Origin of the sequence: Methylorubrum rhodinum, assembly GCF_014199935.1 — a bacterium.
GTDB classification, from domain to species: Bacteria; Pseudomonadota; Alphaproteobacteria; order Rhizobiales; family Beijerinckiaceae; genus Methylobacterium; species Methylobacterium rhodinum.
Genome location: NZ_JACHOP010000021.1, coordinates 1 through 95,489, shown reverse-complemented (window position 1 = coordinate 95,489; position 95,489 = coordinate 1). Strand labels below are relative to the sequence as shown.

Below are 95,489 nucleotides of genomic sequence, written 5' to 3'. Positions count from 1 at the left end.
GCTCACCCGACCGGCTCCGCCGGCCAAGCTACCCGTGGAGCAAAGGCCGACCCTGCACTAACTTCGAACTTGGACCACCTCGTGGGGGCAGATCAGGGAACGGGTGGTCGCACCGGCGCCGGAGGCGGCGCGCGGCACCCCGTTTGGTCCGCGGCTGCATGCGGTGGCGACGTACCTGAAAACCTTCCAGGCGCTCTCGTACGAACGGTTGCAGGCGGCGCTGTCCGACCTGTTCGGCCTCACGCTTAGCCAGGGCGGGCTGATGAACCTGCTCCGCCGCGCGCAGGGCTGCTTCCGGTCCGGTCGTGACGCGGCCATCGCGACCCTGCGCCGGGCTGAGGTCGTCGCCTGCGACGAGACCGGCGTGCGGATCGAAGGCTCGAACGCTTACCACTGGCTGTTCCACTCGGCCGACGCGGTGGTGCACACGGCCTCGCCGACACGCGGCGCCGGCGTGGTGCGGGACATGATGGACGGGCATCGGCCCGCGGTGTGGATCTCGGACCGCTACACCGCCCAACAAGGCCACGCGGATGAGCACCAGACCTGCCGGCCCGCGACGTCGCCTATGTCGTCGAGGTCAGTGACGATCCCGTACCCTGGCGCCTGCAGCTCTGGTTGCAGAGCGTCTTCGCCCTGGCCGAGCGCGTCACCGACTTGGCTGCCGCGACGCTCTCGGCCAAGCGCCGGAGCCTGGATCGGCAACTCGGCGCCATCCTGGTCACGCCGAGCCGCTGTGACCTGACCCGCGAGCTGCAGGCCAAGATCAGCCGCGCCCGCGATCAGCTCCTGGTCTTCCTCGCCTATCCTGGAAAGGTCGAGCCGACCAACAACGGCTCCGAGCGGCTCCTGCGTCCGGCTGTCGTGCAGCGGAAGGTCACCAACGGCTATCGCGCCATGTGGGCCGCCGAGGGCGAGGCCGCCATCCGCACCGTCGTCGACACCGCGCGCCTGAGCGGCGCCAATCCATTAGGCTCCATCCTGAAAACTATCGGCGCTTGAACCCTGCCATCAGGCGCGTGAGTAATTACGCTGATGCTATCGCCACCTTGAGCACCGTACGTGCTGATAAGATAAGAACCACTTTGCCCGACGGTGCAGGCTGTGATCTGCCCAGTGTAGGTAAAGGTGATAGGGTTCATTGTAATCCCTTAGTCGGGCAGAAGAGGGCTGCGAGACCGAAGCGTGACATAATTTATGATTGTTCAAGTGGATGACTTGTCGGAATTTTTACACGCGCCAATTTGATGTGACGAGGGCTTATAGAACTCGACCGGGATCAACTTATTGCTAGGGGAGGGATAATCGGCTTTTCTTTCGCAGATGTGACATATTGGCGATGGCGCCGGTGCTGTCGATTATTTTCGCGAACGCTGTTTGCCGTTTCCTTTTATCGATAACGGGCACGGCGGTTCTATTCAGGTGCCGGTATGCTCGAAACTCAAGATTTTCGCACCGCCTCTCGGCCGTTGCCATTTCAGGGGCTTGTCTGGTTCGCAAATCCGGCTCGAACAAGTCCGTTTAGGGTGGACCCATACCGGACCGGTGGCGCCGGTCTTCATCCCCGAACCCGTAGCGTACCTTACGCCACTGGCACGGACGTCCGGTTCCGGCCTTAGCTTCGAAGCCCGCTCTCCATCCCTAGCAGCCCTTCGCATGCCCAAGCTGATTAGGTTTTGACCCTAGCGTATCACTCAATCTGGCGTTAAGTCTCTGAGATGATGGCAGTTCTCAGAAAATTGGTGCCCAGGAAAGAAGTAAAATAAAACAACAAAATCAACGCCGATTGCCTCAGGTGCGAGATATCTGCGCCCCTTAAGCGGCAACGGTTATTTTCGATGGCTCCCGCACCCAAAATGCCTGCTCACGACAAGATGTTCAGTGCTGGCACATCGCGCATCCGCCCCTTCCCGCGACAAGCTGGCGGCAGTAGCGTCAAGATGGGCTGTGGCGGCAATTTTCGCCGGCGAGCGGAGGGGCGAACGGTGCTGCGACTCGTCACGGCAATCACGTTGGCGTCATGCGTCTCCGCGAAGGCGCAAACCGACTGCTACGGCACCGTCCGATCCGTCTCGACGCTCACCTTCGCCGAGATCGAGTGCCGGGAAGATTTCGGGGCAAGCGCGGCGGCGGGAGCCGTTCAGTCCTGTGCAACGGTCCTTTCGGAGCCGGAGTTCGACCAGACCACCAGGGAGGCGGACACCGCGTTCCGCTCGCGGGTCGTGAAGGACGGGCTGGCCGCCGTGTGCGCGGACATGCGTCGCTCCGCGAGGCGGTGACGAGCCGGAAAGGCGCGCACCTACCGGAATGACGTGCCGGTTGGATCGCGCCAACCCGCTTGCCAGCCTCAATTTCAGTAGTTACTAAAAAACCCATGCTGATGGTGTGGGACGAACCGAAGCGAGAGAGGAACCGGCTGGCCCCGCCCGCCGGTCACGGCCTCGACTTCGTGGACGCCCGCGACCGATTCGAGTGGGATACGGCGATGATCCTGCCGGCGAAGGCGAGCGCGCGGGGCGAGGAGCGCCACATGGCGGTCGGCTTCCTCGACGGCCAACTCGTGGCGCTCGTGTTCGCCTACCACGGGACCGAGGCGATCTCAGCCATCAGCCTGCGTCGCGCCAGCAACCGCGAGAGGAGGGACTATGCCGAGCAATCCCAGGCGTGAAACCGCAACGCCCCGCGTGGTCGAGATGCTGTCCGAGGAGGAGGAAGCTGCCCTCCAAGTCGAGATCGCGACCGATCCCGACGCGCCTGAGGCGACGACCGAGCAACTGGCGCAGATGCGTCCGGCCCGCGAGGCGATGCCGCCGGCCCTCTTCAAGGCTCTGACGCGCCGGGGCCGCCCGCGCTCGCCGAACAAGCTGGTGCAGGTGACGCTGCGCCTTGATCCCGCGGCCCTGGCCTCGTTCCGGGCCACGGGGCCCGGCTGGCAAGGCCGTATCAACGAGGCGGTCATCGTGGGCTCGCGTCGGCTGCCGCAACAGTCGGGCGCCGATGACGCGGAGAAGTTAATTCAGCAGCCACAGCGTCCGGCCAAAGAGCGTGCTGCGAAGCACCGCAGCAAGGCGTGAGCTATGAAGAAGGCGCTGTTCGATGAACTGGTCGACAGCCTGGAGCAGGCCGCAGCCCACGCCCGCGGCGAGACCGTACCGGGACTCGTCGTCCATGTCCCGAGCGAGATCGACGTCGGAGCAGACAACGGCATGGACCTCTCGGAATTCAAGATCGGCGGCGAGTTCCTGTGCGGCCCTGGACGCTGGCGTTGCACCGACATCGGCACGCGCGTCGTCGTGGCGATCCGCGTGGACGAGGCACAGATTTCCAGCAAGGAAGTCGGCGAGCCCGTCGTGACGCGCACGCTCACCGGAGCGGAGGCCGAGGCCATCGGCTGGTTCGACGGGCCACCCTACGGAGTGCTCGAATACGTGTTCGACGAGGACGATCGGACGGTATGCCGGCCGGCCTGATCCCGACAGCCCGGAACGCGAAAAGCCCCGCCCAGCCGGAGCCGGGCGGGGTGGCGGTGTGCGGGCTTGGGGGCGATAGCTCAGGTCATGTCCATCTGCGACCGCCCGCGCTCCACTTTCGTGTCGCGGAACAGGTCATCCATGGACGCTTTCGCCTTCGACCCCGGCGGGAAGCCCTCCAAGGTGATGTGCAGGCTGCCCTTGCCGCCCTTCGCGACCGGCGCACCTTCACCGTAGAAGCGACGCATCATGCGGTCGCCGGGGCGCTCGCCGGAGCCCGGCACCTCAAGCTCGTCGTCGCGCAGGCGGCTCATCTTGCCCGGCTCGTTCGAGCGCAGGCGTTGGTGCCAGGGCACGTCAGCCTCGCCTGGGGCGCTGGCCGCGACGTCGCCGTCTAGATCCGTCCGCAACAGCGCTGCGGCCTTCCGGCGATGGCCGTGCATCTGGTGCTCGACCTTGTCCCGCACCGTACCCCAAGCGCCGCCCGCCGCCGCGTCGCTGGCGTTGTAGCGACCTACCCGCCCGGCATTCACGGCGCTGTAGATGTCGAGGATGCCCATGCCGGGCTTCACGCCGGCATCCCGGAGGTAGCGGGTCACAGCGCGCATCTGCTCGCCCGCCGACATATCGGCCGTGACGCCGTATTTTTGGGCCTGCGGCTCACCCCACTGGATCAGCCCTCGATGCGTGCCCCACTTCGTGGTCGGACCGCGCTTCCACTTATCGAAGGTGCCGCCGGTCTCGTAGGAAAGCACCGTCGCGATGTCCTCAGCCGACACCCCGAGATCCTTCGCGGTCTGGCGGATGCCTGCCGCAAGGCCATCGGGGTACTTGGCGGCCAAAGGACCGTCCTGCCCCTCGGGAACTCCGCCACGCTGCCCGCTGATCGCGCCCTGATAGGGCACGGGTGCACGCAGGGATGTCGTTCCACCGTTGCCCAGCGGGCCGCTGCCACCGGAGTTGCCGAGCGGCCCGCCGAAGCTGCCACTACCGCCGCCGCCATACCCACTCAGCGGGCCACCGCCGAACCTGCCGAACCCTCCCCCGCCCCAGGCCGCCTTCTGGATCAGCGAGCCGCCGCCGGCCGGGCCGCCGAAGCTCGACGGGTTCAGGGTTGCACCCTGCTCGCGCAGGCGTCGCAGCTCGTCAGTGAGGCGCTGGATCTCCGCAGTGAGGCGGCGTTCCACCTCGGGCTCGCGCACGATCCGCTTGCGGGCATAGTCGAGTTCGCCGGACTTCTGGGCGAGCTCCCGCGCGGCGGTGTCGGCGCGGTTTTGGCGTTCTTTTTCAGACTTCGAGAGGGGGCGCTGTCCTCGCATCTGCGCATCGAGCGACTCGTCGAGATCGGTCGGCGGGCTCTGGGAAGGAGCGTTCTTGTCCTGACCAAAGAGACCGCGCTTTTCGATGAAGTCGACAGCGCCGACCATGCTCTCCAGCAGCGGTCCGATGAATTTCAGCCTAGCACGCTCCGCGGCCTCGCTGATGTGGTTCATGTGCTTCTGGAAATCCTTGGCCGCCTGCTCGGTATCCTTGTCCATCTTGCCGATGGCCTGGGAGACCTCGCCGAGCGCGCCCTTCACCGTGCCGGTGAGGTTCGAGGCGATCAGGCCGATGTCGTCGGTGCCGAACAGCAGGCGCGAGACCCGGCGACGGACCTCGGAGTCGGGGATCGCGCGCAGGCCTTCCATGCCGCGCTGGATCGCCTGCTCCATCGACTTCGAGCTGGCCAGGTCCTCGGCGAGCTTGGCGAGGTTCATCGCCTGCAGCTCGACGTAGGTCGAGCCCTGGCGCTTGATCTCGTACATCTGCCCGGCGAACGACTTCGCCGCGCTCGTCATCGTGTCGGCGGTGACGCCGAACCGCTCGCCCAGCGCATTGAAGGCGCGCAGTTGATCGACGGTGAGCCCGATGTCCTTCGATGTCTGGCTGAGGCCGCGCGTCTTAAGCGAGAACTCGCCCAGCGCCGAGGCCATCCCGCCGATCGACAGGGCGACGCCGATGCCCGACACGCCAAGGCGCGTCAGGACGGGGGTGACGCCGTTCAACGCGCCCTCGAACCGGGTGATGCCGCCGCGGGCTTCGTCCCAGTCCTTGCGCCACGCGCTGGTGTGCTTCTTAGTCGTGTCGGAGACGCCGACGATCTCGTGTTTCAGCTTGGCGAGAGGGCCGGTGAACTGGTCCTCGACCCGCGCGACGAGGCGCATGTTGTCAGACACGGCGGGTGTCCTTCTGGATGGTCAGGTCTGGATGGGGCAGGTGAGGTCAGGGCGGATCTGCGCTGAGCCAATTTTACTTCGCGTCGTGCCGTCTCACGGGTTTCCGTCGACGCGCGGGCGCGGCCAAAAAATCAAGTCACATCAGTTGCTTGTGACGCTTATCTGGCGCACGTTTTCAGGCTCGCCCGTCGGCCAGACATAAACATAAAATCCGGTTTGAAAATTTCTTAGAGGGTGAACCGGTGGGGTCCGAACTACCCTCGACCCCGGCACCCCCTGGGAAGGACCCAAGGGGTGGGGCGCTATCGCCGCCGCAGCGCGGCGCGGGCCTCGCGGGCGCCGCGGTCGTAGTCGGCCCGGAAGCGCTGGGCGGTTACGATGTCGGCGGCCTCCTCCTCAGTGTGCTCCGGGGCGTCTTCATCGTCGCGGTCGTCCTCGGGCGGCAGGTCGTCCAGCGTCTCGGGATCGATGAGCGTGAGCTTGCGGAGGGCGGCGCCTTCCAGTCGTGGGGCTCGTCTGCGGTTCATGGGATGCCTCAGTGAATGGCCTCGCTCGCTGGCTGAGCCATGGCGAGGCAGAAGAGGTCGAAGGCGCCGCTGAGCGTGGCGACTTGCTCGGCGGACAGGGTGAAGTCCCCGCCCAGGGCCCACACCGCGACGCTGCCGTCCTTCCCTCGCGGGAAGCACGGTCGCTGCATCACGTCGCGGAGGGGTTCGGCGGCGCGGTGCACGGCCAGCATCGCGGCGAGCACCGTGTCGCGGCTGTCGTCAGCCATGGGTGATCCTCAGCGGCCGGGCATGTGGCCGCGCCACAGGAGGCGCCGCGCTGCCTTGGCGCCTGCCTTCCGGTCGGCGGCCTCGCGCTCGGCGACGCGGCGCGGGTCGGGCTCGCGCGCCCGGCCGGGATGGCGCCGCAGCGCCGCGAGCGCCCGCTCGGAGGCGCTCGGCTCCCGCTTCGGGACCGGCTTTCCGAGGATACGGGCCGCCGCGCGGGCGCCGCGCTCCATGTCCGTCTCAGGCGGACGGGGCCGGGCGCCGGTGCGGCGGCCGCGGGCCGAGCGGATTTGCGAGCCTGCATCGGCGGGGACCGGAACCGCGGAAATCTCCAACGGCTCCCACTCGGTCGCGATCTTGAGCGGCGTGGCGCCGTCCTGCTCCACCGTCTCGTATCGGTGGACCCAGTAGCCCACGCTGACGTTGCGGATGACGCCTTCGCGGATCTTGAGCACGATGTCGGCGACGTCCCGGGCGCGGGAGAGCTGCACGAGGCAGAGGCCCTTGCCGCCCTCGATCCGGGCCGAGCCGCGCACGACGCTGCCGACGACGCGGGAGCACTCGGACGAATCGTGCGTGTCGATGAAAGCGGCGCCCGCGTTCAGGCGGTCGAGGTTGACGGCGCCATCGTCCAGGGACAGCGCCTCGTCGAACTCTTCGCCCGTCCAGGGGTCGAAGGTCCGCACCGTGGCGCCGGTCGTCCACACCACCTCAATGGTGTAGCTCTCAGGGTCGAAGCTGTCGGAGCGGACGCGGCTGGCGCGGCGGCGGGTCTTGGGATCGGACATGCGTGCCTCCCTCAGCGCGCGAGCTGGCGCCAGTCGGTGATGCCCGCGACGGCGCCGGGGGGCGCCTGCGGAGTCGGCGCGGCCCAGAATGCCGGGTCGCCGTAGGCCACGCCGGGAAGATTGACCGCGTGGCGCAGCGGGACATGGGACACGGCCGGGCTGAAGGTCGTGAGGCCCTTGCCGCACTCGACGCGCACCTCTTCGATGTTCGGGTCGCCGGGGTGCCAGTGGTGGACTTCGAGGCCCGTGCGTCGGTCCCGCCGCACCGTCTTGAACTGGGTCTCGCCGGGCGTGTCGATGCTCGGGCGCCCGCGGTTCGGCTCGGGGTCGGCGATCCTCTCCACACCCTCCGGGAGCGCCGCGTTCGCGGCCTTCACCAGATTGCCGGCCTTCACCAGATTGCCGGCCTTCGCCGTGCGGCCGAGCAAGTCGGCGATGGCGCGGGCGAGGCGCGGATACTCCTCGTTGTAGAGGCGGGCGGCCTCGTCGGCGGCGGCGCGAGCCTCGTCGTAGGCCGCGCGGCGCGTGGCCTGCTCCGCCGCATGAGCCTCGGCGGCGGCGGCCCCCTCCATCTCGGCGACGAGGCGGGTGCGGCGCGAGGCGTGCACCTCGGCTTCGATCTCCGCGCGACGGACCTTGGCGTCCAGCGCCTCGATGCCGTCGAGGTCGCCGGCCTCAACCAGGGCGGGCCGGGCGGCGCGCTCGCGGTCCAGCGCCTCGGCCGCGGGCACGCGCTCGGCGTCCAGCGCCTCGATCTCGGCGGCGACAGCCGTGGTGGTGCGTCGGCCCATAGCGGGCCCCTTGATCTTGCTCATGTGGTCCTCGGTCGGGTTTCGGTGAGGCGGCGCGGGCTCAGTCCTTCGGCGGCCAGTGGGCCGGATCATCCCAGCGCAGGCCGGGAATCGCGGTGCTGGTGAGGAGCGAGTCGGCGGGCACCGCGGCCGAACCGGGAATCCATTCCTGCTCCTCGCGGGCCTCCTGACGAGCCTGCGGAACCGCACCGTTCTCGTGCCGGGCCCAGGGCTCGGCGGTGGCGTCAGCCCGGAAGGCGGTGATGTGCCCGTGCAGGCGCGCCCCGTCGGCATCGATCGCGACGGCGCGTAAGCGCCGCTCATGCCGGCCGGGCGTGGCGGCGAGGCCGCGGAAGGCGTCGGGGTCGAGCCGCACAGCATCGGCCGGGAGGTCGGCGTTCGCCGCTTCGATGGCGGGTTGGAGCGCGGCGAGGCGCCCGAGGACGGCGGCGAGTTGCGCGGCGGCGGGCTCGTATTCCGTCCGCATGATGCGCTCGGCTTCGGCGGCAGCCTTCTTGCCGACGGCGTACCGCTTGCGGCGCTCCGGCTCCTTGGCCGCCTCGCGGGCCTCGGTCTCTGTGGCCCGACGCTCGGCCTGGACGACGACGGCGGCGGCGCGCTCGGCCCGCAGGCGGGCGGTCGCGATCTCGGCATCCTTGCGGGCCAGCGCGTCCACGCTGGCGCTCGTCAGCATCCGGGCGCGCTCGCCGGTCAAGCCGGACAGGGCGGCGTCGGCCTCGCCGCGCTCGTCGCGCCAGCGGTCGAGGTCGGCGCTGGTCTCGATCCGTGCTGGCAGAGGCGTGGGCGATCGGTCGCACCGCATGGTGCGCGGGGTGTTAGGCTGCATGGGGCCTCAATGGTTCGGGGGAAGGAGCGCGGCTCCAGAGCTCGCGCGTGGAGGAGATCGGCGAGCCGGCCCGCGGCCTCGCATGGTTGAAGTGTTCGGCTGCTCGGCCCGGATGAGGCGCAGCCCGTAGGCACGCCCTCGGCCGAAGAAGACAAAGCGCCGGGGTCCAGCACCGGGCAGCCTAGCCGCGCGCTAAGCCCCCGTAGCCTCGGGCCGCGCGCGGATCTGTGTTCGAGGATCAGACGCCCAGGAACCGGGCGCTGCTCTCGCTCGGCCGTGCATGCAGGTAGCGGCCGGTGGTGCTGACGCTGGCGTGTCCGAGCGTCGCCTGCACGAGGTGGATCGGGGCGCCGCGGTCGAGCGCGTGGCTGGCGTGGGCGTGCCGAAGCCAGTGCGCCGAGACCTCAGCCGTCAGCCCGGCCCGCGCGGCGGCTCGCTTCACGATGCGGTGCGCCTGGCTGAGAGACAGTCCGCGGCCGGCTGGCTGGGACCGAAACACGAAGGCATCCGGCTCGGGCGCGTCGCGCAGCTCGTGCACGATGCGCCAGGTGTTGGCCGAAAGCAGCACCGTGCGGGTCTTGCCGCCTTTGCCGTAGACCGTGGCCTGGCCGGCGCTGTCCCGGGCCGTGAGGTCGCGCCAGCGCAGGCCAACGCCCTCGGAGATCCGGAGGCCGGCGCCGTAGAGCACGGTGAGCAGTGCACGATTCCGACGGTCGGGCTCGAGCGCGATCATGCGCATGGCGTCTGGCTCGGCGAGGATGCGCTCGGCGAGCGTGCTCTTGACCGGCGGGGCCTTCAGAGCGGCGCCGATGTTGAACTGCAGAGCGCCGGTCTCCTGAGCGAAGGTGAAGAGGCTCTTCAGCGCGGCGGCCGCGTTCGCCTGCGTCGCCGAGGCCTTCCCCTGAAGGGTGTGGAGGTAGGCCTGCAGGTCGGCGAGCGTTGCGGCGGCGAGCGGCCGACCCAAGGAGGCGAGGAAGCGGCCGGCCTGGGCGCGGTACTTCCGGCGGGCGTGCGGGCTGGCGGAGCGGGCGACCCACGTCTCGACGAGGCGTGCGTCATCAGCCGCGGGCGGCGCCGACGGGGGCTGCGTCACGGTCGAAACTCCGGGGGCAGATAAGGGTACTTCTCTGCCCTGCATGGGCAAAGCAGTCGCGCGAGCGGGCAAGTGAGCACGGCTCGCGGGGAAGGTGTGTGGGTACGAAAAAGCCCCGCGCGGATGTCCGCCGGGGCTATATGCACCTCTGCAGTGCGGGACATGCCGCAAGTTCCAGATGGATGCAAGCCGGTGCGCGCGAGCTTTTTGTGCCTCGACAATCACTCCGATGGAATATCGGCGCCGCGTGCCTGCTTGAGCCCTCGACCGCAACCTCAAGACGTGCTGCATTGCCTGCGGCGCAGAAAGGAGCGCCTCGGGGGGTAAGTTATGGCGACGGTGTCAAAAACGTCGAGCGACGGCCGTTATACGATCGTCGACACGCAAGCGTTCGCGTCGTCAAGCGACATGGATGATGCAGCGTATGGAAATCAAACTGTAACGCTGACCAACAACATCACTGGATCGCGAAAAACGTTATATGAATACTCGGGCGTGGGCGGCGGCTCCCCAATGGATCTGTCGTTCAGCAGAGATGGAAAGTCCGTCGTCTTCCAGCCCGTAACCGGATGGGACTTTGGCTCATATAACGGCAAATATAACTATCGAGCTTACGATCTTGCAACCAACACCTATCAAGACATATTGCCCGAAGGCAATTATACATTCTCAGTTTTAACTTCCTCGGATGGGTCCAAGATAAGATGGACCGCCTATGATGAATACGGCAGTAGATCCGCTGGGGTTTTTTATTTCCCATCGATCGCGCAGTTCAGCCTTCCATACGTTTACGGCGCGAAGATCAGCTATGCCGGAACCGGCAGCGTCATCGTCGGCGACACGGTTTTTCTCAGACTCACCCTTAAAGGCATAGAGACCGCGACCGCCGCGCAAAAGATCACCCTCACCCTCAATACGGGTGGCACAGCCACGTACGATGCTTCAGCTTCGCAGCCCGGCAAGTTTTTCGTCTTCAAGTACGTCGTTCGTCCTGACGACACGACGAAGGACCTGGCCATCAGTTCGATCAATCTCAACGGCGCGCAACTCCTCGGGCGCGATGGTCAGAGCGCATTCATTTCAGACGACCTGAAAACGATCAGCGGCACCCTCAAAATCAACGGTTACATCGGCACGGCGGCGAGCGAGTATTTCGCCGGGACGCTGGGCGCCGAGACCCTTCAGGGCAAGGGCGGCGACGATCTCTACCGGGTGAACAACTCCGGCGACGTGGTGTTGGAGGCGGTCGGCGGCGGGACCGATACGGTGGTAAGCACGATCAGCTATGCCCTCGCAGCCAAGCAGGAAATCGAGATCCTTCGGGTCGCCAAGTCGGAGGGCTCGGCCCACATCAACCTGACCGGCAACGATTTCAACCAAGCGGTCGAGGGCAACAGCGGCAACAACATTCTCGACGGCCGGGGCGGCGTCGACACGATGCGCGGCTACCGCGGCAACGACACCTACGTCGTCGATCACGCCCGCGACTTCGTCCGCGAGATCAAGGGGCAGGGTTTCGATAAGGTGGTGTCGTCTACCAACTACACGCTCGGCGCCGGCCAGGAGATCGAGGCTCTGCAGCTCCTCGCCTCTACGGGCTCGCGAGCCCACAACCTCACCGGCAACGAGTTCGGTCAGGCACTGGTCGGGAACGCCGGCGCCAACGTGCTCGACGGCAAGGGCGGCAAAGACGTTCTGCACGGCGGCAAGGGTGCGGATGCCTTCGTGTTCTCGACCGCGCTCACACCGGGCAATGTCGACCGCATCGTCGACTTCTCGCATGCCGACGACACGATCCGGCTGGCCAAGAGCGTGTTCGCCGCGCTCGCGCCGGGGCAGCTTGCGGACAGCGCGTTCAAGAACATCAGCACCGGCGCGGCCGACGCCAACGACCGCATCCTGTACAAGCAGACGACGGGCGAGCTGTTCTACGACGCCGACGGCTCGGGCGCGGGCGCGGCGGTGAAGTTCGCCGTGCTCGACAACCATGCCAAGATCGCCGCGAACGACTTCCTGATCGTCTGACGCGGCGCGCGACGCCTCTCACGCCGCCCCGGCCGGCTTCCACTCGCTCGGCGGGCTCATGCGCACCGGCTCCGGACGGCGTCCGGGCGCGCGTCGGGCGACCGGGCGGCGCCTATCGAGGGCGACGGTGCGGCGTGCGAGGTTCGGCCGGATGGTTGGCGGAGCGGGCTCGGCCTCGATCCAGGGGCGGGTGACGGCGGCGGGCGGCGCGACCGCGACAGTCTGAAGGACGGGGGTCAGGATCTCGGCAAGGAGAGTGAGCCCCGCGTGCCAGAGCGCGTAGCGGGCGCGATCCTCGGCGATGTCGTCGGCGGTGCGCACCCACTGGAGCTTGCAGAACGCGCCATCCGGATAGGTTCCGGCCCGGACAGACGTGGTGCGCCGGTCGAAGGTCGTGAACCACGGTGTTCCGTCCGGCCCTTCTCCGGCCGGAATGCTCACGGTCTCCCAGATCTCGGCCTTGCCGTTGGCTCCGCGTACCGGTTCGAACTCGGCCGGTCCGCCCAGATCGGGGCGCTTGCCATTGCGGGCGTAGGTCACGATCCAGGACCGGACGTCGCGGCGGGTGATCGAGATAACGTGGCGCAGATCGACGTGCTCGCCCAGGCCCTTCCCGACGTCGTAGGGCAGGATGTCGAGGGTCGCGTCGTCGAGCGCCTCGACCGCGGCCTCGATGCGGAGCGCGTCGGGTGACGGGTCGCCCATCGCGAGCGGGAATCCGGGATCGCGGTTCCAGCAGTCGATGCGCCCGCCGAACGCGCCGGCCCGCCACATCGGATGCGTGCTTGGATAGCCGATTCCGCGCAGTGGGTGGTCGTCACGCCTTTTGGGCAACTCATCACGGTAGGCCCACTGCAAAGCCACCTCGATGTCGAGGGTGCGCCTAGGTGCGGCTCGGGTGGTGGAGCCGGAAAGCTCTGACACGGTGATCCCCTTGCTGTCCCGGTCGCCATACGCCGGGCCCTATTGCTCGATCCGACGCGCTCACTGAAAGCGTCAAGGCGCCTTGGAAAACCGGATGTCACGTCGTCGAGCGTCGGCTTCCTCATCGTCAAGAGCGCATTTCTGGCCTCCTTCAAAACGGCAGCGGATCGCTCGGCAGCGGCGCATCCGGATCAGTCCCGCGTTTACGCAGCAGCTTCGTCGCCCGTCGCTCCTGAGCGGGGCGCTCCCGGCGCTCGTGCTCGCTCGGCCCGGCCCTAGCCGCCCGGCGCGGGCGTGAGGCGCCGGAAATGGGAGAGGGGCCGTCCTGGCCCTCCCTCGGCCGCGGCTCCTCCATGAGCACGTTCCAGCGCGCCACCTCCTTGCCGGTGCACTCGGCCCGGTCGTCGCGCAGCATCACCACCCGGGTCTTCCCGAGATAGCCTGCGAAGTAGGTCGAGCCCGAGGCTGAGCGGTACTCGCGCAGCTCGGTGAGGACGATGCGGGGCTGGCGGTTCACGAGCCGATCTCCACGTCACGGTCCGCCCGGTCGAGCCGCTCTTGCGACCTTCGTCGACATGGGGCGGATCCCGGTTTCAGCGCGTTCCCCACTTCCCCCACCCCCCTAGCCCCTACGGGGCGTAGAGGTGGTGGAAGGTGCGGATGGTGGGGCCGGACCCCCACTTCCCCACCTTTCCTCACCTCACTTTTCAAGGTGAGGAAGCCGTCGTTCAGGTCGCCCATTCGCCGACCTCCACGAAGGGTCTCTTGTTGCCGCGCTCGTCCTGATCGTCGACGATGCGCAGGGCGCCGGTGCGGATCCAGGTCTTGAGCAGACCCTTGATCTTGGCGCGGTCCGCCTTGTTCTCCACGTCCAAGCGCAGCGCCTCGGCGACGGCCCGACCGACCCAGTCCTTGGCCTGGGAGCTCTCGCGGTAACGGCCTTCGCTGACTTTCTGCTGCACCGCCCTGAGGTCGGCCGTCGTCACTCCTGTGAACGGATCCGGCCACCGCCAGGACTCGGCGACCCCCACGCTGTCGGCCGGCCGGTCCGCTCTTGCGTTCCCGAGATCGACCGAGGCCAGCCGCAGCCATGTCGAGCTGTCGGCCGGCGGAGCGAGATTCGCCTTTCCATCGTAGTACCTGAAATGCAGGCGCCGGTTCTCCACCCCGGCGCGTTCGGCCTCCTCTTCCGTCATGACGTTGAGCGCGCGGCCCGCGCGCGCCTTGCTCAGGAGGGCGCTGGCGCCGCGCCCGTCCTCCACCGTGACCTCGCCCCCTTGGCCTTTGCGGGCGTGGTGCACGAGCTCGATCGCGCAGCCGGTCTCGTCGGCGATCTGCGCCCAGACCGTGGCCACCGCGTTGATGGCGCCGTTGTCGTTCTCCGAGACCTCGTGCGAGGACACGAAGGGATCGACTACGAACACCCCGATGCCGTTGTCCCGGATCGCGGCCTTGACTGCCTCGACCACCGGCTCGGCGATCGCCGTGCCCTCGCGGGTCTGCCGGGCAATGACGATCGGGGCGGTGCGCCCGCTGTCGAGGAACAGGCGGCCCTCGAGGTCCTCCGGCCGCAGGCGGTAGCGGAGCGCGGCGGCCATCACCCGGCGCTCCATCTCCTCGCGGGGATCCTCGCCGTTCCAGATCCAGACCGGCGTGCTCTCGTTCGGTGTGATGCCGAGCAGCGCTTGACCGGTGGCGATGGCGAGTGCTTCGACGATCACGAGCGACGACTTGCCGATGCCACCCGGCGCGATCGTCGTCGCGATGAACTTGCGGATGTAGTGCCAGCCGTAGATCCAGCCCCGCGGCGGGATCGCCGCCGGGTCGATCCACCGGAACGGCGTGGCGCGGATCGGCGGGCCAGGCTCGGCCTCGACCTCCGCCGCCTCGACCCGCTGCCACAGCCGCTCGACGGTGCCGCCGGCCTCGATCCAGTCCGAGACGTCCTGCCCCTCGTCGAGCTCGGAGAAGCCCACCACCCGCACCCGCGCGGCGGCCTCGGCGCAGGCCGCGACCTTGCGCTCGGCGCATTCGCGTCCGGGCCCGTCGTTGTCGATGAGGATGACGACGTCGCGGCCGGCGAGCAGCGCGCCGCAGCCCTCCGGTACGTCCTGGGCGCCCCCGTAGGTGAAAGCGGGCAGGCCGAGCCGCGCCAGAGTGTCGACGTCCTTCTCGCCCTCCGGCCAGAACACGGCGTCGTGGGCGAGCTCGCCGTCGAACGGGTCGAGGCTGCCGACATAGGGCACCGGCACGTAGCTTGCGGGCCGCTTCGCTTGCCAGCCGGTGATCCGCTGCTCGGAATCCTTCACGAGGTAGAAGTCGATGAAGGCTGCCCCACGCGTCTTGCGGATCTTCACCCGCACCGCCTGGCCGTCGCGGCGATAGATGTGGCGCCGGCCCGGCACCTCGCTCGTCACCGGCGGCGGCTCCGGCTCGCCGATCGCTTGCAGGCCGCGCAGGTCGCCGGGCGCGAGCGGGGTCATCTCGGGAATCGGCGCGCGGCCGAGTTGCGGCGCGGGGCGCGCCGGCGCCGGCCGGGGTCGGGCAGGACGCCCGGCGCCTCGGGCCGGGCGGGGCACGCGCTCCAGGCCGAGTCGCTGCATCACGTAGCTCTTGGCCGCGAGCAGGTCGTCGCCGGCGAAGGTGTTGACGAGCAGTCCGTCCGGCGCGCTCGGGTCGAGGCGGATCGACAGCGAGCGGTCGCGCGCGGAGTGACCCGGCGCCGGCGCCATGACTTGGCCGCCGCTGACCACCCCGCCGAGCGCGCGGGCGATGGACTGCACATCCATCAAAGAGCCGCCTCCGTGCTTGCCGGAAGACCTGCGCTTCGACTATATTCGTGATCGCGAAGTCCAGACATCACCGCACCAACTTCCGCCGCTTCCGGGGCCAGCCGGAGCGGCGGTTCGCGTTTCGGGAAGGGCTCAGGCGCGGGGTCCGCGCCGGTCAGGCTCCTTGATCCAAGGTGCGATCTTCACCGCCGTCCGGCTCGCCCAGTGCAGGAGCAGGCGCGCCGCCCAGGTCCGGGGCCGGTAGCCCCAGGGCCGCGTTGCAGGCGGCGATCTGTGCGAGGACGGTCCGGTGTTCATCACGGGCTTGCTCCAGGGCGCGAGCGTCCCGCGCGGCGTGTCTCAAGCGATCCATCTCGACCGCGGTGATCGAGCGCGCCTCGCTGTGCAGATCCCGCGCACCCGCCGGTCGGTCAGACCGGTGGTGCGGGCGACACGGGCGAGCGCGCCCTTGACGTTCTCGCCGAGACGCAGCGGCCCGGCGATCTGCAGCACGAGCTCGCGTGCCTCGGTGCGCGCGGTCAGCATGGCGCCTCCGCGGGCCTCGGGTGATTTACCCGAGCGCTCGGGTGATCCTCCCAACATCTCGGGTGGCTCCTGTGGTCGTGTAGGGACAACTGCAGCAGGAGCGATGACGCGTGGAGGTGATGAGCGAGAGGCACGACAGGACCGCCGGCCGCGTCAGCTTTGGCGCGCGCGGGCGGCCGGCGGGCCGGAAAGACGGGACGGTCGCCGTCGGGACGCTGGCCCAGGCGCTGGCGATCCTGGCGTTGGACCTGATCGACGTGCTGGAGCCCGCGGACGCTGCCGCGGCGCAGGAGCGGCTCGCGAACCGCCTCGACGCGCAAGGACGCACGCCCGGCGGCTCGCAGACGGCGGCGCTGCTCGGCGCCGTCGCCGTCGCCGACGCGCTGATGCAACTCGAGACCTGACGGGAGGGCGCCATGGCCGGCGATGACGAGCTGTTCGAGATCGAGTTGCAGGGGGTCGAGCGCGAGGTCGACATCGACATGGAGAACGGCGGGGCGACGCGGGAGGCCTTCGGGGTGTCCTTCCACTGCGGCCGGCCCGGTTGCTGGATGCTGGTGCACGTCCGCTTCGACGTGAAGGACGTGCCGACCCTGGAGGTTGTACCGCGGGGCATGGCCGGCATGCACCGGGCCTTCGCTGCACTGGCGCGGCAGAGTGAGGCGTGGGCCGCCAAGGGTTGAGCACAGCTTTGCGAACGCGGGCCGGGCGATCCCATGGACACCCGACCCGCGCCGCTTACCATCGGGAGTTGCCACACCACCGATGGAAGCTCTCCAATGGCCGTTGAAACGAAAGATATTTTGGGATGGTTTATAACGGGGGGCCTTGAGGCCGCAGGTTTGCTTTTCAATATTCTCAGCAGGCGTGACGCAGCGCGCAAGTCGAAACGGGATGCTGAAGCCGTTTGGTCTTTGCATTTGCACAGTGGGGCAACTCAAGGGGCTACAGGACAGAGGTTTAGGCTCAGCCTTGCAGATCCTGCCTCGAACCGTTACCGACTCTCCAGCGTCAAAGTCATTGAGCCCAAAGGAGCAAAAATCTCTCACCTCAACAATGGGCGACACGATGTGAATGCTGGAGAGATACCAGACAGTTACACGGACAGCTTGGTTTTCGACCGCGATCTGGAGCCAGGACTGCGAATTAATCCTCAGACCATGTCGGTTTCGCGTTCCAGCATCAGCGGCGTAGTGTTCTTCGCGGACTGGCCTTCCGCTACAGAGCGAAAGAAATGGAGCAGACTGGTTGTTGTGATCAGCGTTGAGGAAATTTCTTCGTCCAGACGTGAGATCCGTCTGACGATACGCAGCCAGCCGATCGATTGGACCGTGAGAGCGGCGCCCAACGCAAAGTGAAGCCAGTCCATGCGACGGATACTCGTGGGATAGATCTGGGGGAGACGGGAAGGCGCGCATCAGGGGCGGGCCTCAATCGAAGACTGATTTTCCGGTCGCAACCGAGCCAGAAAACTATCACGAACCGCCGCCCAAGAGCTTGCGGAGACCTCGCCAGCGCTTTCGGCTTGTATCACGCAGGCCGACGTCGCGCGCGTGATCCGCGCCGTCCAGGCCGCGGGCCTGCCCGTGTTGCGCGTCGTGGTGCGACCCGACGGCGTGGCAGTCGAGACCGTCGAGCGACCGCGCGACGAGGCCGAGCCGCTGCCCGAATCCCTTGCCGAGGAAAGGCCGCCGGTGGTCCTATGACCGACACCATGCCCCGCCCGCGCCGGCCCCACCTCGTCCGCGAGACCACCCGTCACGGAACCGTGGTCTGGTACGTCCGCGTCGGGCAGGGGCCCCGGACCCGGATGCGCGAGCCGTTCGGCTCGGCGGGCTTCTGGCGCGACTACCGCATGGCCGTCGAGGGCAAGCTGGTGACGGCGCCGAGCGTCCCGGCGCCCGGCACGCTGTCCTGGCTGATCGCCCGCTACGTCGCGACCGCCGAGTGGTCGGACCTCGCGCCCGCCACGCGCAAGCAGCGGCACGCCGTCTACCGCGCCATCGAGGAGACCGCGGGCGGTGAGCTGCTGAAGGTGATTGATCGCCGCGCGATCCTCGCCGGCCGGGACCGGCGCCGCGACCGGCCGCACGCGGCCAACAACTTCCTCAAGGCGATGCGGGGCCTGTTCGGCTGGGCGCTCGCCGCCGAGTACGTGAAGGCCGACCCGACGCTCGGGGTGAAGCTCCTGTCGGGCGGCAACGACGATGCCGGCTTCCACGCCTGGACCGAGGACGAACTCGCCCGGTTCGAGGCGCACTGGCCGCTCGGCACGCGCCAGCGCCTGGCCTTCGACCTCCTGCTCTACACCGGCCTCCGGCGCGGCGACGCGGTGCGGCTCGGCCGTCCGCATGTCCGCGGCGGCGAGTTCACTCTCCGCACCGAGAAGACCGGGATGGTGGTGGTCGCGCCGATCCTGCCCGCGCTCGCCGCCTCGATCGACGCGGCGCCGACGGGCGAGCTGACCTTCATCGCGACCGAGCGCGGGCGGCCCTTCACCAAGGAGTCGTTCGGGACGTGGTTCGGGAAGGTCTGCCGCGCCGCCGGCTGCCCCAGATCGGCGCACGGTCTGCGCAAGGCCGGAGCCCGCCGCGCGGCCGAGGACGGCGCGACGGAAGCGCAGCTCAACGCGCTGTTCGGATGGGCCGACGGGAGCCGGGAAAGCGCGGTCTACACGCGCACCGCCAACCGGGCGAAGCTGGCCCGTTCGGCCAGAAAAAATCCCGCACCCGGCGACCAGGTGCGGGATCAAAGCTTAGAAGACCAACGATCTCAACAACTTGGAGATCAGTTGGTGCCCAGGAAAGGACTCGAACCTTCACCTCTTGCGAGACTGGTACCTGAAACCAGCGCGTCTACCAATTCCGCCACCTGGGCGCCGGGTCGTATCCGACCGGCGATGGGGCTCGTTTAGGGGGCGGCGGCCAGGGCGTCAATCGCTGTTTCGCCGCCGCCCTGCAAAAAGCGCGACGGCAATGCCCCGGGGAACACCTCCGCGCGCAGCGCCGGCCGGGCCTGGGGCGTCATCCGCGCCAGTCGCGGATATCCACGAAGCGGCCGGCCACCGCCGCCGCCGCCGCCATCGCCGGGGAGACGAGGTGGGTCCGCCCGCGCGGGCCCTGGCGGCCCTCGAAGTTGCGGTTCGACGTCGAGGCGCAACGCTCGCCGGGGCGCAACTTGTCCGGGTTCATGCCGAGGCACATCGAGCAGCCCGGCTCGCGCCAGTCGAACCCCGCCGCCTTCAGGATCCGGTCGATCCCCTCGGCCTCGGCCTGGGCCTTCACGAGGCCGGAGCCCGGCACCACCATCGCCGAGACGCCGTCATGGACCTTGCGGCCCTCGACCACCCTGGCGACCGCACGGAGATCCTCGATGCGCCCGTTGGTGCAGGAGCCGATGAAGACGCGGTCGAGGGTCAGGTCGGTGATGCGGGTGCCCGGCGTTAGGCCCATGTATTCCAGCGCCTTCTCCTTGGACTGGCGCTTGTTCTCGTCGGCGATGGTCGAGGGATCCGGCACGAGGCCGGCGATCGAGACCACGTCCTCGGGCGACGTGCCCCAGGAGACGAGCGGGGGCAGATTGCCCGCATCGAGACGGATCTCGCGGTCGAAATGCGCACCCTCGTCGCTCAGCAGGCTCTCCCAGTAGCGGCGGGCCGCATCAAACGCCGCGCCCTTCGGCGCCTTCGGCCGGTCCTTCACGTAGGCGTAGGTGGTGGCGTCCGGGGCGACCATGCCGGCGCGCGCGCCGCCCTCGATCGACATGTTGCAGATCGTCATCCGCCCCTCCATCGAGAGGGCGCGGATCGCCTCGCCCGCGTACTCGATGACGTGGCCGGTGCCCCCCGCGGTGCCGATCTCGCCGATGATCGCCAGGATGATGTCCTTGGCGGTGACCCCCGGCGGCAGGGTGCCGTCGACGGTCACCCGCATATTCCTGGCTTTGCGCTGGATCAACGTCTGGGTGGCGAGCACGTGCTCGACCTCCGAGGTGCCGATGCCGTGGGCGAGCGCCCCGAAGGCGCCGTGTGTCGAGGTGTGGGAATCGCCGCAGACGATGGTCTGGCCCGGCAGGGTGAAGCCCTGCTCCGGCCCGATGATGTGGACGATGCCCTGGCGCCGGTCGAGGGCGTCGTAGAACTCGATGCCGAAGTCGCGCACGTTCTCGGCCAGGGCCTCGAGCTGCGTGCGGCTCTCCGGATCCTCGATGCCCTTGGAGCGGTCCGAGGTCTGGACGTTGTGGTCGACCACCGCCAGCGTCTTGTGCGGGGCGCGGACCTTGCGGCCGGCCACGCGCAAGCCCTCGAAGGCCTGCGGGCTCGTCACCTCGTGGACGAGGTGGCGGTCGATATAGAGGAGAGCGGAGCCGTCCGGCCCGATATCGACGACGTGGTCGTCCCAGATCTTGTCGTAGAGGGTGCGCGGCGCGGTCATGGCGAGATGGGTCTGACGGGTTGATGGCCCCGCCCGGAGAACGGCCCCGCCGGGTCGCCGAACGGCGACGGGGAGGAGGAAATCCGGTCGAGAGGAACCCTTTAATAATGCCCCGGCGCGGGTTTCGGAAGGGCGGGGACGCACATGGCCAGGGCAATCGCTTGAAGCGATTGCCCTGGTTTGTCGACTTGCCTCAGTCGCTGGCGCCCGCCTCCGCGGGCTCAGGCTTTCGCTCCGCTCGGCGCTTTTCAGGACACATGTCCTGAAAAGCCCGCTCCGCGCGGCGCTCTTCGCGCCGCGAAGCCGCGTAGGCGGCTTCGAGCGATTGCCCTACGCACATGGCGCCGCCGACCCCGAACGCCGCGACGCCTGGAGCCGTATCCGACCCGATTGCATCAGGCCGGCGGCTCTCGATTCCCGGTTTGCCGCGCAGTCTCGCGACGAACCGGTTTCCACTTCGTCGAAATGCGCTTCAAGTCGTCTCGTCGGGGAAGGTCGCGGTCTCGGGCAGGCGCGCCGCCTCCTCGATCGGCATGGGCCGCCCGAGCAGGAAGCCCTGGGCGCGGGTCACGCCGATGTCGCGCAGCGCCGCGAACTCGGCCGGGGTCTCGACGCCCTCGGCCACCACCTCGCAGCCGATGCGCCGGCCGTAGCTGGTGATGGACTCGGCGAGCGCCCGCCGGGCGGTGTCGCGGTCGATCCCGCGGATCAGGCTCATGTCGAGCTTGATGAATTCCGGCGAGAGGTCGAGCACGTGCCGGAAGGTCGAGTGCCCCGCACCGACATCGTCGATGGCGAGCCGCAGGCCCCGCGCCCGCAGGGGAGTCAGCGCCTCCCGCAGGACATCGTAGGACGCGACGCCCGCGTGCTCGGTCAGCTCGATCACGGTGCGCTCCAGCGGCGCCCCCTCGAAGGCGGCGGCGAAGCGCGGACTCGCGATCTGCGCGGGCGACAGGTTGACCGTGAGCTTGAGCGCCGGATCGAGGCTCGCGAAGCCGGAGAGCGCCCGCTCGACGGCGAGGAACTCCAGGTCCTCGCCGAGCCCGACCTCGGCGGCCTCGGCGAACCACGCATCGGGTGCGCGCCGGGGTTCCGACGGGAATCGGGCGAGCGCCTCGAACGCCTTCAGCCGCCCGTCGGCGACGCTGTAGATCGGCTGATAGGCCATCTCGATCGCGCCCGCCTCGATCACCGCGCGGACGCGCTCGCGTCGGGTCTCCCTGTCGATGACGGCTCGACGGTCGCGGTGCAGGATCGCGCCCACCAGATCCGCGCACAGGCGCAGCAGGCCGAGATCGCGGGTGGTCAGGGAGCGGTCGGGGGTGAAGCTGAAGCAGCAGACCGAGCCGTAGGTCGTCCCGTCGGCGTGGCGCAGGGGCACGCTGAGATGGGCGCCCACCGGCAGTTCTTGGGTGACCGTCAGACCGGCGGCGACCGGATCCTCGCGGGCGTCGTGCATCAGCTCGGGCATCATGCCGCGGGCGACGTAATAGCAGAAGCTCCTCTCCAGCGGGTCCGACGCGCCGACGGTGATCGGGTTGCTGGACGTCCGCCCGTCGGTGAAGCGGAAGACCCGGCGACCGCTGATGAATTCGGAGACGAACCCGACATCCATCGCCAGATGGCGGCGCACCGCCTGCAGAACCGCCTGGACCTGTTCACCGGCCGTTCCGTGAGCGGCTTCGAAGAGGGATGCGAGCGACAAACGACTGGGTCCGAGCGAAGAAGGCCGGCTCTTCAGGGATGGCCCGGTCGAAGACCGGGGATCGTCCCACCGGCCGGCGGCGCGCCGGACGACGCCGATGGGCATCGCCGGGATACAACCGGACGATAGACACAGGCGCTCGACCCCCGCAAGTGAAGCGCAAACGACTTGGAAGGCGGGATATCGCCGGACTTCGAGTGGAAACATTTTTTCACGCGCAGCCCTGGTCTTCCGGTGGCGGCCGAGGCAGCCGGCTGGCTCGGCCTCGAGGAAGACCTTCGTGCCGCGCGATACCTTACCGGCTGCCGACACGACGCGCCGGAAGGGCGTCCCCTCCCGCCGCGCGTGACCCGGACGGCCTCGCCGCGACGGCGGGGAGCGAGGCCGGCTCCGCCCCGCGAGCGGCTTACGAGCGGAACAGCGAGAGAATGTTCTGGCCGCCCGAGTTGGCGATCGAGAGCGCCTGGACCGCGAGCTGTTGCTGCGTCTGCAGCGCCTTCAGCTTGGTCGACTCCTCCTCGATGTCGGCATCGACCAGGATGCCGACGGTGCGGTCGTTGGCCTTAATCAGGGTGTCGACGAAAGCCTTCTGGCCGTCGATCTGGGTCTTGTTGGCGCCGAGCTTGGTGCCGGCATCGGTGACCTTGGCGATCGCCCTCTCGACCTGGGTGACGATCGCCCGCAGCGTCGTGTCGCCCGCCGTGCCCGACAGGACCGAGATGTCGATCGTGGCGACCGACACGCCGGTGCCGCCGTCGGCGGTGTCGAGGATGCCCTTGCCGGAAGTGGTGCCGGCCGCCGATCCCTTGCCGACCCTCGCGTCGGTCGCCGCGGTGCCGGTGCCGAAGCCGACATCGACCAGGGCGTTGCCGGCGCTCGCCGCCACGTTCTGGATCGTCACCTGGGCGGTCGCGCCGGTCGCGACGGTGGTGAAGCTCAACCGCCCGGAGGTGTCGAGGCCGGCGGTGATCTTGCCGGCGAGCGGGTTGGCATCGGTGTCGGCGGCGATCTGGTTGTTGATCGCATCGAGGAATTCCTGCGTCGTCACCTTGGTGAGGTCGGCCGCTGCGGAGGCGAGGGCGGTGCGGTTCAGGCGGATCGTGCCCGTCGAGCCGTCGCCCAGCGTCAGCGAGAACGCCACCTCGTTGGTGCCATTGAAGTTCGCGGTGCCGCCGGTGAACGCCGTCGTACCGGTGAGCGAGGTCGAGCCGAAGATCTGGCCGGAGGTCGCCGCCGTGGTGATGCTGGAGGCGTTGACGTCGTAGAGCTTGATCGCGTTCACATCGACGCCGATCATCGAGAACGTCACCGTTCCCCCGGCGTTGCGCGAGAAGCCCGCGACCACGTTCTGGGTCGCCCGGTAGACGCCGTTGCTCGGCGAGGAATCGACCGAGAGCCAGTTCTGGCCGGACGAGATCGAGGAATCGGCGGTCGCCTTCATCTTGTCCTGGATCGCGTCGATCTCGACCTGAACCTTGGCGCGGTCGATGCCGGGCTGGAGCGCGGTCTGCAGCTTGGCGCGCAGGTTCTGGAGATCGGTCAGGATCGCGTTGAGGCCGTTATAGGCGGTGTCGACCGCCGAGGCGCCCAAGCCCAGCGAATCCTTCACCGCCGAGAGCGAGGCGTTGTCGGTGCGCACCGTGGTGGCGATCGACCAATAGGCGGCGTTGTCGGCGGCGGCCGAGACGCGCTGGCCGGTCGAGACGCGGTTGGAGGTCGCGTCGAGCTGTGTGTTGATGCCCTTGAGCGTCGTCAGCGCCGTCATGGCGGCGATGTTGGTCAGCAGGCTGGTCACGGATCGAGCTTCCGGCAGGGAGAGGAGGGCGCAGGCACGCCGAGGCCGGAAATCGCGACGCGATCGAGCCGACCCGCATGCCCCGCGGGGAACGCGACGTGGGCCGATCAATGGCCGTGGGCCGTTAACAGGCGATTAAGCATGCGGGGAACCCGGCTCCGTCCCGGCCGGGATCGCGCACGCTTCTTGCGATCAGGCGTCGGCGACGATCAGGAGAGCGCGACGAGGGTCACGCCCGCGATCATCAGGGCGCCGCCGATCAGCCGCATCGGCCCGGCGGCATGCACCTCGAACCCGACGAGGCCGAAATGGTCGAGGGCGATCGAGGTCGCCACCCCCGCGGTCACGAGGATGGCGAGGAACGGCGCCGCCCCGATCCGCTGCGCCACGAAGAGCTGCGCGAGCAGGAGGCCGACGCCGACGAGGCCGCCGATCCAGGCCCACCAGGGCGTCTGACCCGCCTGCTGCAGGCTCGGCACCGTGAGATGTCCCGACAGCAGCCCGATGGCGAACATGCCGGCGGTGCCGACGAACATCGACACGAGCCCCGCCGTGAAGGGCTGGCCCAGCGACCGGGCGAGTTGAGTGGTCTGGCCGGGCTGGACCGCGTTGGCGATGCCCGCGAGCAACACGACGCCGTAGAGGAAGATCATGGTCGCGATTGTCCGTGAGGGGCCTTCGCCGGGAACGGCGCGGCGGGCGATCGAGGGTCGGACCGGCGGCGATCGGCGGGCGTTCCGCCACGAGCGGAACGCCTATTTCGCGCGAAGCCACGGAGCGCGCCGGGGACCGTGGCGCCGGGCTCGAGCGGTTCGGGTCCGGCACGAGGCGGGCGGTCTCAGCCGCGCGTCAGGCGGCGGCCTTCTCGACGCTTTCGGCCAGGCGGCTTGCGAACTGATCGACCTTGTAGATCTCGGAGACCGCGCCCTTCAGCTTGGCCTCCTGATCGGAGCGGCCGAGGGCCTTGGCGTAGGCCGCCGCCGAGCCGAAGCCGGCCAGCCCGTAATGCGACATACGCTGGTACTGGGCGATGATCTGCACGTCGCGCAGATGCCCGTCCTGCGGCGCCTCCTCGATGCCGTGCTTGAGCGCCTCGGCGACCAAGCCCTCCATGCCCTTGCAATGCTCGGGCGAGACCTCGCCGCCGTTCTCCCGGATGATCGCCTTGAGAACCTCGGTGTGCTTGCCGATGCCGGAGACGGATTCCTCCAGCATCTGCTTCAGCTTCGGATCGCTGGCCTGCTCGCCGAGCCGGCGCACGGCCCGGCTCATCTGGTCGTTGGCGGACCAGAGATCCTTCATCTCGTCGAGATAGACGTCCTTGAGGCTGTCGGGCGCTGACATGGCGGGGCTCCGTCGAGGGTTTCGGGATGCCCGTGAAACCGGGGGGCGGGGCCGCTGTTTCCGCGGCAAAGTCCCTCAGCGTCGGTTCATCGAGCGTGGCTACAAGAGCGTCGCGGCCTTCGATTCGAGGGCCGCTCCTCTCGGAGCCCGTTGCCGTGCCGTCCCTCCTCGACACCGTCATCGCCGTGCCCGTCCGCAACGAGGTCGAGCGGATCGCGGCCTGCCTGCGGGCGATCGATGCGCAGGAGGGGCTGGCGCCGGGCCGGCTCGGCCTCGTGCTGTTCCTCAACAACTGCACCGACGGCACGCCGGAGATCGTCGCCGGCCTGCTGCCGACATTGTCGATCCCGGTGCGGGTGATCGAGACGACCTATGCCGGGGCGCATGCCGGCTGGGCCCGCCGGGCCGCCATGGATGCGGGCGCCGCGTGGCTCGACGAAGCGGGTGCGGCCGGCACCCTGCTCACCACCGACGCCGACAGCCGCGTGCCGCCGGACTGGGTCGCGACCAACCTCGCCGCGCTCGACGCGGGCGCCGACGCGGTCGCCGGAAGAGTCGAACTGATCCCGGAGGAGGCGGCCCTGCTGCCGCCCTCGCTGCCGGCCCGCGGCCGGCTGGAGGACACCTACGACGCGCTCATCACCGAGATGGAGGCGCGGATCGACCCCGATCCGTCCGATCCCTGGCCGTGCCACCGCACCACCATCGGGGCGTCGCTCAGCGTGCGCCGCGCGGCCTACGAGGCGGTCGGCGGCATGCCGGAGATCCCGCTCGGCGAGGACGGCGCCTTCGTCGCCGCGCTCTTGGAGCGAGGTTTCCGCGTGCGTCACGACCGAGCCGTGAGGGTGTGGATCTCGGCCCGCCTCACCGGCCGGGCGCCGGGGGGCGTGGCCGACACGATCCGCTCCCGCTGCGAGGAGCCGGACGCGCTGTGCGACGCCCGGATGGAGGCGGTGCCGCGCGCGTTGCACCGCTACGCGTGGCGCGCCCGGCTGCGCCGCCTGCACGGGCAGGGGCGGCTGGCGCACGACCTCGCCTGGGCGCGCCGCCTCGCGATCCCCGAGGCGGAAGCCCGCCGCATCGCCGCGCTGCCGCGTGTCGGCGAGATCGTCGCCGCGGTGGACCGCGCGAGCCCGCGCCTCGCCTATCGCCCGCTGATGCCGCGGCAGTTGCCGGGGCAGATTCGCTTGGCCCGTTTGGTGCTGCCGGCTTTGCGCCTGGCGCTGCGGCTCCGCCGGGCCAAGCCCGTCCTACCGCCCGTCGCCAGCGTGCCATCGGCCACCGCCGACGCCTGAATCCAGGTTTCGAAAGGACAAGTCCTTTCGCGGGTCCAGGGCGGAGCCATGGTTTTGTAGGGAGACCGGGGCTCTGCCCCGGCGCCCCGCCAAAGGGATGATCCCTTTGGAATCCACGATCTATGCCTCGTCCCGCGTTTCGCCGAAGATCGGCTCGAAGGCGGCGCGTAGCGCCATGTCGACCTCGGGTAGGCTGACGATGCGGCCGAGGTCGGCGAGGCTGGTGACGCCGTGCTCGCGCACGCCGCAGGGCACGATGCCGGAGAAGTGGGAGAGGTCCGGCTCGACGTTGAGGCTGAGGCCGTGCAGGCTCACCCAGCGCCGCACCCGGATGCCGATCGCCGCGATCTTGTCCTCGACCTGGGCGCCCTTTTCGGGCCGGCGCACCCAGACCCCGACGCGGTCCTCGCGCCGCTCGGCGCGGACGTTGAAGGCGTCGAGCGTCGCGATCAGCCACGCCTCCAGGCTCGCCACAAAGGCCCGGAGATCGGGCCGGCGCCGGTTGAGGTCGAGCATCACGTAGGCGATGCGCTGGCCCGGCCCATGATAGGTGTATTGCCCGCCCCGCCCCGTGGCGTGGACCGGGAAGCGCTCCGGCTCGACGAGGTCGGCCGCCCTCGCCGAGGTGCCCGCGGTGTAGAGCGGCGGGTGTTCCAGCAGCCATACCAATTCGTCGGCCTCGCCGCGGGCGATGGCCGAGGCCCGCGCCTCCATGGCGGCGACCGCCTCCGCGTAGGGCACCAGCGCGTCCGAGATGCGCCATCCTACCGGCGGCGCGTCCGCGTGCGGCAGGAAGGCGGCGGGCGCCGTGGCAAGCCGGGAGGCGGAAAGGGGCGCGTCGTTTACCAAGGCTTCACCATCCCTCGCGAAGGATTCCCCGAACGGTAGCGGCGGAGCACTCGCGCGTGGCGGTCCTGGACGAACTGAAGGTCGATCTCAAGGTCGTGCTGGGGCGCAGCCACATGCCGCTGCACATGTTGCTGCGCATGGGCCGCGGCGCAGTGATCGAACTCGACTCCACCGACACCGACATGGTCGAGATCCTCGCCAACGACCACCCGATCGCCCGCGGACAGATCGTCGTGACGGGCAACCGCATCTCGGTGGAGGTGACGGAGTTGATCCGCAAGGCCGAGGTGGTGCGCACCCCCGGCGTGACGATCGGCGAGGGCGCAGTCCCGCTCCTGGAGGACGCCGACGCCGCCCTCTGAGCGGCGGCGCAGGCAGAGGAGGGACGAAGAAAGCGATCCGGCGCTTGTGCCGGCCCCAGGCATCTGTTATCCGCTGCGCCGCCCACACGAAATGCCGGCCCGGACCGGCGGCACGGGCGGCCATGGCGGAATTGGTAGACGCGCTAGCTTGAGGTGCTAGTCCCGCGAGGGGTGGAGGTTCGAGTCCTCTTGGCCGCACCAACCTCTTTGTCTTTTTTCTGCAAAGAGTTGGTGCCTTTCAGTGGCTTACGGGTGACCGCGCTCTCACACAGCGGTCCCACACATGCCCCTCATGACAGCCCGACCTTGGAAAGGCCCTGACACAGGGGTCTATCACCTGCGACAGCGCACGCCGCGCGATCTGCTGCCCCGCCTGAAGGGTCAGAAGGTTGCCCTTCCGGTGGGCGATGCCTTTGTCACGGTGGGGGTTGGTGAAGTCGTTCAAGCCTCATTGCGGACCAAGGACACGGCCGAAGCGCGGAGCCGCCACGCAGTCGCTGATGGAGCCCTGAAGCGGTTCTGGGAGACCAAGCGCAGCGGGCCGACACGGCTCAACCAGCGCCAGATCACGGCCCTTGGTGGGCTCGGCTATCAGCAGTGGGCTCGCTCGATGGCTGATGAGCCCGGCCCTTCTGAAGCCTACATCGAAATCCTACGCCTCCACGCCGAAGCTCGTAGCGCGGGCAAGCTGGAGCAATGGGTTGGTCCCTCGGTGGACGCGATGCTCCTGAAGGAAGGGCTCGTGGTCGATGAGGAGAGCCGCACGCGCCTCCTTGAGGCCGTCGATCAAGCCCTCGTTCAGGCCAGCCAGCTCCTCTTCAGGAACGCCGAAGGCGACTACCGACCTGACCCCGATGCCGCCCGCTTCCCCGCATGGCAGGCCCCGCAGAAGGCTCCCGAGGCGGCCCAGGAGACGATCACCGTTGCCGCCCTGTTCGACCGGTGGGCGGCCTACAGCGCCGACAAGAAGGCCCCGAACACCATCAAACGCTACCGTGGGAGCTGCCGGTCTCTCATCGCCTTCGTGAAAGATCGGGACATCCGGTCTCTCACGCAAGACGACCTGTACGCCTGGGCCAACCACCGGAAGGACGTGGAAGAGGTTCACGCCAGCGCCATCAACCGGAACGACCTCGTAGCGGCCAGCTCGGTGTTCGCCTGGGCGGTCGGACTTCACGGTGGGAAGCTGTTGCCGTCGAACCCGGTTACGGGCGTGAGCCTGGAGGAGCCGAAGCAGGCCGCCAAGCGGGAGCGGACGTTCCGCGATGCGGAGGTGACCGCGATCCTCACAGCGGCCTCAGCGGTTCAGCCTGACGAACGAAACCCGACCTTCTCCGCCGCACGTCGTTGGTGTCCGTGGCTCGCCGCCTACTCAGGCGCTCGCATCGCCGAGCTGGCCCATCTGGAGAAGCGCGACATCAGGAAGGAAGCCGGCATCGTCGTCATGGACCTGCGCGTCATGAAGACGGGTGAGCCACGCACGGTGCCCCTTCGCCGGCCTTCGGGAGCGTGGTGAGGTGCAGCGACCCCTGCCGAAATTCTGAAAAATAATTTCCGAGAACCCCTCGACAGTCGTTCGAGCCCCTGAGCTCCCCCTCGGCCAAGGGACGGGATCGCAATCGGAATGGCCCCGTGCGTCGTCGATGGCCCGCCTTTGCCTCTCCGGCGCCGCGCCTGCAAAAGGCGGAATCAGGACTTGCGGGTCCGGAGGCCGTGCGGCCGGACCGCGCCCTGTGCCGGAGGAACACGATGTCCATGTTCGCCAAGCTCAAGCATCGCGCCTCCGAGGGAAGGCCGGTGCGCGTGGGCCTGATCGGCGCCGGCAAGTTCGGCGCGATGTTCCTGTCCCAGGCATGGCGGATCCCGGGCCTCCATCCGGTCGGCGTCTGCGACCTCTCTCCGGCCGGCGCGCGGGCCGCGATGCGCCGGGTGGGCTGGCCCGACGAGCGCTTCGGCGCAGCCTCCTTCGAGGAAGCCGCGCGGAAAGCGGCCACCTACGTCACCGACGACGCCGCGGCGCTGATCGCCAGCCCGTTCATCGACATCGTCATCGACGCGACCGGAAGCCCGGCCGCGGGGATCCGCCACGTGCTCGCCGCCTGCGCGCACGCCAAGCACGTCGTCATGGTGAACGTGGAGGCGGACGCGCTCGCCGGCCCGCTGCTGGCCCGCCGCGCCGCCGAGGCGGGGATCGTCTACTCGATGGCGTCGGGCGACCAGCCGGCGCTGATCGCCGAACTGGTCGACTGGGCCCGCACCATCGGGCTCGACGTCGTCTGCGCCGGCAAGGGCACCAAGTACCTGCCGGTCTACCACCGATCGACGCCCGACACGGTCTGGGGCCATTACGGGTTCAGCGCGGAGCAGGTTGCCGGCGGCGACTTCAACCCGCAGATGTTCAACTCCTTCCTCGACGGCACGAAGTCGGCCCTGGAGATGGCCGCGGTCGCCAATGCCTGCGATCTCGACCCGCCGGAGGACGGCCTGACCTTCCCGCCCTGCGGCGTGGACGACCTGCCGACGGTGCTGCGCCCGGTCGGCGACGGGGGCCTGCTGGCCCGGAAGGGAGCCGTGGAGGTGGTCTCGTCGCTCGAGCGCGACGGGCGCCCGGTGTTCCGCGACCTGCGCTGGGGCGTCTACGCGGTGTTTGAGGCGCCGACGCCCTACGTGCGCGACTGCTTCCGGCAATACGGGCTCAGGACCGACGCGAGCGGACGCTACGCGGCGACGTACAAGCCCTACCACCTGATCGGCCTCGAACTCGGCACCTCGGTGGCGAGCATCGCCACCCGCGGCGAGCCGACCGGCACGACGGGCGACTGGCGCGGCGACGTGATCGCTATCGCGAAGCGCGACCTGAGGGCGGGCGAGGTGCTCGACGGCGAGGGGGGCTACACGGTGTTCGGCAAGCTGGTCCCTACGGAGCGCTCGCTGGCGCTCGGCGCCCTGCCGATCGGCCTGGCGCACGGCCTGCCGCTTCGCGACGCGGTGCCGGCCGACCGGCCCATCCGCTGGTCCGACGTGGTCTTCGACGCGCGTGCGCAGGCCGTCGCGTTTCGCCGCGAGATGGAGGATGTCTTCCGGGGCGAGATGGGTCTCGCACGGGCGGCCCACCCTTGAGAGCGCCGAGGGGCCGTCGACCGAGAGTGCCACGGCGTTGCGGTCTGGGACGACCCGCACGAGATGGAAGGTAACCCTGGGCGTGGACGGCACCGGGTCGTGCGTTACGGGCCGATCGGTGGAGGCTCGGAACCCGGATCGCGATGCGACCCGATGATACGCCGCGTTGCGCCCGACCCGTCGCTTCCCGTAAGGCACCGGACACGCCCAGCCGTTTCGGCCAAGAGACAATGTTCGGCCAGGAGACCATGCGACTGTCCAAAGCCTCGACCGACCTCGATGGCGCGCCGGAGACGGCGCGCCCCGGCCAGCGCGCCGTCCGCGCGTGGCTCTATCTGCTGGCGATCCTCGTGGTCGCGATGGTCGCCATCGGCGGCGCGACGCGGATGACCGGCTCGGGCCTCTCGATCACCGAGTGGCGGCCGGTGACCGGCGTGGTCCCGCCGCTGAGCGAGGCCGATTGGGCCCAGGAATTCGGCAAGTACCGCGACACGCCGCAATTTCGCATCCTCAACCAGGGCATACCTCTGTCCGACTTCAAGACGCTCTACTGGTGGGAATGGGGCCATCGCCTGCTCGGGCGGATCGTCGGCCTCGTGTTCTTCCTCCCCTTCCTCGTCTTCTGGGCGCGCGGCTTCCTCTCGCGGCGCCTGCTGCTCGGGCTCCTCGGGCTCGGGCTGCTCGGCGGGCTGCAGGGGGCGATCGGCTGGATCATGGTCGCCTCGGGCCTCCAGCCGGGCATGACCGCGGTCGCCCCGCTCAAGCTCGCCCTGCACCTCACCACCGCGAGCCTGATCCTGGCCGGCCTCGTCTGGCTCGCCGCAGGCATGCGGCCCGGCACGCTCGATCCTGCGCCGGGCCCGGTGCGGGCGCTCGCCTGCCTGCTGCCCGCGCTCGTGCTGATGCAGATCTGGCTCGGCGGGCTGGTCGCCGGCTCCAAGGCCGGGCTCGTCCACAACACCTGGCCGGACATGGACGGCGTGTTCCTGCCCCCGTCGCAGGCGCTGTTTGCGCAGGTGCCCTGGATCGAGAACTTCGTCGACAACCTCACCCTGGTGCAGCTCAACCATCGCCTGTTCGCCTATCTGGTCGTGCTGGTGGCGCTGATCCACGCCGTCGATGCCGTGCGCCGATCGGCCGGGCCGGCCGCGGGCCGGGCCGTCGGCGTCGCCGTGCTGGCGACCGCGCAGATGGGGCTGGGCATCGTCACGCTGCTGCTGCAGGTGCCGCTATGGGCCGGGCTCGCCCATCAGGTCTTCGCCATGGCGGTCTTGGTGATGGCGACCGTCCACGCCCGCCTCAGCCTCGGCACCGGCCCTGCCGCCGCCCCGGTCGCGGCCCAGCCGACCGTGCCGATCGGCTTCGAGGCGCTGGCCGGGCGCTAGAGCATCGGCCCGAACGGTGGAAACCGGCTTTCGGACATCGCCGATGCGGCAGGGTGCACCGACCCGCATGGCGCGACGGCGCTCTCCCCTCCTGCCGTGCCGGACGCTGTGGGGCACCTGCGAGCGGCACGCGCGCCCGCCCCGCTGGCGCCGCTACGGCCGGGCCGACTTCTATCCGATCCGCGCCGACGGCCCGTGGGGGCTGTTCGCCCGCGACGGCAGCCGCCTCGGGGTCGGTCGCGATCCGGCGGCCGGCGAGGCGCTGGCCGCCCCCGAGCCGGTGGAGACCGGACCGCTGCTCTTCATCGGGCGGCTCGCGCTCCACTACGGGCATTTCGTCATCAACACCCTGCCGCATCTGTGGCCGCTCGCCGGCTGGACGGGGCGCCGGCCGAAGCTGCTGTGCCACGCGCCGCCGGGGAGCTGGAACGGGTCCCCGTTCCTCGCGGCACTTCTCGCGACGCTGGGCTACGAACTCGACGACCTCGTCACCTTCGACCGGCCGGTGCGCCTCGCCGACGTCCTGGTGCCGGACCCTGCGCTGCACGAGCAGGCGAGCGTCCACGCCGTCTTCGGCGATCTCTGCCGCAGGGTCGGCGAGGGGTTCTGGGACCCGTCCGAGGTCGATACGGTGTCCCGCCCGGCCTACCTCGCCAAGACGCGGCTCGCCGCCGGCATCACGCGGCTCGACAACGAGGACGCCATCGTCGAAGCGCTCGACCGGCAGGGCGTCGAGATCGTCCATCCCGAGACCCTCGATTTCGCCGCGCAGGTCCGCCTGCTCTCGACCCGGCGCATCGTGCTGGGCACCGTCGGCTCGGCCTTCCACACCAGCGTCTTTGCCGCGCCTGGCCGACGCCTCGTCGGCCTCAACTGGCAGCCGGCGCTCAATTCCAACTTTCCGCTCCTCGACGGGCTCAACGAGAACCAAGCGCGCTACTACCACGCCCCCGGCACCCGCTACGTCGATCCGGGCCCCTTCGAGGTGACCTGGGAAGTGCCCGACCCGCGCGGCCTCGCCCGCGCGATGCTGGAACGCGCCGAGCGGCTGGACCGGGGCGAACCGGACAGGCCGTCCCGCGGCCGCCCGTGGGGCTTGCGCGGCCCATGGTCCCGGCCCTGATCGGGACGCGGCCTCGAGCGGTTGGCTCGAAACCTGCTGCGCCCGCGGCAACGATTCACCAAACCGTCGCACTCCGTACCGATCCTGCACAGTCGCCGAACGGCAATGCAACATAAAAAGATGCTCTTCTTGCGTTGCACAAGGTTGGAACAGTCGTCCTTCGTTCACGAATCTCGTGGGACAAGTCGGAATGCGTAGTTCGCAGATGGAACGAGTCGTGACGTTGAAGACTTGAGGATCACCAACACGGGAGCAGAGGATGTTTGTCGCGAACGACGGCCGGCCCTTGGCCCTGACTTGGAACTATACGCCCAGCGAGATGCGGGCGGATGGTGCGATCCACGTCGCGGGCGTCGTCCTCGGTGTTCTCGGCGCCGTGTGCCTGGTCGTCGCCGCGGCGCTCGCCCATCTCGGTTGGATGGAGCGCGCCTCGCTTCTGATCTACGCGACCGCGATGGTGGCGATGCTGGGTGCGTCCGCCGCCTACAACATGTGGCCGATCTCGCCGCGCAAGTGGATCCTGCGCCGTCTCGACCATGCCTTCATCTACCTGATGATCGCCGGCACTTACACGCCGGTCGTGGCGCTCGTCGGCTCGGGAATCGTCGCCTGGAGCCTGCTCGCCCTGGTCTGGACCGTGGCGCTCGCCGGCATCGCCATCAAGATCCTGATGCCGGGCCGCTGGGACCGGGTCTCGATCGTGCTCTACCTCATGCTCGGCTGGAGCGGCGTGCTGGCCTACGAATCGGTGATCTCGGGGCTCAGCCCCTCCGCCTTCTGGCTGCTCGCCGCCGGCGGCCTGCTCTACTCGGTCGGCGTCGTGTTCCACGTCTGGCGCAGCCTGCCGTTCCAGAACGCGATCTGGCACGCCTTCGTCCTCGCCGCCACGGCGTGCCATTACGGCACGATCATCACCAGCGTCCTCGCCGCCGGCGCCTGAACCCGCTCACGCGCCGGTTCAGGCGCTCTCCGGCCCGCCACCCTCGCCGATCGTGTCGGAGGCGCGTTCCACCGCGCCGATCGCGTCGAGCAGGTGCTGCACGCTGCGCTCCACCTCGATCGCCGGGCGGTCCATGGCGGCGGCGCGCTCCACCAGCCCTTCGAGCTGATCGAGGACGTCGAGGAGATCGCTCGCCACGGCCGCCGCGTCGCTGGCGGCGCGGGAACGGGCGGCGGGTTGGGGCCTGCGGAAGGGAACGACCGTGCTCATCGAGAGCCTGTGTCGCGGATGGCGGGCGCGGACGCCACCCCGAAGCCCGCGCCCATCCACATTTGCCGGCCGATGCGGCGGCCTCCCTCGCGGATTGGTGAGTTTTGGATGAGGCCGTTGTTCGGGATGCGCGGCAAACCGGCAAGGTTCGACGCGCGCGCTCGGCATTTCGAAGAGCCCGGTGAAACCGAACACTCCGATCCGCCTGTTTGCCGGCACGGATTGACAAGGATGGCACGGCGGAAGAGGTTGGAATCGTTCCGAGGGGGGCCCTGACCGGGGCTGAGAGTGGGCGAGACGCCCTGACCCTTGAACCTGATCCGGCTCGTACCGGCGGAGGGACGGGAACCTGTGACCGGCGCGAGAGGCGTCGGCCTTCCGCACCATCGTCGGGACCACGGGTCGCCTCCCACGCCAGGAGCGACAGCGATGAACGCACCCGTCCGTCCCAAGGATTTTCCCAACACCAATCCCGCCAGCGTGACCACCGGCCCGATCCAGGGCTCGCGCAAGGTCTACGACGCGGTCCCCGGCCGCCCCGATATCCGCGTGCCCTACCGGGAGATCGGCCTGTCCGATCCCAAGGAGGCCCCGGTGCGGGTCTACGATCCGTCCGGCCCCTACACCGAGACGGACGCCCGCATCGATCTGGAGAAGGGCCTGCCCACCGCCCGCGAGCCCTGGATCGCCGGGCGCGGCTACGCGGCGGTCAAGCCCCGCGCGGTCAAGCCCGAGGACAACGGCTTCGCCGCCGCCGACAAGCTCGTCGCCCCCTGCCCGGCCGAGCGCACGATCCGCCGGGCCGAGCCCGGGCAGATGGTCACCCAGTACGAGTTCGCCAAAGCCGGGATCGTCACCGAGGAGATGATCTACGTCGCGCATCGCGAGAACGCCTGCCGCGCCGAGATGCTGAAGAGCGCGGAAGCCGCGCTCGCCGATGGCCAGAACTTCGGTGCGTCGATCCCGCCCTTCATCACGCCTGAGTTCGTGCGCGACGAGATCGCCCGCGGCCGGGCCATCATCCCGGCCAACATCAACCACCTCGAACTGGAGCCGATGGCGATCGGCCGAAACTTCCTCGTGAAGATCAACGCCAACATCGGCAACTCGGCCGTCACCTCGTCGGCGGCGGAAGAGGTCGAGAAGCTGGTCTGGTCGATCCGCTGGGGCGCGGACACCGTCATGGACCTCTCGACCGGCCGCAACATCCACAACATCCGCTCGTGGATCGTGCGCAATTCGCCCGTGCCGATCGGCACCGTGCCGATCTATCAGGCGCTGGAGAAGGTCGGCGGCGATCCGCTCAAGCTCGATTGGGAGGTGTTCAAGGACACGCTGATCGAGCAGGCCGAGCAGGGCATCGACTACTTCACGATCCATGCGGGCGTGCGCCTCGCCCACGTGCCGCTCACCGCGCGCCGCACCACCGGCATCGTGAGCCGCGGCGGCTCGATCATGGCGCGCTGGTGCCTCGCCGGGCACCGCGAATCGTTCCTCTACGAGCGGTTCGACGAGATCTGCGACATCATGCGGGCCTACGACGTGTCGTTCTCGCTCGGCGACGGCCTGCGCCCCGGCTCGATCGCCGATGCCAACGACGCGGCCCAGTTCGCCGAACTGGAGACGCTGGGCGAGCTCACCCAGATCGCCTGGGGCAAAGGCTGCCAGACCATGATCGAGGGCCCCGGCCACGTGCCGATGCACAAGATCAAGGTCAACATGGAGAAGCAGCTGCGCGAATGCGGCGAGGCGCCGTTCTACACGCTCGGCCCGCTGACCACCGACATCGCGCCGGGCTACGACCACATCACCTCCGGCATCGGCGCGGCGATGATCGGCTGGTTCGGCTGCGCCATGCTCTGCTACGTCACGCCGAAGGAGCATCTCGGGCTCCCCAACCGCGACGACGTGAAGACCGGCGTCATCACCTACAAGATCGCCGCGCACGCCGCCGACCTCGCCAAGGGCCACCCCGCCGCGCAGCTGCGCGACGACGCCCTCTCCCGCGCCCGGTTCGACTTCCGCTGGGAGGACCAGTTCAACCTGTCGCTCGATCCGGACACGGCGCGCAGCTACCACGACGAGACCCTGCCGAAGGACGCCCACAAGGTCGCGCATTTCTGCTCGATGTGCGGCCCGAAATTCTGCTCGATGAAGATCACGCAGGATCTGCGCGCCGACGTGCTCGCCATGGAGGAGGCCGGACTGGTGCTGGGCCAGGCCAAGCCGCTCTCCGAGGCGGAGCGCGAGGCCGGCATGGCGGCGAAGTCCCAGGAGTTCCTGGCGGAGGGCGGCAAGCTCTACGTCGACGCGGCGGAGTGAGCCCGCGGGGCGGCCGGTCCGAGGCCGGCCGCCCCACCGTCATGGCCCGGACGATTCGATCGAATTGTCGGGAAAACCCTCATTCCCTGTCGACCGCGTTTCGCATCGGCGGGGGAGAACAAGACTCTCTTCAGACTTCTCTCATAGCCCGCGCGTTGTTCTGAGGCTCAAGCTTCGTGCCTGAACCGAAAGGACATCAGCCATGGACGCGATCCGTCCGCTGCCGCCGACGCCCCCCGTCGCGCCGGCCCCCGCCGTCACCCCGATCCGGCCGGCGGCCGGTTCGTCGAACGGCTCCGATTCCCGCGTGCTCGACCCGGCGGTCTCCATCGACGTCCGCCCGGAGGCCGGCGAGGCCAAGCCGACCGAGCCGGAGCGGCGCGCCTATATCCGCGACCGGGACAGCGAATCGCTCGTATTCCGCGTCACCGACCCGAAGACCGGCGACGTGGTGATGCAGATCCCCAACGAGGTCATCCTGCGGGCCCGCGCTTATGCCCGCGAGACCACCGCGGCCTTCAGCGGCGAGCGCCTCGTCAAGACGGCCTGATCTTTCCGAGCATCGCTCACGCCGAGAGCCGCAGCGGCGTCTCCTCCAGCGCCGTGTCCGCCTGCCGGTGCGGGGCGCCGTCCCGATCCTGGGCGACGAGCACCTGGGCGGCGCCGGTCTCGCGGGCCAGCCGGTAGAGAGTGACGAGGGCGGGATCGTCCGGGGCCTCGTTGGAGGCGATGACGATCGAGTCGGCGCAGGGGCCGCAGGCTTCGAGGAGTTCGTGGCCCTCCGCGCCCGTGGCATCGAGGCGGCACAGCACCCAATCGTAGCTCTGCGCCATGGCGTTCAGCGCGATCGCGAGCGCCTGCGGCTCCTCCAGCAGCACCGCGCGCTCGGTGAGGCCGCGCCGCACCGTGTGGAGGCGCGAGCCGCGCACCGGCTGGATCACGTCGAGGAAGGCGGCCTCGCCCGCCACGAGATCGGTCAGGCCGGGGCCGGCAAGGCCGCCCGCGGCGCCGTTGACGTCGACGAGGAGGGTACGGGCGCGCGGGCTGAGCGCACGGGCGAGATCGGCGGTGAGGCCCGGCCGGTCCCGGTCGAGCTCGGTCTCGACCACGAGGATGCAGGTGCCCTCCCCGGCCTTGGCCGTGGCGAGCCGCTCGATCAGACGGTCGAGCTCGATCGAGCCGGCCGGCCGCGCCCCGGCGAGCGGGGCGACCGGGCCGACGCCCGGAGCGCCGCCGAAGAACGGATGTTGGACGGTGGCGGTCGCCCGCAGGGAATTGGCGAAGGCGAGGGCCGGGGCGAAGCGCTCCGCGGCGGAGGCCGGCATCGGCGCGGCCTCGGGATGGTGGCGGCGCGGCCCCTGCGGCTCGGGGAAGTGGTCGGGCGGCAGCCGATCGTCGGACGCCTCCGCCTCGAACCGGGCGGGCCGGGGCGCGGGCGGGTTCTTGAGCAGGTGGCGGCCGATGACGGCAGCGGAGGAGAGGAGGAAGGCCAGCAGCGTCGCGAAGGCGACGATCGGTACCTTCTTGGGGAAGGAGGGCAGTTCCGGTGTCACCGCGCGGGAGACGACACGGGCATCGGCCGGGGTCGCGCTCTCGGCATCGCGCGCGGCGGCCTCGCGGTAGCGCGACAGGTAGGATTCGAGCTGCTCGCGCTGCGACTTCGCCTCTCGCTCCAGCGCGCGGAGCTGCACCTCGCTGGTGTTGCCCTTGGCGACCACGTCCTGCTGGCCGTCGACCGCCGCCTGCAGGCTCTCGACCCGGGCGCCGGCGATCTTGGCGTCGTTCTCCAGCGTGCGCACGACGCGCTCGGCGGCGGCCTTGATCTGGGACTCCAGGTCCTGGACCTGGGCGGTCAGTTCCTTGATGCGGGGATGCGCCGGCAGCAGCGTGCGCGATTCCAGCGCGAGTTGCGCCCGCAGCGTCATGCGGCTCTCGACGGTGCGCCGGATCAGCTCGTTGTTGGCCACATCCGGGATCTCGAAGGCGCGCCCGTCCTTGATCATGTCCTTGAGGAGCTTCGCGCGCGCCGTCAGGTCCGCCTTGATGGTGCGGGCCTGTGTGAGCTGGCTCGACAGCTCGGAAAGCTGCTGCGACGAGAGCGGCTGGCTCATGGTCGAGCCGGTGCCGATCAGGCCGTTCTTCGAGCGGAACGCCTCGACCTTGGCCTCGGCTTCCGCCACCCGCGCCCGCAGGGCGTCGATGTTGTTGCCGAGCCAAGTCGAGGCGTAGCGCGCCGTGTCGACCGAGGCCGCGGCCAGCGAGGCGAGGTAGAGGTCGGCGACCGCGTTGGCGCCGCGGGCGGCGAGTTCGGGGTCGCGCGACTTGAACTCGATGGCGAGGATGCGCGACTTGCCGACCGGATAGACCAGCAGGCGCTCCAGGTAGCTGTCGAGCACCCGATCCTCGGGCGAGCGCTCCAGCGGCGAGGGGGCGAGCCCGAGCACCATCAGGACGTTCTGGATCGGGGAGGCGCCCGCGGCTTGCGGATCGAATTCGGGATTGCCGACGAGCTTCAGGCTGCGGATCGCCTGCCGGGCGAGGTCGCGCGACATCGCCACCTGCACCTGGCTCGCCACCGCCTGCTCGTCGATGGGCTGGACCTGCTCTCCGCGCTCGGCCGCGGTGCGGGCAAACGCCGGGTCGCGGCTCTCCAGAAGCACCTTGGCCTCGCCGGTGTAGCGCGGCGCGACGACCTGGACGAAAACGCCCGCGCCGAGGGCGACCGCGAGCGTCGGCACCGCGATCCAGGCCCAGGAGCGGCCGAGGACGGAGAACATCTGCGTCACCGACACGCCGTCCCCGCTCGCGCGGGACGACTCGGCGAAGGCGGCGGGTTCGGTCGGCGGCCTGAGGCGAGGCATGGGCAGTCTTCACGCAGAGCAGGACCGGGATCGAGGCAATCGACCCCTCTCGCCTCAATAGAACCTGTTAAGGTTTCCCGCAGGTTAAGGCGTTCCGCTCATCCGCCGTCTTCGATCGGCACGTCAGGGTTCATTAACCATGGCGGTTTAGACCAAGTCCGAGATTCACCATAACGGCGATGACGATGCATCGGCGCGCATTCCTCTTCGGCCTTCCGACCGTGCTGGCGCTCGGCGGCTGCCTACGTCCGGAGTTCCGGACGAGCGACCTCGACGCCACCGGCACCGGCTCGATCGGCAGCCGCTACACGCTCGCGGCGGGCGACAAGCTGCGGGTCATCGTGTTCGGCCAGGACAACCTGTCCAACATCTACGCCGTCGACGGCGCCGGGCGGATCGCCATGCCGCTGATCGGCGTCGTGCAGGTCGGCGGCCAGAGCACGGCCCAGGCCGCACGGACGATCGAGGCTAAGCTCTCGTCGGGCTACGTGCGTGAGCCGCACGTGACCGTCGAGGTCGACGCCTACCGGCCGTTCTACATCCTCGGCGAGGTCACGACCTCGGGCCAGTACCCCTACGTCAACGGCATGACGGTGGAATCCGCCGTCGCCATCGCGGCGGGCTTCGGGCCGCGCGCTGCCCGCGACTACGCCGTTCTGACCCGCGACGGGCCGGGCGGGCTCATCAACGGTATCGTGCCGATGTCCTATCCCGTGCGCCCCGGCGACACGATCGTGATCAAGGAACGGTTCTTCTGATCTCGGGCTCCCGGGCGAACCCGCATCGTTCACCGAAGCCTAACCCAATCGCACAAAACACGCCGGCAACCGCGTCGAACCGCGCGTGCGTCGGCATTGCGCCGGTTCCCTTAACCCGCCGCTGACCCCTCGCGCGCAATCGTCCTGGGCCTCGGGCACCCGTTCCGGATGCCCTCCCGCGGAGATTGCCCACCGTGGTCGCCACGCTCGCCCCCGGCCTCGCGCCGCCCCGCCCGCTTCCCGAGGCGCAAACCGTCGATCTCCCCGACCCCTGCCGGAGCGGCGAGAGCCTGCGCATCCTGCACGTGTTCCGGGCACCCGTGGGCGGCCTGTTCCGGCACGTCGTCGACCTCACCCGCATCCAGGCGGCGGCCGGGCACCGGGTCGGCATCGTCTGCGATTCCAACACCGGGGGCGAACGCGCCGAGAAGGCGCTCGCCGAGCTCGCGCCGCATCTGGCGCTGGGGGTGAAGCGCCTGCCGATGCGGCGCAACCCGCACCCGTCCGATGTCGCGGCGCTGATGGGCGTGCGCGAACGCGTGCGGGAGACCGGCGCTACGGTGCTGCACGGCCACGGCGCCAAGGGGGGCGTCTATGCCCGGCTGTGCCCGGTATCGGGCCCGATCCGCGCCTACACCCCTCACGGCGGCAGCTACAACTACCGTCCCGGCACGGCGCTCCACCGGCTCTACATGGGCATCGAGCGCGGGCTCGCCCGCACGACGGACGTGTTCCTGTTCGAGAGCGAGTTCGTGGCCGCGCGCCACCGCACCTATGCGGGTGGGCGCGAGCGGCTCGCGCGCATCGTCCATAACGGCATCGCCGAGTCGGAATTCGAGCCGGTCGGCACCGTCGCGGCCGCGTTCGACCTCGTCTATGTCGGCGAGCTGCGTGAGGCCAAGGGCCTGCCGATCCTGCTGCGGGCGCTCTCGCGCCTGCGCAAGGAGGGCCGGCCCCTGAGCCTGCTGATGGTCGGCTCGGGGCCCGACACCGAGAGCCTGACGGCGCTCGCCGGCGAACTCGGCGTGCGCGACGCCATCGCCTTCGAGCCGCCGCAGCCGATCCGGCCGGTGCTCGGCCGCGGCCGGGTGATGGTGGTGCCCTCGCTCGCCGAATCCCTGCCCTACGTCGTGCTGGAGGCGGCCGCCGCCTGCCAGCCCCTGGTCGCCACCAATGTCGGCGGCATCCCCGAGATCTTCGGTGCCTTCTCCGGCTGCCTCGTGCCGCCCCGCGACGTGGATGCGCTCGGCGGGGCCATCGCCCGCATCCTCGACGAGCCGGCGGAGACCCGCGACGGCCGGGCGAAGGCGCTGAGCGACTCCGTCCGCACCCGCTTCTCCATGAGCCGCATGGGGGCCGACGTGCTGTGCGGCTACGCCGCCGCCCTCTAGGCCCGCGCGATCGCCCGCGCCCGGCCCGTTCCCCGCGCTGCCGGCGCCTGACCCACCACGGGGACCAAGGCCCCCGATCGAGAAACCGCCGCGGGGCCGCCGGCCCTCCCCAAACGTCCACGGGAAGCCCGCCATGAGTGCCATCGACGTCCGTGACCTGCTGAAGGCGGCCGGGCAAGCCGGCGCCGCGACACCGGTGCCACCGCCGCTCGCCCTGAACGATCTCCCGGAGGAGCAGGCGGCCGCCTCGGCTCCGGCGAGCCCCTGGCTCTCGCCGGTGGTGCTGGCGGGCTGCGTGCGGCTCGCCGAGTTCGGCGGCCTCGTGCTGATCGGCTTCGCCCTGTACGCCACGCTGCTCCTGGGCAAGGTGCCGCTCGCCCCGCGCTACCCCGCGGCGATCCTGGCGGTGGCGGTCGCCGCGGTCGGCCTGTTCCAGGCCGCGGGCTGCTACCGGATCGGCGCCTTCCGCGCGCTGCCCAAGACCGCGCTCAAGCTCGTCACCGGCTGGTCGCTCGCCTTCCTGATGGTCGCCGCCGCCATGGTGCTCGCCAAGGTCGCCGACCATTATTCCCGGATCTGGCTGCTCGGCTACTTCGCCACCGGCCTCGCGGCGCTGATGCTGAGCCGCGCAGGCCTCGCCGCCTTCGTGCGGGTGCAGATGGCCCAGGGGCGGTTCGACCGCCGCACCGCCATCGTCGGCGGCGGCGCGGTCGCCGAGGCGCTGATCCACGCCCTCCACACGGCGGGCCCGGACAGCGGCATCCGCATCGTCGGCGTGTTCGACGACCGCACCGACGAGCGCGCCAGCGACACGGTGGCCGGCTATCCCAAGCTCGGCACCGTCAGCGACCTCGTGGCCTTCGCCCGCCGTACCCGGATCGACCTCGTGGTCTTCACCCTGCCGATCTCGGCGGAGGCGCGCATCCTGCAGATGCTGGCCAAGCTCTCGGTGCTGCCGGTCGACATCCGCCTCTCGGCCCACGCGACCAAGCTCAGGCTTCGCCCGCGCGCCTATTCCTATCTCGGCGACGTGCCGCTGCTCGACGTGTTCGACAAACCGCTGGCCGATTGGGACGTGATCACCAAGGGCCTGTTCGACCGCTGCGTCGGCCTCGGCCTGCTGCTGGCGCTCTCGCCGGTCATGCTCGGCGTGGCGCTCGCGGTGAAGCTCACCTCGCCGGGCCCGGTGCTGTTCCGGCAGAAGCGCTACGGCTTCAACAACGAGCTGATCGAGGTGTTCAAGTTCCGCTCGATGTATGTCGACCAGTGCGACGCGGGCGCCTCGCGGCTCGTCACCAAGACCGATGCCCGCGTGACGCCGGTCGGACGCTTCATCCGCAAGACCTCGCTCGACGAGCTGCCCCAGCTCCTCAACGTGATCCGCGGCGACCTCTCCCTCGTCGGCCCCCGGCCCCACGCCCTCCAGGCCAAGGCCGCCAACACCCTCTACGATCAGGTCGTGGACGGCTACTTCGCCCGCCACAAGGTCAAGCCCGGCATCACCGGCTGGGCCCAGATCAACGGCTGGCGCGGCGAGACCGACACCAGCGAGAAGATCCAGCGCCGTGTCGAGCACGACCTGCACTATATCGAGAACTGGTCGATCCTGCTGGACCTGAAGATCCTGATCACGACGCCGCTGGCGCTGTTCAAGACAGACAGCGCGTACTGACCGATCCATCGAACAAAGAAAGGCCCGGGACCTCGCGGTCCCGGGCCTTTCTCATGGGAGCGATGCGGTCCGGATCAGGGCAGCGCGCCCGCCGCCTCCTTCACCTTCGTCATCGTGTTCTGGCACTCGGTCTCCTTGCCGGCCTTGTCCTGCTCCTTGGCGGTGGCGAGCAGCTTGCGCGCCTCCTCGACGCCGGCCTTGGTCGGCTTGGTCGAGGGATCGGACGGCTTGCCTTCCGGCGGCTTCTCGAGAGCCATCGGCGAGTTCGAGCTGGTCGGGCCGCCGGGCGGCTCCTTGCCGGTCACCTTCTCGGCCCCGGCGCTGTTGAGCCGCCGCTCGACCGTGGAGATGTCGTCCTTGCAGGTGACGGCGAAGGCCGGCCCGGCCGCGACGAGAAGGGCGAGAGCGGCCGGCAGGCCGAGGGGGATGCGCATGGGTGGGCTGCTTCCTTGAGTGTCCGACAGGCCGGTGCCGAAGGCCCGGCCGGGTGGCGGAGAAGCCGCTGGGAGGCGCGGAGGTTTCAGCCCTGCGACGCTACGCCCCCGCACCGTCGCCCCGGCCGTCGCTGCGCGGGGACGTGACAGGCACGAAAAAGGGCGCGGACCGAACGGTCCGCGCCCCTCTTTCGAACGGGTGCCGACGTCAGCGCATCAGCGCGACGAGGGCCGAGCCGGCCGGGCCCGACAGCTCCTTGGCGTCGACGGTGCCGTCGTTGTCCGGGTCTGCGGCCTTGAACTGGCCGGCGACGGCAGCGAGCCACTCCTTCTTGTCGAGGGTGCCGTCGCTGTCCGGGTCGAACTGCTTGAGATCGGCGGCGGTCATGCGGCCCTGCAGCTCCTTGGCGTCGAGGGTGCCGTCCTTGTCCGGATCGAGCTTGTCGAAGGCGGCGGAGGCGGCGGCCTGGGCCTCCTTGAGATCGATCGTGCCGTCCTTGTCCGGATCGAACGCGGCGACGTCGACCTTGGTCATGGAGGGGGCGGCGAAGGCCGGCGCGGCGGCGCCGAGGGCCAGCGCGAGAAGGGCGGCATGGATGGGGCGGAACGCCATGAGGTCACGTCTCCTTGTGGGATGCCCGGCAGGGCCGGACGGGTCTGCAAAAGGGCTGGTCCGACCGGGCACGCATCGCGCGCGCACTTCGTCCGGGCCGGCATCCTTGCGTATCCTGCCCGGGATGATTTGGCAACCAATGCGGGCGTGATTTGCAGAAGAACGTGCGCGTTCCGACTCGGTTGCATCGCAACAGGAAATCCCGAAGGCCGAACTCGGCACGGCATCCGAAACGACGAAGCGCGGCGCCGGGGGCCTGGCGCCGCGCTTCTCGAGAGACGTCCATGGGTGGGGTCCGGGATCGCGGCGGCGGTCCCGGACGCGTCGGGCTCGTCTCAGCCCTTGCGGATCAGCGGCTCGACCGGCGGGGCGGGCGGCGGCGGGGCGAACAGGATGCGTAGGCCGCCGAAGGCCGCGATCGGGGCGCCGGGCGCGACGCTGCGGTTGATCGAGGCGTTCGGCACCGAGATGATCGGAACCTCGTCCACCGGCGAGAAGGTGCCGAAGGTCGCGTAGCGGCGGTTCAGCGCGTTCTCGACGTAGCCGTAGATCTCGATGTTCTCGGAGACGCGGTAGGCGGTGTTGAACCCGAACACCGCGTAGTCGCCGGTGGTCTTGTTCAGGTTGGACGGATCGCCGACCAGGAACTTGCCGGTGGCGAAGCGGCCGAGCGCGCCGATGCGCCATTCCGGCGTGACCTGATAGTTGAAGCCGAACTTGACCTGGTGCGGCGCGACGCCGGGCAGGCGGTTGCCCGGACGGACCTGAACGAGGCCGCCCTCGTCGCCGCCCTCACTGTTGAACGGATTGCCGGGCGCGGCGAGTTCAATCGGCGACTGGAAGGTCGCGTCGACATAGGCGTAGTCGATGAAGGCTGACCACGTCGGGGTGTTGTAGAACAGGCTCGCCTCGACGCCCTGCCGCTTGGTCGAGCCGACGTTGCGGAAATAGGCGCGGCCGATCGTGTCGGGTGCCGGCACGAACAGGATGTCGTCGTCGTTGCGGGTCGAGAAGAAGCCGGCCTTGTAGGAGAGGATGCCGCCGAACCACTGGTCGGGCTGCGGGATGCGGCCGCGGATGCCGGCCTCGACGGTGCGGGCCTTGACCTGCTTGAGCGGCGGATCGCCGACGAAGAAGTTGGTGAGCGAGCACGGCGCCGTCGGATCGGCGCAGGACAGCTCCGCCGGGGTCGGGGCGCGGTTGGCCTCGGAGTAGCCGCCGTAGACGTTCAGGTAGTCCGGGATGATCTTGTAGGCCGCACCGATGCCGGGATTGAAGCGCTGGTAATAGTGGTCGCCGTTGAGCGCGGTGCCGATCTGATCCTTGAGGACGATGTGGGCCATGTTGAACCGGCCCTGCAGCGTCACGGTCAGGCGGTCGGTGACGTCGGTGACGTTCGAGAAGTAGATGCCGCCGTAATCGTTCGAGGTGCGCACCGAGACCGGGGTGATGATGCCGTCGTCGCTGGAGACGACGGTGCCGGGGGGCGAGAAGCCGCGGTCGAAGGTCAGGCCGCCGATCGAGTTGTCCGCGTTGAAGCGGGTGCGGCCGCCGTCGTAGGAGCCGCCGAGCACGAAGCGGTTCGGCATGCCGAACAGCGTCTCGCGCACCGTGGTCTGGACGGTCGCGCCGAAATTGTCGGTGTTGGTGCGGGTCTGGTTGAGGAAGGCGTAGGGGCCGCCTTCGTCGAAGCGGTCGGCGAAGGCCGGGTTGACCGCGCCGAAGTTGAAGGTGCGGACGCTGCTGGCCAGCACGCGGTTGCCGGTGCGGTCGCGCAGGAAGAACTGCTCGTCGTCGGCGCCCTCCGAGCACAGGAAGCGGTCGTCGGCCTCGCAGTTCTCCACGTCCGCCGCGTCGCCGTTGGCGGTCTGCTGCTTGAACAGGCCGTAATAGGCATTGCCCTGCAGGCTGATGGTGGGCGTGATGTCGTAGGTGCCCGACAGCTGGAAGCGCAGGAAGTCGTTCTTGGTCTGGTCGGGATAGGTGAAGACGTCGTTGTACTTGGTCTGGAGCAGCTCCACCGGGGCGGTGCCGTTGCCGGTGAGGCTGTTGCTGGCGCCGATCACGTTGAAGTGGAACTCGCCCTTCTCGGCCAGCACGCCGAGGTCGGCGTAGATCTGGTTGAGGCGCGAGGGCGAGTGCTTGCGCCAGCCGTTCTCGCCGAGCACGTTGCCGGCGACGTAGAGGCCGATGTTGTCGATGCGCTGGCCGTGCTGGAACGCCACCGCGCCGCGGCCGAACGAGCCGCCGAGCAGGTTGATCTCGCTGCCCTGGTAGGTGAAGCCGTTCTTGAGCGACACGGCGAGGGAGCCGCCGAGCGCGTTGAGGCCGAAGGCCGGGTTGGAGCCCTCCAGCTCGATGCGGTCGACCGCGATGTCGGGGATCAGGTCCCACTGCACCGTGTCGCCGAACGAGGTGTTGAAGCGCGCCCCGTTGACGTAGACCGCCACGCCCTGCGGCGAGCCGCCGAGCGGCGAGGCCTCGAAGCCGCGATAGGTGATCGTCGGCTGGAAGGGGTTGCCCTGCGCGTTGTTGATGCTGATCGAGGCGACCCGCTCGTCGAGCGAGCGGACCACGCTCGGGAAGCCGACGCGGTTCACGTCGCTCGCGGTCAGCACGCTGGTGTTGTGCGGGACCTTGTTGCGGTCGATGCCGTCGAGCACCGTCAGTTCGCGCGTCACGCCCGAGGCGGTCGGCGCGGTGACGACCCGGCGCGGCGCCGCGACGGGTGTGTTCGAGACGACGCTGATCTCGTCCAGCGTCACGGCCTGCTGAGCCATCACCTGCCCCGGCAGCAGTGCCACCGATGCGATCAGGCTGCCGCGCAGCACTCGCAGTGTCATTCCCCGAGCCCTTTTGATTTGGCGTTTCTGGGCCCACCCGGCGGGCCTTGGCGCGACTGTCATCCGGGAAGCGTGGCCGCCACAATCGCGCCACCGCCTCTTTCAGGGCATTTATGATGAGACGCTCAAGCTTCGTCCGGGGGCGTGCCCTTGCGGCAACATATTTCTCACGCCCGGACAACCACTTACGGACAAAAAGGAAGACATGTCCGGGATCATTCGGCAATCCCTGCGAGCAGCTTCCGACCGGTGCGGCGCTCCCGCCGAATCGTGACCGACGGCCGGACCTCGACCGCTTCGGCTGGCGTCCCGGCCGCCCCGCGCCTACCTGTGCTCCCGCCTCCCGCCGCGAGACCTTGCGATGCCCGACACGCTCCTTCGCCTCGACACCCTCGAACCCCTGCGCGCCCGAGTCGCCGCGTGGCGGCGGGAGGGCGAGCGGATCGTGCTGGTGCCGACGATGGGGGCGCTGCATGCCGGCCATCTCGCCCTCGTGGCCCATGCGCGGGCGATCGGCCAGCGGGTGATCGCCAGCATCTTCGTCAACCCGACCCAGTTCGGCCCGACCGAGGATTTCTCGCGGTATCCGCGCGATACGGAGGGCGACCTCGCCCTCTTGGCGGGGGCCGGCGCCGACGCCGCGTGGCTGCCTACCGTCGAGATCATGTACCCAGCAGACTTCGCCACCCGGATCGAGCCCGGTCCGGCGGCGGAGGGCCTGTGCGGCCGCTTCCGGCCCGGCCATTTCTCGGGCGTGGCGACGGTGGTGGCGAAGCTCCTCAACCAGGTCGGGCCGGACGTGGCCCTGTTCGGCGAGAAGGATTTCCAGCAGCTTCAGGTGATCCGCTCGGTCGTGCGCGACCTCGACATCCCCGTCGCCATCGAGGGCGTGCCGACCTTGCGCGAGGCGGACGGCCTCGCCCTGTCCTCGCGCAACCGCTACCTCGCCCCGGCCGAGCGCGCGACCGCGCCGCGCCTGCACGCCGTGCTCGCGCGCATCGCCGAGGGGCTGGCGACCGGTGCCGAGGCGGGCCCGCTGGTGGCCGACGGCATCGCCGAACTGGAGGCGGCCGGCTTCGGCCCGGTGCAGTATCTGGAGGTGCGCGATGCCGAGACCCTCGCCCCCGTCGCGCGGGTTGCGCGCGAGGCGCGGGTGATCGCGGCGGCCTATCTCGGCGGGACGCGGCTGATCGACAACGTGGCGGCGCTGCCGGGCTGAGCCGGCCGAACGCAAGAAGCCCCCGCACCGGCCGGTGTGGGGGCTTCTTGCGTCGGTTCGAAGCGCGGAAGAGAATCAGTGCCAGCGGGCGGCGCCGCCGAAGCGGTTGGCGCTGCGCAGGATGTGGCTGAAGCAGGTCAGCGAGGCGTCGGCCGCCCGCTGGAACTCGCTCACCTGAAGGCGGATCGCCTCCGCGGGCGATTTGGCCTTGGTCAACGCCTGGAAATGCGCCACCGCCGCCTCGCCTTCGCCGCGGGCGAAGGCGAACAGGGTCGCGTTGATCTCGTTCAGCGGCTCGAAGGCCGGAACGAAGGCGAAGCGCGTGCCCGCCTCGCTGCCCGACCTCACGCCACCGCTCGACGCGGGGAACGTCGCGGCCATGGCGAGCGGCGCTGCGGCGAGGGCCATCGCGTTGTCCGCGACCTGCTCGACCGTCGCGGCGGGCTGCTCGGCAACTTGCTCGACGGCCTGGGCCTGCGCGGCCTCGACCGTCTCCGTCGCCTGCGCGACCGCGTCGGCGCTCTGCTCGGTCACGGCCTGCGCGGTCTCGACGACGGTCGCGGCGACCTCGCTTTGCACCGTCTCGTCCGGCACCGCCTCGACCGCGTCGGCCGCCTGCTCGGCGCCCTCGGTCACGCTCGCCGCGACGGCGGCCTGCACCGTCTCGGGCGAGGTCTCGGTCGGAATCTCCGGGATGGCGGCGGTGTCGGTGGCGACCGTCTCGGCCGCCGAATCCGCGGCATCGGTCGCCGCCTCCTGGGCCACTTCCTGGGCCCCCTCGATCTCTTCGGCGATCTCTTCGGCCGCAGCCGCCTCCGGCGCGGCGTCCACGGCGGAAGCCGGCCGGCCGGCGGCGGGCGAGACCGGCGAACGTCCTTTGCGGCGGCTCGACGACATGGACCCTACTCCTCGTTCAAGAATCGCCCCCACCGGCCACCCCGGATTCGTCGTCCGGGGCGCCGTGGGAGAGCGTAGCATCGGAGCATGACACCTTAGGGACCGATCCCCCAGGCGCATGCCCTCACATCCCGGCGGGGCCGGGACGCCGAATCCTCAGCGGGCGGCGCTCTGAGCGAGGGCACCGTACTCCTTGACCTGGGCCTGGAGGGCGGCGAACTGGGTCTTCACGAACTCCGACTGGATCTCGAAGGCCTCGCGGACGTCCTTCGCGCGCACGACGCGATGGGCATAGTCGAAGGTGGTGTCGGCATTGGTCTTGGCGTGGTCGAGGCCCTTCAGCACGGCGGCGTGCAGGGTCGACTGGACCGTGGTGGCCGAGCTGCGGAGCTGCTCCGAGGTCTTCACGGCGCCGTTGAGCATCGTGCCGAAGGCGTTGCGGGCCTGATCGACGCTCTTGTCGGCGAAGTCGCGGAACTCGGTGGGGATCTCGAAATTCGGGGTGCTCATGTCGCTCTCCTGTCTCTGGGGACCGGGAGACTGGCGCACCGCTCGGGACGGGCGCCGCCGTTCGGATGACCGGCCCACATCCCATATGTTGCACTGCAACATAGAAGTCAAGAGAGTATCCGAGTCGACAGAGGCCGCCGCGGCGCAACGGCTATGCTGTTGATTCCAATATCGAACGCAGCGGACCGCGCCTTCGCGCGCCGCGCCCTGCCGGCTGTGCGGGGGCACATTAATGACGAATTCGCCTCCGGCCAACCGCCCGACCCCGATGAAAACGATCCCGTCACCGCATCGCAGCGACGACGCCGTCCCGCTCGGGCCCGCCCTCGCTGCCGCAGTGCCGTATACCGTATTCGTCCGCCAGCCGGCGATAAAGCCCGAGCAGCGCCTCGGCATGGGCGGCCAGGGTCGGCGGCGCCTGACAATAGGCGGCGTGCGCCGCCCGGCCGAGCCGAGCCACGAGGGCGTCGTCCTTCAGAGCCCCGAACGCCTCGGCCAGCGGCCCGGCCTCCGGCTCGACGACGAGCCCGGTCTCGCCGTGCCGGACCTTCTCGGCCGCGCCCGAGCGGGTCGAGGCGATCGCCGGAATCCCCTGCGCCAGGGCCTCGTAGATCGTGAGCGGCCCGGTCTCGTACCAGCGCGAGGGCGCGCAGACCGCCCGCGCCCGCGCCCTGAGGAGCGCGGCGACCTCGGACGGAGCACGCCAGCCGATCACCTCGGCGCCCTGCGCGCGCAGGGAATCCTCCAGCGGCCCGGCTCCGACGAACAGGGCCGGCAGGCCGGCGCGGCGGGCCGCCTCGGCCACGAGGTCGGCGCCCTTCTCCGCGGTGAGCCGCCCGACATAGGCGACCGCCTCGCCGCGGGCAGGCTCGGCCGGCGCCTCGGGCGCGACCCGCACGGGATTGTCGATGCGGTGATGGCGCACCGGCCGGCCTTCGAGCAGTGCACCCATCCGGGCGAGGCTCGCGTCGCAGACATGGATCACGTCGAGCGGCGCGCGGCCCGTCGCGACCCGGAGCGCCGCGGCGCGGCCGACCCGCACCGCCTTGTGCAGCCGGCTCTTGGGATCGCACGGGGCGGCAAGGCAGGCCGGCGACATCGGGCGTAACGAGCAGGGCTCGGCCCGGTCGAAGCGGTAATAGACGCCGTTGGGGCAGGCCAGGAAGTAGTCGTGCAGCGTCAGCACCAGCGGCGCGGGCCGCGCGAGCAGCACCGGCAGCACGGCGGGCGAGAAGGCGCGGCTCCACTGGTGGAGATGCAGGCAATCGACCGCCGCGGGCAGCGCATCGAGGGCGGCGGAGAGGCGGCGGGCCGCCTCTGCGTTCCAAACGCCCGTCACCGCGCCGCGCCAGGCCGGCAGCGACCAGACGTCGGGCAAGCTCAGGGCCACGCGGTGCAGCCGCGGATGATCGAGCAGCGGATCGACCGGCCCGTCCACCGCCTGGACATAGGTGACGCGTGCGCCGGCTTCCGCGAGGCCGCGGGCGGATTCGACCGCCACCTTCTCGGCGCCCCCGCTTGCCGTTGCGAACTCGGCCAGGATCACGACGTGCATGGGCGCGCTCCTCGCCGGCCACGAGCCGCGACGATAACGCAGATGTGCCTGCGGTTCGGTAAACGGACCGCGTGCCCGGCCGACGAAACACCACGGGGGGCCATCGCGTTGGTCCGACATCCCCGCCGCCGGACGCGCGGCGCTTCGAGATAAGGACGAGAACCCGCATGACCGATCAGACCCCGAAGAAGGACGATCCCAAGGCCTCGGGCTTCCGCCAGGACGGCAAGGGCGACAAGGCGAACCCGGAGAACCGTCAGGAGAAGGCCAACGAGCGGCTGGACGAAGCGCTGGAGGAGACCTTCCCGTCGAGCGATCCGGTCTCGGTGAAGATCACCAAGTAGGCGCTGGGTCGGCGCGGGCGCTGGCCGGGACATGCGGCCCGCGCTGCCGGGCCGCTCCGTCCCGCCCGCCCAAGATTTGCATCGACACGCGAAGCTGTGGTCTCCTCGCCCGGCACACCGCCGCCATCCGGCCGAGCGGTGACCGAAGCGTCCGGGGCCGTCCGTGACACGCGCCGAGCCCCGTCCGCGAAGCGACGGAGGCACGCGCTTGAACACCATCCCGAAGCTCGCCCTGCTCCTTCCGATGCTGGCCGCGACGCCGGTTCTGGCGCAGGGGACCGAGGCACAGCGGGCGGCCTGCGGACCGGACGCGTTCCGGCTCTGCGCCTCCTCGATACCCGATCCCGGTCGCACCGCGGCCTGCCTGAGGCGGGAGCGCGAGCGCCTGAGCGGTGGCTGCCGGGCGATGTTCGACGAGGCCGATGCCGCCGCGCGCACCGCGGCCACCAAACCGCGCGAGACCGCGCCCCCGGCCCGCGCCGAGCGGGCCCGCCGGGTCGCCGCCGCCGAACCGCGGCTCCCGCGTCAGGCGGAAGCGGCCGCGACGCCGCGGGAACGCCCGATGCGCGCAGAGCGTCGCGCCCCGGCGCGGGTCGCCGGGCTCGACCGGCCGGCGCGGGCGACGCCGCGGGTCGGCGGGGGCGTCATCGGGGTCGGCGGCGGCTTCGCCGGTCTGGAGGCGCAGGCCCACGGCTGGCACCGCACCCTGGCGGGCTATGCCGGCTCGATCGAGCGCCGGTTCGCCCGGCTCGGCAGCGTGGAGGCGGGGCGGCTCGATCTCGGCCGTCTGCCCGGCCTCTGAGGCCTGACGGCCGTCACGAAAAAAGCCCCGCCCGGCACGCGCCGGACGGGGCTTTCCTTTGGGATCGGGACGTGAGGCTTACTGCTCCAGCAGGCGGCGGGCGATGACCTGGGCCTGGATCTCGGCCGCGCCCTCGAAGATCGAGAGGATGCGTGCGTCGCACAGCACGCGGCTGATCTGGTACTCCAAGGCGAAGCCGTTGCCGCCGTGGATCTGCAGCGCGTTGTCGGCGGCCGCCCAGGCGACGCGGGCGCCCAAGAGCTTCGCCATGCCGGCCTCGAGGTCGCAGCGCTTGCCTTCGTCCTTCTCGCGGGCCGAGAAGTAGGTGAGCTGGCGGGCGATGTTGATCTCGACCGCCATCATGGCGAGCTTGTCGGCCACCCGCGGGAATTCGACCAGCGCCTTGCCGAACTGCACCCGCTCCTCAGCGTAACGCAGGCCGATGTCGAGGGCCGACTGGGCGACGCCGATGGCGCGCGCCGCGGTCTGGATGCGGGCCGATTCGAAGGTCTGCATCAGCTGGGCGAAGCCCTTGCCCTCGACCTCGCCGAGCAGGTTGGCGCCGGGCACCTCGAAATCTTCGAAGGAGAGCTCGTACTCCTTCATGCCGCGATAGCCGAGCACCTCGATCTCGCCGCCCGACAGGCCGTTCACCGGGAAGGGCTCTTCGTCCGTGCCGCGCGGCTTCTCGGCGATGAGCATGGAGAGGCCGCGATGGCCCTTCTCCTCAGGCTTCGTACGCACCAGCACGGTCATGATGTCGGCGCGGACGGGGTGCGTGATCCAAGTCTTGTTGCCCGAGATCTTCCACACGTCGCCGTCCTTGACGGCCTTGGTGCGCAAGCTGGCGAGGTCGGAGCCGGTGTTCGGCTCGGTGAAGACGGCGGTGGGCAGGATGTCGCCCGCGGCGATGCCCGGCAGGAAGCGCTGCTTCTGCTCCTCGGTGCCGCCGCACAGGATCAATTCGGCGGCGATCTCCGAGCGGGTGCCGAGCGAGCCGACGCCGATATAGGCGCGCGACAGCTCCTCAGAGACCACGCACATCGCGGCCTTGGGCATGCCCATGCCGCCGTATTCCTCCGGGATCGTCAGGCCGAAGACGCCGAGTTCGGCCATCTTGGCGACGATCTCCATCGGGATGTAGTCGTTCTTCAGGTGCCACTCGTGCGCCTGATCCACCACCTCGGCCTTGCCGAACCGGCGCATCTCGGAGCGGATCGCCTCCATGTCCTCGTCGAGGCCAGACGCGCCGATCGTGGCGGCACCCGAGCGGGTCGCCTCGCGGATCCTGGCCACGAGCGCGGCGCGGTTCTCGGCGGTGTTGCCCTCGGCCGCGATCGTGTCGATGGCGGCGGTGCGGAAGCCCGCGAGTTCCGAGGCCGTGAAACCGAGCGAGGTCGTCGGGCGCACCATCTCGCCCTGGCTCATCGGGATGCCGAAGAACATCTGGTCGAGATACTCGCCCATGCCGATCTTCACGAGCAGCGCCTCGGTCTCGCCGAAGCCGCCCTCGCCCTGAAGGCGCCCGGCATAATCGGCGAGTTCGCGCACGGCCTCGCCGTAGGTGGTGAGCCACGCGAGGCCGTGGGCGGCGTGCTGCTCGCGCTCCAGCTTGCCGGCGTCGAGCTTGCCTTCCGCGCCGGCGACCCGCGCCTTCACGCGCTTGGTGGCCTCGGCGACCAGCGCCTTGGCGCCCTCGGCAGCCTGCTTGGCGAGGGCGACGAAATCCTGCGGGTCGTTGGCGGGCTGGATGGCGGGGGAAGCGGCCATGTCTCACTCTCGATGCGATGAAAGGGTTAGGTTCATTATAGGCCGGATCGGCGGCGCAGTAGTCGATTTTCTTTGCCGCAGCCTATACCTTTGGATGAATCCGAACTGCATTCATCATACACCTCAGCGACTTCGGCTCGCCACCGCGACACCCGCGGCGGCCACCGCCATGCCGGCGATCTGCACCGGCGTCAGGGTCTCGCCGAACATGACATAGGCGATTCCGGCCGAGACCGGCGGCACGAGGAAGAACAGCGAGGCGACGCCCGCCACCGCGCCGCGCCGGATCAACGCCATCAGCAGCAGGATGCCGGCGACCGAGTTGACGAGCACGGACCATGCCATGCCGAGGCTCAGCGGCAGGGTGATCTCCGGCCACGGCTCTCCCGCGAGAAGCGCCAGCGGCACCGCGAAGGCCGCCCCACCGACGAACTGGATCGCGGCGTTGGTGACGAGATCGGCCTGCGCCGCCTTGCGCTTCTGCCACAGCGTGCCCACGGTCATGGCGAGCATGGCGGTCAGGCACACGGCGAGCGCCACGGGCGGGATGCCGGCGGGGTCGAGGCTGCCGACCTTCGGCGCCAGCACCAGCCCGGCCCCGAGGAAGCCGAGCCCGATGCCGGCCCAGCGCCGCGGGCCGACCCGCTCGCCGAGGAGCGGCTCGGAGGCGGCCGCCGTGAGCAGCGGCTGAAGGCTGCCGACGAGCGCGGCGATGCCCGAGGGCAGCCCGTGCCGGACCGACCAGAACACCCCGGCGACGTAGAGGCCCTGCATCAGCACGCCCGCCACCAGCGCATCGCGCCAGCCCCGCCCGTCCCGCGGCCAGCGGGCGCCGAGCGCCAGCGCGACCCCGGCGAGCACCAGGGCGACGAGGGAGAGGCGCGCCGCCACGAACACCAGCGGCTCCGACAGCGGCGCGACGTAGCGCGCGGCGGCGAAGCCCGTGGCCCAGATCAGGACGAAGCTGGCCGGGATCAGTCCGGTGAGGAACGGGGGCATGGCGGGCGCCACGCATCACAGGTGCGGGGGGAAGGCAACCGTCGGCCCGGCCGGGCTGGCATGCCCCGGTTTCGACGCGCCTTCGACCGTCGCCGTCGAACGCCGTGCCGCTCGGGTCATCGTCCTGTGTGGTTGCGCCCGCACGATTGACGCGCCCGACCCGAATGCCCGTATGGAGATGCAGAATCCCGTGCCGCCCACCGCAGACACAGCCCTCCCTTGAGCCGCACCAAGAAAACCCTCGACGTGGCGAGCCTCGCCGCGCAGCGCTTCGTCGCCCATGACGGCTGGGCGATCGCGAGCCACATCGCGCTGTCGATGCTGACCTCGCTGTTCCCGTTCCTGATTCTGCTGGCCGCGCTCGCCGGCCTGTTCGGCACCAAGTCGCTCGCCGACGAGGCCGGCACCCTGATCTTCGACGCGGTGCCCCGCGAGATCGCCAAGCCCATCGTCGGCGAGGTGCACCGCATCCTCACCGAGCAGCGCGGCGGCGTGCTGACGATCGGCGCCGTGCTCGCGCTCTACTTCTCGTCCTCGGGGGTCGAGTCGCTGCGGGTCGGGCTCAACCGGGCCTATGGGTTGCGCGAGATGCGGCCGTGGTGGCTGACGCGGCTCGAATCGATCGGCTACGTCGTCTGCGGCGCCTTCGCGATGCTGGCCTTCACGCTGCTCGTGGTGCTCGGGCCGCTGATCTGGCGGCAACTGGTGTTCGTGGCGCCCGGCCTGGAGCCGCTCGCGCTCACGGTGGCGATCGGGCGGATCGGCGTCACCGCGCTGCTGATCGCGCTGGTGCTCGTCATCGCCCACAAGTTCGTCGCCGCCGGGCGCCGCTCGCTCGTCGCGGTCCTGCCCGGCATCGCGGTGACGCTGGTGCTGTGGTTCCTCGCCGGCCTCGGCTTCGGATTCTATCTCGACCGGTTCTCGAACGCCTACGCCTCGACCTACGGAGGCCTGGCCACCGCGATGGTGTTCCTCGTGTTCCTCTACTGGCTCGCCGCGATGTTCCTGTTCGGCGGCGAGGTGAACGGCACCGTCATCGCGGCGCGGCGCCGGCGGCTCCAGGCGCGGATGCGGGCCCGTCAGGCGGAGGCCGCGGCGCGTCCTTGACGCTCCCGCCCGCCCGATCCGTCGTCAGGCCGAGACGGTGATGCGCTTGAGCATGACGCCGAGGTTGCGGGTGTCCCGCGACAGGCCGAGTTCCGCCGGGTTGAAGAGCTGCGCCGTCTCCAGCGTCAGGTCGACCGTGTCGGCGCGCGTCACGTCGGACGGGGCCAGGGGGACGTCGATGGTCTGGCTGCCCGCCTGGAGCGCGAGGCTCGCGACTTCCCGCCCGGCGAGGAGGACCTTCAGGTGCTGCGACTGGCCCGGAGGCAGGAAGGGGGACAGCTCGATCCGGCAGGTCCGCACGGCGGCGTGCCGGCCGACCGGGATGCCGAGGCTCGCCCGCTCGGCGCAGGACCACGTCCCGTGCGTCTCCGGCTTCGCCCAGCCCTCGCGCAGCGAGCTGGATCCGTTCCCACCCCGGACGAACTCGAGCATCTGGGGCGCCGCCGCGGGCGGGGCCTCTCCGGCCTCCTCCGCCTTGAAGACCTCGGCCGGATCGCCGAACTTGCAGGCGAGGGCGGGGCGGCCCGCGAAGATCACCGCGTCGCCGCGGGCGACGGGCATATCGGCCCGGTCGGTCATCACCGAGCGATAGGCGGAAGCGATCTCGCGGCGTGCGATGAAGCCCTTGTTGTTGCCGTAGGCGATCATCTCGTAGGCCGAGCCCTGCTCGCCGCGCAGCCAGTCCAGGGCGCCCTCGATGACGCCCGGCCAGCGCGGATTGAGCAGATCGTCGAGGATGATGACGCCGCACGGATGCAGCGCGCGCGCGGCGAGTTCCAGGTCGGCGACCGTGTAATCGACGGTGTGGGCGCCGTCGACGCTGAAGATCAGCACGCCGTCGCCGCCGACCGCCGCGCGGATGCGGTCCGCCGCGACGATCTTGCTGTCGCTCTGGACGATGGTGTGGTTCGCCGGATCGAGGCCGATCCTCTGCATGTTGTTCTTGAACGTCTGCAGGCTGCCCTTCCCCGAGCCGTCGGGGTTCAGGTGCTGATCCTCGAAGATGTCGATCGCGATGCCGCGCCAGCCGGACGCGCGGGCCGTGGCCAGGGCGCAGTAGAAGCGGCCGTGATGGACGCCGATCTCGGCGAAGCCGCCCTGGAAGCCCGCCCGGGTCTGGAGATCGGCGAACACGCCCACCACCGTCATGATCGGAGCCGACAGCCAGCCCTGGATCGAGGTGTGATGGCGCGAGAAGTAATCGCGGAAGGCCGCGGGAACCTTCGGCTTGTCATAGGTCGAAACGACCTCGTTCAAACGCGCGACATCACGACTGTCGATCATGGCTTCGGCTCCACGTCCGGGCGATGTCCGGGGCAATAGGTCGGCGCCGGCGCGTCCGGGAATCGGGCATTCCTTAGGACAAAATGTTCGATCGCGCGAATCCCCGGTCCGTCTCGTCCGAACGGATTTCGGAGGCCGGCGCGTCGCCCTTGCGCGCACGGGCCAGTTCCGCCAGCCGCTCGATGCGGAAGCCCCGGGGGGGCAGGTCGATCATGAAGCGCTCGGCGATCTCGCCGAGGACGAAATCCGGGCGCACCTCGCCGAGATAATGCCAGTCGATGCTCGTCGACCACAGGAAGTGCACCTCGCGGAAGGTGTCGGCCAGGAGCGCGGTCAGCGTCGCCACCGGGCTGTGGGCGGTGTGCTGGCAGAACGAATCGCCGAAGATCACGAGGCGGCGCGGGTCGGCCGCCGGATCGTCGTTGCGGAACACCGCGTGGGCGCCGAGATGGGCCTCGAACCCGCGTCCGCGCGCCTCCAGTTCGGCGAGCAGGGCGTTGGCGTGGATGCGCCGCGCCTGCGTCGCGAAGGCGGCGACCGGGGCGTGCTCGATGCGGATCGGATCGAACTTGCGTCCGAGATCGCCGGAGAACCGCACGGTTCCGCCGGTTCGCCGGGCTTCGCGATCGCTGCGCGGCGCCACGCCCATGCGGGACAGGATCGCCCGGCACGCGACCTCGCTGCCGTGGACCGTCCAGTGCGAATCGGTGCGCAGGTAGAGCGGCGGCCCGTCTTCCCGCGCCGCGCGGAAGGCGGCGTCGAGATCGACGAAGGCGCGCGCGCCCGCGGAGGCGGTGAGCCAGCGGGCCAGCCGCCGCACCGGCGCGCGGGCGGGATCGACGGCGAGGCCCGGCGCCTGATCGCCGTAGACTGTCAGCTTCTCGGGGGCGACGGCATGGACATAGGTCGCGCCGAGCCGGGCGCAGCGCCGGACCCGATCCGCGACGATCCGGCGCCAGCGCCAGAGCAGGGCGCGCGGGAGACCGGGCCGGCCATACTGCGCCAGCACCCGGTTGGTGCCGCCGGTGAGGAAGAGCCAGCCGTCGCGGCCCTCGTGCACGTCGGCGGACGGATCGGGGACCGGGGTCATCGACCCCGTCCGTGAGCAGGCGGCCCGCTTGTCATGCCCAGGATCTAGACCATCGCCCCGGAGATCGCATCCGGGGCGATGGTCCGGTTGTTCGAGACGGTCGCGCCGCATCGGCCGTTCGGAGCGCCGGCGGCCGCCCGTCAGACCGTCGCCCGAACGGGAGAGGCGCGATGGCCGCTCGCGCGGCGCCGCGCGGCCAAGTGGGCGAAGACGAGGGCGAAGGCGAGGGCCGCGCCGGCGATCACGTCCGGAAGGTAATGGCCGCCCGCGCCGATGGCGGCGACGACGATCGCGCCGTTGAGAAAGAGGGCGAGCGGGCCGATCACCGGCACCGGCATCAGCGCCCATCCGGTGAGCACGGCGAGGCTCGCGTGGAAGGACGGGAAGGTGACGAGGCCGCGGATCTCCGAGAGGGCGAGGGTGTGGAAGCTGCCGTCGCGCAGGGCCCGCAGGGCGTCGAGATGCCAGAGCGCCCCGATCGTCTCCATCTCGCCCGCGGGCCGGCTCTGCACGGCCGCCGCCGCGTAGGTGCCGGCCGCCGGGAGAACCGACGAGACGAGGATGCAGGCGGCGAGCGCCAGGGTGAACAGGCGGGCGAAGGCCCAGAGCCGCGCGGTGCGCCCGCAGGCGCTCAGGGCGATCACGACGAGGCCGATCTGCGGCCCGCTCGAATGGTAGGCCAGGGCGAGGCCCCGGGCGAGGTCGGGGTGCTCCGCCAGGAAGGCGAGATAGGCCGGTCCGTCGAAGCCGAGGATCGTCTCGATGCGCGCCAGGGCGTCGTCGGCGAGCGGCAGGGCCGGCAGGGCGGCCAGCACGTGCAGGACGGCGAGCGCCGTGGTGACGGCGATCAGGTAGGCGCTCGCCAGCGCCATCGCCCGCAGCTTCGGCTCGCGGATCGCGCTGCACAGCAGGGCCGCCGCGAGCAGAGCCGCGACGGCGCCGAACGCGGCGAGGAACCCAGCGGGCTCGACCCGCAGGCCCGCCCAGACGATCCCGAGCCCGTCCAGCGCAGCGACGGCGGCGGCGAGCGCCCAGAAGCGCCGGCCCGGCGCGGCGAGGCCGGCGGTGATGCCGGAGACGTCGCGGGCGAGGTGCGGGCGATCGGTCGCGCGGGCCGTTCCCGCCGCCGCCGACGGAAGCCCGCCGCCGGCCGCGCCATCCTGTTCAAGCAGCATCCGCCGTTCGCTCCTTACCGCCCCCCTGAGGGCGCATCCGGGAGGCAAACCCGCGCGATGTCCGGCAAGCTCCCTCGGAGCTTGGCATTTTCCGCGACCTCGACGGCGCTCGGGAAAAGCGGCGCGGTGCGCCGTCAGGGCGCGTCGGCCGCCGCCGAGCCGCCCGCGGCGAGCCGGTTGGTGTTGGCGGCGGTGCCGAGCGCGGCGACGCGGTCGCGGCCCTCGGCCTTGGCGGCGTAGAGGGCGAGGTCGGCGGCCTTGAGCAGATCCCGCGCCGCCACGCCGAAGCCGCGGGTCGGGCCGTGGGCCGCGGTGACGCCGACGCTCACGGCCAGCGTCGCGCCCCTCGGTAGACCGGGATGAGGCAGCGCCAACCGCGCCACCGCGCTCCGGACGGCCTCGCCGGCCTCGGCCGAACCGCCGAGATCGGCGCCGGGCAGGAAGGCGACGAACTCCTCGCCGCCGTAGCGCGCCGCGAGCCCGCCCCGCGCCTCGATCGCCGCGCCGAGCGCGCCCGCGACCGCGACGAGGGCCTCGTCGCCCGCCTGATGGCCGGCGGTGTCGTTGAAGCGCTTGAAATGGTCGATGTCGACGAGGAGGACGCCGAGCCATCCGTTCGCCTCGCCGGCCTCCTGCCACGTCCGCTCCAGGCGCTCGGAGAAATGGCGGCGGTTCGCCAGCGTCGTCAGCGAGTCGGTCTCGGACAGGATGGTCAGCCGCGCATTGGCGCGGGCCAGGGCCTCCGCCTGGAGCTTGTCGCGCAGGCCGAGGAGGAAGGTCGTCTTCGCCTCCCATTCCCGCGAGTAGCTCAGCTTGAGCGGCACCAGGATCAGGCCGGAGACGAGGAGCGGCAGCCCGGCATTCCCGGGCCCGGCGAGGCCGAAGGCCAGGATGAGGCCGGCATAGAGCGCCAGCGAGGCCGTGCAGTAGGCGATGGCATGCCGGAACGGCATGGGTGCGATCAGCCCGACCACCAGGGGCACGAGGGCGGCGAGCACGATGTAGGCGTCGCCGTGCGGCGCCGGGGCGAGGCGGGCGCTGTTGAGGACGACGGCGATGTCGACGAGCACTGTCGCCAGCGCCGCCCCGGTCATCCGCAGCACGGTCGGATGCCCGCGCAGCGACAGGATCGCGAGGAGGGCGACGGGGCAGAACACGCCCATGGTCAGGACGAGGGGAACGTGAAACGCCTCCGGGCCGAACACGTCGTGGTCCATCACCAGGGACAGGACGTTGAACAGCGCGAAGACCGCGAGCCAGGACTGAACGTAGAAGCCGCTGCGCCGGGACGTCTCGGCCCGGTACTGCGTTTCGAGCGCGGGCGGCAGCCCGAGACGGTGCCAGGGGCGCCGCAGTCCAGCTTCGATCGAGGCGTGCATGGAGGTGCCGGGCATGCGGCCGATCGGCCTATGCCGATCTAGTCCGGCATTTTCGCGCGGCCGTAAAGGGCCTTGGGGACTCGTCGGACCGGCCTCGACCGGTGGCGGGAATGCCTCGCGCGGCGGCCTCGGGCCTCGACGGCAGTTCCGCCGCCGCGGATCAGGACCTCTCGGCGACCGGATGGCCGGCGGCGCCGAACCCGCCGCGGGCCGCCGTCCGGTTGAGCACGCCGAAGCGCAGCACCGCCTCCTCCAGATAGTCGACCGCGCGCACGAGGCCCCGGCGCGCCCGCTCCCGCTCGGCCGTCTCCGCCTCCGCCGGCGTCTCGGCCAGCGTTACGGCCGCGATCAGCACGCGGTCGCGCTCGTCCTCGATGCGCCGGTCGCGCTCGACATGGCCGCGGATCTCGGCGTCGAAGCCCGCGATCACCCGCCACGGGAGATCGTCCTTCGCGACCGCGCCGGGAAAGGTCGCCGCCAGCCGCCGTGCCTCGGCGGCGGCTCCACGCATCTTGTCCGTCAAGCTCGCTGCCATCGCTCCCTCCCTTGCCGGGTCCGTACCCCGGCCGTTTCCCGGACCGTTCGCGGACCTGTCTCGATCTGCCGGGGGTCGGGACCGCCCGACCTGTTCGGGACGGTGCGCCGACCGGCAGGCCGGCCCGACATCAAGATTTCCGTCCTTCCCCATCCGCGCCTTATTGATTTCACACTTGCGCACAATTCAAACCGGGGTCGCCGCAACCAGAAGAATCGGCGGCCCAGCGACGAGTTTGGGGGCAAACATGATGGATTTTCAGGATCTTCCGGCCTGGGCGCGACGCCGGCTCGCCCGGCGTTTTCAGCGTGGCGGCAACGAGCGCATCGTGCGCTGGATGAGCGTCCCGGCCGGTCGCGGGGCCGCACCGGAGCGCGAGGAACCCGCTCTCGCCGAATCGCCGTCCGACAATGTTTTCGCCTTCGTGCCGCGGCCGGAAGCGGCGGCGTTCGATGAGCGCCCCCGCGCGGCGGCGGTGGGCTGAGACGTTCGGGAAGTCCGGCATCCGCGCCCGCCCGACGGTGTGGGGCATCGCCATCGAGCGGGCGCGGATGGCCGGAGCATGGCAACCGGCGAATTTCAGCTAGGGCGTTGCCCGGCACCGGACAGGGGCCGCGGAGCCGATTTCCGCGGCAGGTCCGAAAGCTCGGCGCCGATGGGTCGGTTCGCGCGTTCAGGCGCGATTCGCGAGGCGCCATGCCGGCGCGGGCGACCGGGCTGCGGGCGGCGTCGGGCTGCGGCGGGTCAATTCGCGGCGGGCGGCGCGGAGCACGGCGGCCCGCTGCACGAGTTGTTCCACGAGGACGCTCCCAGGTTCGATCCGCGCCAGGCCGCGCGCCGTCTCCTCCAGCGCCCGCGGATCGGTGCCCCAGTGGAGTTGCTCCTCGGCGAGATGGAGGCAGTCGAGAAACCGGTCGGCGTCGTCCGTCATCGTCGCTTCCCTGCACCGCCGTCGCCTCGCCAACAGGGCCGTCAGGGTCCCGTTCCGCCGGTCCCCGGTCACGAAATCGTGGAGCCCCGGCAGCGCGGGACGCCCGACGGCGCTCCGCCACGGCCGAGCCTCGGCCACAGAATGGGCATAAGCCGTGCGTAGGGACCGGGGCGGAGGGGCATGGTTCGGCCGGGCCGTTCCGGTCGAGGCCCGGACGGCGACGCCGGGCGATTGCTAGGATCATGCAATGCGAGGAACAGGATCGTTCGGGCGCGGCGCCGTCGTGGCCGCGGGACTCGCCGTGGCGGCAGCCGGCGGGACATCGACCGCGGCCAAAGCCGGCGAAAGCGTGAGCGGCAAGGCGCGGGTTCTGAACGGCGACACGCTCGTCGTCGGCGGGCGGGTGATCGGGCTCTACGGCGTGGCGGCGCCCGGCCTCAAGCAGACCTGCCTGGACGCGAAGGCACAATCCTATGCCTGCGGAACGACGGCGGCCAAGGCGCTCGCCGCCCATCTGCGCGACGCGACCGTGACCTGCCGCATCCGCGAGACCGACGGCTACGGCCGCGCCCTCTCGGTCTGCCTGCGGGACAAGGAAGACTTGAACGCGTGGATGGCCGAGAAGGGCCTCGCCATGGCCGACCGCCGCCGCGGCCACACGGCCTATGTCGGCGCCGAGACGCTGGCCTGGGGCAAGCGCCTCGGCCTGTGGGCAGGCTCGTTCGAGGATCCGACCAACCGTCCCCGCACCGCCTACAGCCGTGCCAACGCGGTGGCCGACGCCAACAAGGCCGAACCACGGTAGGCGCGTTTCGACGAAGGATGCCGGGTTCGTCGCAGAGGGACCGAGAGACGCCGAAGGGGCGCCCTCCGGCCGATTGCGGCTCCGGCTCTCCTTGCGCGAACTGCTCGTGACCGGAACTGCGGATATCGCGCGGCCCTCGCGGAGCGAAACCAGTCCTGGCCCGATCGATGCTTGGTCTTCGACCGTGATGATGGCATCTCGGCCACACCGGAACCGAATTCGCATCCGCGACCTGTCCTGCCGTCGATCGGCCACATCCGCCGCGTGAGCTGAGCCGATTCGACGCGACCGGACGGAAGCGAAGGGGCGCGAACCGCCCGGCGCATCGGACGAGGAGAGTCATTCCACGACGCGAGGATCGCCCATGTCGATCGAACAGGATCTCGGCTTCCGCTCCCGGCTGGTGCTGCACAAGCTCGGCCACGATCTCGGACGCAGCCTCGACGCCGACGGCGGGGCGCCTCTGCCCGAGAGCTGGCACGCCCTCATCGACGAGATCGGCGACCGCGCGGACGAGACCCTCACCCTGCACCTCCACCGCAACGACGATCCGGCGCTCGGCCGGGACAGCATCGTCTTCGACGGGGACTGACGCGCCGGCGCCCGCGCGGCTCCGGACGGCCGACGGCTTGCGGGCGGACCGGGGCGGTGCCACCTAGACTTTTCGCGCAGGGAGACGCCCGGACCACCGGGCGCATCGGCGGTGCCGTCTCATCCGGGCCGCTCCCGGCGGCGCAGGCCTCAGGGAGTGAAGACCACGATGCGTTGCCCGACCGTTTCCGCCGTCCTCCTGCTGTCCGGGCTGATCGGGGCCGGCGCCGCCCAGGCGCAGGGCGCAACCGATTCCCGGCTCACCTCGACGGGCCGCAGCGTGACCGCCACGGGCCAGACCAAGCCGCCCGCACCCGGCGCCCTGGCACCGGGGCAGCTCTCCGCCTCCTCGCAGGAGCAGATGCTGAAGGCGCAGCGCGCCGCCCGCGACCGCGACAAGGCCTGGGACGCCAAGATGAACCGGACGATGGGCTCGATCTGCAAGGGCTGCTGAGCGCTCCACCGCCCGGCCGGGACTCGCGCCGTGATCCGATTCGAAGCCGTCGCCAAACGCCATCCCGGCGCCGACCGTCCGGCGGTGGCCGATCTCGACCTCACCGTGGCGGCGGGCACGACCTGCGCCCTGATCGGTCCGTCGGGATGCGGCAAGTCGACGACGCTGCGGATGGTCAACCGCCTCGTCGCGCCCGATGCCGGGCGGGTGACGGTGGCGGGCCGCGACGTGGCGGATCTCGATCCGATCGTCCTGCGCCGGGGCATCGGCTACGTGCTGCAGGGCGTGGGCCTGTTTCCCCATAAAAACGTGGCCGAGAACGTGGCGACCGTGCCGGGCCTGCTCGGCTGGAAGCGGGGGAGGATCGTCGCGCGGGTCGATGAGATGCTCGATCTCGTCGGCCTCGATCCTGCCCGATACCGGAACCGCCGACCGGCCGAATTGTCCGGCGGGCAGCGCCAGCGCGTCGGCGTCGCCCGCGCGCTCGCCGCCGATCCCGCGATCCTGCTGATGGACGAGCCGTTCGGCGCCGTCGATCCGGTGACCCGCGACCGGCTGCAGGAGGAGATCGGCGCGATCCTGCGCCGCTTGCACAAGACCGTGATCCTCGTGACCCACGACATCGGCGAGGCGCTGCGGATGGGCGATACGGTCGCGCTGATGCGCGACGGCCATCTCGTCCAGGTCGGCACGCCGGAGCGCCTGCTCGCCGCCCCGGCCGACGATTTCGTCGAGACCTTTCTCGGCGGGATGCGGGCGCTGCGGCGGCTGGACCGGCTGCGGGTGCACGAGCGCGTGAGCGCGGAGTCCGCCTCCCCTCCCCTGCCGGCGATCGCGCCGGAGGCGAGCCTGCGGGAGGCGCTCGACCGGATGCTGGCGACCGGGGCGACGCGGCTTGCCGCGGGGTCCGGCACGCTCACCCTGGAGGCGGTGCGGGACGCGGCCCGCCTTCCCGATGGCAGCGCCTGAAATTCAGCCCTTGCGCTTCTTCGAGTCGCGGTTGGCCGCGGCGCGGATCAGGCCGGCCAGCCCCGCCTCGATCACCGCCTCCGCCGCGTCGGAGGGCGAGAACCAGCGCGCCTCGCGCTGACCCTGCTCGGGAAACTTCTTGAGCAGCTTGCGCACGTCGAGGGGGAAGACCGTGACCTGGCACAGGACCGCGTCGCGGTTCTTCAGCCGCTTCTCGTACAGGTAGAAGCCGATCGGCCGCTTGCCGACATGGCCGACGATGCCGGCCTCCTCGTAGGCCTCGCGGGCGGCCGCCTCGAACGGCTTACGGCCCTTCATCGGCCAGCCCTTGGGGATGATCCAGCGGCGGGTCTCGCGGGAGGTCACGAGCAGGATCTCGGTCCCGCCCTCGGGCGTCTGCCGCATCGGCAGGACGCCGACCTGGGGCCGCGCGTCGCGGCTACTCTCGATCGGGCCGGCCGTCATGATCGTGCAACGCCCAGAGGCCGGTGCGGTTCGCGCACCGGGCCGGCCCTCGTGTCCTTCCCCATGGGGAGGGGAGAAGCACCGAGGCGTTTGACGCCTTGATGACAGGCCGGCACGACATCGCCCCCGAGCACGTCCGCCGCATCGCAGCAAGCGGTGACGCGCTTCCCCTAACGGAATCGGAGGAAGGGGCTCAAGCGAAAATGATCCGGCAAAGCATTAGGACCACATTCGTCGCAGGGAGTGTCGGGCGGAGGGCCGGCCCGGGCGGATGGACCGGGGAATTTGTGCAACGATCGCCATGGCGCGCCGTCATCGCCAGGCGAAACCGAAGCGAGCAGGAGGGCCCCGTCCGGAAGGGGCGGCGCACGCCGCCGCAAAAGGCCGAGGCGTGTCTTCCGGCTCGGGGGGCGCCCCGGACGGTGCGCGCCTCGCCTCGCGATGACGCGGAAGCCCGTCAGCCGCCGGTGCTCAAATTCTCGATCAGCGCGTTGAGGTCGGCCCGCATCGCCTGAATCTCCGGCTCGGACATGTTGAGCTGGCACATCACCGACTGGCGCACCGCCACCGCCTGAGCCCGCAGGCCGCGGCCCTCGTCCGTGAGGGAGATCTCGACCTCGCGCTCGTCGGACTGGCGCCGGCTGCGGCTGAGGAAGCCGCTGCTCTCCAGGCGCTTGAGCACGGGCGTCAGCGTGCCGGAATCGAGCCGCAGGCGGCGACCGATCTCGGAGACGGTGATGCCGTCGCTCTCCCACAGCACCAGCAGCACGAGGTATTGCGGATAGGTCAGGCCCATCCGCTCCAGCATCGGCCGATACGACTTCGTCATCCGGTGGGCGGCAGCGTAGAGCGCGTAGCAGAGTTGGTTGTCGAGCAGCAGCGGGTCCTTCAGCACCCCTGAGGTCTCGTTGGGAGCATTCACGACGCACACCATGCCGTTCGCCAAAGCCTTTCGGCCGGCTGCGTGACCGGGGCGAATGCCTCCACGGCGACGGACCGGACCCCATCACGTCGAAAACACGATAACGGATGAAAGACCGGTGGGTACATGCACAATTGTCCCACTTCCGCTTTTCCCCGGACTTTCCGCCGGTTCGAGCCGTATCATCCGCCATCGACCGTCATTATGCAAAAAGGCGGCCTCTCGGCCGCCTTCTCGCGTCGCTCGATTGTCGAACCGGCCTCAGGCGGCGTCGACCTGGGCCGGGCCGGAATCCTTGCCGCGGGCATCGACGTCGCGGTCCACGAACTCGATCACGGCCATCGGGGCGTTGTCGCCGTAGCGGAAGCCGGCCTTCATGATGCGGCAGTAGCCGCCCGGACGCGACTGGTAGCGCGGGCCCAGCACCGTGAAGAGCTTCCTGACCATGTCGGCGTCGCGGATCTGCGCCATGGCGAGACGGCGGGCGTGGACGCTGTCGGTACGGCCCAGCGAGATCAGCTTCTCGACGACCGGACGCAGGTCCTTGGCCTTCGGCAGGGTGGTGACGATCTGCTCGTGCTTGATCAGCGCGGCGGACATGTTGGCGAACATCGCCTTGCGATGCTCGGCGGTGCGGTTGAAGCGGCGACCGCGGTAAGCGTGACGCATGTCTTTGGGCCTTTCCGTTTTGATCCGATCGCCGTGCCAAGGGCCGACCGGTGCCCCGAGGGGCTGTTCTCACAAGTTCCGCTTGACCCCGCGGCGGGATTCTTTGGGAGTGCCCGCCCCAGCTTCGCTGGGGCGGGAGGTCGCGCCGACCCAGCGGCTCAGCACAGGGTCGGATCGGCCAAACAAGCGGCGCCGTGCAGCGCCGCCAAGTCAAGCCAGGGGCGGCTTCGCCCCCTCAGTAGTGCTCTTCGAAGCGCTTGGCGAGATCCTCGATGTTCTCCGGCGGCCAGCCGGGAACGTCCATGCCGAGATGCAGGCCCATGCCGGCGAGCACTTCCTTGATCTCGTTGAGCGACTTGCGGCCGAAGTTCGGGGTGCGCAGCATCTCGCCCTCCGACTTCTGGATGAGGTCGCCGATATAGACGATGTTGTCGTTCTTCAGGCAGTTCGCCGAACGGACCGACAGCTCCAGCTCGTCGACCTTCTTGAGCAAAGCCGGGTTGAAGGGGAGCTGCGGCGCGAGCGGCGCGGCCTCTTCCTTGCGGGGCTCCTCGAAGTTCACGAAGACCTGGAGCTGATCCTGGATGATGCGCGCGGCGTAGGCGAGCGCATCCTCCGGCGAGATCGCGCCGTCGGTCTCGACCGTCATGGTCAGCTTGTCCTTGTCGAGATCCTGACCCTCGCGGGTGGTCTCGACGCGGTAGCTGACCTTGGTCACCGGAGAGTAGAGCGCATCGACCGGGATCAGGCCGATCGGCGCGTCCTCGGGGCGATTGCGCTCGGCCGGGACGTAGCCCTTGCCGGTGGCGACGGTGAATTCCATGCGGATCTCTGCGCCGTCATCCAGCGTGCAGATCACGAGGTCCGGGTTGAGCACCTGCACGTCGCCGGTCACGGCGATGTCGCCCGCGGTGACGAGGCCGGGGCCGGTCTTGCGGAGCGTCATGCGCTTCGGCGTATCGGTCTGCGAGCGCAGCGCGATCGTCTTGATGTTGAGGACGATGTCGGTCACGTCCTCGCGCACGCCGGGGATCGAGGAGAACTCGTGCAGCACGCCGTCGATCTGGACGGAGGTGACGGCGGCGCCCTGGAGCGAGGACAGCAGCACGCGGCGGAGCGAGTTGCCGAGCGTCGTGCCGAAGCCGCGCTCCAGCGGTTCGGCCACCACGGTGGCGACCCGCTTCGGATCGTCGCCGGCCGACACCTGGAGCTTGTTCGGCTTGATCAGCTCTTGCCAGTTCTTCTGAATGACCACGGTCCTACCTCTCACCAAACCCGCGCGGCCGGCGTCCCGGACGCGCTTCGGCCGGCCGGGCGCGCCGCTGGGGCGCCCGGCCGGTCCCTGAAACTTTTTTCAGCTTTCGCCGCCGACCCAGAGGACCGGAACGAAGCTGTATCCGCCGCCATCACGGGCGACGTGCCCGAGCGCCGGGAATTCGAGATGCGAGCCCGCGATCAGGCTCTTCTCGGTGGCGACCTCGTCGAGGACGCGCTTGCGGATCGCCCGCGCCTGCTCGCCATCGACATCGAAGGCGACGCCAGCCTCGGGCTGCTTGAACTGGATCGCCGGCATGTGCACCACGTCGGTCCACATGAAGAGCGACTTGTCCCCAGACACGATCCGCATGCCGCAATGGCCGGGGGTGTGGCCGGGCAGCGGAACGGCGGTGATGCCGGGCACCAGTTCTCCGCCCTCGTGCTTGCGCAGCCGCGAACCGTAGGGCGCGACCGCCTTGCGGGCGTTCTCGAAATACGGCTTGGCCTCGTCGGGGGCGCGGGAGAGCGCCTCGTCGGGGAGCCAGTGGGCGGCCTCGTCGGCGTGCACCACGAGCTCCGCGTTGCCGTAAGCCGCCGAACCGTCCTGCTTGATCAACCCGCCCGCGTGGTCAGGGTGGAGATGGGTCAGCAGCACCGTCTCGATCTCATCCGGGCTGACGCCCGCGAGCGCGAGGGCGGCGGGCACCCGGCCCATCGTCTCGGGCCCGAAATGGCCGTAGCCCGAATCGATCAGCACCGGCTTGCGGCCGGCGCCGGTGATCAGGAACGCGTTGAGCGTGACGACCGGCGCCTCGGGGCGGAAGCCCGCGCGCTGGAGCGCGCCGGCCTCCTCCTTCGGGATACCCGTGACGAGATCGAGCGAGCCCTGGAACCAGCCGTCGTTGAGCGCCGTGACCGTGAGGTCGCCGATGGTCCACCGCAGCACGCCGGGAAGGGGCTTGTTCGAACCGTCCGCCATGGGCTTCTCCGTTTCGCCGTGTCCCTGATCGATCAGACGCGGCGGCGCTTGCGCGGGCGGCAGCCGTTGTGCGGGATCGAAGTCACGTCGCGGATCGAAGTGACGGTGAAGCCCGCCGCCTGGAGCGCGCGCAGGGCCGACTCACGGCCCGAACCGGGGCCCGACACCTCGACCTCGAGGGTGCGCATGCCGTGCTCGGAGGCCTTGCGGGCGGCGTCCTCGGCGGCGACCTGGGCGGCGTACGGCGTCGACTTGCGCGAGCCCTTGAAGCCCATGGCGCCGGCGGACGACCACGAGATCGTGTTGCCCTGCGCGTCGGTGATGGTGATCATCGTGTTGTTGAACGAGGCGGCGACATGCGCCACGCCCGAGACGATGTTCTTGCGTTCGCGCCGGCGGACGCGGGTCGGTTCCTTGGCCATCTTGTTCTCTCTGGTCCTTCAATCACGCCCGTAACACCAGGCGCTCGGGATTTTTTTTGGCACTTGGGTGCGGCGGCCTTGCACGGCCGTGCCGATCAACCGTGCACGTCGAGGGTCACCCGGCGCGACGGGAAGAAGGCCGAGCGAAGCACGGCCTTCCAGTCACAAATCATTTCTTCTTGCCGGCGATCGGCTTCGCCTTGCCCTTGCGGGTGCGGGCGTTGGTGTGGGTGCGCTGGCCGCGGACCGGGAGCTGCTTGCGGTGACGCAGGCCGCGGTAGCAGCCGAGATCCATCAGGCGCTTGATGTTCATCGACACGTCGCGGCGCAGGTCGCCCTCGACCATGTAGTCGCGGTCGATGGTCTCGCGGATCTGGAGCACCTCGGCGTCGGTGAGCTGGTTCACGCGGCGCTCGGCCGGGATGCCGACCTTGCTCGTGATCTCCTCGGCCTTCTTCGGACCGATGCCGTGGATGTACTGAAGCGCGATGACGACGCGCTTGGCGGTCGGGATGTTGACGCCTGCGATACGGGCCAAGAGAACTTCTCCATGTGGCGGGACGGCGCCCGCCTTCGGCTGATGACGGCGCGCGTCCGGTGGAGGCCGGCCCCTGCGCACCCGCCCGAAACGACAAATCGGCCCGCCAGCGACCTCATCGAGGCGCTTTCGGACCACATCCCGTTTGGACGAAGGGGGCCCGCCTAGCGCAGGCAAACCCCCTTGTCAACGATATCGATACGATTGTGTCGAGCGGCCGACCGTTTGTCGTCGCCCCTGCAAACCCACCCCCGTCATTCCGGGGCTCGCCCAAGGCGAGAACCCGGAATCCAAGACTGGCCTCGACGCTTCGCTTGGCCATGCATCACGGGTGGATTCCGGGTTCCGCTTCGCGGCCCCGGAATGACGGGGAGAAGGCTGGACTTACGAAACCGCCTTCTCGCGGAACCCGTCGAGCAGCGTCACGACCTCGCCGGTCACGGTGTCGATCGGCTGCATGCCGTCGATCTTCCGTAAGAGGCCGGTGCCGGCATAGTAGTCGGACAGGGGCGCGGTCTGCCGCTTGTAGGCGTCGAGGCGGGTCTTGAAGACCTCGGGCGTGTCGTCCTTGCGCACCGGCTGGCCGCGGGCCGCGGTCTCCTCGGCGCGCTTGGCGATCCGGCCGACCAGCGCGTTCTCGTCCACGACGAACTCGACCACGGCGTCGAGCGCGATGCCCTTCTCGGCGAGCATCTTATCCAGCGCCTTGGCCTGCTCCACGGTACGCGGAAAACCGTCGAGGATGAAGCCGGGCTTGGCGTCGGCCTCCTCGACGCGGTCGGCGACGATGCCGACCACGACCGCGTCCGGCACGAGGCCGCCGCTCTCCATGATCGACTTGGCTTCCAGGCCGACCGGCGTGCCGGCCGTGACCGCGGCGCGCAGCATGTCACCCGTCGAGAGCTGCGGAATGCCGTAGCGCTCCACGATACGCTCGGACTGGGTGCCTTTTCCCGCTCCCGGCGGTCCGAGCAGGATGATCCGCATGGCGTTTCCTCGTCATCAGGGCCCGGAGCCGGGCTTGTTCTTCACTGCGGGCGCCCCCTTTGCACGGGCGCCCCTGTCGCAACGACGTTGATGCGAGAATTCGCCCGGCCCGTCCACCGAACCTTTGGCGAAGAGATGACGATTCAGCGACGCCGTGGCGCGCCGGCGGAGGCGCCGCGCAGCTTCGCCTTCTTCACGATGCCCTCGTACTGGTGCGCCATCAGGTGCCCGTGGATCTGCGCCACCGTGTCCATGGTGACCGAGACGACGATGAGCAGCGAGGTGCCGCCGAAGCCGAGCGCCGCCGAGGTGTAGGAAGCGACGATCTCCGGCACGAGGCAGACGAAGGTGAGGTAGGCCGCGCCGATCACGGTGATGCGGGTCAGCACCTTGTCGATGAAGGCGGCGGTGCGCTCGCCGGGGCGGATGCCGGGGATGAAGCCGCCCTGCTTCTTCAGGTTGTCGGCGGTCTCCTGCGGGTTGAAGACGACGGCCGTGTAGAAGAACGTGAAGAAGATGATCATGCCGGCATAGGCCAGCATGTAGAGCGGCCGGCCATGGCCGAGATAGGTCGTGAGCGTCCCGAGGATGCCGGTCGAGCCCTGGTTCGCCGAGAAGCTCGCGATCGTGGTCGGCAGCAGCAGCAGCGAGGAGGCGAAGATCGGCGGGATGACGCCCGAGGTGTTGAGCTTGAGCGGCAGGAAAGAGGACTGGCCCTCGTACATGCGGTTGCCGACCTGACGCTTGGGATAGTTGATCAGCAGACGGCGCTGCGCCCGCTCCATGAAGACGATGAAGTAGACGAGCGCCACCGCGGCGAGGCCGGCGCCGAGCAGGATCGCGGGCGAGAGCGCGCCGGTGCGGGTCAGTTCGAGCGCGCCGAAGATCGAGGCCGGCAGATGGGCGACGATGCCGGCGAAGATGATCAGCGAGGAGCCGTTGCCGATGCCGCGCGCCGTGATCTGCTCGCCGATCCACATCAGGAACAGCGTGCCGCCGGTCAGCGTGACGACGGTGGAGAGGATGAAGAACGGGCCCGGATTGATGACCGCGTTCGAGCCCTGCAGGCCGAAGGCGATGCCCCAGGACTGGACCAGCGCCAGCACCACGGTGAGGTAGCGGGTGTACTGGTTGATGACCTTGCGGCCGGACTCGCCCTCCTTCTTCAGCGCCTCCAGGCTCGGCACCACCGAGGTCAGGAGCTGAACGATGATCGAGGCCGAGATGTAGGGCATGATGTTGAGCGCGAAGACCGCCATGCGCTCGACCGCGCCGCCCGAGAACATGTTGAACAGGCCGAGCACGCCGCCGGCCTGGTTCTGGAAGTTCCGGGCGAACTGCTCGGGATCGATGCCGGGGATCGGGATGTAGGTGCCGAGCCGGAACACGATGAGCGCGCCCAGGGTGAACCAGATGCGCTTCTTGAGCTCGTCGGCCTTGGCGATGGCGCCGAAGTTCAGGTTGGCGGCGAGCTGCTCGGCGGCTGAGGCCATGTCATCGATCCCGGAAAATGCCGTCGGGAGACGTCTTGGACGGTCCCTGAAAGCGGAAGCGGCGGCCGCGTGCGAGCACGGGCCGCCGCTTCGGCGTTGGATTTAAGGGTCGGCTCAGGCCGACGCAACCGCGTCCTTCGGCGTGCCGCGATGGGCCGCGCCCGCCGCGTAGGCCGTGGTGACGGAGCCGCCGGCCTTCTCGACGGCCTCGACGGCCGACTTGGAGGCGCGGGTGACCTCGAAGCTGAGCTTCGCCGTCAGCTCGCCGACGCCGAGCAGCTTCACGCCGTCGCGGGCGCGGGAAATGATCCCGGCCTTGACCAGCGCATCGACCGTCACGGTGGCGTTGGCGTCGAGCTTGCCCGCATCCACCGCCTGCTGGACGCGACCGAGGTTCACCTCGTTCAGGTCGTGGGCGTGGATGTTGTTGAAGCCGCGCTTCGGCAGGCGACGGTGGAGCGGCATCTGGCCGCCCTCGAAGCCCTTGATGGACACGCCGGTGCGGGCCTTCTGACCCTTCACGCCGCGTCCCGCGGTCTTGCCCTTGCCGGAGCCGATGCCCCGGCCGACGCGCATGCGGGCTTTGGTGGCGCCCTCATTGTCGCGGATTTCGTTGAGCTTCATGATTGAGCCCTCCTCACGCCGCGGCGTCGTCGAGGACGCGCACGAGATGCGCGACCTTGCGGATCATGCCGCGCACCGAGGGAGTGTCCTCCAGCTCGGAAACGCGGTGCAGCTTGTTTAGCTTCAGGCCGACCAGCGTCGCACGCTGGGAGGCCTCGCGGCGGATCGGCGAACCGATCTGCTCGACGCGGACAGTCTTGGTAGCCATGCTGCCCTCCCCTTACGCCACGGCGGCTTCGGAGGTGTCGGCCGGATCCGCGTCGCGACGGCGCGACTGGATGGCGGAGACCTTGAGGCCACGACGGGCCGCGACGGCGCGCGGGCTGTCCTCGTTCTTGAGCGCGTCGAAGGTGGCGCGCACGAGGTTGTAGGGGTTCGAGGAGCCGAGGCTCTTGGCCACCACGTCCTGCATGCCGAGCGTCTCGAACACGGCGCGCATCGGGCCGCCGGCGATGATGCCCGTACCCTGGGGCGCTGCGCGCAAAATCACCTTGCCGGCGCCGTGACGACCGTTGACGTCGTGGTGCAGGGTGCGGCCCTCGCGGAGCGACACGCGGATCAGTCCGCGCTTGGCGGCTTCCGTCGCCTTACGGATGGCTTCGGGCACCTCACGGGCCTTGCCGTGGCCGAAGCCGACGCGGCCCTTCTGGTCGCCCACGACGACGAGCGCCGCGAAGCCGAAGCGACGGCCACCCTTCACCACCTTGGCGACGCGGTTGATGTGGACGAGCTTGTCCACGAACTCGCTGTCGCGCTCCTCGCGGTCGTCGCGGCGACGACCCTCGCGTTCACGTGCCATGCTTTTTTCCCGTTATCTCACTGGCGCGGATCGGAAAGACCCGCTCGCTCGATGATTCCCCTCCCCCTTGCGGGGAGGGGTTAGGGGTGGGGGTGATTCAGGAGGAACCGAAGCGGTGCCTTCTGCTCGACCCCCACCTCCGGCTCCTCCCCACTCAGATCGGGCCTGCCCGATCTGAGCAAGCAACGATCAGATCTCGGGCAAGCCCGAGATCTGTGGGGAGGAGAGGTGCTTCAGAAGTCCAGACCACCCTCACGGGCGGCGTCGGCGAGAGCCTTGACGCGGCCGTGGAAGATGTAGCCCGAACGGTCGAAGACGACCTTGGTGACGCCCGCGGCCTTGGCGCGCTCGGCGACGAGCTTGCCCACAGCCTCGGCCGCCGCCTTGTCGGCGCCGGTCTTGAGGCTGGCCTTGAGATCCTTCTCCAGGCTCGACGCCGAAGCGAGCGTACGGCCCGCAGCGTCGTCGATGACCTGGACGTAGATCTGCTTGGACGAGCGGAACACGGACAGCCGCGGACGGCCGTTGGCGGTGGCTTTAAGGGCCCGACGGACCCGCGCCTTGCGGCGCAGGAGGGCTTCGTTCTTGTTCGACATGAATCGCCCTCCTTACTTCTTCTTGCCTTCCTTGCGGAAGATGAACTCGCCAGCGTACTTGACGCCCTTGCCCTTGTAGGGCTCGGGGCCGCGATACTCGCGAATCTCCGCCGCAACCTGACCGACGCGCTGCCGGTCGATGCCCGAGATCACGATCTCCGTGGGCTTGGGCGTCACGATGGTGATGCCGGCCGGGATCTCGTACTCGATGTCGTGGCTGTAGCCGAGCGACAGCTTGAGCGCCTTGCCGGCCATCGCCGCGCGGTAACCCACGCCGGTGATCTCCAGCTTCTTCTCGAAACCCTTGGAGACGCCCTCGACGAGGTTGGCCACCTGGGCGCGCGACGTACCCCACAGGGAGCGCGCCTGCTTCGACTGGTCCTTGGGCTGCACCGAGACGGCGCCGTCCTTGAAATCGACGATGACCTGGGGCGGAACCACGAACTTCAGCTCGCCCTTGGAGCCTTTCATCGTCACCGTCTGACCCGTGACCGTGGCGGTGACGCCGCTCGGGACGGGGACGGGCTTCTTGCCTACGCGAGACATGTCGCTGCCCTCCGGATCAGAACACTTTGCAGAGCACTTCACCGCCGACGTTGCGCTCGCGCGCCTCGTGGTCGGCCATGACGCCCTGCGGGGTGGAGACGATGGTGACGCCGAGACCGTCGGCGACGCGCGGCAGCTCGCCGACCGACGAGTAGACGCGGCGGCCGGGCTTCGACACGCGCTTGATCTCCCGGATGACCGGGCGACCGTCGTAGTACTTGAGCTCGATCTGGAACTCGGTGCGGCCGTTGCCGAGGTCGGACACCGCGTAGTCGCGGATGTAGCCCTCGGACTTCAGCACGTCGAGGACCGAGGCGCGCAGGCGCGAGCCGGGGGTCTGGACGACGTTGCGACGACGCGACTGGCCGTTGCGGATGCGGGTGAGCATGTCACCCACGGGATCGTTCACCATGGATGCCTCCCCTTACCAGCTGGACTTCACGAGACCCGGGATCAGACCCCGGTTGCCGAGTTCCCGCAGGGCGACGCGCGAGACGCCGAGCTTGCGGTAGTAGGCGCGCGGGCGGCCGGTCATCTCGCAGCGGTTGCGGATGCGGGTGGCCGACGAGTTGCGCGGCAGCTCGGCGAGCTTGAGGCGCGCCTCGAAGCGCTCCTCCATCTCGCGGGACTCGTCGTTGGCGATCGCGAGCAGGGCCTTGCGCTTCTCGGCGAAGCGCTTGACCAGCTCCTTGCGGTGGTTGTTCTTCTCGACTGAGCTTTTCTTAGCCATGTCTTTCTCCAGTGTCCGCGTCTAAGCGGCGTCGCCGCCGCTTACTGCCGGAACGGGAACTTGAAATGGGCGAGGAGCGCCTTGGCCTCTTCGTCCGTGGTGGCACTCGTCTGGACGACGATGTCCATGCCCCAGGTCTGCTCCGCCTTGTCGTAGGAGATCTCCGGGAACACGAGGTGCTCCTTGAGGCCCATGGCGTAGTTGCCGCGGCCGTCGAAGGAGCGCGGATTCAGGCCGCGGAAGTCGCGCACGCGCGGCAGCGCGATCGTGACCAGACGGTCCATGAACTCGTACATGCGGGCCTTGCGAAGCGTCACCTTGCAACCGATCGGCATGCCCTCGCGGACCTTGAAGGTCGCGATCGCCTTGCGGGCGCGGGTGATGACCGGCTTCTGGCCGGCGATCAGGGCGAGGTCGCCCGCCGCCACGGTGGCCTTCTTGGAATCGGCGGTGGACTCGCCGACGCCCATGTTGATGACGATCTTCTCGATCTGCGGCACCTGCATCGGGTTCTTGTACCCGAACTGCTCGATGAGCTTCTGCCGGACGACCTCGTCGTAGTGCTTGCGCAGACGCGGGACGTAGGCGTTCTTGTCGGCCTCAGCCATCGATCTGATCCCCCGTCGTCTTGGCGAAGCGGACCTTGCGGCCGTCATCGAGGATGCGGAAACCCACGCGGGTCGGCTTGCCGTTGGCGTCGGCCACCGCGATGTTCGAGAGTTGGATGGCGGCCTCCTTCGAGATGATGCCGCCCTCCTGAGTGTTGGTCTGCTTCTGGTGCTTCTTCACCAGGTTGACGCCGCGCACGAAGGCCTTGCCCTCCTTCGGCATCACCTGGATGACCTCGCCGGAGCGACCCGAGTCGCGGCCGGTGAGAACGACGACCGTGTCGCCCTTCTTGATCTTGGCGGCCATCACAGCACCTCAGGAGCGAGCGAGATGATCTTCATGTGGTTGCGGGCGCGCAGCTCGCGCGGCACCGGCCCGAAGATACGGGTGCCGACCGGCTCCTTCTGATTGTTGATCAGAACGGCGGCGTTCTTGTCGAAGCGGATGACGGAGCCGTCGGCGCGCTTCACGTCCTTGGCGGTGCGCACGACGACCGCCTTCATGACGTCGCCCTTCTTCACGCGGCCGCGCGGGATCGCCTCCTTGACGGAGACGACGATGATGTCGCCGACGCCGGCATACTTGCGCTTGGACCCGCCGAGCACCTTGATGCACATCACGCGGCGCGCACCCGAATTGTCGGCGACGTCCAGATTCGTCTGCATCTGGATCACGGGAGTGACCTTTCCTTGTTTCAGGCGGGTTTCCGCACGCGGACGGTATTGCCCGGCGGACGACGCCTGATGGGGATCTGACGTCCCCGGATGTAACGAACCGCGCCACGGCGTCGTTAAGACGCCGGCGCGGTCACCGCGTGTGCAAGGGTGCGAACACCCCGGCCGAATGTCGCGAAGACGGGCCGCTTACACCGGTCTGGGAGGGAGCGCAAGGCGGGGAGCGCAGATCACGCCGCGGTTTCGCGCGGCCTCGGGTTTTCCCGCGCGGTCATTGCGAGGCGAAGCCGAAGCAATCCAGTGCGCGAAGACCCCGGATAGAGCGAGACGACTGCAGCGGACCCGTCATCACGGAAAGTGAGGTTTTCGGCTCGTACGGAGCCATGGATTGCTTCGGCTCCGCCTCGCAATAATGGCGTGGGCCGAAGATTCGGTACGACCATTCAGAAATACGCCTCGTCGGCAGGGCACGCGTTGGCAATCCATCCCGCCGGGCGCATAGTAGCGGCATGTCCGCGCGAAGCCGCAACATCAGCCACGACGACCCATGGCCCCGGCAACGCTCGGCGCCGTCGGCGGCGTTCCGCGAACTCGACCGCGTCCGCACGCTGAAAGTCGTGTCGGGCGAGGACGGCGAGACCGTGCCCGCGGGCAGCGAGGGGACCATCGTCGCCGTGTGGAACGGCGGGGCGGCCTTCGACGTCGAGTTCGAGCGTCCGGTCGAAACCCTGGCGGCGATCGCGCCGGAGGCGTTGCAGCGCGTCGAGCCCACCGACGGGTGATCGAGCCGAACCCGATCCCTGCGCAGTATCGGGTCGAGGATGCCAAGATCCGTGCGTACTTCCTCGATCCGGATCATGGGGAAGGCGGTGCGAAATGCGCCTTTCTCGTCAGCGTCGGTTTCTCCACCGACGATCCCGAAGCCCTGAAGCAGGCGCTTCTGCTTCATCCGACGCTCGGTGACCTGACACGCAGTGTCGTCCTGCCGTTCGGGCGCCGGCTACACTTCGACGCCCCCCTCCCCTGCCCCGGCGGAGCATCCGCCAACGTTCGGACCGTCTGGCAGGTGGACCGCGACGCGGCGGCGGGCATCGCCCGATTCATCACGCTCAAGCCGCTGCCCAAGCTGCCGCCGACGAAATAGGTGCGGCTGGACCAGCACAGCGGTCCGCGCGATGTGCAATCTCGTCATTCAGTCAAAACGAAAAAGGCGGGTGCCGCAGCACCCGCCTTTCGCAACTCCGGGAAAAACCGACGAAGGCGATCAAGCCTCGACGGTGGCCTCGACGCCGGTGCCCGAGGCTTCGGCCGCGGCGGCCTGGTCCTCGACCAGCTTCCAGGTCTTGGTCTTGGAGAAGGGCCGCGACTCCTCGATGAACACCGTCTGGCCGACCTTGGCGACGTTCGCCTCGTCGTGCGCGTGGTAGTTCTTGGAGCGGCGAACCGTCTTCTTCATCACCGGATGGGTGAAGCGACGCTCCACCTTCACGACGATGGTCTTGTCGGTCTTGTCGCTGACGACGACGCCTTGCAGGACGCGCTTGGGCATGGGCTGACTCCTCAGGCCTTGGCCGCGTCGAGCGTCTTCTGACGCTGCAGCGTGCGGACACGGGCGATGTCGCGGCGGACCTCACGGACCCGGGCGACGTTTTCGAGTTGGCCCGTCGCGCCCTGGAAGCGCAGGTTGAACTGCTCCTTCTTCAGGTTGACGAGCTCGTCGGAAAGCTGATCCGCCGACAGAGCGCGCAGATCAGACAGTCTCTGTTCGGACTTCATGATCTCTTCCTATCAATCAGCGATGCGCTGGATGACGCGGGTGCGCACCGGCAGCTTCGCGGCGCCCAAGCGCAGGGCCTCGCGGGCGATGTCCTCGGCGACGCCGTCGACCTCGAACATGATGCGGCCCGGATGGACACGCGCCGCCCAGTATTCGGGGGCGCCCTTACCGGAGCCCATGCGGACCTCGGTGGGCTTGGCGGTGACGGGCAGATCCGGAAAAACCCGGATCCACACGCGGCCCTGACGCTTCATCTCGCGGGTGATCGCGCGGCGGGCCGCCTCGATCTGGCGCGCGGTGATGCGCTCGGGCTCAAGGCACTTGAGACCGAACTGGCCGAAGTTCAGCTCGAAGCCGCCCTTGGCCGCGCCGCTGATGCGCCCCTTGAACTGCTTACGGAACTTGGTCTTCTTGGGTTGCAGCATGGCAGCCTCTCAAATCCTGCGGTGGCCGGATCACGCGTTGGCGTGATCGCGGCGGCCACGGCCCCCGCGGTCGTCGCCGTCACGCTCGCGGCGCCCGCCGGAACGGCCGCCCTCTTCCTGGGCCTTCTTGTCCTGGGCCATCGGGTCGTGCTCGAGGATCTCGCCCTTGAACACCCACACCTTGATGCCGCAGGTGCCGTAGGTCGTGAAGGCCGTGGCAGTGCCGTAATCCACGTCCGCCCGCAGGGTGTGCAGCGGAACGCGGCCCTCGCGGTACCACTCGGTGCGGGCGATCTCGGCGCCGCCGAGACGGCCGGCGCAGTTGATGCGGATGCCCTCGGCACCCAGGCGCATCGCCGACTGCACGGCGCGCTTCATGGCGCGACGGAAGGCGACGCGGCGCTCGAGCTGCTGCGCGATGGACTCGGCCACCAGCACCGCATCGACCTCGGGCTTGCGCACCTCGACGATGTTGATCGTCACGTCGGCCTTGGTCATCGTGCCGACGAGCTTGCGCAGCTTCTCGATGTCCGCGCCCTTCTTGCCGATCACCACGCCCGGACGGCCCGAGTGGATGGTGACGCGGCACTTCCGGTGCGGGCGCTCGATGACGATCTTGGAGACGGCGGCCTGCTTGAGCTGCTTCATGAGGGCGGCGCGGATGGCCACGTCCTCGTGCATCAGCTTGGCGTACTCGCCCTTCTCGGCGAACCAGCGGGAATCCCAGGTCCGGTTGATGCCGAGACGCAGGCCGATCGGATTGATCTTCTGACCCATGATGGTCTCCTCAGGCCGCTTCAGCGCGCACTTCGCGAACCACGATCGTGAGGTTCGAGAAGGGCTTCAGGATGCGCGCGCCGCGACCGCGGGCACGGGCGTGGAAGCGCTTGAGCACCAGCGCCTTGCCGACGAAGGCCTGGGTCACGACGAGATCGTCCACGTCGAGGTCGTGGTTGTTCTCGGCGTTGGCGATCGCGCTCTCCAGGCACTTCTTCACATCGCGGGCGATGCGCTTGCGGGAGAATTCGAGGTCGGCCAGCGCCGACTCGACCTTCTTGCCGCGGATCAGCGCCGCCACGAGGTTGAGCTTCTGGGGCGACACGCGGAGCATCCGCGCGACGGCCTTCGCCTCGTTCTCGGGGAGCGCGCGGGGGGTGGCAGCTTTGCCCATCTCAGCGCCTCTTCGCCTTCTTGTCGGCCGCGTGACCGGGGAAGGTACGGGTCGGCGAGAACTCGCCGAACTTGTGACCGACCATCTCCTCGGTGACGTAGACCGGGATATGCTTGTGTCCGTTGTGCACCCCGAAGGTGATGCCGACGAACTGCGGGAGGATCGTGGAGCGGCGGCTCCAGATCTTGACGACCTCGTTGCGGCTGGAGCCGCGGGCGGCGTCGGCCTTCTTGAGGAGGTAGCCGTCGACGAACGGCCCTTTCCAGAGGGAACGTGCCATGGTGGTTACTTCTTGCGGTTATGGCGGCTGGACAGGATGAAGGCGTCGGTCCGCTTGTTGGACCGGGTCTTCTTCCCCTTGGTGGGCACGCCCCAGGGCGTGACCGGGTTCCGGCCGCCCGAGGTGCGACCCTCGCCGCCGCCGTGCGGGTGGTCGACCGGGTTCATCGCGACGCCGCGGTTGTGCGGGCGTTTTCCCAGCCAGCGGTTGCGGCCGGCCTTGCCGAGCGAGATGTTCATGTGGTCCGGGTTCGACACCGCACCCACGCTCGCGAAGCACTGGCCGTGCACGAGGCGCTGCTCGCCCGAGTTCAGGCGCAGCGTCACGTAGCCCTGGTCGCGGCCGACGATCTGGGCGTAGTTGCCCGCGGAGCGGGCGATGGCGCCGCCCTTGCCGATCTTCAGCTCGACATTGTGGACGATGGTGCCCACCGGCATCGAGCCGATCGGGCCGGCATTGCCCGGCTTGATGTCGACGCTCTCGCCGGCCACCACCTTGTCGCCCGGCGAGAGGCGCTGCGGAGCCAGGATGTAGCTCTGCTTGCCCTCGGGGAAGGTGATGAGCGCGATGAAGGCGGTGCGGTTCGGATCGTACTCGATCCGCTCCACGGTCGCCGTCACGTTGAGGTTCTCGCGACGCTTGAAGTCGACGTTGCGCAGGACCCGCTTGTGACCGCCGCCGCGGAAGCGGACGGTGATGCGACCCAGGTTGTTGCGGCCGCCCGAGGAGCTCTTGCCCTCGGTCAGCGCCTTGACCGGCTTGCCCTTGTAGAGCTCACGGCGGTCGACGAGCACGAGCTGGCGGAGGCTCGGCGTGACCGGTTTGAATGTCTTCAAGGCCATCGGCTTGATCCTAACGCTTCTCGTCTCAGAGGCCGGTCGTGACGTCGATCGTATCGCCCTCGGCGAGGGTGACGATCGCCTTCTTCACGTCCGAACGCTGCCCGCGCTGCCCGCGGAAGAACTTCTTCTTGCCCTTGGTCGTGAGCGTGTTCACGCCCGTGACCTTGACGTCGAACAGACGCTCGACCGCTTCCTTGATCTGCGGCTTGGTGGCCTTCGGGGCGACCCGGAAGACGACCTTGTTCTGCTCGGTGAGGTTGGTCGCCTTCTCGGTGATGACCGGGGAGACGATGATGTCGTAGTGGCGCGGATCGGCACTCATTTGAAACGCTCCTCCAGCGCATCGACGGCCGCGCGCGTCAGGACGAGCGTGTCGCGGCGCAGGATGTCGTAGACGTTGATGCCCTGGACCGGCAGCACGTCGATCTTGGCGACCGAGCGGGCGGCGCGGCCGAAGTTCTCGTCGACCTCCGGGCCGCCGATGATCAGCGCGCTCGACCAGCCGAGCTTGCCCAGACGCTCGACCATCGCCTTGGTCTTGTGGTTCTCGACCTTGAGGTCGTCCACGACGATCAGGGTCGAGGTCTTGGCCTTCGACGACAGGGCGTGCTTGAGGGCGAGCGCCCGGACCTTCTTGGGAAGGTCGTGGGCGTGGTCGCGCACCACCGGACCGAAGGCCCGGCCGCCGCCGCGGAACTGCGGGGCGGAAGCCGCGCCGTGACGGGCGTTGCCGGTGCCCTTCTGCTTATAGAGCTTCTTCGAGGTGCGATCGACGTCCGAGCGGTTCTTGACCGCGTGGGTGCCGGCGCGCCGCTTGGCGAGCTGGTAGCGCACCATCCGGTGCAGGATGTCGGCGCGCGGCTCCAGGCCGTAGATCGCCTCGTTCAGCTCGACCGAGCCGGCGGAGCCGCCGTCGAGCGTGGTGACATCGAGTTTCATCACGCGTTATCCTCGGTTGCCGGAGCCTCGGGAGCCGCCTCGGTCTGCGAAGAACCGTCGGACGAACCGTTGGCGGAGCCGTTCTCACGGAACTTGCCCGGCAGCGGCACCTCGGCGGGCAGCTTGCGCTTGACCGCGTCGCGAACCTGGATCCAGCCGCCGGCGACGCCGGGGACGGCGCCCTCGACGAGGATCAGGCCGCGCTCCGGATCGGTGCGCACGACCTTGAGGTTCTGCGTGGTGACACGCTCGACGCCCATGTGGCCCGGCATCTTCTTGTTCTTGAAGGTCTTGCCCGGATCCTGGCGGCCACCGGTCGAACCGATCGAGCGGTGGGAGACCGACACGCCGTGGGTGGCGCGCAGGCCGCCGAAATTCCAGCGCTTCATGCCGCCGGCGAAGCCTTTACCCGAACTGGTGCCCGTCACGTCGACGAACTGGCCCGGGATGAAGTGGTCGGCGGTGATCTCGGCACCCACCGGGATCAGCGCGTCCTCGGACACGCGGAACTCGGCGAGCTTCTTCTTGGGCTCGACCTTGGCGACCGCGAAGCGGCCGCGCTCGGCCTGCGACACGTTCTTCACCTTGGCCTTGCCGACACCGAGCTGGAGGGCGACGTAGCCGTCCTTGTCGGTGGTGCGGTGTGCCACGACTTGGCACTGATCGATCTGGAGCACGGTCACCGGGACATGCTCGCCTGCGTCCGTGAAGACGCGGGTCATGCCGACCTTCCGTGCGATGACGCCTGAGCGCATAGGTCACTCTCCTCGCGCGATGAAACGGTAAGCTCTAAATCCAGCGCGGACTTAGAGCTTGATCTCCACGTCCACGCCAGCGGCGAGGTCGAGCTTCATCAGCGCGTCCACGGTCTGCGGCGTCGGGTCGACGATATCCAGCACCCGCTTGTGCGTGCGCATCTCGAACTGCTCGCGCGACTTCTTGTCGATGTGGGGCGAGCGGTTGACCGTGAACTTCTCGATATGGGTCGGCAGCGGGATCGGGCCCCGGATCTGCGCCCCGGTGCGACGCGCCGTGGAGACGATCTCCTTGGTCGACGCGTCGAGGATGCGATGATCGAACGCCTTGAGGCGAATGCGGATGTTCTGACCGTTCATGACCTGACCTCGGCGGAAACGTTGGAAGGGCGGGCGCGAGGGCCCGCCCCTCTTGGCGTCCCCTGTCGATGATGCTTGGGGGCTGTTAGTCGTTGATGGCGGCGACGACGCCGGCACCGACGGTGCGGCCGCCCTCGCGGATGGCGAAGCGCAGCTTCTCTTCCATGGCCACCGGCACGATCAGCACCACGTCCATCGTCACGTTGTCGCCCGGCATCACCATCTCGGTGCCCTCCGGCAGCGTGCAGATGCCGGTCACGTCCGTGGTGCGGAAGTAGAACTGCGGGCGGTAGTTGGTGAAGAACGGCGTGTGGCGGCCGCCCTCCTCCTTGGTCAGGATGTAGGCCTCGGCCTTGAACTTGGCGTGCGGCTTCACCGAACCCGGCTTGCACACGACCTGGCCGCGCTCCACGTCCTCGCGCTTGGTGCCGCGCAGCAGCACGCCGACGTTGTCGCCCGCCTGACCCTGGTCGAGCAGCTTGCGGAACATCTCGACGCCCGTGACCGTCGTGGTCTGGGTGTCGCGGATGCCGACGATCTCCACCGACTCGCCGACCTTGACGATGCCGCGCTCGACGCGACCCGTCACCACCGTACCGCGGCCCGAGATCGAGAACACGTCCTCGATCGGCATCAGGAACGGCATGTCGATCGGACGCTCCGGCTGCGGGATGTACTCGTCGACCGTCTTCATCAGCGCGAGAACGGCGTCGTGGCCGATCGCCTTGTCGCCGTTGTCGAGGGCGACCTTGGCCGAGCCCTTGGTGATCGGGATGTCGTCGCCGGGGAAGTCGTACTTCGACAGGAGCTCGCGCACCTCCATCTCGACGAGCTCGAGGAGCTCCTCGTCGTCGACGAGATCGACCTTGTTGAGGAACACGACGAGCGCCGGCACGCCGACCTGACGGGCGAGCAGGATGTGCTCGCGGGTCTGCGGCATCGGGCCGTCGGCCGCCGACACGACGAGGATCGCGCCGTCCATCTGCGCGGCGCCGGTGATCATGTTCTTCACGTAGTCGGCGTGGCCGGGGCAGTCGACGTGGGCGTAGTGGCGGTTGGTGGTCTCGTACTCGACGTGGGCGGTCGAGATCGTGATGCCGCGGGCCTTCTCCTCGGGGGCCTTGTCGATCTGGTCGTAGGCCGTGAAGGTCGCGCCACCGGACTCCGCCAGCACCTTCGTGATCGCCGCGGTCAGCGAGGTCTTGCCGTGATCGACGTGGCCGATCGTGCCGATGTTGCAGTGCGGCTTGTTACGGGAGAACTTTTCCTTGCCCATCAGAGGCTCCTCAAGTCGAATTAGGTTACGGAGGAAGAAGTGCGATTAAGCGTACTTGGCAATGACCTTGTCGGCCTCGCCGCGCGGCACTTCCTCATAGTGATCGAACTGCATCGTGAAGTTGGCGCGCCCCTGGGAGAAGGAGCGCAGCTGGTTCACGTAGCCGAACATGTTGGCCAGCGGCACCATCGCGTTGATGACGTTGGCGTTGCCGCGCATGTCCTGGCCCTGGATCTGGCCGCGGCGGGAGTTCAGGTCGCCGATGACCGAGCCGGTGTACTCTTCCGGCGAGACGACCTCGACCTTCATGACCGGCTCGAGCAGGACCGAGCCGCCCTTCTGCAGCGCCTCGCGGAAGGCGGCGCGGGAGGCGATCTCGAAGGCGAGCGCCGAGGAATCGACGTCGTGGTAGGCGCCGTCGATCAGCTCGACCTTCACGTCCACGACGGGGAAGCCGGCGAGCACGCCCGCGCCGAGGACCGAGTTGAGGCCCTTCTCGACGCCGGGGATGTACTCCTTCGGCACCGCGCCGCCGACGATCTTCGACTCGAAGGCGAAGCCGGCGCCCGGCTCGTTGGGCTCGACCACGAACTTCACCCGGGCGAACTGACCGGTGCCGCCGGTCTGCTTCTTGTGAGTGTAGTCGATCTCCTGACGTCGGGTCAGCTTCTCGCGGTACGCCACCTGCGGCTGGCCGATGTTGGCGTCGACCTTGTAGGTGCGGCGCAGGATGTCGACCTTGATGTCGAGGTGCAGCTCGCCCATCCCGCGCAGGATGGTCTGGCCGGATTCCTGATCGGTCGAGACGCGGAAGGACGGATCCTCGGCGGCGAGCTTCGACAGCGCGATGCCGAGCTTCTCCTGGTCGGCCTTCGACTTCGGCTCGACGGCGATCTCGATGACGGGCTCCGGGAACTCCATCTTCTCGAGGATGACGGCGTCCTTCGGGTCGCACAGCGTGTCGCCGGTGCGGGTGTCCTTGAGGCCGGCCAGAGCGACGATGTCGCCGGCGAAGGCTTCCTTGACGTCCTCGCGGTTGTTGGCGTGCATCAGGAGCATGCGGCCGACGCGCTCCTTCTTGTCGCGCGACGAGTTGATGACGTTGGCGCCCGACTCGACCTTGCCCGAATACACGCGGCAGAAGGTGATCGTGCCGACGTGGGGATCATCCATGATCTTGAAGGCGAGCATGGAGAAGGGATCGCTGTCGAGCGGATGCCGGACGGTCTCTTCCTCGGTCTTGAAGTCGATGCCCTTGATCTCGCCGCGGTCGGCCGGCGACGGCAGGTAGTCGACGACGGCGTCGAGGAGCGGCTGGACGCCCTTGTTCTTGAAGGCCGAGCCGCAGAGCACCGGGTGGAAGGCGCGCAGCTGCACGGCGCGGCGCACGAGCTTGCGCAGCGTCTCCTCGTCCGGCTCCTGACCGTCGAGGTAGGCGGTCATGGCGTCGTCGTCGAGCTCGACGCAGGCCTCGATCATCTTGGTGCGGTATTCGGCGGCCTGATCGGCGAGATCGGCCGGAATCGCCTCCTCGGTGAAGTTGGCGCCGAGCGCCTCGCCCGACCACACGATCGCCTTCATCTTGATGAGGTCGATCACGCCCTTGAAGCTCGACTCCGCGCCGATCGGCAGCTGGAGGCAGACCGGCTTGCCGGCGACGCGGCCGATGATGTCGGCGACGCACTTGAAGAAGTCGGCGCCGATCTTGTCCATCTTGTTGACGAACACGACGCGCGGCACGTCGTACTTGTCGGCCTGACGCCACACGGTCTCGGTCTGCGGCTCGACGCCCTGGTTGCCGTCGAGCACGCACACGGCGCCGTCGAGCACGCGCAGGCTCCGCTCCACCTCGATGGTGAAGTCGACGTGGCCGGGGGTGTCGATGATGTTCAGGCGCTTCTCGCGCCAGAAGCAGGTCGTCGCCGCCGACGTGATGGTGATGCCGCGCTCCTGCTCCTGCTCCATCCAGTCCATCGTGGCGGCGCCCTCGTGGACTTCGCCGATCTTGTGGGACTTTCCGGTGTAGTAGAGGATCCGCTCGGTCGTCGTGGTCTTGCCGGCATCGATGTGGGCCATGATGCCGAAGTTGCGGTAGTCCTCGATCGCGTGCGTGCGGGGCATCGGGGTCTCTCCGGGAGAAGGGCGGACGAGGCGCGCCGCGGTCGGCGCGCCCTTCGGAATTACCAGCGGTAGTGCGAGAAGGCGCGGTTGGCCTCGGCCATCCGGTGGGTGTCTTCGCGCTTCTTGACGGCGTTGCCGCGGTTGTTGGCGGCGTCGAGCAGCTCGGCCGAGAGGCGCTCGATCATGGTGCGGTCGTTGCGGCCCCGTGCCGCCTGGATCAGCCAGCGGATGGCCAGAGCCTGGCGGCGCTCGGTGCGGACCTCGACCGGGACCTGATAGGTCGCGCCGCCGACGCGGCGGGAGCGGACCTCGATCGCGGGCGCCACGTTGTCGAGCGCGGCGCGGAACACCTCGATCGGGTTGGCGCGGGCGCGGTTCTCGACGATGTCGAAGGCGCCGTAGACGATCCGCTCGGCGGTCGACTTCTTGCCCTCGTACATGATCGAATTCATGAACTTGGTCAGGACGACATCGCCGTACTTCGGGTCCGGGATGATCTCGCGCTTCTCGGCAGAGTGACGACGGGACATTTTTGGGACTCTTCTCGAAAATTGAACTAAGCGCCTCGCGCAGGCCGCCTTGAGCTGATCGCCGGCGACATCCTTACGAGGCCGTGGAAAGCCTTCAGTCCGAAAAGATTACTTCGGACGCAGTTCTTACTTCGGACGCTTGGCGCCGTACTTCGAGCGGCGCTGCTTGCGGTTCTTGACGCCCTGCGTGTCGAGCACGCCGCGCAGGATGTGGTAGCGCACGCCCGGAAGATCCTTCACGCGGCCGCCGCGGATCATCACCACGGAGTGCTCCTGAAGGTTGTGGCCCTCGCCGGGGATGTAGCCGATCACCTCGAAGCCGTTGGTCAGGCGCACCTTGGCGACCTTACGAAGCGCCGAGTTCGGCTTCTTCGGGGTCGTGGTGTAGACGCGGGTGCAGACGCCGCGCTTCTGCGGGCAGGCGTTGAGCGCCGGCACCTTGTTGCGCGCCTTCTGCGCCTTGCGCGGCTGGGCGATCAGCTGGTTGATCGTCGGCATCCTGTGCCCTCTTCATCCGGCCGCACCGGGCGGCCAAAGTCTGAACTCGATGCCCCTCGCGGGGCGCCCGTACCGCGGGCGAGCCCGCGGCAAAACGAATAGCGCCAGAGGCCGGCAAGGGCCTTTGGCGATGGTGAGGCAGAGGATCACGCCGTGACGACGCGTTCGTACCCGCTGATCTGACGAAGTCGCCAGGATATGGTGCCGGTATCGGTCTGACGACGGTCGCCGAAGTCCGTGACTTCGACCCGAAAGCGACTCTCGATCCACCGGAGTGGCGCGCTTCTAGACGGGGGGCTCCGGGGCGTCAATGCCCGCGGGGCATAAAGTTCGATGAAGACGCGGCCCGATTTGCCGCCAAGCTCGCGCTTTTTGCCGAAACTCTTCTACTCCGCGGCGTCGGAGACGCGGAACGCCTCGATTCCCTGTCGTTCGGGATTGATCGCGGCCAGAGCGCGCTTCGCCGTCTCCAGCGGATGCTCCGATTCGATTCGCACCGAGGTCAGGTCCGGGCTCTTGTAGACGGTGACGACCGTGTCCATCACCTCGGTGAGCGTGGTGCGCTTGTCCTCGGGCGCGGCGATGAGCAGCTGCAGGCCCCAGCCGCCGAACAGATCGACCAGCGACTGGCTGTTGCGCACGTCGAGCTTGGAGAAGGCCTCGTCCAGGAGGCACAGGCCCAATCCGGGCGCGTCCTCGCCGGGGCGGTCGCCGGGATAGTAGGCCGAGGCCATGGAGGCGGCGATCGCCACGTAGAACGGCGCCTGCGCCTCGCCGCCCGATCCGCGCAGCGCCCGGCTCGACAGGGTGGTGCGGTTGCCCGCCCGGTCGCGCATGCCGATCTCGTAGACGAAATAGTTGCGGTAGTCGGCGAGCCGCGCGGCGTTCTCCTCGCCCTCGATCAGCGCGGTGATCTCGGCCAGCGCCGCCGCGAGATGACCGCCCTCCGGCGAGGTGTCGTCGCCCCCCGGCAGCACCGCCTGGGCGGCGTCGGGCGAGCGGGCGACCTCGGTGGCGAGCTGATGCACGGCGGCGTAGCGGCGGTCCACCGCCGCCTCGAAGGCGTAGGTCTGGCCGGTGAAGGTCTGGGACGAAAGCCGTTCGTTGAGGGCATCGAGGCGCGCCTGCATCCGCTCGAACTTGTCGGCCAAGCGCGTCAGCAGATCCTCGGTCATGAGGCGGCGCATCTCGGCTTCCGCCCGGAGCGACTGGTCGCGATAGCGGCGCAGCTCGTGGCCGGCCACCTCGTCGCGGGCGCGCACCGCCCAGGCATAGCCGAACGAGGCCGGCGTCTCGCCCGAACCCAGCGGGTTCTCGACGCGCCACGCGGCGCAGTATTCGGCGAGATCGCGCTCGGCGGCGCGGCCCTGGTGGCGGGCGGTCTCGGTCGCCTCGCGGGCGGCGTTGCGGGCCTGCGACGCGAGGGAGGCCAGCGCCTTGGCGTCGAGGTCGGCCCGGTCGGCGCGCGCGCCCGCGAACACGCCGGGCGCGTCGGCGGGTGCCGGGCCGGCGAGACGGATGCGCACCGTGTCGCCCGACGACCAGCGCTTGACCGCCGCGCGATAGGCGGAGAGCGCCGTGCGGGCGGCCTCGCGGCCTTGAGCCAGCCGCGCCTTCAGCCCGGCCTCCTCGGCCAGCAGCGCGTCGCGCTTGGGCTCCAGCACCTGCACCAGTTCGGTGAGGTAGGCCGAGCGTTCTTTTGCGAGCTCCTTCAGCTCCGCCTCGATCGTGCCGTTGTCGGCCTTGGCGACCGCTTCCTGCTCGGTCGTCAGCGTGCGGCGGCGGCCCTCAATGGCATCGGCCTCGGCCCGGAGCGCGGCCACGTCCACGGGGGTCTCGGCGAGCCGCGTGCGCAGTTGCGCGGCGATGCGGGCGGCCTCGCGCATCACGTTGGCTTCGGAGCGGAGCGCCTTCGCCTCGATCTCCGCGTCTTCCAGGCGGCGGCGGGTGTCCAGGGTCGGCCCGCGCTGGCCGCGGGTCATCATCAGCGGGACAGGCCGCACCACCGAATAGGCCATGCCGGACGTCGAGCGCCCGCTCGGGGCCACCGCCCGGCCCATCCGACTGAGCGCGGCGTCGTCCGGCGCGAGGTCGTAGCCGCCGAGGCGCGCCGCGAGGAACGCCTCGGCATGCGGGCTGTCGGTCTCGATCAGGCCCATCGGCCCGTCGTCGATGCGCCGCGCTGCGCGGCGCGACGTGTCGGTGGTCTTCACCAGCAGGCAGCGGAAGAACTGGTTCTTTTTCGCGTCGAGCAGCGCGAAGGCGCGGTCGAGGCGGTCAGGCTCGACGACCAGCGCTTCGCGGGCACGGCCCAAAAGACCTTCGAGGGCCGGGCCCCATTTGGGATCGACGATCTCGGCGAGTTCGCAGACCGGCACCGCCTCGATCCCGAGCCGGCCCAGTTCGTCGCGGAACGCTTCCGTATCGGCCGAGAGCCGAGCGGCGCTGGTGCGGCCGGCCTGGACTTGCCCTGAGAGGCTGCGCACCTCGTTCTCGCGCTCGCGCGCCCGGTAGCCGAGGTCCTCCGATGCACTCTCCAGCGAGAGCGTCACGTCGGGCATCTGCGCGAGCGCGTCGAGGAGGCCGGCTAGGGGACCGCCAGTCCGAAGAATTTCGTCCGGCGGGGCCTCGCGGCGCAGCCCCGAGCGGGCGCAGGCCTCGACAATGCGGACCGCGTCGGGGGCGACCTTGCGGAGCGTCGCGCTGACGCTCGCCAGCCGCCCGGCCTCCTGCACGAGGCCGACCACGTTCCCGAGCCGCACGGTCAGGTCGCGCCGGTCGCGGGCCAGCATGGCGAGCCCGGCATTGGAGGCGGCGAGCCGCGCCTCCGCCGCGCTGCCCGACAGCATCGCCTTGCGGGCGGCGATCTCGGCATCGATCTCGCGCACGAAGCCCTGGCTCGTCGCCACGCTCTCGCGGGCGATGCGCAGGCGCTCGGTCACGTCCGTCAGGGCCGCGCGGGTGCCGGCCCAGTCGAGGACGCGGCGGCGGAGATCCGCACCGGCCGCGCGCAGGTCGTCGAGGGCGGCATTGAGGCTTGCCCGCGCCCATTCCTCGTAGCGCCCGCACAGGCGGGTGAGGTGGGAAAGCCGCTTCTCCAGCTCCTCGATGGTCTCCAGCAGCCGCCGCCACGTCTCGATCGACTGGCGGATGCGGGCGACATCGAGCGGCTCGGGCTCCAGCACGAAGGAGCGCACGAAGGCGCTGGTGTCGAAGATCGGCTTGAACGCGACCGCGTTGGAGAAGGTGCGCAGGAACTGGCGCGGATCGGGCACCGGCGCGCCCTCGCGCAGCGTCGCCAGCACGGCCGCCGTGAAGCGCTCGCCGGAAGTGCGGTATTCCTCGAAGCTCTCGGAGCGGCGGCGCAGGTCGGCAGCGATCTCAGGCCATGGGGCGACGAAGCTGCCCTGGGTCGTCTCGCGCACGTAATCGGCGATCTCGAAGCGGTGGCCGACCGCGACGAAGCGCGAGAGCGTCTCCTCCTTGGGCTCCTCGGCCCGCGCAGCGAGCGCCAGCCCCACGGTGACGATGCGCCCGCTGCCGGCATGCTCGAAAACGAGGGCGATGACGGTCTCGCAGGCCTCGCGGGTGGGGCGCCCGCCCTCGGCCGGGTCGCTGATCCAGCCGAGGCAGTAATCGCGCACGGTGCGGGCGGAGCGGCCCGAGGCGGAGGCGTTGAGCGCGAGCCGGCTGGCATTGTTGCCGGCCAGCACCGTGCCGACCGCATCGAAGATCGTGGACTTGCCGGCGCCCGTGGGACCGACGAGCGCCGCCGCGCCCCGAATCCGGATCTGCTCGCGCCGGATGAGGTACCAGTTCGAGATCGCGATGTCGGTCAGGCGATACAAGGCGGAGCCGCCGCGTCCCGATGTTCCAATCGAGCGGGGGGAATGGACGCTGCGACCCCAGTGCGCAAGGGCGTGCGGGGTCGGGCAGGGCTGCGGATCGGGAGCGATGCCGAGCCTATGAGTTCGCCCCGTTTCCCCGCCGCCGGTTCGGGAACGCGGCGTGGGGCCTGGAATCCACCGATGATGCGGGGCGCCAGGCGGCGCCGAGGACCGTGAGGAATTAGGGATTCTTTTTTAAGCGCCTGAATGACGGGGTTGTGCTGCCGATGGTCCGCCAGCGTAAAAATCCGATAAACTTGAACCTGGGAAGAGCTGCTTTCGACACATGGCTGCTCCCTCAGACGTCCGCTTTGGGGCAAGCCAGTTCTTGATGGCCGGCGTCGACAAGCCGCTCTCAGGAGCGAGCGGCTTGCGTGAAGGATAGCAATCGCTGAGCAAGCAGGACGGCCGTCGGCGCATCGACGGCCGAGGCGTCTGCTCCGACTTGCCTGACGAATTCCGGATGCTCCAGGAAAACCGGCCCGCCGACCATGACGCCGATGGAGGGGTTGCAGGAGGCTCGACGCACGGCACAGATCGAGGCGGCCAACTGATTGAGGTGCGACTCACGGCTGAGGGTCAGACCCACAACGCCAAACCATTTCGATCCGACCAGTTCGGCAATTTGCTCGGCGTTACAGGCGAGACCGCTCACCACGTTCCAACCGGCCTTGCGCAGGAACTGCTCGACGATCGCCATACCAAACGTGTGTTGCTCACCCGGTGCCCCCATCAGAAGGACGCGGCGCTTCTCGTCAAACGGCGCGATATTCCCGTCCGTGCGGAACATGGACAGGAGGAACTGCAGTCGGGCGAGGCCTGCCGTCACCTCGATGAAGTCGCATAGATCCTCGTCCCATAGGCGTCCCAGCAAAGCCGCGGAGGGCGCAAGCAGGTCGAGAAACAGATCATCGACTGAATAGCCCTTCTCCATCAGGGCCTTGAACGCAGCGACGAGGGCAGCGACATCCTGCTCGAGAACGAGGTCGGTGAATTCTGCGACCACCTCCGTGTCGAGCTTGGGCAGGGTGCCGGGCTTTGCTTGTACCGGTACCTCCGATCGTTCCAGCAGCATCAAGCGCGGGATGATTTGGTCTTGGATCACACGACCGAGAGCTATGGTACGCTCGCGCGCTTCTTGAGCAGATCGTCGCTGTGCATAAGCCTCCCGAGCTTCGGCAACTTCAGCAATCTCGGCCGTTAGGAAGTCGGCCCAGACATGGTGGGATGGCCCAAGATCCAGCATAGCCCCTCCAACTATCCAGGGTTGAACCCCTGCTGGTCTTCTGGCCTTCTAGTGAGACCATGTCGAGGGTGTAAAAAACCCTCAAACGCCCGCGATGTCAAAGCGGGTTTTTCTCGGCGTCACAAAATCCAGTCTGATCAGTAAAATTTCTCAGATTTGTCTGAGCGCATGCAGCGAACCTGCATCAAGCTGCTTAAGGATGCGCCTCAGTGCAGCAACGCTGGTCTTGTTATCTGTGCTTTCAAGTGCGTCCTGTAGCACTAGGCGGATATCCTCGGCTTCAACTTTCTCCATGTCCCAATTTGGATAGAGACGCTCTCGCTTTTCCTCGCTCTGATCCAGTGAGACGATATCGTAATGGCGCGGATCGTCATACAGGCTCGCAATCAGCTTCTGCATCGGGGCAGCCGGCCCCTCTATCCACTGGAAGAAGACGCCACTGCCGAAAACCAGCACCCCGGTGATGCCGCACGCGAGATTGCGGCGCTGAGCCGACTCGACGATACGGCCGACCTCGGTGTCATCGACGCCGTCGGAAGCTCGGCTGCAGTAGACGAAATGTTGAAGCGCGGGCAGCCCGGCTTCACCCAGCTCAGCGCCGCGCGGAATGCCGTATTCGTCGAACATGGGTGGGCTCGCTCCGTTTGCGCCAAGCCGGCGGTGCCGCCCAGCGCGTGATCGGCAGGATAGCGCAATTGTGCGGATTTGGGATTGAATACAGCCCTCACGCCGTCAGGCGGACACCGAAGGTGCTTCTGGCGCGAAGCCGCCTTTCGGCGAACGGACGTCGAACAGCAGCTTACCACCGAGGCTGTGTGAGAACGCGGTTGGGTGTTTCGGCGCGGATTATGACGGGGTGCGAGGTGCCGCGTGCCCTCACGCCCGCAGGGCGGTGAG

The 95,489-nt window shown here is 69.3% G+C and carries 101 protein-coding genes, 2 tRNA genes, 2 pseudogenes and 1 riboswitch; of the genes and pseudogenes, 33 read left to right on the top strand and 72 right to left on the bottom strand.

Going from position 1 to position 95,489, the window contains the following annotated elements; all coding sequences use genetic code 11:
* Positions 1–100: 100 nt before the first annotated feature.
* From tnpC to HNR00_RS19780, 5 genes and pseudogenes are all read left to right on the top strand, one after another.
* Positions 101–1,002, top strand: a pseudogene (gene tnpC / locus HNR00_RS19805) (IS66 family transposase); the annotation flags it as partial.
* Between the two features lie 983 nt (positions 1,003–1,985).
* Positions 1,986–2,279, top strand: a complete 294-nt coding sequence (locus HNR00_RS19800; protein WP_183572206.1) for a hypothetical protein — start codon at positions 1,986–1,988, stop codon at positions 2,277–2,279.
* Between the two features lie 101 nt (positions 2,280–2,380).
* Positions 2,381–2,668: a BrnT family toxin gene (locus HNR00_RS19795; protein ID WP_183572204.1), complete on the top strand. Its 288-nt coding sequence runs from the start codon at positions 2,381–2,383 to the stop codon at positions 2,666–2,668.
* Complete coding sequence (locus HNR00_RS26090) at positions 2,646–3,074, top strand: BrnA antitoxin family protein (RefSeq protein WP_246390819.1); 429 nt, start codon at positions 2,646–2,648, stop codon at positions 3,072–3,074. The genes HNR00_RS19795 and HNR00_RS26090 overlap by 23 nt, the downstream gene beginning before the upstream one ends.
* Positions 3,075–3,077: 3 nt before the next feature.
* Positions 3,078–3,470, top strand: a complete 393-nt coding sequence (locus HNR00_RS19780; protein ID WP_246390818.1) for a hypothetical protein — start codon at positions 3,078–3,080, stop codon at positions 3,468–3,470.
* A gap of 80 nt (positions 3,471–3,550) precedes the next feature.
* Here the strand turns inward: HNR00_RS19780 and HNR00_RS19775 are convergent, their stop codons facing one another.
* The 7 genes from HNR00_RS19775 to HNR00_RS19745 all read right to left on the bottom strand — a co-directional run bounded on the left by HNR00_RS19775 (position 3,551) and on the right by HNR00_RS19745 (position 9,978).
* Positions 3,551–5,686, bottom strand: coding sequence for a hypothetical protein (locus HNR00_RS19775; RefSeq protein ID WP_183572202.1), 2,136 nt, complete (start codon positions 5,684–5,686; stop codon positions 3,551–3,553).
* 302 nt (positions 5,687–5,988) lie between these two features.
* A complete protein-coding gene (locus HNR00_RS19770; protein WP_183572200.1) occupies positions 5,989–6,213 on the bottom strand; it encodes a hypothetical protein in 225 nt (74 codons plus the stop codon).
* An 8-nt stretch (positions 6,214–6,221) separates the two neighbouring features.
* A complete protein-coding gene (locus HNR00_RS19765) occupies positions 6,222–6,461 on the bottom strand; it encodes a profilin (protein WP_183572198.1) in 240 nt (79 codons plus the stop codon).
* Between the two features lie 9 nt (positions 6,462–6,470).
* Entirely contained in the window at positions 6,471–7,247 is a 777-nt protein-coding gene (locus HNR00_RS19760) for an HK97 family phage prohead protease (protein WP_183572196.1), read from the bottom strand.
* A gap of 11 nt (positions 7,248–7,258) precedes the next feature.
* Positions 7,259–8,062 carry a hypothetical protein gene (locus HNR00_RS19755; protein ID WP_183572194.1) on the bottom strand — a complete coding sequence of 268 codons (804 nt, stop codon included), beginning with the start codon at positions 8,060–8,062 and terminating at the stop codon, positions 7,259–7,261.
* A 37-nt stretch (positions 8,063–8,099) separates the two neighbouring features.
* On the bottom strand, positions 8,100–8,885 hold the full coding sequence (locus HNR00_RS19750) for a hypothetical protein (protein ID WP_183572192.1): 786 nt from the start codon (positions 8,883–8,885) through the stop codon (positions 8,100–8,102).
* A gap of 238 nt (positions 8,886–9,123) precedes the next feature.
* On the bottom strand, positions 9,124–9,978 hold the full coding sequence (locus HNR00_RS19745; protein ID WP_312886084.1) for a tyrosine-type recombinase/integrase: 855 nt from the start codon (positions 9,976–9,978) through the stop codon (positions 9,124–9,126).
* 330 nt (positions 9,979–10,308) lie between these two features.
* Between HNR00_RS19745 and HNR00_RS19740 the strand changes: the two genes are divergently transcribed.
* Positions 10,309–12,003 (top strand): calcium-binding protein, encoded by a 1,695-nt coding sequence (locus HNR00_RS19740; protein WP_183572188.1) that lies wholly within the window; start codon positions 10,309–10,311, stop codon positions 12,001–12,003.
* An 18-nt stretch (positions 12,004–12,021) separates the two neighbouring features.
* Here the strand turns inward: HNR00_RS19740 and HNR00_RS19735 are convergent, their stop codons facing one another.
* The 4 genes from HNR00_RS19735 to HNR00_RS19720 form a co-directional block, all read right to left on the bottom strand.
* The gene (locus HNR00_RS19735; protein ID WP_183572186.1) at positions 12,022–12,927 is read right to left on the bottom strand and encodes a hypothetical protein; all 906 of its coding nucleotides are present in this window, start codon (positions 12,925–12,927) and stop codon (positions 12,022–12,024) included.
* A gap of 151 nt (positions 12,928–13,078) precedes the next feature.
* Positions 13,079–13,444: a hypothetical protein gene (locus HNR00_RS19730; protein ID WP_183572184.1), complete on the bottom strand. Its 366-nt coding sequence runs from the start codon at positions 13,442–13,444 to the stop codon at positions 13,079–13,081.
* A 211-nt stretch (positions 13,445–13,655) separates the two neighbouring features.
* Positions 13,656–15,716, bottom strand: coding sequence for an AAA family ATPase (locus tag HNR00_RS19725; protein ID WP_183572182.1), 2,061 nt, complete (start codon positions 15,714–15,716; stop codon positions 13,656–13,658).
* Between the two features lie 342 nt (positions 15,717–16,058).
* The gene (locus HNR00_RS19720; protein ID WP_183572180.1) at positions 16,059–16,244 is read right to left on the bottom strand and encodes a hypothetical protein; all 186 of its coding nucleotides are present in this window, start codon (positions 16,242–16,244) and stop codon (positions 16,059–16,061) included.
* A 119-nt stretch (positions 16,245–16,363) separates the two neighbouring features.
* Here HNR00_RS19720 and HNR00_RS19715 point away from each other — a divergent pair, with 119 nt between their 5' ends.
* Together HNR00_RS19715 and HNR00_RS19710 are read left to right on the top strand one after the other, a co-directional pair.
* Positions 16,364–16,648, top strand: coding sequence for a hypothetical protein (locus HNR00_RS19715; RefSeq protein WP_183572231.1), 285 nt, complete (start codon positions 16,364–16,366; stop codon positions 16,646–16,648).
* Between the two features lie 12 nt (positions 16,649–16,660).
* On the top strand, positions 16,661–16,927 hold the full coding sequence (locus HNR00_RS19710; protein WP_183572178.1) for a hypothetical protein: 267 nt from the start codon (positions 16,661–16,663) through the stop codon (positions 16,925–16,927).
* Positions 16,928–17,397: 470 nt separating this feature from the next.
* Here HNR00_RS19710 and HNR00_RS19705 read toward each other — a convergent pair whose 3' ends face one another.
* Entirely contained in the window at positions 17,398–17,613 is a 216-nt protein-coding gene (locus tag HNR00_RS19705; protein WP_183572176.1) for a hypothetical protein, read from the bottom strand.
* Between the two features lie 333 nt (positions 17,614–17,946).
* Here HNR00_RS19705 and HNR00_RS25985 point away from each other — a divergent pair.
* A pseudogene (locus HNR00_RS25985) lies at positions 17,947–18,870 on the top strand (tyrosine-type recombinase/integrase); the annotation flags it as partial.
* A 166-nt stretch (positions 18,871–19,036) separates the two neighbouring features.
* On the opposite strand, the gene HNR00_RS19695 reads toward HNR00_RS25985, so the two are convergent.
* The 6 genes from HNR00_RS19695 to HNR00_RS19670 form a co-directional block, all read right to left on the bottom strand.
* Positions 19,037–19,121, bottom strand: a tRNA-Leu gene (locus HNR00_RS19695).
* Between the two features lie 146 nt (positions 19,122–19,267).
* Positions 19,268–20,677, bottom strand: coding sequence for a 3-isopropylmalate dehydratase large subunit (leuC, locus tag HNR00_RS19690; protein ID WP_183572174.1), 1,410 nt, complete (start codon positions 20,675–20,677; stop codon positions 19,268–19,270).
* A 472-nt stretch (positions 20,678–21,149) separates the two neighbouring features.
* On the bottom strand, positions 21,150–22,382 hold the full coding sequence (locus HNR00_RS19685; protein ID WP_183572172.1) for a sensor domain-containing phosphodiesterase: 1,233 nt from the start codon (positions 22,380–22,382) through the stop codon (positions 21,150–21,152).
* Positions 22,383–22,788: 406 nt separating this feature from the next.
* Entirely contained in the window at positions 22,789–24,177 is a 1,389-nt protein-coding gene (locus HNR00_RS19680; protein ID WP_183572170.1) for a flagellin N-terminal helical domain-containing protein, read from the bottom strand.
* 209 nt (positions 24,178–24,386) lie between these two features.
* On the bottom strand, positions 24,387–24,830 hold the full coding sequence (locus HNR00_RS19675; RefSeq protein WP_183572168.1) for a DMT family transporter: 444 nt from the start codon (positions 24,828–24,830) through the stop codon (positions 24,387–24,389).
* A 196-nt stretch (positions 24,831–25,026) separates the two neighbouring features.
* Entirely contained in the window at positions 25,027–25,521 is a 495-nt protein-coding gene (locus HNR00_RS19670; RefSeq protein WP_183572166.1) for a YciE/YciF ferroxidase family protein, read from the bottom strand.
* Between the two features lie 155 nt (positions 25,522–25,676).
* On the opposite strand from HNR00_RS19670, the gene HNR00_RS19665 reads away from it, so the two are divergent.
* Positions 25,677–26,816, top strand: coding sequence for a glycosyltransferase family 2 protein (locus HNR00_RS19665; protein WP_312886083.1), 1,140 nt, complete (start codon positions 25,677–25,679; stop codon positions 26,814–26,816).
* 120 nt (positions 26,817–26,936) lie between these two features.
* On the opposite strand, the gene lipB is transcribed toward HNR00_RS19665, so the two are convergent.
* On the bottom strand, positions 26,937–27,608 hold the full coding sequence (lipB, locus tag HNR00_RS19660) for a lipoyl(octanoyl) transferase LipB (RefSeq protein ID WP_183572225.1): 672 nt from the start codon (positions 27,606–27,608) through the stop codon (positions 26,937–26,939).
* Positions 27,609–27,721: 113 nt separating this feature from the next.
* On the opposite strand from lipB, the gene HNR00_RS19655 reads away from it, so the two are divergent.
* The 7 genes from HNR00_RS19655 to trhA all read left to right on the top strand — a co-directional run bounded on the left by HNR00_RS19655 (position 27,722) and on the right by trhA (position 34,595).
* Positions 27,722–28,027 (top strand): FliM/FliN family flagellar motor switch protein, encoded by a 306-nt coding sequence (locus HNR00_RS19655; RefSeq protein WP_183572162.1) that lies wholly within the window; start codon positions 27,722–27,724, stop codon positions 28,025–28,027.
* Positions 28,028–28,143: 116 nt separating this feature from the next.
* Positions 28,144–28,228: transfer RNA gene (locus HNR00_RS19650), tRNA-Leu, on the top strand.
* A gap of 82 nt (positions 28,229–28,310) precedes the next feature.
* Entirely contained in the window at positions 28,311–29,543 is a 1,233-nt protein-coding gene (locus tag HNR00_RS19645) for a site-specific integrase (RefSeq protein WP_183572160.1), read from the top strand.
* A gap of 233 nt (positions 29,544–29,776) precedes the next feature.
* Entirely contained in the window at positions 29,777–31,147 is a 1,371-nt protein-coding gene (locus tag HNR00_RS19640; RefSeq protein WP_183572158.1) for an NAD(P)H-dependent oxidoreductase, read from the top strand.
* 248 nt (positions 31,148–31,395) lie between these two features.
* The gene (locus HNR00_RS19635; protein WP_183572156.1) at positions 31,396–32,532 is read left to right on the top strand and encodes a COX15/CtaA family protein; all 1,137 of its coding nucleotides are present in this window, start codon (positions 31,396–31,398) and stop codon (positions 32,530–32,532) included.
* 43 nt (positions 32,533–32,575) lie between these two features.
* Entirely contained in the window at positions 32,576–33,655 is a 1,080-nt protein-coding gene (locus HNR00_RS19630; protein WP_183572154.1) for a glycosyltransferase family 61 protein, read from the top strand.
* 259 nt (positions 33,656–33,914) lie between these two features.
* A complete protein-coding gene (gene trhA / locus HNR00_RS19625) occupies positions 33,915–34,595 on the top strand; it encodes a PAQR family membrane homeostasis protein TrhA (protein WP_183572152.1) in 681 nt (226 codons plus the stop codon).
* An 18-nt stretch (positions 34,596–34,613) separates the two neighbouring features.
* Here the strand turns inward: trhA and HNR00_RS19620 are convergent, their stop codons facing one another.
* Positions 34,614–34,865, bottom strand: coding sequence for a hypothetical protein (locus HNR00_RS19620; protein WP_183572150.1), 252 nt, complete (start codon positions 34,863–34,865; stop codon positions 34,614–34,616).
* 253 nt (positions 34,866–35,118) lie between these two features.
* Positions 35,119–35,224, top strand: a riboswitch (TPP riboswitch).
* Between the two features lie 70 nt (positions 35,225–35,294).
* Between HNR00_RS19620 and thiC the strand changes: the two genes are divergently transcribed.
* Positions 35,295–37,187: a phosphomethylpyrimidine synthase ThiC gene (gene thiC, locus HNR00_RS19615; protein WP_210306573.1), complete on the top strand. Its 1,893-nt coding sequence runs from the start codon at positions 35,295–35,297 to the stop codon at positions 37,185–37,187.
* Between the two features lie 202 nt (positions 37,188–37,389).
* Positions 37,390–37,737, top strand: coding sequence for a flagellar protein FlaG (locus HNR00_RS19610; protein ID WP_183572148.1), 348 nt, complete (start codon positions 37,390–37,392; stop codon positions 37,735–37,737).
* Between the two features lie 16 nt (positions 37,738–37,753).
* Here the strand turns inward: HNR00_RS19610 and HNR00_RS19605 are convergent, their stop codons facing one another.
* Positions 37,754–40,048, bottom strand: a complete 2,295-nt coding sequence (locus HNR00_RS19605; RefSeq protein WP_183572146.1) for a GumC family protein — start codon at positions 40,046–40,048, stop codon at positions 37,754–37,756.
* A 179-nt stretch (positions 40,049–40,227) separates the two neighbouring features.
* Between HNR00_RS19605 and HNR00_RS19600 the strand changes: the two genes are divergently transcribed.
* The 3 genes from HNR00_RS19600 to HNR00_RS19590 all read left to right on the top strand — a co-directional run bounded on the left by HNR00_RS19600 (position 40,228) and on the right by HNR00_RS19590 (position 43,869).
* Positions 40,228–40,806 (top strand): polysaccharide biosynthesis/export family protein, encoded by a 579-nt coding sequence (locus HNR00_RS19600; RefSeq protein WP_183572144.1) that lies wholly within the window; start codon positions 40,228–40,230, stop codon positions 40,804–40,806.
* Between the two features lie 194 nt (positions 40,807–41,000).
* Positions 41,001–42,197, top strand: a complete 1,197-nt coding sequence (locus tag HNR00_RS19595; protein WP_183572142.1) for a glycosyltransferase family 4 protein — start codon at positions 41,001–41,003, stop codon at positions 42,195–42,197.
* 133 nt (positions 42,198–42,330) lie between these two features.
* Positions 42,331–43,869 carry an undecaprenyl-phosphate glucose phosphotransferase gene (locus tag HNR00_RS19590; protein ID WP_183572140.1) on the top strand — a complete coding sequence of 513 codons (1,539 nt, stop codon included), beginning with the start codon at positions 42,331–42,333 and terminating at the stop codon, positions 43,867–43,869.
* Positions 43,870–43,943: 74 nt separating this feature from the next.
* Here HNR00_RS19590 and HNR00_RS19585 read toward each other — a convergent pair whose 3' ends face one another.
* The 3 genes from HNR00_RS19585 to HNR00_RS19575 all read right to left on the bottom strand — a co-directional run bounded on the left by HNR00_RS19585 (position 43,944) and on the right by HNR00_RS19575 (position 47,753).
* Positions 43,944–44,303, bottom strand: coding sequence for a hypothetical protein (locus HNR00_RS19585; RefSeq protein ID WP_183572138.1), 360 nt, complete (start codon positions 44,301–44,303; stop codon positions 43,944–43,946).
* Positions 44,304–44,511: 208 nt separating this feature from the next.
* Positions 44,512–44,916 (bottom strand): lanmodulin LanM, encoded by a 405-nt coding sequence (lanM, locus tag HNR00_RS19580; RefSeq protein ID WP_183572136.1) that lies wholly within the window; start codon positions 44,914–44,916, stop codon positions 44,512–44,514.
* A 335-nt stretch (positions 44,917–45,251) separates the two neighbouring features.
* Positions 45,252–47,753 carry a TonB-dependent receptor gene (locus tag HNR00_RS19575; protein WP_183572220.1) on the bottom strand — a complete coding sequence of 834 codons (2,502 nt, stop codon included), beginning with the start codon at positions 47,751–47,753 and terminating at the stop codon, positions 45,252–45,254.
* 367 nt (positions 47,754–48,120) lie between these two features.
* Between HNR00_RS19575 and panC the strand changes: the two genes are divergently transcribed.
* Positions 48,121–48,978: a pantoate--beta-alanine ligase gene (panC, locus tag HNR00_RS19570; RefSeq protein ID WP_183572134.1), complete on the top strand. Its 858-nt coding sequence runs from the start codon at positions 48,121–48,123 to the stop codon at positions 48,976–48,978.
* A gap of 75 nt (positions 48,979–49,053) precedes the next feature.
* On the opposite strand, the gene HNR00_RS19565 is transcribed toward panC, so the two are convergent.
* The 3 genes from HNR00_RS19565 to HNR00_RS19555 all read right to left on the bottom strand — a co-directional run bounded on the left by HNR00_RS19565 (position 49,054) and on the right by HNR00_RS19555 (position 51,940).
* Positions 49,054–49,875: a phasin family protein gene (locus tag HNR00_RS19565; protein ID WP_183572132.1), complete on the bottom strand. Its 822-nt coding sequence runs from the start codon at positions 49,873–49,875 to the stop codon at positions 49,054–49,056.
* 156 nt (positions 49,876–50,031) lie between these two features.
* The gene (locus tag HNR00_RS19560; protein WP_183572130.1) at positions 50,032–50,385 is read right to left on the bottom strand and encodes a phasin; all 354 of its coding nucleotides are present in this window, start codon (positions 50,383–50,385) and stop codon (positions 50,032–50,034) included.
* 283 nt (positions 50,386–50,668) lie between these two features.
* A complete protein-coding gene (locus tag HNR00_RS19555; protein WP_183572128.1) occupies positions 50,669–51,940 on the bottom strand; it encodes a glycosyltransferase in 1,272 nt (423 codons plus the stop codon).
* Between the two features lie 167 nt (positions 51,941–52,107).
* Here HNR00_RS19555 and HNR00_RS19550 point away from each other — a divergent pair, with 167 nt between their 5' ends.
* Both HNR00_RS19550 and HNR00_RS25645 read left to right on the top strand, forming a co-directional pair.
* Positions 52,108–52,284 (top strand): hypothetical protein, encoded by a 177-nt coding sequence (locus tag HNR00_RS19550; protein ID WP_183572126.1) that lies wholly within the window; start codon positions 52,108–52,110, stop codon positions 52,282–52,284.
* A gap of 208 nt (positions 52,285–52,492) precedes the next feature.
* Complete coding sequence (locus HNR00_RS25645; protein WP_246390813.1) at positions 52,493–53,086, top strand: hypothetical protein; 594 nt, start codon at positions 52,493–52,495, stop codon at positions 53,084–53,086.
* A 78-nt stretch (positions 53,087–53,164) separates the two neighbouring features.
* On the opposite strand, the gene HNR00_RS19540 is transcribed toward HNR00_RS25645, so the two are convergent.
* Positions 53,165–54,856 carry an acyl-CoA dehydrogenase family protein gene (locus tag HNR00_RS19540; RefSeq protein WP_183572124.1) on the bottom strand — a complete coding sequence of 564 codons (1,692 nt, stop codon included), beginning with the start codon at positions 54,854–54,856 and terminating at the stop codon, positions 53,165–53,167.
* Positions 54,857–54,979: 123 nt separating this feature from the next.
* On the bottom strand, positions 54,980–55,855 hold the full coding sequence (locus tag HNR00_RS19535) for a DMT family transporter (protein ID WP_183572122.1): 876 nt from the start codon (positions 55,853–55,855) through the stop codon (positions 54,980–54,982).
* Between the two features lie 219 nt (positions 55,856–56,074).
* Between HNR00_RS19535 and HNR00_RS19530 the strand changes: the two genes are divergently transcribed.
* Positions 56,075–56,962 carry a YihY/virulence factor BrkB family protein gene (locus tag HNR00_RS19530; protein ID WP_183572120.1) on the top strand — a complete coding sequence of 296 codons (888 nt, stop codon included), beginning with the start codon at positions 56,075–56,077 and terminating at the stop codon, positions 56,960–56,962.
* A 24-nt stretch (positions 56,963–56,986) separates the two neighbouring features.
* Here HNR00_RS19530 and HNR00_RS19525 read toward each other — a convergent pair whose 3' ends face one another.
* The 5 genes from HNR00_RS19525 to HNR00_RS19505 all read right to left on the bottom strand — a co-directional run bounded on the left by HNR00_RS19525 (position 56,987) and on the right by HNR00_RS19505 (position 62,425).
* On the bottom strand, positions 56,987–58,246 hold the full coding sequence (locus tag HNR00_RS19525) for a class I SAM-dependent methyltransferase (protein WP_183572118.1): 1,260 nt from the start codon (positions 58,244–58,246) through the stop codon (positions 56,987–56,989).
* Between the two features lie 73 nt (positions 58,247–58,319).
* Positions 58,320–59,336, bottom strand: coding sequence for an alginate O-acetyltransferase AlgX-related protein (locus HNR00_RS19520; protein ID WP_183572116.1), 1,017 nt, complete (start codon positions 59,334–59,336; stop codon positions 58,320–58,322).
* A 140-nt stretch (positions 59,337–59,476) separates the two neighbouring features.
* Entirely contained in the window at positions 59,477–60,511 is a 1,035-nt protein-coding gene (locus HNR00_RS19515) for a phosphatase PAP2 family protein (RefSeq protein ID WP_183572114.1), read from the bottom strand.
* A 134-nt stretch (positions 60,512–60,645) separates the two neighbouring features.
* Entirely contained in the window at positions 60,646–61,905 is a 1,260-nt protein-coding gene (locus HNR00_RS19510) for a GGDEF domain-containing protein (protein WP_376770397.1), read from the bottom strand.
* Positions 61,906–62,050: 145 nt separating this feature from the next.
* Positions 62,051–62,425, bottom strand: coding sequence for a hypothetical protein (locus tag HNR00_RS19505; protein ID WP_183572112.1), 375 nt, complete (start codon positions 62,423–62,425; stop codon positions 62,051–62,053).
* Between the two features lie 247 nt (positions 62,426–62,672).
* Between HNR00_RS19505 and HNR00_RS19500 the strand changes: the two genes are divergently transcribed.
* Positions 62,673–62,909, top strand: a complete 237-nt coding sequence (locus tag HNR00_RS19500; protein ID WP_183572110.1) for a hypothetical protein — start codon at positions 62,673–62,675, stop codon at positions 62,907–62,909.
* A gap of 189 nt (positions 62,910–63,098) precedes the next feature.
* Here HNR00_RS19500 and HNR00_RS19495 read toward each other — a convergent pair whose 3' ends face one another.
* A complete protein-coding gene (locus HNR00_RS19495) occupies positions 63,099–63,356 on the bottom strand; it encodes a hypothetical protein (protein WP_183572108.1) in 258 nt (85 codons plus the stop codon).
* Positions 63,357–63,603: 247 nt separating this feature from the next.
* On the opposite strand from HNR00_RS19495, the gene HNR00_RS19490 reads away from it, so the two are divergent.
* From HNR00_RS19490 to HNR00_RS19475, 4 genes are all read left to right on the top strand, one after another.
* A complete protein-coding gene (locus HNR00_RS19490; RefSeq protein ID WP_183572106.1) occupies positions 63,604–64,161 on the top strand; it encodes a thermonuclease family protein in 558 nt (185 codons plus the stop codon).
* A 364-nt stretch (positions 64,162–64,525) separates the two neighbouring features.
* The gene (locus HNR00_RS19485; RefSeq protein WP_183572104.1) at positions 64,526–64,753 is read left to right on the top strand and encodes a hypothetical protein; all 228 of its coding nucleotides are present in this window, start codon (positions 64,526–64,528) and stop codon (positions 64,751–64,753) included.
* Positions 64,754–64,921: 168 nt separating this feature from the next.
* On the top strand, positions 64,922–65,206 hold the full coding sequence (locus HNR00_RS19480; RefSeq protein ID WP_183572102.1) for a hypothetical protein: 285 nt from the start codon (positions 64,922–64,924) through the stop codon (positions 65,204–65,206).
* A 30-nt stretch (positions 65,207–65,236) separates the two neighbouring features.
* Positions 65,237–66,175 carry an ABC transporter ATP-binding protein gene (locus HNR00_RS19475; RefSeq protein WP_183572100.1) on the top strand — a complete coding sequence of 313 codons (939 nt, stop codon included), beginning with the start codon at positions 65,237–65,239 and terminating at the stop codon, positions 66,173–66,175.
* Between the two features lie 3 nt (positions 66,176–66,178).
* On the opposite strand, the gene HNR00_RS19470 is transcribed toward HNR00_RS19475, so the two are convergent.
* The 19 genes from HNR00_RS19470 to rplN form a co-directional block, all read right to left on the bottom strand.
* A complete protein-coding gene (locus HNR00_RS19470; protein ID WP_183572098.1) occupies positions 66,179–66,640 on the bottom strand; it encodes an NUDIX hydrolase in 462 nt (153 codons plus the stop codon).
* 457 nt (positions 66,641–67,097) lie between these two features.
* The gene (locus HNR00_RS19465; protein WP_183572096.1) at positions 67,098–67,562 is read right to left on the bottom strand and encodes a MarR family winged helix-turn-helix transcriptional regulator; all 465 of its coding nucleotides are present in this window, start codon (positions 67,560–67,562) and stop codon (positions 67,098–67,100) included.
* 261 nt (positions 67,563–67,823) lie between these two features.
* Positions 67,824–68,231: a 50S ribosomal protein L17 gene (gene rplQ, locus HNR00_RS19460; protein ID WP_183572094.1), complete on the bottom strand. Its 408-nt coding sequence runs from the start codon at positions 68,229–68,231 to the stop codon at positions 67,824–67,826.
* A gap of 235 nt (positions 68,232–68,466) precedes the next feature.
* Positions 68,467–69,501, bottom strand: a complete 1,035-nt coding sequence (locus HNR00_RS19455; RefSeq protein WP_183572092.1) for a DNA-directed RNA polymerase subunit alpha — start codon at positions 69,499–69,501, stop codon at positions 68,467–68,469.
* Positions 69,502–69,585: 84 nt separating this feature from the next.
* The gene (locus HNR00_RS19450; protein WP_183572090.1) at positions 69,586–70,467 is read right to left on the bottom strand and encodes an MBL fold metallo-hydrolase; all 882 of its coding nucleotides are present in this window, start codon (positions 70,465–70,467) and stop codon (positions 69,586–69,588) included.
* A gap of 32 nt (positions 70,468–70,499) precedes the next feature.
* On the bottom strand, positions 70,500–70,889 hold the full coding sequence (rpsK, locus tag HNR00_RS19445; RefSeq protein ID WP_003597118.1) for a 30S ribosomal protein S11: 390 nt from the start codon (positions 70,887–70,889) through the stop codon (positions 70,500–70,502).
* A 169-nt stretch (positions 70,890–71,058) separates the two neighbouring features.
* Positions 71,059–71,427: a 30S ribosomal protein S13 gene (gene rpsM, locus HNR00_RS19440; protein ID WP_183572088.1), complete on the bottom strand. Its 369-nt coding sequence runs from the start codon at positions 71,425–71,427 to the stop codon at positions 71,059–71,061.
* Positions 71,428–71,811: 384 nt separating this feature from the next.
* A complete protein-coding gene (locus HNR00_RS19435; protein WP_183572086.1) occupies positions 71,812–72,414 on the bottom strand; it encodes an adenylate kinase in 603 nt (200 codons plus the stop codon).
* A gap of 143 nt (positions 72,415–72,557) precedes the next feature.
* On the bottom strand, positions 72,558–73,907 hold the full coding sequence (secY, locus tag HNR00_RS19430; RefSeq protein WP_183572084.1) for a preprotein translocase subunit SecY: 1,350 nt from the start codon (positions 73,905–73,907) through the stop codon (positions 72,558–72,560).
* A 114-nt stretch (positions 73,908–74,021) separates the two neighbouring features.
* Positions 74,022–74,531 carry a 50S ribosomal protein L15 gene (rplO, locus tag HNR00_RS19425; protein ID WP_183572082.1) on the bottom strand — a complete coding sequence of 170 codons (510 nt, stop codon included), beginning with the start codon at positions 74,529–74,531 and terminating at the stop codon, positions 74,022–74,024.
* 13 nt (positions 74,532–74,544) lie between these two features.
* A complete protein-coding gene (gene rpmD, locus HNR00_RS19420) occupies positions 74,545–74,739 on the bottom strand; it encodes a 50S ribosomal protein L30 (protein ID WP_056247438.1) in 195 nt (64 codons plus the stop codon).
* A 12-nt stretch (positions 74,740–74,751) separates the two neighbouring features.
* Positions 74,752–75,330 (bottom strand): 30S ribosomal protein S5, encoded by a 579-nt coding sequence (rpsE, locus tag HNR00_RS19415; RefSeq protein ID WP_056247436.1) that lies wholly within the window; start codon positions 75,328–75,330, stop codon positions 74,752–74,754.
* A 233-nt stretch (positions 75,331–75,563) separates the two neighbouring features.
* Positions 75,564–75,926: a 50S ribosomal protein L18 gene (gene rplR, locus HNR00_RS19410; protein ID WP_056247434.1), complete on the bottom strand. Its 363-nt coding sequence runs from the start codon at positions 75,924–75,926 to the stop codon at positions 75,564–75,566.
* Positions 75,927–75,938: 12 nt separating this feature from the next.
* Positions 75,939–76,472: a 50S ribosomal protein L6 gene (gene rplF / locus HNR00_RS19405; RefSeq protein ID WP_183572080.1), complete on the bottom strand. Its 534-nt coding sequence runs from the start codon at positions 76,470–76,472 to the stop codon at positions 75,939–75,941.
* A 16-nt stretch (positions 76,473–76,488) separates the two neighbouring features.
* Positions 76,489–76,884, bottom strand: a complete 396-nt coding sequence (gene rpsH, locus HNR00_RS19400) for a 30S ribosomal protein S8 (RefSeq protein ID WP_056247430.1) — start codon at positions 76,882–76,884, stop codon at positions 76,489–76,491.
* 12 nt (positions 76,885–76,896) lie between these two features.
* Entirely contained in the window at positions 76,897–77,202 is a 306-nt protein-coding gene (gene rpsN, locus HNR00_RS19395; protein ID WP_091947089.1) for a 30S ribosomal protein S14, read from the bottom strand.
* A gap of 41 nt (positions 77,203–77,243) precedes the next feature.
* Positions 77,244–77,810: a 50S ribosomal protein L5 gene (gene rplE / locus HNR00_RS19390; protein WP_056247424.1), complete on the bottom strand. Its 567-nt coding sequence runs from the start codon at positions 77,808–77,810 to the stop codon at positions 77,244–77,246.
* Positions 77,803–78,117 carry a 50S ribosomal protein L24 gene (gene rplX / locus HNR00_RS19385; protein ID WP_056247422.1) on the bottom strand — a complete coding sequence of 105 codons (315 nt, stop codon included), beginning with the start codon at positions 78,115–78,117 and terminating at the stop codon, positions 77,803–77,805. The genes rplE and rplX overlap by 8 nt, the downstream gene beginning before the upstream one ends.
* Positions 78,117–78,485 (bottom strand): 50S ribosomal protein L14, encoded by a 369-nt coding sequence (gene rplN / locus HNR00_RS19380; protein ID WP_012253654.1) that lies wholly within the window; start codon positions 78,483–78,485, stop codon positions 78,117–78,119. The genes rplX and rplN overlap by 1 nt, the downstream gene beginning before the upstream one ends.
* Positions 78,486–78,994: 509 nt before the next feature.
* Here rplN and HNR00_RS19375 point away from each other — a divergent pair.
* Both HNR00_RS19375 and HNR00_RS19370 read left to right on the top strand, forming a co-directional pair.
* Entirely contained in the window at positions 78,995–79,267 is a 273-nt protein-coding gene (locus tag HNR00_RS19375) for a DUF4926 domain-containing protein (protein WP_210306569.1), read from the top strand.
* The gene (locus HNR00_RS19370; RefSeq protein WP_183572078.1) at positions 79,264–79,629 is read left to right on the top strand and encodes a DUF6883 domain-containing protein; all 366 of its coding nucleotides are present in this window, start codon (positions 79,264–79,266) and stop codon (positions 79,627–79,629) included. The genes HNR00_RS19375 and HNR00_RS19370 overlap by 4 nt, the downstream gene beginning before the upstream one ends.
* 120 nt (positions 79,630–79,749) lie before the next feature.
* Here the strand turns inward: HNR00_RS19370 and rpsQ are convergent, their stop codons facing one another.
* The 18 genes from rpsQ to HNR00_RS19280 all read right to left on the bottom strand — a co-directional run bounded on the left by rpsQ (position 79,750) and on the right by HNR00_RS19280 (position 95,219).
* Complete coding sequence (gene rpsQ / locus HNR00_RS19365) at positions 79,750–80,034, bottom strand: 30S ribosomal protein S17 (protein ID WP_056247413.1); 285 nt, start codon at positions 80,032–80,034, stop codon at positions 79,750–79,752.
* Between the two features lie 11 nt (positions 80,035–80,045).
* The gene (gene rpmC / locus HNR00_RS19360; RefSeq protein ID WP_056247411.1) at positions 80,046–80,261 is read right to left on the bottom strand and encodes a 50S ribosomal protein L29; all 216 of its coding nucleotides are present in this window, start codon (positions 80,259–80,261) and stop codon (positions 80,046–80,048) included.
* Positions 80,262–80,273: 12 nt separating this feature from the next.
* Entirely contained in the window at positions 80,274–80,687 is a 414-nt protein-coding gene (gene rplP / locus HNR00_RS19355; RefSeq protein ID WP_003597105.1) for a 50S ribosomal protein L16, read from the bottom strand.
* 30 nt (positions 80,688–80,717) lie between these two features.
* Positions 80,718–81,464, bottom strand: coding sequence for a 30S ribosomal protein S3 (gene rpsC / locus HNR00_RS19350; RefSeq protein WP_056247409.1), 747 nt, complete (start codon positions 81,462–81,464; stop codon positions 80,718–80,720).
* A 10-nt stretch (positions 81,465–81,474) separates the two neighbouring features.
* A complete protein-coding gene (rplV, locus tag HNR00_RS19345) occupies positions 81,475–81,858 on the bottom strand; it encodes a 50S ribosomal protein L22 (protein ID WP_183572076.1) in 384 nt (127 codons plus the stop codon).
* A 1-nt stretch (position 81,859) separates the two neighbouring features.
* On the bottom strand, positions 81,860–82,138 hold the full coding sequence (gene rpsS, locus HNR00_RS19340) for a 30S ribosomal protein S19 (RefSeq protein WP_009865532.1): 279 nt from the start codon (positions 82,136–82,138) through the stop codon (positions 81,860–81,862).
* 5 nt (positions 82,139–82,143) lie between these two features.
* A complete protein-coding gene (gene rplB, locus HNR00_RS19335; protein ID WP_183572074.1) occupies positions 82,144–82,980 on the bottom strand; it encodes a 50S ribosomal protein L2 in 837 nt (278 codons plus the stop codon).
* A 25-nt stretch (positions 82,981–83,005) separates the two neighbouring features.
* A complete protein-coding gene (locus HNR00_RS19330; RefSeq protein WP_003597094.1) occupies positions 83,006–83,302 on the bottom strand; it encodes a 50S ribosomal protein L23 in 297 nt (98 codons plus the stop codon).
* Entirely contained in the window at positions 83,299–83,919 is a 621-nt protein-coding gene (gene rplD / locus HNR00_RS19325) for a 50S ribosomal protein L4 (RefSeq protein WP_056247403.1), read from the bottom strand. The genes HNR00_RS19330 and rplD overlap by 4 nt, the downstream gene beginning before the upstream one ends.
* The gene (gene rplC / locus HNR00_RS19320; RefSeq protein WP_183572072.1) at positions 83,919–84,674 is read right to left on the bottom strand and encodes a 50S ribosomal protein L3; all 756 of its coding nucleotides are present in this window, start codon (positions 84,672–84,674) and stop codon (positions 83,919–83,921) included. Before rplC ends, rplD begins: the two co-directional genes overlap by 1 nt.
* A gap of 51 nt (positions 84,675–84,725) precedes the next feature.
* Positions 84,726–85,034: a 30S ribosomal protein S10 gene (gene rpsJ, locus HNR00_RS19315; RefSeq protein ID WP_003597088.1), complete on the bottom strand. Its 309-nt coding sequence runs from the start codon at positions 85,032–85,034 to the stop codon at positions 84,726–84,728.
* 85 nt (positions 85,035–85,119) lie between these two features.
* Complete coding sequence (tuf, locus tag HNR00_RS19310) at positions 85,120–86,310, bottom strand: elongation factor Tu (RefSeq protein WP_183572070.1); 1,191 nt, start codon at positions 86,308–86,310, stop codon at positions 85,120–85,122.
* A gap of 45 nt (positions 86,311–86,355) precedes the next feature.
* Positions 86,356–88,431 (bottom strand): elongation factor G, encoded by a 2,076-nt coding sequence (fusA, locus tag HNR00_RS19305; RefSeq protein WP_183572068.1) that lies wholly within the window; start codon positions 88,429–88,431, stop codon positions 86,356–86,358.
* Between the two features lie 59 nt (positions 88,432–88,490).
* Entirely contained in the window at positions 88,491–88,961 is a 471-nt protein-coding gene (gene rpsG, locus HNR00_RS19300; protein ID WP_183572066.1) for a 30S ribosomal protein S7, read from the bottom strand.
* 126 nt (positions 88,962–89,087) lie between these two features.
* A complete protein-coding gene (rpsL, locus tag HNR00_RS19295) occupies positions 89,088–89,459 on the bottom strand; it encodes a 30S ribosomal protein S12 (RefSeq protein ID WP_004447775.1) in 372 nt (123 codons plus the stop codon).
* A 386-nt stretch (positions 89,460–89,845) separates the two neighbouring features.
* Positions 89,846–93,307, bottom strand: a complete 3,462-nt coding sequence (locus HNR00_RS19290) for an SbcC/MukB-like Walker B domain-containing protein (protein ID WP_183572064.1) — start codon at positions 93,305–93,307, stop codon at positions 89,846–89,848.
* A gap of 394 nt (positions 93,308–93,701) precedes the next feature.
* Positions 93,702–94,592, bottom strand: coding sequence for a cobalamin B12-binding domain-containing protein (locus HNR00_RS19285; RefSeq protein WP_183572062.1), 891 nt, complete (start codon positions 94,590–94,592; stop codon positions 93,702–93,704).
* 150 nt (positions 94,593–94,742) lie between these two features.
* Positions 94,743–95,219: a BLUF domain-containing protein gene (locus HNR00_RS19280; protein WP_183572060.1), complete on the bottom strand. Its 477-nt coding sequence runs from the start codon at positions 95,217–95,219 to the stop codon at positions 94,743–94,745.
* Positions 95,220–95,489: the final 270 nt, after the last annotated feature.

Excerpts from the sequence above, each read along its gene's own strand:
- HNR00_RS19795 (WP_183572204.1), top strand. The coding sequence starts at position 2,381 with ATGGTGTGGGACGAACCGAAGCGAGAGAGGAACCGGCTGGCCCCGCCC.
- HNR00_RS26090 (WP_246390819.1), top strand. The coding sequence starts at position 2,646 with ATGCCGAGCAATCCCAGGCGTGAAACCGCAACGCCCCGCGTGGTCGAG.
- HNR00_RS19780 (WP_246390818.1), top strand. The coding sequence starts at position 3,078 with ATGAAGAAGGCGCTGTTCGATGAACTGGTCGACAGCCTGGAGCAGGCC.
- HNR00_RS19770 (WP_183572200.1), bottom strand. The coding sequence starts at position 6,213 with ATGAACCGCAGACGAGCCCCACGACTGGAAGGCGCCGCCCTCCGCAAG.
- HNR00_RS19765 (WP_183572198.1), bottom strand. The coding sequence starts at position 6,461 with ATGGCTGACGACAGCCGCGACACGGTGCTCGCCGCGATGCTGGCCGTG.
- HNR00_RS19760 (WP_183572196.1), bottom strand. The coding sequence starts at position 7,247 with ATGTCCGATCCCAAGACCCGCCGCCGCGCCAGCCGCGTCCGCTCCGAC.
- HNR00_RS19755 (WP_183572194.1), bottom strand. The coding sequence starts at position 8,062 with ATGAGCAAGATCAAGGGGCCCGCTATGGGCCGACGCACCACCACGGCT.
- HNR00_RS19750 (WP_183572192.1), bottom strand. The coding sequence starts at position 8,885 with ATGCAGCCTAACACCCCGCGCACCATGCGGTGCGACCGATCGCCCACG.
- HNR00_RS19740 (WP_183572188.1), top strand. The coding sequence starts at position 10,309 with ATGGCGACGGTGTCAAAAACGTCGAGCGACGGCCGTTATACGATCGTC.
- HNR00_RS19725 (WP_183572182.1), bottom strand. The coding sequence starts at position 15,716 with ATGGATGTGCAGTCCATCGCCCGCGCGCTCGGCGGGGTGGTCAGCGGC.
- HNR00_RS19720 (WP_183572180.1), bottom strand. The coding sequence starts at position 16,244 with ATGCTGACCGCGCGCACCGAGGCACGCGAGCTCGTGCTGCAGATCGCC.
- HNR00_RS19715 (WP_183572231.1), top strand. The coding sequence starts at position 16,364 with ATGAGCGAGAGGCACGACAGGACCGCCGGCCGCGTCAGCTTTGGCGCG.
- HNR00_RS19710 (WP_183572178.1), top strand. The coding sequence starts at position 16,661 with ATGGCCGGCGATGACGAGCTGTTCGAGATCGAGTTGCAGGGGGTCGAG.
- HNR00_RS19705 (WP_183572176.1), bottom strand. The coding sequence starts at position 17,613 with ATGGACTGGCTTCACTTTGCGTTGGGCGCCGCTCTCACGGTCCAATCG.
- leuC (WP_183572174.1), bottom strand. The coding sequence starts at position 20,677 with ATGACCGCGCCGCGCACCCTCTACGACAAGATCTGGGACGACCACGTC.
- HNR00_RS19675 (WP_183572168.1), bottom strand. The coding sequence starts at position 24,830 with ATGATCTTCCTCTACGGCGTCGTGTTGCTCGCGGGCATCGCCAACGCG.
- HNR00_RS19670 (WP_183572166.1), bottom strand. The coding sequence starts at position 25,521 with ATGTCAGCGCCCGACAGCCTCAAGGACGTCTATCTCGACGAGATGAAG.
- HNR00_RS19645 (WP_183572160.1), top strand. The coding sequence starts at position 28,311 with ATGCCCCTCATGACAGCCCGACCTTGGAAAGGCCCTGACACAGGGGTC.
- HNR00_RS19640 (WP_183572158.1), top strand. The coding sequence starts at position 29,777 with ATGTCCATGTTCGCCAAGCTCAAGCATCGCGCCTCCGAGGGAAGGCCG.
- HNR00_RS19635 (WP_183572156.1), top strand. The coding sequence starts at position 31,396 with ATGCGACTGTCCAAAGCCTCGACCGACCTCGATGGCGCGCCGGAGACG.
- HNR00_RS19630 (WP_183572154.1), top strand. The coding sequence starts at position 32,576 with ATGCGGCAGGGTGCACCGACCCGCATGGCGCGACGGCGCTCTCCCCTC.
- trhA (WP_183572152.1), top strand. The coding sequence starts at position 33,915 with ATGTTTGTCGCGAACGACGGCCGGCCCTTGGCCCTGACTTGGAACTAT.
- HNR00_RS19620 (WP_183572150.1), bottom strand. The coding sequence starts at position 34,865 with ATGAGCACGGTCGTTCCCTTCCGCAGGCCCCAACCCGCCGCCCGTTCC.
- thiC (WP_210306573.1), top strand. The coding sequence starts at position 35,295 with ATGAACGCACCCGTCCGTCCCAAGGATTTTCCCAACACCAATCCCGCC.
- HNR00_RS19610 (WP_183572148.1), top strand. The coding sequence starts at position 37,390 with ATGGACGCGATCCGTCCGCTGCCGCCGACGCCCCCCGTCGCGCCGGCC.
- HNR00_RS19605 (WP_183572146.1), bottom strand. The coding sequence starts at position 40,048 with ATGCCTCGCCTCAGGCCGCCGACCGAACCCGCCGCCTTCGCCGAGTCG.
- HNR00_RS19600 (WP_183572144.1), top strand. The coding sequence starts at position 40,228 with ATGACGATGCATCGGCGCGCATTCCTCTTCGGCCTTCCGACCGTGCTG.
- HNR00_RS19590 (WP_183572140.1), top strand. The coding sequence starts at position 42,331 with ATGAGTGCCATCGACGTCCGTGACCTGCTGAAGGCGGCCGGGCAAGCC.
- HNR00_RS19585 (WP_183572138.1), bottom strand. The coding sequence starts at position 44,303 with ATGCGCATCCCCCTCGGCCTGCCGGCCGCTCTCGCCCTTCTCGTCGCG.
- lanM (WP_183572136.1), bottom strand. The coding sequence starts at position 44,916 with ATGGCGTTCCGCCCCATCCATGCCGCCCTTCTCGCGCTGGCCCTCGGC.
- panC (WP_183572134.1), top strand. The coding sequence starts at position 48,121 with ATGCCCGACACGCTCCTTCGCCTCGACACCCTCGAACCCCTGCGCGCC.
- HNR00_RS19565 (WP_183572132.1), bottom strand. The coding sequence starts at position 49,875 with ATGTCGTCGAGCCGCCGCAAAGGACGTTCGCCGGTCTCGCCCGCCGCC.
- HNR00_RS19560 (WP_183572130.1), bottom strand. The coding sequence starts at position 50,385 with ATGAGCACCCCGAATTTCGAGATCCCCACCGAGTTCCGCGACTTCGCC.
- HNR00_RS19555 (WP_183572128.1), bottom strand. The coding sequence starts at position 51,940 with ATGCACGTCGTGATCCTGGCCGAGTTCGCAACGGCAAGCGGGGGCGCC.
- HNR00_RS19550 (WP_183572126.1), top strand. The coding sequence starts at position 52,108 with ATGACCGATCAGACCCCGAAGAAGGACGATCCCAAGGCCTCGGGCTTC.
- HNR00_RS19540 (WP_183572124.1), bottom strand. The coding sequence starts at position 54,856 with ATGGCCGCTTCCCCCGCCATCCAGCCCGCCAACGACCCGCAGGATTTC.
- HNR00_RS19535 (WP_183572122.1), bottom strand. The coding sequence starts at position 55,855 with ATGCCCCCGTTCCTCACCGGACTGATCCCGGCCAGCTTCGTCCTGATC.
- HNR00_RS19525 (WP_183572118.1), bottom strand. The coding sequence starts at position 58,246 with ATGATCGACAGTCGTGATGTCGCGCGTTTGAACGAGGTCGTTTCGACC.
- HNR00_RS19520 (WP_183572116.1), bottom strand. The coding sequence starts at position 59,336 with ATGACCCCGGTCCCCGATCCGTCCGCCGACGTGCACGAGGGCCGCGAC.
- HNR00_RS19515 (WP_183572114.1), bottom strand. The coding sequence starts at position 60,511 with ATGCTGCTTGAACAGGATGGCGCGGCCGGCGGCGGGCTTCCGTCGGCG.
- HNR00_RS19510 (WP_376770397.1), bottom strand. The coding sequence starts at position 61,905 with ATGCCCGGCACCTCCATGCACGCCTCGATCGAAGCTGGACTGCGGCGC.
- HNR00_RS19505 (WP_183572112.1), bottom strand. The coding sequence starts at position 62,425 with ATGGCAGCGAGCTTGACGGACAAGATGCGTGGAGCCGCCGCCGAGGCA.
- HNR00_RS19500 (WP_183572110.1), top strand. The coding sequence starts at position 62,673 with ATGATGGATTTTCAGGATCTTCCGGCCTGGGCGCGACGCCGGCTCGCC.
- HNR00_RS19495 (WP_183572108.1), bottom strand. The coding sequence starts at position 63,356 with ATGACGGACGACGCCGACCGGTTTCTCGACTGCCTCCATCTCGCCGAG.
- HNR00_RS19490 (WP_183572106.1), top strand. The coding sequence starts at position 63,604 with ATGCGAGGAACAGGATCGTTCGGGCGCGGCGCCGTCGTGGCCGCGGGA.
- HNR00_RS19485 (WP_183572104.1), top strand. The coding sequence starts at position 64,526 with ATGTCGATCGAACAGGATCTCGGCTTCCGCTCCCGGCTGGTGCTGCAC.
- HNR00_RS19480 (WP_183572102.1), top strand. The coding sequence starts at position 64,922 with ATGCGTTGCCCGACCGTTTCCGCCGTCCTCCTGCTGTCCGGGCTGATC.
- HNR00_RS19470 (WP_183572098.1), bottom strand. The coding sequence starts at position 66,640 with ATGACGGCCGGCCCGATCGAGAGTAGCCGCGACGCGCGGCCCCAGGTC.
- rplQ (WP_183572094.1), bottom strand. The coding sequence starts at position 68,231 with ATGCGTCACGCTTACCGCGGTCGCCGCTTCAACCGCACCGCCGAGCAT.
- HNR00_RS19450 (WP_183572090.1), bottom strand. The coding sequence starts at position 70,467 with ATGGCGGACGGTTCGAACAAGCCCCTTCCCGGCGTGCTGCGGTGGACC.
- rpsK (WP_003597118.1), bottom strand. The coding sequence starts at position 70,889 with ATGGCCAAGGAACCGACCCGCGTCCGCCGGCGCGAACGCAAGAACATC.
- HNR00_RS19435 (WP_183572086.1), bottom strand. The coding sequence starts at position 72,414 with ATGCGGATCATCCTGCTCGGACCGCCGGGAGCGGGAAAAGGCACCCAG.
- secY (WP_183572084.1), bottom strand. The coding sequence starts at position 73,907 with ATGGCCTCAGCCGCCGAGCAGCTCGCCGCCAACCTGAACTTCGGCGCC.
- rplO (WP_183572082.1), bottom strand. The coding sequence starts at position 74,531 with ATGAAGCTCAACGAAATCCGCGACAATGAGGGCGCCACCAAAGCCCGC.
- rpmD (WP_056247438.1), bottom strand. The coding sequence starts at position 74,739 with ATGGCTACCAAGACTGTCCGCGTCGAGCAGATCGGTTCGCCGATCCGC.
- rpsE (WP_056247436.1), bottom strand. The coding sequence starts at position 75,330 with ATGGCACGTGAACGCGAGGGTCGTCGCCGCGACGACCGCGAGGAGCGC.
- rplR (WP_056247434.1), bottom strand. The coding sequence starts at position 75,926 with ATGTCGAACAAGAACGAAGCCCTCCTGCGCCGCAAGGCGCGGGTCCGT.
- rplF (WP_183572080.1), bottom strand. The coding sequence starts at position 76,472 with ATGTCTCGCGTAGGCAAGAAGCCCGTCCCCGTCCCGAGCGGCGTCACC.
- rpsH (WP_056247430.1), bottom strand. The coding sequence starts at position 76,884 with ATGGTGAACGATCCCGTGGGTGACATGCTCACCCGCATCCGCAACGGC.
- rpsN (WP_091947089.1), bottom strand. The coding sequence starts at position 77,202 with ATGGCTAAGAAAAGCTCAGTCGAGAAGAACAACCACCGCAAGGAGCTG.
- rplE (WP_056247424.1), bottom strand. The coding sequence starts at position 77,810 with ATGGCTGAGGCCGACAAGAACGCCTACGTCCCGCGTCTGCGCAAGCAC.
- rplX (WP_056247422.1), bottom strand. The coding sequence starts at position 78,117 with ATGGCCGCCAAGATCAAGAAGGGCGACACGGTCGTCGTTCTCACCGGC.
- HNR00_RS19375 (WP_210306569.1), top strand. The coding sequence starts at position 78,995 with ATGTCCGCGCGAAGCCGCAACATCAGCCACGACGACCCATGGCCCCGG.
- rpsQ (WP_056247413.1), bottom strand. The coding sequence starts at position 80,034 with ATGCCCAAGCGCGTCCTGCAAGGCGTCGTCGTCAGCGACAAGACCGAC.
- rpmC (WP_056247411.1), bottom strand. The coding sequence starts at position 80,261 with ATGAAGTCCGAACAGAGACTGTCTGATCTGCGCGCTCTGTCGGCGGAT.
- rplP (WP_003597105.1), bottom strand. The coding sequence starts at position 80,687 with ATGCTGCAACCCAAGAAGACCAAGTTCCGTAAGCAGTTCAAGGGGCGC.
- rpsC (WP_056247409.1), bottom strand. The coding sequence starts at position 81,464 with ATGGGTCAGAAGATCAATCCGATCGGCCTGCGTCTCGGCATCAACCGG.
- rplV (WP_183572076.1), bottom strand. The coding sequence starts at position 81,858 with ATGGGCAAAGCTGCCACCCCCCGCGCGCTCCCCGAGAACGAGGCGAAG.
- rpsS (WP_009865532.1), bottom strand. The coding sequence starts at position 82,138 with ATGGCACGTTCCCTCTGGAAAGGGCCGTTCGTCGACGGCTACCTCCTC.
- rplB (WP_183572074.1), bottom strand. The coding sequence starts at position 82,980 with ATGGCCTTGAAGACATTCAAACCGGTCACGCCGAGCCTCCGCCAGCTC.
- HNR00_RS19330 (WP_003597094.1), bottom strand. The coding sequence starts at position 83,302 with ATGAGTGCCGATCCGCGCCACTACGACATCATCGTCTCCCCGGTCATC.
- rplD (WP_056247403.1), bottom strand. The coding sequence starts at position 83,919 with ATGAAACTCGATGTCACCACGCTCGACGGCGGCTCCGCCGGCTCGGTC.
- rplC (WP_183572072.1), bottom strand. The coding sequence starts at position 84,674 with ATGCGCTCAGGCGTCATCGCACGGAAGGTCGGCATGACCCGCGTCTTC.
- rpsJ (WP_003597088.1), bottom strand. The coding sequence starts at position 85,034 with ATGAACGGTCAGAACATCCGCATTCGCCTCAAGGCGTTCGATCATCGC.
- tuf (WP_183572070.1), bottom strand. The coding sequence starts at position 86,310 with ATGGGCAAGGAAAAGTTCTCCCGTAACAAGCCGCACTGCAACATCGGC.
- fusA (WP_183572068.1), bottom strand. The coding sequence starts at position 88,431 with ATGCCCCGCACGCACGCGATCGAGGACTACCGCAACTTCGGCATCATG.
- rpsG (WP_183572066.1), bottom strand. The coding sequence starts at position 88,961 with ATGTCCCGTCGTCACTCTGCCGAGAAGCGCGAGATCATCCCGGACCCG.
- rpsL (WP_004447775.1), bottom strand. The coding sequence starts at position 89,459 with ATGCCGACGATCAACCAGCTGATCGCCCAGCCGCGCAAGGCGCAGAAG.
- HNR00_RS19285 (WP_183572062.1), bottom strand. The coding sequence starts at position 94,592 with ATGCTGGATCTTGGGCCATCCCACCATGTCTGGGCCGACTTCCTAACG.
- HNR00_RS19280 (WP_183572060.1), bottom strand. The coding sequence starts at position 95,219 with ATGTTCGACGAATACGGCATTCCGCGCGGCGCTGAGCTGGGTGAAGCC.